Below are 110,447 nucleotides of genomic sequence, written 5' to 3'. Positions count from 1 at the left end.
ACGCCCACCAAAGCGACGAGAAACAGGGGGTAATCAATGCTGCCTTTTGAAGCCAGCAGGAATCCACCGATCACAGAAATTAAATTGCCGAAAATAATTCCTGGTTTTGTTACTTGCAGGTATTGCTTAATCATTACGCGTGACTCTTTAGTGGGCCATCATGTTGTAGTTGAGGTTCCACATAATCCACAGTGAGCCAATCACCACAATCAGGATAATGACCGCGGAGAAGACAATGGCCACCATGTTCCAGCCACCCTCGGATTTGCTGTCCAGATGCAGGAAGTAGACCAGGTGCACCAGCACCTGAACCACTGCACACACCAGAACCACACCCAGAATGGTGCCGTGAGAAGCACTGCCATCCATCACCATCCAGAACGGGATCGCCGTCAGGATGATCGAGAGGATGAAGCCGATCATGTAAGACTTCACGCTACCGTGAGATGCACCATGTTCGTTTACAGAATGACTCATTACATGGCCCCCATCAGATAGACAACGGTGAATACGCAGATCCACACCACATCCAGGAAGTGCCAGAACAGGCTCAGACACATGATACGGGTGCGGTTGGTGGCGCTCAGACCGCGTTTAGCGATCTGGAACATCAGTACGGCCATCCAGATCAGACCAGAGGTCACGTGCAGACCGTGCGTACCGACCAGAGTAAAGAAGCCAGACAGGAAGCCGCTGCGGTCAGGACCGAAACCTTCCTTGATCAGGTGATGGAATTCATAGATTTCCATCCCGATAAATCCGGCACCGAACAGGAAGGTCAACGCCAGCCAGCTGATGACCGAACCTTTGTTCTGGTTGTTCATCGCAATCACTGCCATACCATACGTGATGGAGCTCAGCAGCAGCAGCGCGGTTTCAACCAGCACAAACGGCAGTTCGAAGATATCTTTACCTGCCGGGCCACCAGCAGTGTTGTTAACCATGACCGCATAGGTCGCAAACAGAGTTGCGAAGATAATGCAGTCACTCATCAGGTAGATCCAGAAGCCAAAGACTTTATTGGCTCCCGCATCGTGATGCCCATGCTCCGCATGGGCGTCGTGGTGGTGTTTAACGGTTTCAGTTGACATTATTTCAGACCTGCTTTGCTGATGTCATCAAAGTGCTTCTTCTCGATCTGCTCGATTTCAGCAACCGGTACGTAGTAATCCACGTCTTCATCGAAGCTCTTCACAATCCAGGTCACGATGGTGCCAAGGAAAGTAAGACCTGCCAGCCACCAGATGTGCCAGATCAGGGCAAAACCGAAGACTGTCATGAAGGCAGCGATAACAATGGCCGCGCCGCTGTTTTTCGGCATATGAATTTCTTCATATTTTTCTGGCTGCTTGTACGCTTCGCCTTTCTCTTTCATTTCCCAGAACGCATCACGCTCGTGGATATGTGGGATCACAGCAAAGTTGTAGAACGGCGGAGGTGAAGAGGTTGCCCACTCCAGCGTACGGCCGCCCCACGGGTCACCGGTCAGATCGCGGTTCTGCTCACGGTCACGTACCGATACCCAGAACTGGATAAGCTGGCACAGGATACCGCAGGCGATCAGCGCTGCACCGCCTGCTGCAACTACCAGCAGAGAGTGGAACTGCGGATCGATGTCCTGGCTCAGACGACGGGTCATCCCCATGAAGCCCAGCGCGTACAGCGGCATAAAGGCAACGAAGAAGCCGATGATCCAGAACCAGAAAGCACGTTTGCCCCAGGTTTCGTTCAGGGTGAAGCCGAAGGCTTTCGGGAACCAGTAGGTCACGCCAGCCATACAACCGAACACCACACCACCGATGATAACGTTGTGGAAGTGTGCAATCAGGAACAGGCTGTTGTGCAGCACGAAGTCTGCGCCTGGTACCGCCAGCAGTACGCCGGTCATCCCACCAACGGAGAAGGTGACCAGGAAGCCGATGGTCCACAGCATCGCCGAGTTGAACTCGATACGACCCTGATACATGGTGAACAGCCAGTTAAAGATTTTCACCCCGGTCGGAATCGCGATGATCATCGTCATGATACCGAAGAAGGCGTTAACGTTCGCACCGGCACCCATGGTGAAGAAGTGGTGCAGCCAAACGATGAACGACAGAACGGTAATGGCGATGGTTGCCCACACCAGCGAGGTGTAACCAAACAGACGCTTTTTCGAGAAGGTGGCCGTGACTTCAGAGAAGACACCAAACACCGGCAGAACGAGGATGTACACCTCCGGGTGACCCCAGACCCAGATCAGGTTGACGTACATCATCATGTTACCGCCCATATCATTGGTAAAGAAATGGAAGTCGAGGTAACGATCAAGCGTCAACAGTGCCAGCGTCACGGTCAGAACCGGGAACGCAGCGATAATCAGGACGTTAGTACACAGTGCTGCCCAGGTGAATACCGGCATCTTGAACAGGTCCATGCCCGGTGCACGCATCTTCAGAATGGTCACGAAGAAGTTGATACCGGTCAGCGTGGTACCAATACCGGAGAGCTGGAGACTCCAGATCCAGTAATCGACCCCGACGCCAGGACTGTATTCTGCCCCCGAGAGCGGTGGATAAGCCAGCCAGCCGGTCTGTGCGAATTCGCCCACACCCAGTGACAGGTTAACCAGGATCACACCGATAGCGGTAAACCAGAAGCTCAGGTTGTTCAGGAACGGGAAGGCAACGTCACGGGCACCGATTTGCAGCGGAACCGCGATGTTCATCAGACCCACCACGAAAGGCATCGCCACGAAGAAGATCATGATCACGCCGTGAGCGGTAAAGATCTGGTCGTAGTGGTGCGGTGGCAGTATGCCTGCTTCCCCGGCGGAAGCCATAACCTGTTGGGTACGCATCATTACCGCATCGGCAAAGCCGCGCAGCAGCATGACAAAGGCCATGATGATGTACATGATACCCAGTTTTTTGTGGTCGATGGAGGTTAACCATTCAGACCACAGATACTGCCATTTACCGAAATAGGTAATAGCAGCGATCAGCGCCAGACCACCAATGATGATACCGGCGACCGTAACCATGATAATGGGTTCATGGTAGGGCACTGCATCCAGTGTTAATTTTCCGAACATCGTATTATTCCTCGGCTCCCGCAGCTGCGGCGTGATTCATGTCCATGCCTTCGTGCGACATGTCCATTTTCCCGTGGCTCATCATGAACTTATCAATAACCTGCTTGAACAGTTCCGGATTCGCAGTTGAGAAATATTCCACCGGGTGATTTTCGCTTGGCGCAGCCAGTTTTTCGAAATCATCCATGGTGGTCAGCGTGTTAGGTGCCGCTTTAACTTTGGCAACCCACTGCTGGAATTCCGCATCGTCTTTGGTGGCAATGGCTTTGAACTTCATGCCAGAGAAACCGCGACCGCTGAAGTTAGCAGAGATACCGTCGAACGTACCTGGCTCGTTGGCGATCAGGTGCAGTTTGGTCTGCATACCCGCCATGGCGTAGATCTGGCTGCCGAGCGTAGGAATAAAGAAGGAGTTCATGACGGAGTTCGAGGTGATCTTGAAGTTCACCGGAGTATTTGCCGGGAAGGCAATCTGGTTGACGGTTGCAATACCCTGTTCCGGGTAGATGAACAGCCATTTCCAGTCCAGTGCCACTACGTCGATCTCAACCGGTTTCACGTCAGAGGCCAGCGGTTTGCTCGGCTCCAGCGCGTGGGTTGATTTCCAGGTCAGCACGCCGAGGAAGAGAATGATCAGGATCGGAATGGTCCAGACCACGGCTTCCACTTTGTTAGAGTGTGACCAGTTAGGGCTATACTTCGCGTTGGTATTGGTTGCCCGATATTTCCAGGCGAACACAACAGCCATTAAGACTGCCGGAATAACGACGATCATCATCAAGCCGAAAGCTGTCAGAATCAGTGAACGTTGCTCCAGTGCAATCTGTCCCTTGGGATTTAACAACGCACTATCGCAGCCGCTGAGTAATACAGCGCCTGCAATTAATGACAAAATCCCCAAACTTTTATTGTATTTCCTGAGTCTCATTTAACGACCTCAATGACAAAGGGCTCTATTGTCGTTTAAGTGTGCGCGCATTTTACGGGAAGGTTTATGCAGTGTAAACCAGCTTAAGGATGTGTCAGAAGGCTGTTGACACCTTTTGCTAAGGGTGTCACAGATGTTGCGCAGGGTGACAAATTATTAACTGCGACAAGCAGTTGGCGGCAATATAACAAAAACCAATGACATTAACCGCAGAGAAAACAGGGAAAGCATAAACCGGAGTTTTAATACTCATTTATTTAACAATTCTGCATCATTTTGGCGATGAAATTTCTACAAATTAATTGCTCACCGGATTTAAATATTACGCAGGATTGTTAATTTAATGTTTCTATTTCGCGTTAAAAAAAATGCTATCGCTTAAAATTCGCCGGAGGCTATTTTTAAGCGATTTGTCCCCGTCTGGCAAATAGCGCAGCGTTAATGTGCACGATTTGACGCTGTTTTTCTTAATGCCAGCCAGTCCAGCATCACGCCGAGCAGCACCGCCAGCAGCGCCAGCGCCATCCCTGCCTCAAACAGATGGGTTGGCAGCTTCGCGCTGTGCCAGATATCCGCCGCACGCAGTGCCAGCGTCAGCAGCCAGAGCGCCAGCAGCGTACAGCCCGCCGCGAACAGGCGTACCGTCCAGCGATAACCCTGTGGCCACAGGCTGCGCTTCATGAATTCACCGCTGTGCTGCATTGCCTGCAGCGTGCCGCGACACGCCCACAGCAGCAGCAGGCCCGGTACGGCGGCCACCACGGTAAAGGCGTAAAATACCGGCCAGCCCCACAGTTCGACCAGCCAGCCAGCCGCCGGACCGACATACACGCGTCCAACTGCTGACAGCGCTGACAGCAGCGCGAACTGCGTGGCCGAGAACGATTTGTTGCACAGCGTCATCAGCAACGCCACAAAGGCGGCGGTGCCCATGCCGCCGCACAGGTTTTCGATAAATACCGCGCTGGCCATGCTCCACAGATGCGGTGGCGTTACCGCCAGCAGCCAGTAAGCGAAATTAGATACCGCCTGCAGCACGCCGAAGATCATCAGCGCGCGGAACAGGCTCAGGCGCTGCATCAGCACGCCGCCGTATAGCGCACCGATAATGGTCGCCAGCAGGCCGAGCGTTTTATTCACCAGACCGACATCACCGGCGCTGAAGCCCACGCCGCGAATCAGGAAGGTGGTGGTGAGCGAAGCGGCGAACGCGTCGCCCAGCTTGTAGAGAATGATTAAGGTGATCAGCAGCCAGGCGTTGTTGCGCTGAAAGAAATCCTTCAGCGGAAACGCGACGGCCTGACGCAGCGAGTGCGGCTCGCGCACCGGCGCCTCAGGTTCACGCGCCAGTAGCGTGGCGATCAGTCCGGGCACCATCAGCAGCGCCATCAGCCAGTAAGTGGCCTGCCAGCCGAGATAGCGATCCGCCAGCCACAGCGCCAGGCCGCCGGAAATCAGCATCGCCAGCCGGTAACCGAGCACGGTAATCGCCGCGCCGCTGCCGCGCTCTTCCGGCGGCAGCACATCGGTTTTCCACGCATCAAACACAATATCCTGCGAGGCTGAGCAGAACGCCATCAGCACCGCCAGCGCCGCCAGCAGGGTAAGGTCGCGTGATGGCTGCATAAAGCCCATCGCCACAATGCCGGCAATCAGCGCTAACTGCGTGACCAGCAGCCAGCCGCGCCGCCGGCCAAGAAAGGGCGGGGTATAGCGATCCATCATCGGCGACCACAGGAACTTAAACACGTAAGCCTGACCGACGAGGGAGAAGAAACCAATGGTTTTCAGGTCGACATTCTCTACCGTCATCCACGCCTGGAGCGTACCGGCGGTCAGCGCCAGCGGCAGACCGGAAGCGAAACCGAGCAGCAGCAGGACCGCAGCGTTACGTTGGGTAAAAATACGCAGATAGTGAGATGTCATAGCCAGCCTGAAATGAAGCCCGGTCAGCGGGGACCGGGCAGGTTACTGCGGAAAATTAACGCGCGTTTTGCTTGATGAAGTTATTGACGCTGGTGTCCTGCGCCATATCGGCAATCACGTCGCTCAGGGTAGAGTTAACCGCGTTGGTGATCTTGTCGTTAGTAGCGCTGAAGGCACCCTCTACGCTGTAAGTCTGACGGTAGTTTTTCACCTGCTTGTTGCCGTTTTTCGCGGTAGCGATAATAGAGATATCCGCTTTGGTGGTGATGCTGTAACGCACGTTGCCCTGCGTGACATCGGCGTACAGACCATTAACCACGATCTGCAGATCCACCGCGCCGTTCGGGCCAATCATGTAGCCGCGCGAGGTCATCTGCTTCTCCAGTACTTCCTGCAGCAGGAAACGCAGGTCGCGTGACGGGGTCAGGGTGATCAGCTGACCGTCGCGGTTCACTTTGGCCAGCGCCTGATCGCTGCGCTGATCGGCACCGTTAACGCTGACGGTAACGCCCATCAGGCTCGGATCCTGCTGTGGCAGCTGGATTTTTGGCTGGATGTTCAGCGTGGTGTTATTGCTGGCGCAGCCGGCCAAAATAAAGGCAGCCAGCAGAGGGAATAACAGTTTTTTCAACATACTCATTCTCGTTAGCATATGGGTTGGTTTGCAAAACTGCGGCCATCATAGCATTGCGGCACGGCGAAAAAAGCCCCGCACCAGGGGAAATTGATTGTAAAGGATTTTTTCGGACCGCCGGACGCGCTAACCGATTGACCGCCAGCCTGAGCAGGCTAAGATGCGCAGCGCAGCAGGATTTTTTTCCTGCCCGGCTGCGGGAAAGGTAAAAAACCTACTAATATTTAAACAGATGGGGCACAGCGCTCGCCGTAGAGGAGTGTTAACAATGATTCGCGAACAAATAGAAGAAAAGCTGCGTAACGCTTTTGAGCCTGCACATCTCGAAGTGCATGACGAAAGCTATCGTCATAACGTGCCTGCCGGGTCTGAAAGTCACTTCAAAGTGGTGATCGTCAGCGACCTTTTCACCGGACAGCGCTTCCTGCAGCGTCACCGCGCCATTTATGGCGAGCTGGCGACCGAGCTGGCAGGCAGCGTTCATGCGCTGGCGCTGCATACCTACACGCGCAAAGAGTGGGATGGACTGCAGGATACCGTACTCGCCTCACCGAACTGTCGCGGTGCCGGTACGCTGGCCTGAGTTTTTCTCTTCAGCTTCCTCCAAAACGGCCTGCGGGCCGTTTTTTCTTACCTCAATGATGCACAAACGCGATCTGCGGCGCAAAAAAGCAGCAAAACCGTTAAAAAGTGGTGAGTTTGCAGCCTCGACTCATTCCGGGGATGCCGCTATAATGCGGCGTCTATTTTTCCGGAATGTCTTCGGGACGCTTCTGGTGACAGGGATTAGGTTCTGCCTGCAGAGGCCGTCCCGGTTGTTGGATACGGCGCATTAATTGTGTGGTGTCTGAAGTTGACCGAGCACGTGATTTTTTGAGGTAACAAGATGACAGTTTCAGTAGAAACCACTCAGGGTCTGGGCCGTCGCATTTCGATTACTGTTCCTAAGGACAGCATCGAAAGCGCAGTGAAGAAAGAACTGGTGGAAGTGGCTAAGAAAGTCCGTATCGACGGTTTCCGTAAAGGCAAAGTGCCGGCTACCATCATTAATCAGCGCTACGGTGCCTCTGTTCGTCAGGACGTCCTGAGCGAGCTGATGACGCGTAACTTCGTTGACGCCATCATCAAAGAGAAGATCAACCCAGCTGGCGCACCGAACTACGTGCCGGGTGAGTATAAAGAAGGTGAAGATTTCACTTACGCGGTTGAGTTCGAAGTGTATCCGGAAGTTGAGCTGAAAGGCCTGGATGCAATCGAAGTTGAAAAACCGGTGGTTGAAGTGACCGACGCTGACGTCGACACCATGCTGGAAACCCTGCAGAAGCAGCAGGCGACCTGGAAAGAGACCGATGCAGCGGCATCAGCAGAAGATCGCGCGACCATCGATTTCACCGGCTCTATAGACGGCGAAGAGTTCGAAGGCGGCAAAGCGTCTGACTTCGTGCTGGCAATGGGTCAGGGTCGTATGATCCCAGGCTTCGAAGAAGGCATCACTGGCAAGAAAGCCGGCGACACCTTCACCATCGACGTGAAATTCCCGGATGACTACCACGCGGAAAACCTGAAAGGCAAAGATGCGAAGTTCGACATCGTGCTGAAGAAAGTGGAAACCCGCGAACTGCCGGAGCTGACCGCTGAATTCATCAAGCGTTTCGGTGTGGAAGATGGCTCCATTGAAGGTCTGCGCGCTGAAGTGCGTAAGAACATGGAGCGCGAACTGAAAGGCGCTATCCGTAACCGCGTGAAGACGCAGGCGATTGACGGTCTGGTTAACGCGAACGAAATCGACGTGCCAGTGGCACTGATCGACAGCGAAATCGACGTTCTGCGTCGTCAGGCTGCACAGCGTTTCGGCGGCAACGAGAAGCAGGCGCTGGAACTGCCACGTGAACTGTTCGAAGAGCAGGCAAAACGTCGCGTTGTGGTCGGTCTGCTGCTGGGCGAAGTGATTCGCATCAACGAGCTGAAAGCCGATGAAGATCGCGTTAAAGCGCTGATCGAAGAGATGGCTTCTGCGTACGAAGATCCGCAGGAAGTGATCGAGTTCTACAGCAAAAACAGCGAGCTGATGAACAACATGCGCAACGTTGCGCTGGAAGAGCAGGCGGTTGAAGCGGTACTGGCGAAAGCCAAAGTGACTGACAAAGCCACTAACTTCCAGGAGCTGATGAACCAGACCTCTGCGGCCTGATTCGTGAGTTAACCCTGAGTGCTAAAGCCCGCGACCGCTGTGTCGCGGGCTTTTTCGTTTCTGGCGGAAACCAACCACATTTGTGCGCTATTTGACTAATTAATCGGCAAATTCTTCGCTAAGCTGTTTTTCCGTGTTAGCGAATGGGGAAAAGGTTGTTATGCTTGAAACAACTGGGCTGCATCCCCAGATACAGGGAGAATGCGTGAAAACAGTGAGACTGGCTGATTAACCGTCCTGTTATGTCGGAACGAGACCGCTGCGCATAGTTTTCGCCGCGCGCCTCGCGTAAAATCGGTACAGAATGTTGCCAATGAAATTTATCAGGAGACGGTAATGTCATACAGTGGCGATCGTGAATTTACTGCACCAACCAATGCGCTGGTGCCAATGGTGGTCGAACAAACCTCGCGCGGCGAGCGTTCTTACGACATCTACTCCCGCCTGCTTAAAGAGCGCGTGATCTTCCTGACCGGTCAGGTTGAGGATCACATGGCGAACCTGATTGTGGCGCAGATGCTGTTTCTGGAAGCTGAGAATCCTGAAAAAGACATTTACCTCTACATTAACTCGCCAGGTGGTGTGATTACCGCCGGTATGTCGATTTATGACACAATGAAGTTCATCAAGCCGGACGTGAGCACCATCTGTATGGGCCAGGCCTGTTCGATGGGCGCATTCCTGCTGACGGCGGGGACTAAAGGCAAGCGCTTCTGTCTGCCAAACTCACGCGTGATGATTCACCAGCCGCTGGGCGGCTATCAGGGCCAGGCGACGGACATTGAGATCCACGCGCGTGAAATCCTGAAAGTGAAGCAGCGTATGAATGAGCTGATGGCGGAACATACCGGCAAATCGCTGGAGCAGATTGAACGCGACACCGAGCGCGATCGTTTCCTCTCTGCCAGCGAAGCGGTAGAGTATGGCCTGGTCGACTCCATCCTGACGCATCGCCAATAAGACACATCTGTCTGCCCCTTACGCTATAGTTAACGGGTGCAGACAGGTGAGTTGCATGCATATCGGCCGTTGCTGTGCGGCCATTGCCGTACACCAATTAGGTCTGAGAACGAAAAGAGGTTAGCTGATGACAGATAAGCGCAAAGACGGTTCAGGTAAGTTGCTGTACTGCTCTTTCTGCGGCAAAAGCCAGCATGAAGTCCGTAAGCTGATTGCCGGGCCGTCAGTGTATATTTGCGACGAGTGTGTCGATCTGTGTAACGACATCATTCGCGAAGAGATTAAAGAAGTGGCCCCGCACCGCGAGCGCAGCGCGCTCCCGACGCCGCATGAGATCCGCCATCACCTTGACGATTATGTTATCGGTCAGGAGAAGGCGAAAAAAGTGCTGGCGGTGGCGGTGTACAACCACTACAAACGTCTGCGTAACGGCGACACCAGCAACGGGATTGAACTGGGCAAAAGTAACATTCTGCTGATCGGTCCAACCGGTAGCGGTAAGACCCTGCTGGCGGAAACGCTGGCGCGCCTGCTGGATGTGCCTTTCACCATGGCGGATGCCACCACGCTGACCGAAGCCGGTTATGTGGGCGAGGATGTGGAAAACATCATCCAGAAACTGCTGCAGAAGTGCGACTACGACGTACAGAAAGCGCAGCGCGGCATCGTGTACATCGATGAAATCGATAAGATTTCCCGTAAATCAGACAACCCGTCTATCACCCGTGATGTGTCAGGTGAAGGCGTACAGCAGGCGCTGCTGAAACTGATTGAAGGCACGGTGGCTGCCGTGCCGCCGCAGGGTGGACGTAAGCATCCGCAGCAGGAGTTTCTGCAGGTCGACACCTCGAAAATCCTGTTTATCTGTGGCGGTGCGTTTGCCGGCCTCGATAAAGTGATTTCACAGCGTGTTGAAACCGGCTCCGGTATTGGCTTTGGCGCGACCGTTAAAGGTAAATCGCAGAAAGCCAGCGAAGGCGAGTTGCTGTCACAGGTTGAGCCGGAAGATCTGATCAAATTTGGTCTGATTCCGGAGTTCATTGGTCGTCTGCCAGTGGTGGCGACGCTCAACGAGCTGAGCGAAGAAGCGCTGATCCAGATCCTGCGTGAACCGAAAAACGCGCTGACCAAGCAGTATCAGGCGCTGTTTAACCTGGAAGGCGTGGAGCTGGAGTTCCGTGACGAAGCGCTGACGGCGATTGCGAAGAAAGCGAACTCGCGTAAAACCGGGGCACGTGGTCTGCGTTCTATCGTAGAAGCGGCGCTGCTCGAAACCATGTACGACCTGCCATCAATGGAAGGCGTAGAGAAAGTGGTGATCGATGAGTCAGTGATCGAGGGGCAATCTGACCCGATGCTGATTTACGGTAAGCATGAAGCCCAGGCTTCTGGCGAATAAATAATCAATTACACCACGTTGTTATCTTAAAAAAGGGGAAAATGTTTCCCCTTTTATTTTTCTCACCTCTGTGACATTGAATGTCGTGCAAGCATCCCCATATACTCATAATCCTGTGGGTCTAACTGCATACAGCCTGTATCACGCGGTTCCCATCACCTGGCGGACATTAAACTAAGAGAGAGCTCTATGAATCCTGAGCGTTCTGAACGCATTGAAATCCCCGTGTTGCCGTTGCGCGACGTGGTGGTTTATCCGCACATGGTAATTCCGTTGTTTGTTGGTCGGGAAAAATCGATTCGTTGCCTCGAAGCGGCGATGGATCATGACAAGAAGATCATGCTGGTTGCCCAGAAAGAGGCTTCAACGGATGAACCTGGTATTAACGATCTCTTTGCGGTAGGGACCGTTGCTTCCGTACTGCAGATGCTGAAACTGCCAGACGGCACCGTTAAGGTGCTGGTGGAAGGTCTTCAGCGCGCACACATCACCACTTTAGCGGACAATGGCGACCACTTTGTTGCCCAGGCCGAATACCTGATCTCGCCGGAAATTGAAGAGCGCGAGCAGGAAGTGCTGGTGCGTACCGCCATCAATCAGTTTGAAGGCTACATCAAGCTGAACAAAAAAATCCCGCCGGAGGTGCTGACTTCACTCAACAGCATCGACGACGCGGCGCGTCTCGCCGACACCGTAGCGGCGCACATGCCGCTTAAGCTGGCTGACAAACAGTCAGTGCTGGAGATGTCCGACATCAATGAGCGTCTGGAATATCTCATGGCGATGATGGAATCTGAAATCGATCTGCTGCAGGTTGAGAAGCGTATTCGCAACCGCGTTAAAAAGCAGATGGAGAAAAGCCAGCGCGAGTACTATCTGAATGAGCAAATGAAAGCGATTCAGAAAGAGCTGGGCGAGATGGACGATGCGCCGGATGAATACGAAGCGCTGAAACGCAAAATCGACGCGGCGAAAATGCCGGTCGAGGCGCGCGAGAAGGCCGAAGCCGAACTGCAGAAGCTGAAAATGATGTCACCGATGTCAGCGGAAGCCACCGTGGTGCGCGGCTACATCGACTGGATGGTGCAGGTGCCGTGGAACGCGCGCAGCAAGGTGAAAAAAGACCTGCGGAAAGCGCAGGAGACGCTGGATACCGACCATTACGGTCTGGAGCGCGTGAAAGACCGCATCCTTGAGTATCTTGCGGTGCAGAGTCGCGTCAGCAAAATTAAAGGGCCGATTCTGTGTCTGGTCGGACCGCCGGGCGTGGGTAAAACCTCGCTGGGACAGTCAATCGCTAAAGCCACCGGCCGTAAATATGTGCGTATGGCGCTGGGCGGCGTGCGTGATGAAGCGGAAATCCGCGGCCACCGTCGTACCTATATCGGGTCGATGCCGGGCAAACTGATCCAGAAAATGGCCAAAGTCGGCGTGAAAAACCCGCTGTTCCTGCTGGATGAGATCGACAAAATGTCATCCGACATGCGCGGCGATCCGGCCTCGGCGCTGCTGGAAGTACTGGATCCGGAGCAGAATATTGCGTTCAACGATCACTATCTGGAAGTGGATTACGATCTGTCAGATGTGATGTTTGTGGCTACCTCTAACTCCATGAACATTCCGGCTCCGCTGCTGGATCGTATGGAAGTGATTCGTCTCTCCGGTTACACCGAAGATGAGAAGCTCAACATCGCTAAACAGCACCTGCTGCCGAAGCAGATCGAGCGTAATGCGCTGAAAGAGAAAGAGATCAGCGTTGACGATAGCGCCATTATCGGCATTATCCGCTATTACACCCGTGAAGCGGGCGTGCGTAGCCTGGAGCGCGAACTCTCCAAGCTGTGCCGTAAAGCGGTGAAAGCGCTGCTGATGGACAAAGCGAAAAAGAGCATCAAAATCAACGGCGAAAACCTCAAGGATTTCCTGGGTGTGCAGCGCTTTGATTACGGCCGCGCCGACAGCGAAAACCGTGTTGGTCAGGTCACCGGCCTTGCGTGGACCGAAGTGGGCGGCGATCTGCTCACCATCGAAACCGCCTGCGTGCCGGGCAAAGGCAAGCTGACCTACACCGGTTCACTCGGTGAGGTGATGCAGGAGTCAATCCAGGCGGCGCTGACGGTAGTCCGCGCCCGTGCGGAGAAACTCGGCATCAACGGCGACTTCTACGAGAAGCGTGACATCCACGTACACGTACCGGAAGGAGCGACGCCGAAAGATGGTCCAAGCGCCGGTATCGCGATGTGTACCGCGCTGGTCTCCTGTCTGACCGGTAACCCGGTGCGTTCGGACGTGGCGATGACCGGCGAGATCACACTGCGCGGTCAGGTACTGCCGATTGGTGGCCTGAAAGAGAAACTGCTGGCGGCGCATCGCGGCGGCATCAAAACCGTGCTGATCCCGGACGAAAACAAGCGCGATCTGGAAGAGATTCCACAGAACGTGATTGCCGATCTGTCGATCCATCCGGTGAAGCGTATTGAAGAAGTGCTGAGCCTGGCGCTGGAAAATGCCCCGTACGGGATGCAGGTTGCCACGGCAAAATAGTGATTAGCGACAAAAAGCGCTAAAAAGCGAAGCTGGCAGGCCAAATCGGGCTTGCCAGCTTTTTTTTGTGCCGCTAATTTAGGGGGCTGCTGGATCAACGATTAAGATGAATACCGTTGTTTCAGCTCCACAGGCTTGATATAACTGGCTGCGCGTTCGCACCGGGCGGGAAGCGCGGGTGCGAGTGAATAATAAAAGAGGGGATGAAGAGAGTGAATAAGTCACAGTTGATCGACAAAATTGCTGCAGACGCTGACATTTCTAAAGCGGCAGCGGGACGTGTGTTAGATGCATTCATGGGCTCCGTTTCTGACGCGCTGAAAGGCGGTGACGAAGTGGCACTGGTCGGTTTCGGTACCTTCTCTGTACGCGAGCGTGCTGCCCGCACCGGCCGTAACCCACAAACCGGTAAAGAAATCACCATCCCGGCTGGTAAAGTACCGGGCTTCCGTGCAGGTAAAGCACTGAAAGACGCCGTCAATTAATGACCGCTGACCTGTCCATCGAAGCATTTTCTTCCATGGATTGAGGACGAAAAAGGCGTTCTCATGTAACATACGGGCACATCATTTTTGATGTGCCTTTTTTTATCTTGATGCGCGACTTTAGCCGCTGGCTTCAGTCTCCGCATGGTTGCCAGCTGCCAGCCTGAACCGCAGCTGCACGATGATGACATCGTGTCAGAGCTTTACATCCACACTACAGCGGAGTGTTGTCATACCATGATGGACAATTTACGCGCGGCGTCGAACCATGTCGTGCTCAAGATTATTCTGGGATTGATCATCCTGTCATTCGTACTGACCGGGGTGGGCAACTACCTGATTGGCGGTAACAGCGATTACGCTGCCAAAGTGAACGGCCATGAAATTAGCCGCGGTGAGCTGGAACAGGCGTTTAACAACGAGCGCAACCGTCAGCAGCAGATGCTGGGCGACCAGTTCTCGCAGCTGGCCAGCAACGACGGCTACATGCAGCAGATGCGCCAGCAGGCGCTGTCACAGCTGATCGATCAGGCGCTGCTCGATCAGTACATCAAAGATCTGCACATTGGCATCAGCGACGATCAGGTGAAGCAGGCTATTTTCAATCAGCAGGCTTTCCAGACCAACGGTAAGTTCGACAACGCGAAATACAACGGCCTGATCGCCAGCATGGGCTTTAGTGCCGATCAGTACGCCGAAGCGCTGCGCAAGCAGCTGGCGACGCAGCAGCTGATCAACGCCATCGCCAATACCGACTTCATGCTGAAGGGTGAAACCAGCAAGCTGGTGGATCTGGTCTCGCAGCAACGCGAGATTCGTCAGGCGGTGATTGACGTTAATGCGCTGGCCGCGAAACAAACCGCCAGCGACGACGAAATCAATCAGTACTACCAGCAGCATCAGAGCAGCTTTATGGCACCTGAGCAGTTCCGCGTCAGCTACATCAAAATGGATGCGGCCAGCCTGCAGGAGAACGCCAGCGAAGCGGATATTCAGAGCTGGTACGATCAGCACAAAGCCGACTATTCACAGCCGCAGCGTAACCGTTACAGCATCATTCAGACCAAAACCGAAGCCGATGCCAACGCGGTGCTGGATGCGCTGAAAAAAGGCGAGGATTTCGCCACGCTGGCGAAGAGCAAATCCATCGACCCAATCTCTGCGCGTAAAGGCGGCGACATGGGCTGGCTGGAGCCCAACACCACGCCGGATGAGCTGAAAAACGCCAACCTGACGCAGAAAGATCAGCTGTCTGGCGTGATCAAGTCCTCAGTAGGTTTCCTGGTGGTGCGTCTGGACGATATCCAGCCAGAGCAGGTTAAACCGCTGGCGGAGGTGCACGATGCGGTGGCGGATAAAGTGAAGCAGGAAAAAGCCGTCGACGCCTTCTATAAGATGCAGCAGAAGGTGAGCGAAGCCGCCAGCAACGACAACGAATCCCTGGCGGGTGCCGCACAGGCATCTGGCCTGAAAGTGGTGGAAACGGGCTGGATCACCCGCGATAACGTGCCGGCCGATCTCGATTTCGATGCGGTTAAACAGGCGATCTTCAACGGTGGCCTGACCGGTCAGAACGGCGCGCCGGGCAACAACTCTGACATCATCAGCGTCGATGGCGATCGGGCGTTTGTGTTGCGCATCAGCGAGCACAAACCGGAAGCGGTTAAACCGCTGGATCAGGTTAAAGCGCAGATTGCCGACAGTCTGAAGCATGACAAAGCGACGCAGCAGGCCAAAGCGCAGGCAGACAAACTGCTGACCGAGCTGAAAGCGGGCAAACAGGACGCGCTGCAGGCGGCTGGCCTGACGCTGAGCGCCAGCAAAACCGTCGATCGCAACGCCCAGGATCCGGTGGCTCAGGCCGCATTCAACCTGCCACAGCCAGCGGATAACAAGCCGTCGTGGGGTGTCAGCGAAGATATGCAGGGCAACGTGGTGCTGGTCGCGCTGGATAAGGTCAGCGCGGGCAACATGCTGCAGGCGCAGATCGACGAAATGGTGAAAGGCGTGACGCAAAATAACGCGCAGATTGCCTTTGAAGCGCTGCTGGAAAACCTGCGCAAAGAGGCGAAGATTAAGTACGGCGCCGCCGCACAAAACCAGTAAGCCTCACAAAAAAAGGTAAACTGCTGCAATACCGAAAGGCCGCTTCTGCGGCCTTTTCCATTTCTGATCATCGCCTTTTGAGTGGGTTTCTCGCTTGTGCCACCCTGCAGTGGCTGTCAAACACAAGGAGAAACACAGCATGGTTAAATCAACATTTCGTGCCTTTTGCATCACGCTGGCGCTGGGCGGCGCGCTCTGGACCAGCGGACTGGCGGCGGCGGAAAGCCCCAGTGAAACGCAGGCGACGCAGGTGTCCACGCCGCAGCAGGAACAGGTCAGCATCAATCAGGCCACGGCCGAGCAGCTGGCCGCCGCCATGAACGGTATTGGACTGAAAAAAGCGCAGGCGATTGTCAGCTATCGTGAGCAGTACGGGCCCTTCAGCGCCATCGAGCAGCTGAAAGAAGTACCGGGTATTGGCAGTGCGCTGGTGGAGCGGAACAGCGCGCGGCTGAAATTGTGAAGCGGCTCGCGACTCTGAAGGATTGCTAAAGCGGCCCATCAGGCTGTGCTATGCTCAACAGGTCCAACCAGTTGTCATTCACAGCCTGAACAGGAGCAATCATGCAAACCACCATCAAAGTGCGCGGCTATCATCTTGACGTCTATCAGCATGTGAACAATGCGCGCTACCTGGAGTTTCTGGAAGAGGCGCGCTGGCAGTGGCTGGAAGATGCCGATGCCTTTCACTGGCTGCTGGAGCAGCAGCTGGCGTTTGTGGTGGTGAATATCAACATTAACTATCGTCGTCCGGCGGTGCTGGGCGACGTGCTGCACATTGAGAGCGAGGTCTCGCAGCTCAACGGCAAAAGCGGCATTATTTTACAGCGGGTTGTGCTGGCGGGTGATAACACGCTGGTGGCGGATGCGGCGCTGACCTTCGTCTGCATCGATTTGCGCACGCAAAAAACCGTGCCGCTGGAAGGGGAGTTACGTGAACGCCTGGCGGCATTGATGACCGCGCCTTCCTGAGCTGGCATGCCCAGAAAGCACGCCAGCCCGCAGCGCGGCCGCAATCAGCGCAGGCCGCTTTTCTGTTTCATCGCCGCCATCACGCTGGCCGCATTGGCCTGGTAATCGGCCAGGCCGCGTGCGCGCAGGTGGCAGGCCGCGCACTCACCACAGCCGTCGCCTTTAACGCCGTTGTAGCAGGTTAGCGTCTCCGAGCGGACCAGCGGCAGCTGCTGCCAGTAGTCCGCCAGCGCCCAGGTTTCTGCTTTATTCAGCCACATCAGCGGCGTTTCAAAACGCACCTCGCGCGCCATGCCGAGAGTGACGGCGTTGTTCAGCGCTTTGACAAACTCGTCGCGGCAATCCGGGTAACCGGAAAAATCGGTTTCACATACGCCGGTGATCACCGCTTCGGCTTCCACCTGATAGGCATAAATTGAGGCCAGCGTCAGAAACAGGATGTTACGTCCCGGCACGAAGGTGCTGGGCAGGCCGCTGGCCTGTGGATTGTAGGCCGGCACCGGAATGTTATCGCGCGTCAGGCTGCTGACCGCCAGTTCATTGAGCAGCGTTACGTCCAGCACTTTATGCGCCCGCGCGCCCAGCTGTTGCGCCAGCTCTGCGGCGACGCTGATCTCTTCGCGATGGCGCTGACCATAATCAAAGGTCACGCAGTGCACTTCATCATACTGCTGCAGCGCCTGAATCAGACAGGTGGTGGAGTCTTGTCCGCCACTGAATACGACAACGGCTCGTTTCATGTTTTCTTCCCCATAAATCAGTGCGCCTATGGTACTGGCTCTGGCGCGGGCTGAACAGCACCGCCTGCGGCAGGCGGCGGGATCCAGGCGCGGGTGAAATCGAACCAGCCCATGCTGTTAAGCTGAATACCTTCGACGCCTGGTGGAGCAAACACCTGGTAGCGATAGTTAAACAGCGGCAGCAGATGGCCGTCGCGCATTAGCTGCTGAAACAGCTGATGAATCGCGGCGCTGCGCAGTGCCGGACTGGCCTGACGGGCGATAGCGTGCAGCGGTGCCTGCAGCACCGCCGGACGCAGCGGTTGCCAGGCCGCATCATTTTCCAGCCAGTTCACCAGGGTAAACTGCGGCGCATCACCAATCAGACGGTCGCCCATGATGATGTCGGCGTCACTCAGATCGATGTCGTCGCGCCAGCTTTTGACGTCGTGAAATACGCAGGTGAGGGTACAGCCCTGTGCCGCCAGCAGCGGCACCAGCGCCTGGGCCATGACGTGCAGTTCGATGGGCAGGTGATAATGCAGCGTCAGCGTTGCGGGCAGTGTGCCCTCCGGGCGGTGCGGGGCGGGCAGCGGCCAGCCGGGCAGCAGCTCTGCGGTTGGTGTAATTAAGCCTTCATCCAGCGGCAGCTGCTGAATGACGCCGCTGTGCTGAATCAGCGCGAGCAGCGTTTTGGCCTGCGCCTGGCTGAAGCGAGCCGAGAAACGCGGCGCCAGGTAACAGAAACCGAGACTGATGCTGCGATCCACCGGCCGCAGCGTGTCCAGCTCGTCGGGATCGCCAATGGCGATCTGCACCGGATGGCGACAGCTGGTGCCCAGCCCGCGATCGAATAGCTGCGGCGTAATCCAGTATTCCACCACCTGAATCAGCGGGCGCTGATGGTGCCAGCGCGCATGGCTCTCCAGCCGCACCAGCTCGCGGGTAAAGTGCGTCAGGCGCCACGGTCCGCTGCCGGTATCGGCATGCTCCGGATGCGGCAGCAGGCAAAACTGATGCGCCAGCCGCTGCGGCAGCCAGTAATCGCTGGTGCGTAGCCGGATACGCAGCGCCAGCGGATGTGGCGCATCGATGTGTTCCACCGCCGCCAGCAGGCGGCCGCCCTGCGGCGTCTGCATGATACGTTGCAGCTGCTGGACCAGCTGTGCCGCCTGCACCGGTTCGTCGTTGTGCCAGCTGAGCAGCGGCCGCAGCCAGAAATACCATTCGCGGCCCTGCGCATCGTGCTGCCAGTGATGTGCCAGATCGCCCTCGACATCATCCGCGTTAAAGCGCGTCAGGCCGGAAAAAATCTGGCGTACCAGATGCTGCTCGGCGCGTCCGGTGAGCTGCAACGGATCCAGCGCCTCCATCGCGCGATAATAGGGAATGCGCAGCACCGGCGCCTGATTCTGCCACTGGCCGCCCATCAGTGGGCGCAGCATTTTCACCAGCCGTTCAGGCGCGACATCCAGTACCTGCAGTGCCTGTACCGCTTCACCGGCTGCCAGCTGCTGGCTGAGCAATTGCTGACGCAGCTGTTCGGGAGAGAGCAGAAAGCGCAGTTCGCCCTGTTTACCGCGTCCCGCCGCACCGTGCCACTGCAGCCAGCCCGCCTGCTGCCACTGCCGCAGCAGGGTACGCACGTGGCGCTCGCTGCAAAAGCAGTGCTGCGCCATGGCCGCAACGCTGATGCGCTGCGCTTCGCCCTGGCTAAGCTGCCACAGGCGCTGAAACTGATTAACCCGATGAAGCTGTCGCATGATTAAACCCGGAACAGTTTTTTGAAAGTATTCACTATTAGTTCCGTAATTACCAGGCGATAGTAAACCCCTCATTCAGACCGGAGAGTTCCTATGGCCCGCCTCGCGGCATTTGATATGGACGGTACACTGCTGCTACCTACCCACCGTTTAGGTGCGGAGACGCTGCAGAGCCTCAACGCCTTACACCAGCGTGGCGTTACACTGGCGTTTGCCACGGGACGTCACCTGCTGGATATGCAGGCAGTACGCCAGCAGATCACCTTGCCCGCCTGGCTGATCACCGGCAACGGTACGCGCATTCACGATGTCGAGGGCAGGCAACTGTACGGCTGTGATCTGGCGCCGTCGGTGGCGGAAGAGGTGTTGCACAGTCACTGGCAAACTCCCGCGTCGATCCACATCTTCAATGACGAAGGCTGGTTTACCGATAAACCGCTCCCGGGATTGCTGGAAGCGCACGCGATGAGCGGGTTTCACTATCAGCTGCGTGATTTGCGCCGCATGCCGGCACATGAAGTCACCAAGATCTGCTTTATCGCGCCGTATGAGATGCTGCTGGCGCTGAAGATTGAACTGCAACAGGCGCTCGGCGATCGCGCCAGCCTGTGCTTCTCCGCCAGGGAGTGTCTGGAAGTTTTACCGGTGGATTGCCACAAAGGCGCCGCGCTGGCGCGGCTGTGCCAGCATCTGTCGCTGTCGCTGGCGGATTGCATGGCATTTGGCGATGCGATGAACGACCGCGAAATGCTGGAGCGCGTCGGGCGCGGTTTTATCATGGGCAACGCCATGCATCAGCTCAAAACCTCGCTGCCCCATTTACCGATTATTGGCCATTGCGAGACACAGGCGGTGTCTCACTACTTAAATCACTGGATGACCACACCACACCTCGATTATTCCCCCGAATGCTGAGGCTTACAGTGAACCGGACAGGATGTCCGGTTTTTTATTGCAGCTCGCGCTGCCACGCCTGAACATCGCCGATCTGCTCAGCGACCCACTGCGGATTGTAATAGGTATCCGGATAGCGCTCGCCGCTGTCACACAGCAGCGTCACCAGCGCGGCGGATTGCCCCTGCGCGCGCAGCCGTTTTGCCACCTGCAGCATGCCCCAGAAATTGGTACCGGTAGAGGCACCCGGACGCCGGCCGAGAATCTGCTCCAGCCTTAACATCGCCGCCACGGTGGCGCCATCGGGCACTTTCATCATTTCGTCAATCACATCCGGTAAAAACGACGGCTCAACGCGCGGGCGACCAATCCCCTCAATCAGGCTGCCACGCTCGCTGCGCAGCGTGCGATCGCGGCTGTGCCAGTAATCGAAAAACACCGAGTGCTGCGGATCGACCACCAGCAGGCGCGTGTCGTGGCCCTGATAGCGAATGTAGCGCCCCAGCGTAGCCGAGGTGCCGCCGGTGCCGGCGCTCATGATCAGGGTGTGTGGCACCGGGAAAGGTTCATGCGCCATCTGGCGGAAAATGCTTTCGGCAATATTGTTGTTGCCGCGCCAGTCGGTGGCGCGTTCGGCGTAGGTAAACTGATCCATAAAATGGCCGTTAAGTTCACGCGCCAGACGCTCGGATTCGCTGTACAACTGGCACGGATCGGCGACGAAGTGGCACTCCCCGCCGTAAAAGCGGATCAGCTCGATTTTGCGCCGCGCAGTGCTGGCTGGCATCACGGCGATAAACGGCAGGCCGAGCAGACGGGCAAAATAAGCTTCCGACACCGCGGTGCTGCCGGAGGAGGCTTCGATGATCGGCGTGTTTTCTCCAATCCAGCCATTGGCCAGACCATAGAGAAAAAGCGAACGCGCCAGGCGATGTTTCAGGCTGCCGCTTGGATGGGTGCTTTCATCCTTAAGATAAAAGCGAATGCCGGGGAAATCGTCCAGCGTAAAACGGATCAGGTGCGTATCAGCGGAGCGCTGAAAGTCGGCGTTAATTTCATTGATAGCGTGGCGAACCCAGGGCGTTTGCATGGTGCGATTCCGGCAGCGAGATTGCGCTCAGTGTAAGGCACTGGCAGGAAAAAGAGGTTGCTAAAATTTGGTTATAATTGGCAAATAAGAGAAAATTTTTCTCCTGAGGTGGCGAATGCTAGATAAAACTGACCGCATACTGCTGGCGCTGCTGCAAAAAGACTGCACGCTGTCGCTGCAGGCGCTGGCCGATGCGGTGAATCTCACCACCACGCCGTGCTGGAAACGCCTGAAAAAGCTGGAAGATGATGGCATTATTCGGGCGCGCGTCGCGTTGCTGGATGGTGAAAAGCTCGGCCTGTCGCTCACCGCCTTTATGCTGATCAAAACCCAGCAGCACAGCAGCGACTGGTTTCAGCAGTTTGTCGCGGTGGTACAGCAGATGCCGGAAGTGATGGCCTTCTACCGCATGGCGGGCGAGTACGACTACCTGCTGCGCATTCAGGTGGCCGATATGAAGAGCTACGACGCGTTTTACAAGCGTCTGGTTAACGGCGTGCCGGGGCTGATTGACGTCACCTCCAGCTTCGCTATGGAAGAGATTAAATACACCACCGCCTTGCCGGTAGCGCCCTGAACGGGCATCACAAGAGATTGTTTTGTGCGATTATTCAGCCAGTTAAGTTGGTATTTTTTGCGCGAGTGGCGGCGCTATCTGGGCGCCATCAGCTTGCTGATTATCATTGCGCTGCTGCAGCTGCTGCCTCCGCATCTGGTCGGCGTGATTGTCGACGGCGTGACCCAGCACAGCCTGACGCGCGGCGAAATTTTTCTGTGGATCGGCGTGATGCTGGTGACCGCAGTGATTGTCTATTTGCTGCGCTACGTCTGGCGCGTGCTGCTGTTCGGCGCCTCTTACCAGCTGGCGGTGGAGCTGCGCGAAGATTTTTACCGCCAGCTTAGCCGCCAGCATCCGGCGTTTTACCTGCGCCACCGTACCGGCGATCTGATCGCGCGCGCGACCAACGATGTCGATCGCGTGGTGTTTGCCGCGGGTGAGGGGGTGCTGACGCTGGTGGATTCGCTGGTGATGGGGCTGGTCGTGCTGGCGGTAATGAGCGTGCAGATCAGCTGGGAGCTGACGCTGCTGGCGCTGATTCCCATGCCGATTATGGCGCTGGTGATCCAGAAAGACGGCGCGCGCCTGCATCAGCGCTTCAAAGTGGCGCAGGCGGCGTTCTCCAGCCTGAACGATCAAACGCAGGAGAGCCTGACCAGCATCCGCATGATCAAAGCCTTTGGCCTGGAAGATCATCAGTCGAGCCAGTTTGCCGATATCGCCAGCGACACCGGCCGCAAAAATCTGCACGTGGCGCGCGTCGATGCGCGCTTCGATCCCATCATTTATATCGCCGTGGGCTTTTCGAATTTGCTGGCGATTGGCGGTGGCGGCTGGATGGTGTGGCACGGTTCACTGACGCTCGGGCAGCTCACCAGCTTCGTCATGTACTTAGGGCTGATGATTTGGCCGATGCTGGCGCTGGCGTGGATGATTAACATCGTCGAGCGCGGCAGCGCGGCATGGAGCCGTATTGGTGCGCTGCTGGCGGAAGCGCCTGCGGTTGAGGATGGTCAGCAGCCACTGCCGGCGGATGCGGGCGTGCTGCAGGTGGCGATCCGCGCCTTCCACTATCCGGCGAGCAGCGCGCCGGTGCTGAGCAACGTGCATTTCCAGCTACAACCGGGGCAGATGCTTGGGCTGTGCGGGCCTACCGGCTGCGGCAAAAGCACGCTGCTGAGCCTGATTCAGCGCCATTTTGATATCGATCAGGGCGAGATTTGCTATCACGCCATTCCGCTACCGCAGCTGCGGCTGGACAGCTGGCGCAGCCGGCTGGCGGTGGTCAGCCAGACGCCGTTCCTGTTTTCCGATACCGTTGCGAATAACCTGGCGCTGGGCCGCCCGGAGGCAACGCAGGAAGAGATCGAGCGCGTGGCGCAGATGGCCTGCGTGCACGATGACATTCTGCGTCTGCCACAGGGGTACGCTACCGAAGTGGGTGAGCGCGGTGTCATGCTCTCTGGCGGGCAGAAACAGCGCATCGCCATTGCGCGTGCGCTGTTGCTCAACGCGGAGATTCTGATCCTCGACGATGCGCTGTCGGCGGTTGATGGCCGTACCGAACATGAAATCCTGCATAACCTGCGCCAGTGGGGAAAAGGGCGCACGCTGATCATCAGCGCTCATCGGCTGTCGGCGCTGACCGAAGCCAGCGAGATTCTGGTATTGCAGCAGGGCGCAGTGGCACAGCGTGGCGATCACGATACGCTGGCGGCGCAGCCGGGCTGGTATCGCGATATGTATCGCTATCAGCAGCTGGAAGCCGCGCTGGATGAGGACGAGTCAGAACAGGGAGCCGACCATGGCTAAATCGCAACGCTTATGGCCAACGCTGAAACGCCTGCTGGCTTACGGTAAACCGTGGCGCAAATCGCTGTGGCTGGCCGTCGGCATGCTGTGGATCGCTGCCGCTGCCGAAGTCACCGGCCCGGTGCTGGTGAGCTATTTTATCGATAACCTGGTGGCTAAACACCAGATGCCGTGGGGCATCGTGGCCGGGCTGCTGGTGGGCTTTGTGCTGCTACAGCTGCTGGCAGCGGGTCTGCACTATTTCCAGGCGCTGCTGTTTAACCGCGCGGCGATTGGCGTTGTGCAGCAGCTGCGTGTCGACGTGATGAATGCGGCGCTGCGCCAGCCGCTCAGTGCCTTCGATACCCAGCCGGTAGGGCAGATTATTTCGCGCGTCACCAACGACACCGAAGTGATCAAAGATCTTTACGTCACGGTAGTAGCCACTGTGCTGCGCAGCGCTGCGCTGATTGGCGCGATGCTGGTGGCGATGTTTGCACTCGACTGGCGTATGGCGCTGGTGGCGCTGGTGATTTTCCCGCTGGTGTTAACGGTGATGCTGATCTATCAGCGCTACAGCACGCCGATTGCGCGCCGCGTACGTAGCTATCTGGCCGAGATCAATAATGGCTTCAACGAAGTGATTAACGGCATGAGTGTGATCCAGCAGTTTCGCCAGCAGGCGCGCTTTGGCGAGCGCATGGGCGAAGCCAGCCGATCGCACTATCTGGCGCGGATGGAGACGCTGCGGCTGGACGGCTTTCTGCTGCGTCCGCTGCTCAGCCTGTTTTCTGCACTGATTTTGTGCGGTCTGCTGATGCTGTTCAGCTTTGCTACGCCGGGCGTGTTTGAGGTTGGCGTGCTTTACGCCTTTATCACGTATCTTGGCCGCCTTAACGAGCCACTGATCGAACTCACCACGCAGCAGTCAATGCTGCAGCAGGCGGTGGTGTCGGGCGAGCGTATTTTTGAACTGATGGATGCGGCGCAGCAGGGCTACGGCAGTGACGCTCAGCCGCTGGCTTCCGGGCGTATCACCCTGCGCGATGTCAGCTTTGCCTACCGCGACAACCGCGACGTGCTCAGCCATATCAACCTCGAGGTGCCGGCGCGCGGCTTCGTGGCACTGGTCGGCCACACCGGCAGCGGCAAAAGCACCTTAGCCAATCTGCTGATGGGCTACTATCCGGTGACGCGCGGCAGCATAGAACTGGATGGCCGCCCGCTGCGCCAGCTGACGCACGATGCGCTGCGCGGCAGCGTGGCGATGGTGCAACAGGATCCGGTGGTACTGGCCGATACGCTATTGGCCAACGTGCGTTTGGGACGCGATATCAGCGAAGAGGACGTGTGGCGTGCGCTGGAGAAGGTGCAGCTGGCACCGCTGGCCCGCGCGATGCGCGACGGCATTCATACCCGGCTCGGTGAGCAGGGGAACACGCTGTCGGTCGGGCAGAAACAGCTGCTGGCGCTGGCGCGCGTGCTGGTGTCGCTGCCGCAGATTCTGATCCTCGATGAGGCCACTGCCAATATCGACTCAGGCACCGAGCAGGCGATTCAGCAGGCGCTGCGCACGCTGCGCCAGCACAGCACGCTGGTGGTGATTGCTCACCGTCTTTCCACCATCACCGAAGCGGATCAGATTCTGGTGCTGCACCGTGGTCAGGTAGTCGAACGCGGTACGCACACCGAACTGCTGGCGCAGCAGGGCCGTTACTGGCAGATGTACCAGCTGCAGCAGGCTGGCGATGAACTCGCGGCGGGCATACCCGCAACGGCAGAGGGGTGATTTGCACCTTTTTTGCGCAGATTTATCGGAATGTTCTGTATTGATGCACTCCTTTGAGGCCGCAAGCACCAAAGGAGTGCAGTAAAGTCCCACCTTTCTGTTTTTCCGAATGAAAACCTTGCCCGTTACGCCATACCGGAGCGCGATACTCTGCGCCCGGCAGCCTTAGCGCCCACTTTTGCCATTTGTGGCACAGCCTTTGCTTAACTCTCTGCGTGTCCGCGAAGACTCACCTATTTTTATATCCGGAGGGGAACGTATGAAGCTGGTTACCGTGGTAATCAAACCATTTAAGCTGGAGGACGTGCGTGAAGCCTTATCCTCCATTGGCATTCAGGGCCTGACCGTGACCGAAGTGAAAGGCTTCGGTCGTCAGAAAGGCCATGCAGAACTGTACCGCGGTGCCGAGTACAGCGTTAACTTCCTGCCAAAAGTAAAAATCGATATTGCGATTGCGGACGATCAGCTGGATGAAGTGGTGGATGTGATCAGCAAAGCCGCGTACACCGGCAAAATTGGCGACGGCAAAATTTTCGTCGCAGAACTGCAGCGCGTGATTCGTATTCGTACCGGCGAGACCGACGAAGCAGCACTGTAACTGGGGCTCTGAATTGTGATGGGATGGAAAGAAATGAATAAAGTAATGACTAAGTTGGGCCTCACCAGCCTGGCGCTGTTACCGTCTCTTGCGATGGCAGCTGCGCCTGCCGTAGCGGATAAAGCCGATAACGCGTTTATGATGATTTGTACCGCGCTGGTACTGTTCATGACAATTCCCGGCATTGCCCTGTTTTACGGCGGCCTGATTCGCGGCAAAAACGTGCTGTCGATGCTGACGCAGGTCGCGGTGACGTTCGCGTTAGTATGCGTACTGTGGATCGTCTACGGCTACTCGCTGGCGTTCAGCGAAGGCAACGCCTTCTTCGGTAACTTCCAGTGGGCGATGCTGAAAAATATCGAGCTGAAAGCGGTGATGGGCAGCTTCTATCAGTACATTCACGTGGCGTTCCAGGCTTCCTTCGCCTGTATCACCGTGGGGCTGATTGTTGGTTCGCTGGCTGAGCGTATTCGCTTCTCGGCGGTACTGATTTTCGTGCTGGTGTGGCTGACGCTGGCCTATCTGCCTATCGCACATATGGTGTGGGCTGGCGGCTTCCTGGCACAGGATGGCGCGCTGGACTTCGCTGGCGGTACCGTGGTGCACATCAACGCCGCCGTTGCGGGTCTGGTTGGTGCTTACCTGGTAGGCAAGCGTGCTGGCTTCGGTAAAGAAGCGTTCAAACCGCATAACCTGCCAATGGTGTTTACCGGTACCGCGATTCTGTACGTTGGCTGGTTCGGCTTCAACGCCGGTTCTGCGTCTTCCGCTAACGAAATCGCGGCGCTGGCCTTCCTGAATACCGTGGTGGCCACTGCGGGTGCCGTGCTGTCGTGGGTGTTCGGTGAGTGGGCGCTGCGCGGTAAGCCTTCACTGCTGGGTGCGTCTTCTGGCTTCATCGCCGGTCTGGTTGCCATCACGCCAGCCTGTGGTTATGTCGGCGTCGGCGGCGCACTGATTATCGGTCTGGCCGGTGGCCTTGCAGGTATCTGGGGTGTGACCACGCTGAAGAAATGGCTGCGCGTGGATGACCCGTGCGACGTGTTCGGTGTGCACGGCGTGTGCGGTATCCTCGGTTGTGTCCTGACCGGCGTGTTTGCCTCCTCGTCACTGGGCGGCGTCGGCTACGCAGAAGGCGTGACTATGGGCCATCAGGTTTGGGTTCAGCTGTTCAGCTGTGGCCTGACCATCGTCTGGTCTGGCGTGGTCGCCTTCATCGGCTTCAAGCTGGCAGATATGATTGTTGGCCTGCGCGTACCGGAAGAACAGGAACGTGAAGGTCTGGATGTGAACAGCCACGGCGAGAACGCTTACAACCAGTAAGTGCCGGCTGGCAGAAGAGCAGTGCGCTATAACTATAATGATGAGAACGGGGCGAGATAATCGCCCCTTTTTTTATGCTTCGCGCTGACGCATTACCCCTTCCTGCACCGTCGTCGCCACCAGCGTGCCGTCCTGGCTGAAGAACTCACCGCGCACGAAGCCGCGTGCGCCCGACGCTGAGGTGCTTACCACGCTGTACAGGAGCCACTCCGAGAGATCGAATGGACGGTGGAACCACATGGAGTGGTCAATCGTCGCTACCTGCATATCCGGCTCAAGGAAGCCTTTGCCATGCGGCTGCAGCGCGACCGGCAGAAAGTTGAGATCGGAAGCGTAGCCCAGCAGATATTGATGAATGCGGCGATCGTCCGGCAGCTGGCCATTGGCACGCACCCAGACCTGGCGCAGCGGCTCATCAACGTGGCCTTTCAGCGGATTGTGGATCTGCACCGGACGGATATCCAGCGGGCGCTCGGCGAGGAATTTTTCTTTCAGCTTGAGCGGCAGGTGCGCAGCCAGCCGGTGGGCGAGATCCTGCTCGGAGGGCAGGTTATCGGGTCCGGGCACCTGCGGCATGCTGTTCTGATGTTCGAAGCCATCTTCCGGTGCCTGAAAGGAGGCGGTCATGTAGAAGATCGGCTGACCGTTTTGTACGGCGCTGACGCGGCGGGCGCTGAAGCTTTTGCCGTCGCGCAGGGTTTCCACATCGTAAATAATGGCTTTCTGGCTGTCGCCCGGGCGCAGAAAGTAGCTGTGGAAGGAGTGGATAATACGGGCTTCCGGCACGGTTTGTTTTGCCGCATACAGCGCCTGTCCCACCACCTGGCCGCCAAACACCTGGCGCAGCCCGAGATCTTCACTCTGGCCGCGAAACAGACCCTCTTCCAGTTTTTCCAGATTCAATAAATTAAGCAGGTTGTGCAGTGCCTGGCTCATAACGGATTCCTCAGTGATGCCAATGGCGTCAGTGTGAAAGATCCGACCAGTTTGCGCAACGCTTTTACCCGGTTTTCAGCAGGATGGCGGGGCTTCAGGCGCAAAGCGGATTTTTGTGCCAGAATTAACAGCAATCGGCGGTTGAAAACCCAGCCAATAAATTTACCGCCGACAATCATAGTGTTCACAAGGAGACGACATCGATGAAACTCTGGCATGTAATTAGCGGTATGACACTGGCGGTGGCAATCACAGGCTGTGCCGATCACAGTAAACCCGTGCCGACGCCAACTTTAGGCGCCAGCGTGGCCGGGCAGCCGTCGGCGATTGCCCAGCCGAACGTAAGCGGTTCCGTCTATATTCGCCAGCGTATTGCGCTGCCGCCGGATGCGGTGCTGACCGTGACGCTGGCCGATGCGTCACTGGCGGACGCGCCGTCCAAAGTGCTGTCACAGCGTGTGGTTCGCACCGAGGGCAAACAGGCGCCGTTCCAGTTTGTGCTGCCCTTTAACCCGGCCGATATCCAGCCGAACGCGCGCATTTTGCTGAGCGCAGCGATCACCATCGACGGCAAGCTGGCGTTTATCACCGATACGGTGAAACCGGTGATTAATCAGGGTGGAACGAAAGCGGAACTGCTGCTGGTACCGGTGACCAATATGGCGATGCCAACCCAGCCGGGCGCTGCTACCACCGTGCCTTCGACGTCGCCAACGCAGGTTACGCCGTCAGCCTCCGTGCCGGCACCAACCAGTCTGTAACACACCCATCGCAGCAGACAGGCTCCCGGGTCCGCTGCCGTGAAGTAAAGCGTCACACGCCAGGGATGGCGTGTGCCGAGCGATCAGGGACGAGACAGCGGCTTTACGTAACGGCTGCGGGCTCGGGGGCCACATTTTGCACCGCTTGCATTAATACTCCCAGCGATACTTCGCCAGTTCAATTTCTCCCGCATCACTCACTTCAATACCTTCGGCTTCCAGCGCATCGCGCTGACGAAAAAGATCATCGCCCTGCAGCGAAATACGACCATGACGATTAATCACGCGGAACCACGGCAGTTTACTGCCTGGCGGCAGGCGCCGCAGCACGCCGCCCACCTGACGTGCGGCACGCGGTGAACCGGCCAGCAGTGCGACATCGCCGTAGGTCGTCACTTTACCGGCAGGAATAGCGGCAACAATTTGCCAGACGCGCTCGGAAAAATTGCTCTGTTCACTCACTGACGCACCTCGTCTGCGGGAAAAGCGCCACTTTAGCATGCGATTGCGGCTATCAGCAGGGTTTTGCCGCCGGCCTGTTCAAGAAACCAACGGTTGCCCGGCCTGCGCTTGCAATTGCCAGGGGCTTCCCCGATAATGCCAGCGCTCTCAACATGAGAGCTCGTCAATGGGGGCCCTGTTGGTTCTCCCGCAACGCTAACTTGTGAACTCGGTCAGGTCCGGAAGGAAGCAGCCGCAGCAGGCGACGCGTGTGCCGGGATGTAGCTGGCAGGGCCTCCACCATTTCTGCCCATGCAAAATCCCTGCGCGCAATGCGGCACAGCACCGTATCGGCACTCCTTTGCCTGCCTGTCATCCGTGGAAATAAAGGTGAGTAACGAAACGACCTGCGGGGAGAAAACTTAGCGGACGTACTTCCAGACAGATCCGGGCACTTTGTCATAGAGCTTGTTCATGGTCAGCTCGGCCAGACGGTGATCGGCTGCGGAGTAGAATACCGCTAACTCATCATCGGGTAATTCATACTTGTTCTTTTCAATCACCCGTTCAAGGGTGTCAATTGAGCGACAACGACGCAGTCGCATCAAATAGTCTGTTTTGGTTAAGGCTGGGTTGCTCATAAATAAACCGGTCTCACTCTGATGCTAAAAGGAATGGCTGGGTTGCTGGAGATAAGCGCACTCTTCGGCAAACAGATTAAATAAGCGTTTTGCTGAACGTTGCCACCGTTGAAGATCCTGGGTATTGATTCCATAGCTGCTAAACAGCATAAAGGTATCATCAAGATATTCATCGATTTGCGTAATCAGCGCTTCATCTTCAACATGCTTAATTTTGTAATTCATCGTGAAAGAGGCGATATGCTCAATCAAATCGTTGAGCTGTAAATTGCCTGGCGAAGTGGGATCATTAACCCAGCCGTGATGGCTGTCGGTTAGCGTCGCCATACTTTCGTCAAACAGGTTCTCACACAGAAATTTAAGCTGGGCAATATCATGCCGTTTCGGTGAGTATTCGTCCATCTTTTTCCCCTCCATAGCGAGCACAGTTACCGCGACGCGGCGAGATTTGGAAAAGCTACCAGGGAGCGATCACGAATAAAAAGAATTCAGCGACCTTTTAAATATAATCCACAATCATTAGTTTTGCTCACCCAATTACTAAATATTACAATTCGTCGCACGGTGACGGGCGGGTATTGTCTATCACCTCAAACACCAGTGCACCGGGCGTTGTCTGGAACATAACTTCTTCACGTTGGGTAAAGGTTTCATTTAAATCAAGGCAGGGATTAAATAAATCCCACGTGAAATCGTAAAGCATTTTAAATCGTTTGTGGCCGACGGGCTGAATGGAAATAATGGTAAAACTGTCCGGAACTAATTGCGCGTTTTGAGAATACCACTGTAAATCGCCGGCAAGGTCCTGGGCTATTTTGAGAATATTCCCCTGGATAATCTGGCGTAACTTGCCGCAATCATCCTCATTCACATCAATATCACTATGAATAATAGACTGCATTCTGCATCCCGTAAAAAGCAAGGAGAGTTCTATCATTGGCTTTCAGCCCGGACATTGCAAGCCATTGGTAAACAGAAAGGGCGATTGCTGCGATGGGCGCTGGCTTGATGGCACAAATCGCCCAGGCGTATCGCCGCTGATCAACTTTTGAAACACTTTCGTCCGCGCGTCGCGATGATGCCATCAGGTAGTATATTGTTATGTTATAACATTTTGGTTGCCTATCATGAATCACAGTGGATTACTTCTCTCGCTCGGCGGGCGCCTGCTGGTAGCGCTACTGCTGAGTAGCCTGCTGGCTTTAGCCATCTTCTGGGGCCTGCACCAATGATGCGTTTTCATCGTCTGCAGGGCGGCTATCAGGGCAGGGCGGTGACGCCGGTGGTGAATGGCGAACTGGCGGCCGGCAGTATGACGGCACTGGTCGGGGCCAACGGAACGGGCAAATCAACCTTGCTCAAAACTATCGCCGGACTGCTGCCGCCGGTGGCGGGACGCTGTGAACTGCAGCTGCCGCGAAAAGCGCTGGGCTGGTTGCCGCAGCGCAGCGAGCTGGACACCCGCTTCCCGCTCACCGTCTATGAGCTGGTAGCAATGGGCTGCTGGCCACGCTGCGGCTGGTTCGGTGGCATCACGCGTGCGCTGAGGCAGGAGATTGATGCCGCGCTGGAGGCGGTGCAGATGCGCGACTTCGCCACTGCGCAGCCCGCGATGCTCTCCGGCGGGCAGTTGCAGCGCGTGCTGTTTGCGCGCCTGATGCTCCAGCGCAGTCAGCTCTGGCTGCTGGATGAACCCTTCAACGGCATTGATACGCCGACGATAACCTTACTGATGTCGATTCTCGAACAGCAGCAGCGGGCGGGCACCACGCTGCTGGTGGTGCTGCACGACAAGCTACTGGTGGCGCGCCATTTTCGTGACGTGCTGTCGCTGGATGAGCGCGACAGTGCGCAGCAACCGCGGCTGTGTCGGGTGGCGTCATGACGTTACTCCAGCCGTTTATTGAGTTTGGTTTTATGCGCCGGGCGCTGGTGGCCTGCATGGCGCTGGCGATCAGTGCGACGCCGCTCGGCGTCTTTCTCTCGCTGCGCCGTATGAGCCTGGTGGGCGATGCGCTGTCCCATGCGGTATTGCCGGGCGCCGCCATCGGCTATCTGGTGTCCGGCCTGTCGCTGGTGGCGATGGGCATTGGCGGCCTGATTGCCGGGCTGGCGGTGGCGCTGCTGTCCGGTGCGGTCAGCCGTTACACCCACCTGAAGGAGGATGCCAGCTTTTCCGGCTTCTATCTGGGTTCGCTGGCGCTCGGCGTCACGCTGGTATCACTGCGCGGTTCCAGTGTCGATCTGCTGCACGTGTTGTTCGGCTCGCTGCTGGCGGTGGATAACGGCGCGATTGTGCTGGTTGGCAGCATCGCCGCGTTCACCCTGCTGATGCTGGCCGTGATCTTCAGGCCGCTGGTCATTGATGCCTTTGATCCTGATTTTCTGCGTGCGCAGGGGAGATGGAGCGCACCGCTGGTGCACGGCATTTTCCTCACGCTGGTGGTGCTGAATCTGGTGGCGGGTTTTCAGGTGCTCGGCACGCTGATGTCCGTTGGGCTGATGATGCTGCCCGCCACCAGCGCGCGCTTCTGGAGCCGTCACCTTACGCGCATGCTGGCGATTGCCATGCTGCTGGCGCTGATTGCCGCCTTTATCGGCCTGTTGCTCTCCTGGCACTATGCGCTGCCTGCCGGACCGGCGGTGGTACTGAGTGCGGCCGTACTGTTTTTGCTGTCTGTGTTGACAGGACCATGTGGCGGCCTGCTGCGCCGTCGATAATAAGATGACAAGGGGATAGGTATGAAGAAGTTACCGTTGAGTCTGGCGATTGGCGCGATGCTGATTAGCCCGCTGACGCTGGCAAAAACCGTTGATGCCGTAGCCAGTTTTACCGTGCTGGCTGACATCGTTAAACAGGTCGGCGGCGATCACGTTAAGGTGAAATCGCTGGTGGGCCCGGATGGCGATCCGCACACCTTTGAGCCGACGCCGCAGGATAGCCAGGCGCTGGCGCAGGCCGATGTGGTGTTCGTCAGCGGGCTGGGCATGGAAGGCTGGATGGACCGGCTGATTAGCGCGTCCGGCTACAAGGGCACGGTGGTGGTCGCCTCGAATGGTGTCAATACGCGCAAAATGGAGGAGGATGGCAAAACCATCACCGATCCACACGCGTGGAACAGCATGCACAACGGCGTGATCTACGCCACCAACGTGATGAACGCGCTGATCAAAGCCGATCCGGATGATGCTGCCGACATCCGTCACAGCGGTGAACGCTATATTCAGCAGTTGCAGAAGCTGGATAGCTGGGCCAAAAGTGAATTTGCCGGCGTGGCGCAAAGTAAACGCAAGGTACTCACCAGCCATGATGCCTTTGGCTACTTCGGCCAGCGATACGACGTGACGTTCCTCGCGCCGGTGGGCTTCTCAACCGAAGCGGAAGCCAGCGCCAGCGATGTCGCCGCTATCATCAAACAGCTCCGGGCCGAGCATATCACCACCTACTTTATGGAGAACCAGACCGATCCGCGTCTGGTGAAACAGATCGCCAGTGAAACCGGTGCGCAACCCGGTGGCGAGCTCTATCCGGAAGCGCTGTCAGCGGCCAGCGGGCCGGCGCCCACCTATGAGGCGGCGTTTAAGCACAACGTGGAAACTCTGCTGCACAGCATGAAGTAAAAAAAAGGCCGGGGAGCATCCCGGCCAATTATCACGACACTTTCCTAACGTTTTTTCTTTCTTCCCTGCACCGCCTTAAAGCGCGGGTTGGTTTTGCAAATCACATAAATACGACCTTTACGCCGCACGACTTTGCAATCTTTGTGACGGGTCTTGGCAGACCGCAATGAACTGACAACTTGCATGTGGCTGAACTCCGGTTATTTGCTGCGCGTCAGGAAACTGCCAAAACGCTTGTTGAAGCGCGCGGCGCTGCCCTCTTTGGCAAACTCTTTCTGTTTACCGGTGTAGTAAACGTGCGACTTCGACGACACATCAAGCGTGACGTACGGCAGCTCTTCGCCCTCAAACTGGATGGTACGATCGGTCTGAATCGTTGAGCCGACTTTAAAGTATTCGTCGACGGTGGTGTCGTGGAACACCACAGGACGGTAGTGCGGATGAATGTTTGGTTTCATAATAGCGCTCTCGTGTAATGTTATAATATAACAATATTATGAACCTCGCGCCGCAGGATTGCAACCACGCGTCCGGTGCGGGTTTGTCATGGAACGTGCGGGCAGGAGAGTGCGCAATAAAAAAGGCCGCTTGCGCGGCCTTTTAGCAGAGAGAAACTATCAGTGAGGGTGATCGACCGGATGGCCCTGTTCCAGCTCAGACTTGTTCTTGCTGAAACGGCGGCGCACCACCACGAAGAACACCGGCACGAAGAAGATCGCCAGCGCGGTGGCCGTCACCATCCCGCCCATCACGCCGGTACCGACGGCGTTCTGTGCGCCGGAGCCGGCACCGCTGCTGATCGCCAGCGGCAGTACGCCGAGGATGAACGCCAGCGACGTCATCAGAATCGGACGCAGACGCATACGTGAGGCTTCCAGCGTCGACTCGACCAGCCCTTTGCCTTCCTTCTCCATCAAATCCTTGGCGAATTCGACGATCAGGATGGCGTTCTTCGCCGAGAGACCAATGGTGGTCAACAGACCCACCACAAAGTACACGTCGTTGCTCAGACCGCGCAGCGTGGTGAAGAGCAGGGCGCCAATCACACCCAGCGGCACCACCAGCATGACCGCGAACGGAATCGACCAGCTCTCATACAGCGCGGCCAGACACAGGAACACCACAATCAGCGAAATGGCGTACAGTGCAGGCGCCTGGTTGCCGGACAGGCGTTCCTGATAGGACATGCCGGTCCAGTCGTAGCCGATACCCGCAGGCAGCTTCGAGGCGAGGCTCTCCATCAGGTTCATGGCATCACCCGAGCTCTTGCCCGGCGCCGCCTGACCCAGGATCTCCATTGATGGCAGACCGTTGTAACGCTCCAGACGCGGTGAACCATACTGCCACTTCGCCGAAGAGAAGGCTGAGAATGGCACCATGGTCCCGGCGCTATTGCGCACGTACCATTTGCTGATGTCATCCGGCAGCATGCGCGAGTCGGCCTGACCCATCACGTACACTTTCTTCACGCGACCACGGTCGATGAAGTCGTTGACGTAAGAACCGCCCCAGGCCGCACCCAGCGTGGTGTTGATGTCAGACAGCGACACACCAAGCGCCTGCGCTTTTTCCTGATCGATAATCAGTTTGTACTGCGGCGTATCTTCCAGCCCGTTTGGACGCACGCCCACCAGCGTATCCGGATGCTGGGCAATCATGCCAAACAGCTGGTTACGCGCGGCGGTCAGCTTCTCATGGCCGAGGTTACCCTGATCGATCAGCTGGAAGTCGAAACCGGTGGCGTTACCCAGTTCGATAATGGCCGGCAGGTTGAACGGGAACACCATGGCATCTTTAATCTGACCCAGCGCCTGCATTGCACGTCCGGCAATCGCCGGCACTTTCAGGCTGGCATCACCACGCTCATCCCATGGCTTCAGGCTGACGAAGGCGATACCGGTGTTCTGTCCACGACCGGCGAAGCCAAAGCCGTTAACGGTAAACACCGAATTCACGCTGTCTTTCTCTTTGGTCAGGAAGTAATCCGTAACCTGATCCAGCACTTTCTGCGTCCGTTCCTGAGTCGCACCGGCAGGCAGCTGCGCCTGCGCCAGTAACAGCCCCTGATCCTCTTCCGGCAGGAACGAGGTAGGCAGTTTCAGGAACAGGTAAGCCATGCCGACCACAATCAGCAGATAAATCAGCAGATAGCGACCGGTACTGCGCACAATGTGGCCGACGCTGTCGACGTAATGGTTGGTGCTCTTATCAAACAGGCGGTTAAACCACCCGAAGAAACCGGTGGTTTTGCCGTGTTCACCTTTTTTGATGGGCTTCAGCATGGTGGCACACAGCGCTGGCGTCAGAATCAACGCCACCAGCACCGACAGCGCCATCGCCGAAACGATGGTGATCGAGAACTGACGATAAATCACCCCGGTTGAGCCGCCGAAGAACGCCATTGGGATAAATACCGCTGACAGCACCAGCGCGATGCCAACCAGCGCGCCCTGGATCTGTTCCATCGAGCGTTTGGTGGCTTCTTTCGGCGGTAATCCTTCTTCCGCCATGACGCGCTCAACGTTTTCCACCACCACGATAGCGTCATCCACCAGCAGGCCGATGGCGAGCACCATGCCGAACATCGTCAGGGTGTTTATCGAGTAGCCAAAGGCACTGATGATGGCAAAGGTCCCCAGCAGCACCACCGGCACGGCGATGGTAGGAATCAGCGTCGCGCGGAAGTTCTGCAGGAACAGATACATTACCAGGAACACCAGCACGATGGCTTCGAACAGCGTTTTCACCACTTCGAAAATGGAGATCTTAACGAATGGCGTGGTGTCGTACGGGTAAACGGTTTTCATGCCGGCCGGGAAGAACGGTTCCAGCTTGGCCAGTTCCGCTTTCACCGCGTCGGCGGTATCCAGCGCGTTGGCGCCGGTCGCCAGTTTGACACCGATACCGGAGGCTGGTTTGCCGTTATAGCGGGCAATGATCTCGTAGTTTTCACCGCCGAGTTCAATCTTCGCGACATCGCGCAGGCGCACCTGTGAGCCGTCCTGATTGACCTTCAGCATGATGTTGCCGAACTCTTCGGTCGAGGTCAGACGCGTCTGGGCAATGATCGAAGCGTTAAGCTGCTGACCTGGCACCGGTGGGGTACCGCCCAGCTGACCGGCGGCCACCTGGGTGTTCTGGGTTTGCAGCGCGCTGATCACATCCACCGGCGTCAGCTGGTAGTTGTTAAGCTTGTGCGGATCGAGCCAGATACGCATCGCATACTGCGCACCAAACACTTGAGTATCGCCGACGCCAGGCGTACGGCTGATCGGATCTTTGATGTTCGACGCTACGTAGTCTGAGATGTCGTTCTGCGTCATGCTGCCATCTTCGCTGACGAAACCGGCGACCATCAGGAAGCTGCTGGAGGATTTTTTCACCTGAATCCCCTGCTGCTGTACTTCCTGCGGCAGCAGCGGCATTGCCAGCTGCAGTTTGTTCTGCACCTGCACCTGAGCAATGTCGGCGTCAGTACCAGACTGGAAGGTCAGCGTCAGCGTCAGCGTACCAGAAGAGTCACTGCTCGAGGACATATACATCAGCCCGTCGATGCCGTTCATATTCTGTTCGATAACCTGCGTTACCGAATCCTGTAGCGTTTTCGCATCTGCACCCGGATAAGATGCCTGGATTTCAACTGCCGGCGGCGCAACGTTGGGATATTGCTCGATCGGCAGTTTGATAATCGATAGCGCACCCGCCAGCATAATAATGATGGCAAGCACCCAGGCAAAAATGGGGCGATCGATAAAGAACTTAGCCATGTATCAACGGCTCCTGTTTATGACGATGATTTAGCAGACTGAGATTCCGGTGCGGCTTTGGCATCATCTTTGACTTCCTGCGGCGTCACCTGAGCACCCGGTTTAGCACGCTGAATACCGACGGTAATCACGCGATCGCCCTCTTTCAGGCCATCGGTCACCAGCCATTTGTCGCCAAACGCCTGGTTCGCGGTAATCTTACGCACTTCGACTTTATTATCCGCGCCCACGACCATCGCGGTGGCTTCACCGGTTGGCGTGCGGGTTACGCCGGTCTGCGGTACCAGCAGCGCCGTCGGGTTAGTGCCCTCATCCAGACGTGCACGCACGAACATGCCCGGCAGCAAACGATGATCCGGATTCGGGAAAATCGCGCGCAGGGTAATCGAACCAGTGGTTTCATCCACGGTAACATCAGAGAATTCCAGTGTGCCCGGCTGGCTGTATGCGCTACCGTTCTGCATCAGCAGGGTAACGTTAGCTTTGCCGTCGTTCTGCTTCAGCTGACCAGACTCCAGCTCGCCGCGCAGGCGCAGGAAATCATCGCTGGATTGGGTCACGTCGACGTACATCGGGTCGAGTTGCTGCACGGTCGCCAGCGCGGTGGTCTGGCCGTTCGACACCAGCGCACCTTCCGTCACCGAGGATTTACCAATGCGGCCGCTGATTGGCGAGGTCACTTTGGTATACGCCAGGTTAATGCGGGCGGTTTCCACATTGGCCTGCGCCGCCTGCACGGCTGCGGCGGTCTGCGCGGCGGTGGCCGCGGCGTTATCGTAGTCCTGCTGACTGATATATTTGGTACCCAGCAGTGGCTTGTAACGATTCACCGTCAGTTGGGCAACGCGCGCGTTGGCCTGAGCCTGGGCTAAATCGCCTTTTGCGCTGTCGTACGCGGCCTGATAGGTGGCGGGATCGATCTGGTACAGCGAATCGCCGGCTTTAACATCACTGCCTTCAACAAAATTACGCTTGAGAATGATACCTGACACCTGCGGACGCACTTCAGCCACGCGGAACGCCGAAGTACGGCCTGGCAGTTCGGTGGTGATTTTCAGGGGCTCGTTTTTTAACGTGACAACACCCACTTCCGGGGGCTGCTGCTGGGCGGCTTGCTGGGATTTATTATCATCACATCCTGTTAACAAAAAGCTGCCTGTAAGCATCACGGCGGCCGCCAGAGGCGCTAATCCTCTGTTTTTATTCATAAATAAACCTCTAGTGTCCGATATCAAATGATCAATGGATCACAAACCGTTAAACCCATTGCTGCGTTAAAACACGGGTCGTGCTATGGTACATACATTCACAAATGTATGTAAACTTGCCAGTTTGTAAAAACAGTCCTCTATGGCACGAAAAACCAAAGCGCAAGCACTTGAAACGCGACATCAAATTCTGGATGCCGCTTTAGCTCACTTTTCTGAACACGGTGTGGCCGCCACCTCACTGGCGGATATCGCCGCGGCCGCTGGCGTCACGCGCGGCGCTATCTACTGGCATTTTAAAAATAAAGCCGATCTGTTACAGGAGATCTGGCTGCGCTGCGACGCCGGGCTCGACGATGTGGAACTTGAGTATCAGACAAAATACCCTGGCGATCCACTTTCTGTAATGCGTTCGATGCTGATCTATATCCTTGAAGCCACAGCAAAGGATCCACAAAGACGCGCATTAATGGAGATTATCTTCCATAAATGTGAGTTCGTTGGCGAAATGTCGACGTTAATGGCGATGCAGCAGGGGCTGCTGCAGGCGTGTTATGACCGCATCGAAGAGGTGCTGCGCAGCTGTATCGAGGCCGGGCAGCTTCCGGCCAGCCTCAACACCCGCCAGGCGGCGCTGCTGATGCGCGGCTACATCAGCGGCATGATGGAGAGCTGGTTGTTCAATCCGCAAAGTTTTGATCTGGTGAGTGAAGCGCCGCAGGTGGTCGAGGCCTTTATTGATATGCTGCGCCTGAGCCCGACGCTCGCCGGCACGCGCTAAGCGGTGCGTTCGGCCGCCAGCTTCTGCTCGTAATCGCGCTGGACAATCGCCAGCGCAGCCAGCACCGTGGCCGTGGGCACCTGGTTTTCCTCCAGCAGCTGAATTAAATCGACCGCCAGCTTGATGTCGTCCGGCGCGGTATCCAGCGTCATAGTGTCTCCTAAATACGTAGTTTAGCGGCGACCAGCAGCATCAGCAGGGCACCCGCCAGCGCCACGGCGAAGCCCGTCGGATGCAGCGTACCGAGGTCACCCGTGGTGAAATACGTGGCGATGTAGCCGCCAATCAGCGCGCCGATTACCGCCAGCACCAGCGTCGGCACCAGTCCGCCGGGACGGCCGGGAAACACCCTCCGCTTCAGCCAGCCGGCAGCCAGGCCAATAATAATCCAGATGATAAGGGTCATGCTTCTCCTCCCGTCAGCGCTGTTTCCAGTATAGAGGAAAGCGAAAGGCTTACGGCTGCGCCGCGATCTCCAGTTTATGCAGCGCGGCGCGGCAGCGCGCCAGCCGCTCCTGCAGAATCTCCACCTCGCGCATCAGCTGCTGCTGCACGCTCAGCGTTTCAGCGCGCGCCAGGTGCTGTTCGCGCTGCTGCAGCATGGCCAGCAGTCGCGTTTCGTAGCCGCGGTACTCATCACGCTTCGGCTGCAGCGGATCGCGACGCGGCCGTTCACGCACCACGCGCAGTTGCTGGCTACTGCACTCGCGCTGCAGCGCGGCAATCTGGTCCAGCACCTTCTGCGCCAGCCACTGGCGGCGCGACGCATCACTGTCGGACGCCGCGAGCTGCGCCGCATTGTGCTGCAGCTCTTGCAGATAGTCAGCCAGCCGCGTGCCTTTGCAGCGAAACAGCTGCGCGTCAAAGCGCGGCTGACGGCAGCTACCGTCCGGCTGCTGCGCAATCTGCTGGCGCAGCGTGTCAATCATTGCGTGCAGACGCTGTTGGGCGGGCAGTTGAGGCATCACTTCGATTCCGTCTGTGTTAACGTAGCGCTGTTGTGACATTTTTCAGGCATCTGGCATGCAGCGCATTTTACTGTTAAGCCTTGGCTGGCTGGCGATTGTGCTGGGCACGCTGGGCATTGTATTACCTTTACTACCGACCACGCCATTCGTGTTGCTGGCCGCCTGGTGTTTTGCCCGCTCGTCGCCGCGCTTTCATCACTGGCTGCTGTGGCGCTCGCCGTTTGGCCGCTATCTGCGCCACTGGCAGCAGCATCGCGCCATGCCGCCCGGTGCCAAAAGCCGCGCTATGTTGCTGATTGTCATCACCTTTGCGGTTTCAATCTGGCTGGTGAAGCTGCTGTGGCTGCGCATCCTGCTCGGTGTGATGCTGGCGCTATTGTTGCTCATGCTGTGGCGCATCCCGGTTGTAGCAGAAAGTGCGAACCCGCACGAACCGTAGCATCAGGGTTGCATTTAGCCGGCTGTTTGCTTAGATTTGGGCATCTTCGTGCGTGGCTTCCCCTTGAGAAACGACTTCGCTTAACCCGGTTTCCGGGTATTGGCGCTGTGGAAGCTGCGCGTTTTAGATATTTTTCCAGGCGTAACCTTTATGACCGCAACTGCGCAGCAGCTTGAACTGATCAAAAACAGCATCAAAAGCATTCCTGACTATCCGAAGCCGGGCATCCTGTTCCGTGACGTCACCAGTCTGATGGAAGATCCGCAGGCGTATGCCGCAGCGATCGCCATTCTGGTGGAGCGTTATCGTAATAAAGGCATCACCAAAGTGGTGGGCACCGAAGCGCGTGGCTTCCTGTTCGGGGCGCCGGTTGCGCTGGGTCTGGGCGTGGGATTTGTGCCGGTGCGCAAACCGGGCAAACTGCCGCGTGAAACTTTCAGCGAAAGCTATGAACTGGAGTACGGTTCAGACGCGCTGGAACTGCACAAAGACGCCATCAAACCCGGCGATGTGGTGCTGGTGGTGGACGATCTGCTGGCTACCGGCGGCACCCTTGAAGCCACGGTGAAACTGATTCGTCGTGCGGGCGGTGAAGTTAAAGACGCCGCGTTCGTGATCAACCTGTTTGATTTAAGCGGCGAAGCGCGCCTGAACGCGCTGGGTATCGACTGCTACAGCCTGGTCAATTTCCCCGGCCACTAAGGCCATCGCGCCGCCAGCCTTGATGCCCGGCGGCGCCTCTCTTCGCACTCCCTGGCAGGCGTATTCCGCCCTGAAGCGCAGCGCGCAACGTATCACGGGTATAGGCATATCCGGCTGTGGCTGTTACACTCCTGTCAAAATAAACAGGGTTTGCGTCACCGCATTTTTCCCCTAAGTCCCACGGCAGAATCGGCGCAACTGAGCGTGCTGCTGTGCCAGGTTAAACAACTCCAGTGATTGAATCCACATGAGCTATCAGGTACTTGCGCGAAAATGGCGTCCCCAGGCTTTCGCCGACGTAGTCGGTCAGGAACATGTGCTGATGGCGCTGGCCAACGGGTTGTCACTGGGACGCATCCATCATGCCTATCTGTTTTCCGGCACGCGCGGCGTGGGGAAAACCTCGATTGCGCGTCTGCTGGCTAAAGGCCTCAACTGCGAAACCGGTATCACGGCCACGCCCTGTGGACAGTGCGATAACTGTCGCGAGATTGAACAGGGGCGCTTTGTCGATCTGATCGAAATCGATGCCGCCTCGCGCACCAAAGTGGAAGACACGCGCGACCTGCTGGATAACGTGCAGTATGCACCCGCGCGCGGGCGCTTTAAGGTCTATCTGATCGATGAAGTGCACATGCTGTCGCGCCACAGCTTTAATGCGCTGCTGAAAACGCTGGAAGAGCCGCCGTCGCATGTGAAATTCCTGCTGGCGACCACCGATCCGCAGAAGCTGCCGGTAACCATTCTGTCGCGCTGCCTGCAGTTCCACCTGAAAGCCCTCGACGTCGAACAGATTCAGCAGCAGCTGGCGCACGTGCTGCAGCAGGAGCAGATTGACGCCGAGCCGCGCGCGCTGCATCTGCTGGCTCGCGCCGCCGACGGCAGTATGCGCGATGCGCTCAGCCTCACCGATCAGGCGATTGCCATGGGGCAGGGCAGCGTCACGCGCGACAGCGTGGCGCAAATGCTGGGCACGCTGGATGATGAACAGCCGCTGGCGCTGATTGAAGCGCTGGTGGAAGGCAACGGCGAACAGGTGATGGCGCTGCTGAATCAGGCCGCATCGCGCGGCGTGGAGTGGGAGGCGCTGCTGGTGGAGATGCTGCGTCTGCTGCACCGTATCGCGATGGTCCAGCTGCTGCCCAGCTCGCTTGGCGAAGATGATGCCAGCCAGGCGCAGCGCCTGCGCGAACTGGCGCGCGTGCTGCCGCCTGCTGACGTTCAGCTCTATTATCAGACGCTGCTGATGGGGCGCAAAGATTTGCCGCTGGCGCCGGATCGCCGGCTCGGCGTGGAAATGACGCTGCTGCGTGCACTGGCGTTTCATCCGCAGGCCACCATCGCTGAACCGGTGGCGCGCCCGTCGCTGACGCCGCAGGCCGCGCCGGCCGTTGCCGCGCCAGCGCCTCAGACCAAAGCCGCACCCGCTGTGGCCGCGCAGCCGCAGATGGCACCGCCGATGGATGAGTCGCCGCCGCCGGCCGATGATTATCCCGATATGGCACCGGCCCCGGATAACTTGCCCGACGCCACCAGTCAGCTGTTACAGGCGCGGACGCAATTGCTGCGTCAGGGAGCCGGCAAAGCAAAAAAGAGTGAGCCGGCAGCGCGTTCCGCGCGGCCGGCAAACCCGGCGCTGGAACGTCTGGCAAGCGTCACCGAGCGCGTGCAACAGCGCGCGTCTGAACCGGCGGTAAAAGCGCCGGCGAAACCGGAAGCGTATCGCTGGAAAGCCCAGCAGCAGGAGGAGATCAAGCCGGAGCCGGTGGCGACGCCAAAAGCCTTGCGTTCTGCGCTGGAGCATGAGAAAACGCCAGAGCTGGCGCTCAAACTGGCGGAAGAGGCGCTGCAGCGCGATGCCTGGGCGGCGGAAATCGCCACGCTGACGCTGCCGAAGCTGGTCCAGCAGGTCGCGCTGAACGCGTGGAAAGAGGTGAATGAGCAGGGCGTGACGCTGCATTTGCGCAGCAGCCAGCGTCATCTCAACTCTGCCCCGGCGCGCCAGGCGATTCAGGACGCGCTGAGCCAGGCGGCCGGGCAGACGGTTGAACTGACCATCGTGGAAGACGATAATCCGGCGGTATTGACGCCGCTGGAGTGGCGTCAGGCCATTTATGAAGAGAAACTGGCGCAGGCGCGTCAGTCGATCGAAAGCGATACCCACATTCAGACGCTGCGTCGCTTCTTTGATGCGGACCTGGATGAAGAGAGTATCCGACCCGTATGATCACGCTGTCGCGCAGCGTTGCGCGCAGCCCCAGCAGAGAGAGAAAACTATGTTTGGTAAAGGCGGATTGGGCAACCTGATGAAACAGGCCCAGCAGATGCAGGATAAAATGGCCAAAGTTCAGGAAGAGATCGCCGCACTGGAAGTCACCGGCGAATCAGGGGCTGGCCTGGTCAAAGTGACCATCAACGGTGCGCACAACTGCCGCCGCGTGGAAGTCGATCCCAGCCTGCTGGAAGATGACAAAGAGATGCTGGAAGATCTGATCGCTGCGGCGTTTAACGACGCGGCGCGCCGTATTGATGAAACGCAGAAAGAGAAGATGGCATCCGTCTCTGCCGGTATGCAGCTGCCGCCTGGCTTCAAGATGCCGTTCTGATGCAAACCAGTCCACTGCTTGAAGCTTTGATGGAGTCGCTGCGCTGTTTACCGGGCGTTGGCCCGAAATCGGCGCAGCGCATGGCGTTTCATCTGTTGCAGCGCGATCGCAGCGGTGGCATGCGTCTGGCGCAGGCGCTGACCCGCGCCATGGCAGAAATCGGCCACTGTTCCGACTGCCGCACCTTCACCGAGCAGGAGATCTGCACCATCTGCGCCAATCCCCGCCGTCAGCAAAACGGCCAGATTTGCGTGGTGGAGAGCCCGGCGGATATCCACGCCATCGAGCAGACCGGCCAGTTTGGCGGTCGCTACTTTGTGCTGATGGGCCATCTGTCGCCGCTGGACGGCATCGGCCCGCAGGACATTGGCCTGGATCGGCTGGAGCAGCGCCTCGAACGTGAGACGCTGCAGGAAGTGATCCTTGCCACCAACCCAACGGTGGAAGGCGAAGCCACGGCTAACTATATCGCCGAGCTGTGCGGCCAGTATGGCGTTGACGCCAGCCGCATTGCGCACGGGGTTCCGGTCGGCGGTGAACTGGAAATGGTCGACGGCACAACGCTGTCGCACTCGCTTGCCGGACGGCACAAGATTAAATTCTGACCACTTGCCGGTATCCTGCTGCGATACCGGCTTGAAATTCTTCCCACCATCCCCATTTCACTCTCAACAATTGATCAACCCCGATTCTGTTGAGGTAGCAATGACCATGAAAGGACAAGAGACGCGTGGCTTCCAGTCAGAGGTAAAACAACTTCTGCATCTGATGATCCATTCCCTCTATTCAAACAAAGAGATTTTCCTGCGTGAACTGATCTCCAACGCCTCCGATGCGGCTGACAAGCTGCGCTTCCGCGCACTGTCGACGCCGGATCTGTACGAAGGCGATGGCGACCTGCGCGTGCGTATCTCGGTCGACAAGGAAAAACGCACGCTGACGCTGAGCGATAACGGCATCGGGATGCGCCGTGATGAGGTGATTGAAAACCTCGGTACCATCGCGAAATCCGGTACCAAAGCGTTTCTGGAATCGATGGGTTCCGATCAGGCAAAAGACAGTCAGCTGATCGGCCAGTTCGGCGTCGGTTTCTACTCGGCGTTTATCGTGGCTGACAAAGTGACGGTACGCACCCGTGCTGCGGGCGCCAAAGCCGACGAAGGCGTGTTCTGGGAATCCGCCGGCGAAGGCGAGTATACGCTGGCGGAGATTGAGAAAGCCGATCGCGGCACCGAAATTACGCTGCACTTCCGTGAAGGCGAAGATGACTTCCTCGATGCGTGGCGCGTGCGCAACGTGATCAGCAAATATTCCGATCACATCGCGCTGCCGGTGGAGATCGAGACCAAAGACGAAGAGAACGATACCGTCACCTGGGAGAAGATCAACAAAGCCCAGGCGCTGTGGACGCGCAACAAAGGCGAAATCAGCGACGAAGAGTACAACGAGTTCTACAAACACATCGCTCATGATTTCAGCGATCCGGCCATCTGGAGCCACAACCGCGTCGAAGGTAAGCAGGAGTACACCAGTCTGCTGTACATCCCGTCGCGTGCGCCGTTCGACATGTGGAACCGCGACAGCAAGCACGGTCTGAAGCTGTACGTGCAGCGCGTCTTCATCATGGATGACGCGGAACAGTTCATGCCGAACTACCTGCGCTTTGTGCGTGGCCTGATAGATTCCAGCGATCTGCCGCTCAACGTCTCCCGTGAGATCCTGCAGGACAGCCGCGTCACGCAGAGCCTGCGCGCCGCGCTGACCAAACGCAGCCTGCAGATGCTGGAAAAACTGGCCAAAGACGACGCAGAGAAATATCAGCAGTTCTGGAAAGAGTTCGGTCTGGTGCTGAAAGAGGGCCCGGCGGAAGATCATGCCAACCAGGAGGCGATTGCTAAACTGCTGCGTTTCGCCACCACCCAGAGCGAAGGCGCGGCGCAGACCGTTTCACTGGAAGATTACGTTAGCCGCATGGTTGAAGGGCAGGAGAAGATTTACTACATCACTGCCGACAGCTATGCCGCCGCGAAAAGCAGCCCGCATCTGGAGCTGTTCCGTAAGAAAGGCATCGAGGTCCTGCTGCTGTCCGATCGTATCGACGAGTGGATGATGAGCTACCTGACGGAGTTCGATGGCAAAGCGTTCCAGTCGGTGAGCAAAGCGGATGAGTCGCTGAGCAAGCTGGCGGATGAAGAGACGGAAGCGCAGAAGGAAGCGGAAAAAGCGCTGGAGCCGTTCGTCGATCGCGTGAAAACCCTGCTGGGCGAGCGCGTCAAAGAGGTGCGCCTGACCCATCGCCTCACCGACACGCCGGCGATTGTCACCACTGACGCCAACGAAATGACCACGCAGATGGCGAAGCTGTTCGCCGCGGCCGGTCAGGATGTGCCGGAAGTGAAGTACATCTTTGAGATCAACCCGGAGCATACGCTGGTGAAACGCGTGGCTGATACCCAGGATGAAGCGCGCTTTGCGGAGTGGGTTGAACTGCTGCTGGATCAGGCGCTGCTGGCCGAGCGCGGCACGCTGGACGATCCTAACCAGTTTATCCGCCGCATGAATCAGTTGCTGACGGCGTAACGCGGTGCGGTAATCGGAACGGTCGGCATGAATGCCGACCCTACAGGTTACCTGGCACCGATTCGACAACTGTCCACTCTCTGTAGGGTCGTCATTAATGACGACCTTTTTATTTATGCTGCCCTTGCTTACTTCAGCGCTTCATCCCGTAGCCAATCCCGGAACAGCGTAATCTCCGCATCGTGCTGGCGTGACCGCTTGGTCATCATCCAGGTGGCACGGTCGGCGCGCACAAACCCCAGCGGCGCAATCAGCGTGCCGTCGTTCAGCTCCTGACGCACCAGCAGGCGCGGCGCCACAATCACGCCCAGCCCGTTTCTCGCGGCCTGAATCGCCAGCGTCAGATTATCGAAATGTTTGCCCAGCCAAAAATTACCTCGCACTCCGCTGATCTTCGCCCATTCGGCCCAGGCCTGCAGGCGGGTATCGGCGTGCAAAAGCGGCAGCGACGCCAGATCCTGCTCGCTGTGAAAACGCGCCGCGTACTGTGGGGCGCACAGCGGGCCAACGTAATCATCGCTGATGAGCGAGGCATCTATGTCGTCGTCCGGCGCCTGTTCATAACTGAGGATCAGCACATCGGTGTGTTCGCTGCGCAGCTGAGCAATATCGCCCTGCGGCTGAAATTGCACTTCAATATCGGGATAGCGCTGGTAAAAGCTGCTGATGCGCGGAATCAGCCACTGGGATAAAAAACTTGGGGTACAGGCGACGCTCAGATGATTGCGCATCCCGGTGCGAATACTTACGCAGGTGGTAGAGAGTTCGCTAAAGGCTTTCTGGCAGCTCACCAGCAGACGTTCGCCGTGAGAGGTTAAGCGCACGCGCCCGTTGGTGCGGATGAACAGGGGCTTGCCCATCCAGCTCTCCAGCTGGCGAATCTGATGGCTGATGGCGCTGTGGGTGACATGGAGACATTCGGCCGCGACGCTAAAGCTGCAATGCAGCGCCGCCTGATGAAAATAGTGCAGTGCACGTAACGACGGAAGCGCGGTCATACTCATCCCCTGTGTAAAAACCTAACAGGGATTGTCAGTTTATATCATTTTAATGTCCAGCCGCATTAACCTAACCTTTCCTGCTTAATCTGGCGGGTTGACGGACCGGCTGCGCTGTGTACAGCAGCGGCGATGTCCGCTGCCAGCGCCAGCTTCACACAGCAGAATAACCAAGAGAAATGTCACGTGATGACTTCACAACAGGCTACTGCCAGGGCGGCGGCGCGCGATCGGCTGCGCGGCTTGCTGTCCCGTCACTATCGGCTGGAAAATTACGATCTGTTTTTTGCCCCTTCACTGCACATCGCGCGTGTGCTGCTCTCGCAACTGTTTCTGCGCCAGGAGCAGGCGCGCAATCAGACGCGCTACGCCGCGCAATATCCGGTCAGCGAACTCAGCGTGCTGCCGGCCCTGCCGATGATGGCGGGCAATATCGCGCTGGTCGATCACGTCGATATGCAGCAGGGCCGGGTGCGCAATCTGAGTGCCTGCCAGAGCCAGGGCGTGACGCACGCGTCCGGTTCCTTCGCCAGCGTGTTGCATAAACGACTCATCAGCGAGGCACGACTGTTTGTCACCCAGCTGAATCAGCATGCGATGCTGAGCGACGATCTGGTGCTGATTGCGCTGCGTACTCATGATTTTAGTACGCTGGTGCGCAGCGAACTGCGGCTGTTCGAACAGGGACTGGCGCTGGGTGACGCGCCGGAACGCGCGCTGGAGTGCATGGCGCAGGACGACTGGCAGCCCTTCAACGTTGCCACTGTCGACAGCCTGACGCTGGATACGCCGTTCACGCTGCAGTCGATTCACCAGCCCGGCCTGCCGTTTGCGCTGCTGCCCTTGCCGCCCGGCAGTGCGCTGCCAGCGTTGCCCGCAGATATGCAGCTGCTGCCCGCGCCGCATCGCCTGTTTTTGCCGGTCAGCGTGCGCGGCAACGGCAATAAGCCGCAGAACGTCACCGCTGCGCTAAAAAAACGGCTGCGCGAGGTGCTCAGAGACAGCCGAAATTCTTAAAAACGCGCCTGCTACTGGCGCACCGCGCTAAAGCAGGTCAAAGTAGGCCTTTCAGCGCCCGGGGGCCCGTTGCCTTGTGGTGTGCGGGTCATAATGGTATGTTTTGGCCTTCTCAGATTGATCAATGCGATTCGCAAGGGGAATTACGCAATGCGTATTATTCTGCTCGGGGCACCGGGCGCAGGTAAGGGCACTCAGGCTCAATTCATCATGGAGAAATACGGTATTCCGCAGATCTCCACGGGCGACATGTTGCGTGCGGCTGTCAAAGCCGGCACCGAATTGGGCCAGCAGGCGAAAGCCATCATGGATGCCGGTAAACTGGTAACGGACGAACTGGTGATTGCGCTGGTTAAAGAGCGTATCGCGCAGGAAGACTGCAAAAACGGCTTCCTGCTCGATGGTTTCCCACGCACCATTCCGCAGGCTGACGCCATGAAAGAGGCGGGCATCAAGGTGGATTACGTGCTCGAGTTCGCCGTACCGGACGAACTGATTGTCGATCGCATTGTCGGCCGTCGCGTGCATGCGCCGTCAGGCCGCGTTTACCACATCAAATACAATCCGCCAAAAGTGGAAGGTAAAGATGACGTGACCGGCGAAGAGCTGACCACGCGTAAAGATGACCAGGAAGAGACCGTGCGTAAGCGTCTGGTGGAATACCATCAGCTGACCGCGCCGCTGATTGCTTACTACAGCAAAGAAGCCGAAGCCGGTAACACCGAATACCACAAAATCGACGGCACCCGCCAGGTGACCGAAGTGAGTGCACAGCTGGCCGATATCCTCGGCTAAGTGGTGACCAGGGCCGGTTGTCCGGCCCTTTTGCAGCAATTGCTTTCCCCCTCCGCTTTTTCCGCTACAATTTCCCCCGATTCAGAACCATTGTCTGCGACATCAAGGAAATACAATGAGGCAAGATAAGCCTGGGGTTTTACTGGTTAACTTAGGTACACCAGACGCACCGACCACCGCGGCGGTGAAACGCTATCTGAAACAGTTCCTCGGCGATCCGCGCGTGGTGGATACGCCGCGCTGGCTGTGGTGGCCGATTCTCAATTTCATCATTCTGCCGTTCCGCTCGCCGCGCGTCTCGAAGCTGTACGCATCGGTGTGGATGGACGAAGGTTCCCCGCTGATGGTGTTCAGCAAGCGGCAGCGTGCCGCGCTGGCGCAGCGGCTGGATATGCCGGTAGAGCTGGGCATGAGTTACGGCCAGCCGAGCCTCAACGGTGCGGTTGAGCGTCTGCTGGCGCAGGGTGTCACCAAATTCATCGTGCTGCCGCTCTATCCGCAGTTCTCCTGCTCCACGGTGGCGGCAGTGTGGGATGGCCTGGCGGCCAGCTTTAAACCGCTGCGTTCCCTGCCGGAAGTAGCGTTTATCCGCGATTACGCCGAACATCCGGCCTATATCGCCGCGCTGAAGGCCTCGGTGGAGCGCTCGTTTGCCCAACACGGCGAGCCGGATCTGCTGGTGCTCTCTTACCACGGCATTCCGCAACGCTTCGCCAATGAAGGCGACGACTATCCGCTGCGCTGCAAAGACACCACCGACGCCCTGGCCGCCGCGCTCGGCATTGCGCCGCATAAAATCATGATGACCTTCCAGTCGCGCTTTGGCCGCGAGCCATGGCTGATGCCGTACACGGATGAGACCATGAAAAGCCTGCCGGCCAAAGGGATCAAACATGTGCAGGTGATGAGTCCGGGCTTTGCGGCGGACTGCCTCGAGACGCTGGAGGAGATCAGCGGCGAAAACTGCGAAATCTTCCTGCACGCTGGCGGCGAGAAATTTGAATACATTCCGGCGCTTAATGCGGATGATGAGCACATCGAGATGATGGTGCAGCTGGTACAAGCGCGCCGCTAAGGGTGCGGCAGAGAATGTGATATCATTCTCTGCCTGATTTTCCCTGACGGCAGCTTTCATGAAATTTCCCGGCAAACGCAAATCCAAACACTATTTTCCCGTCAACGCGCGCGATCCGCTGCTGCAGGCTTCCCAGCAGGAGCAGGAAGAGGGCAGCTGGGTGGTGGGTATCGACCAGACGCTGGTGGATATCGAAGCCAAAGTCGATGACGACTTCCTGCAGCGCTATGGCCTGAGCGCCGGTCATTCGCTGGTCATCGACGATGCGACCGCCGAAGCGCTGTATAACGAGCTGATGCGCGAGCAGCTGATCAGCCACCAGTTTGCCGGCGGTACCATCGGTAATACGCTGCACAACTACTCGGTGCTGGCTGATGACCGTTCGGTGCTGCTCGGCGTGATGTGTAACAACATCCAGATTGGCGGTTACGCCTATCGCTACCTGTGCAATACCTCCAGCCGCATGGACCTTAACTTCCTGCAGGGCGTCGATGGCGCCATTGGCCGCTGCTTTACCCTGATCGGCGAGCAGGGCGAGCGCACCTTTGCTATCAGCCCTGGCCTGATGAACCAGCTGCAGGCTGCCAGTATTCCGGAAGAGGTGATTGCCGGTGCGTCGGCGCTGGTGCTGACGTCCTACCTGGTGCGCTGTCAGCCGGGTGAACCGATGCCGGAAGCGACGCTGCGGGCCATTGAGTTCGCCAAAAAGCACAATGTACCGGTGGTGCTGACGCTCGGTACCAAATATGTGATTCAGGATAACCCGCAGTTCTGGCGCGATTTCCTGCGCGAACACGTCTCGATTGTGGCGATGAATGAAGAGGAAGCGTTCGCGCTGACCGGCGAAGCGGATCCGCTGCTGGCCTCCAACATGGCGCTGGACTGGGTCGATCTGGTGCTGTGCACCGCCGGACCGACCGGGTTGTATATGGCCGGATTCACCGAAGAGGCGTTCAAGCGCAAAACCAATCATCCGCTGTTGCCGGGGGCGATTGCCGAGTTCAACCAGTTTGAGTTCAGCCGCGCCATGCGTCATCAGGATTGCCAGCAGCCGCTGCGGATCTTCTCGCACATTGCGCCTTACATGGGTGGTCCGGAGAAGATCATGAACACCAACGGTGCCGGTGATGGCGCGCTGGCGGCGCTGCTGCACGATATTACCGCCAACAATTTCCACCGTCAGAAAGTGCCAAACTCCAGCAAACACGCCCGCGAATACCTGACCTACTCGTCGCTGGCGCAGGTGTGCAAATATGCCAACCGCGTCAGTTATCAGGTGCTGAACCAGCACTCACCGCGTCTGACGCGCGGGCTGCCGGAGCGGGAAGACAGTTTAGAAGAGTCTTACTGGGACAGGTAATAACGAACCCGTAGCGGCGCAATTTATTGCGCATTCTTCAGCCGTGATATGGCTTTAGTATGCGCAATAAATTGCGCCGCTACGGTGTAATAATGTCTTTAAATCGGGCACTCGCGCACAATCGGGTTTTGCGCGATCTCTTCCTGCAATACATGCAACATACTGTTGGCAATCTCCCGCTCGCCCATCACCACGCGATTGGCGCCACGCTCCATGATATAGGCCACTTCGTCGTCGTAATGCGCCCGGGCGATAATCTCAATATCTGCCCGCTTTTCGCGCGCGGCGGTAACAATTTCCCCGGCTTCATAGCCGTTGGGGATGGTCAGGAGCAGCCAGCGCGCGCAGTCAAGACGCGCTAAATCCATGGTATCGACTCGCGCCGCGTTGCCCAGCACGGCTTTGATGCCCTGTTCGCGCAGCGCTTCGACGCGCGGGCGCGAATTCTCCACCACCACCAGCGGCACATCAGCTTCCATCAGCTGCTGTCCCAGCAGGCTGCCAACACGGCCGTAGCCGACAATCACCGCATGATTGCAGATATCCACCGGAATCTGCTTCTCTTCTTCAATTGCCTCTTCCAGCGTCTGCTCTTCCATGGTCTCGGTTTTGTCGAGATAACGCTCCAGCACGGTAAACAGAATCGGGTTAAGCATGATGGAGAGAATCGCCGCCGCCAGCACCAGGTTGCGACCTTCATCGCTCAGCATACCGAGCGAAATCCCCAGTCCGGCGAGGATAAAAGCGAATTCGCCAATCTGCGCCAGGCTGACGGAGATGGTCAGCGCGGTGCGCCGCGAGTGGCCGAGCAGCGTGACCAGCAGCCAGGCGGCAATCGATTTACCCAGCACGATAATGGCCAGCGCACCCAGCACCGCCAGCGGTTGCTCCAGCAGGATCATCGGGTCGAACAGCATGCCGACCGAGACAAAAAACAGCACGGCAAACGCATCGCGCAGCGGCAGTGTGTCGTGTGCCGCCCGGTGGCTCAGCTCTGATTCATTCAGCACCATGCCGGCAAAAAAGGCGCCGAGGGCAAAGGAAACATCAAAGAATTCCACCGCGCCAAACGCGATACCCAGCGCCAGCGCCAGTACCGACAGCGTAAACAGCTCGCGTGAACCAGTGGCGGCGCTTTTGGCCAGAATCCACGGCACCACGCGGCGGCCGACCACCATCATCAGCACCATAAAGGCAGCGACTTTGCCGATGGTTAGTAACAGGTCCCACGCAAGCAGCGTCGGGCTGGCATTTCCCTGCTCCAGCATGCCGGCGATGGCCGGCAGCAGCACCAGCGTCAGCACCATTACCAGGTCTTCGACGATCAGCCAGCCGATGGCGATCTGCCCGCGCTGGCTATCAATCAGTTGACGCTCTTCCAGCGCGCGCAGCAGCACCACGGTACTGGCGGTAGAGAGACACAGGCCAAACACCAGGCCGGTCATCCATGACCAGCCCATCGCCCATGACAGACCCATTCCCAGCAGCGTGGCGACCGCGATCTGCGCGATGGCACCGGGAATGGCGATCGACTTTACCGACATCAAATCCTTAAGCGAGAAGTGCAGACCGACGCCGAACATCAGCAGAATGACGCCGAGTTCAGCCAGTTCGGGGGCCAGATTGGTATCCGCGACGAAGCCCGGGGTAAAAGGACCCGCCAGCACGCCGGCCAGCAGATAGCCGACCAGCGGCGAGATGCGCAGGCGATTCGCCAGCATACCAAGGAGAAATGCGAGGACCAGACCTCCGACAATGGTGGTGATCAACGGGGTAGTGTGATGCATGCCTGTCTCCTTGTGTGCAAATGTATCCGCTTGTAACAACCTAGTGTAATGCACAATCGTTCGCCGCGTTTAAACATTTGAGCGGTGAAAGACGAAAAAATTGAAAAAATGAGACAAAAACGCAGCCGAAGCGCTATTTTCCTCAGTTATCTAAGCATATCGGCAGGATTTATGCAGAATAGGAGGGAGCAGAGAAAAATAGTTGCCCCCCGAAAGGGCTCAGCGCTGCTGCTGATCAGGTAAGAAAGCGGCCAACAGGCCAATAAGTGGCAGCTAGGCGCAGATTTGATACACCCATTCGATACTGGTGTGGTCGGCTACCACGCCCAGGACCGCCGCGCCGAGGCCACCCATGCCAAAAGCAAAACCGAAAAACAGCCCGGAAACCATACCGATACGCCCCGGCAGCAGCTCCTGGGCATAGACCAGAATGGCGGAAAACGCCGAGGCAAGGATCAGACCAATAATGACGCTCAGCACGCTGGTCCACATCAGGCTGGCGTGCGGTAACAGCAGGGTAAACGGCGCCACGCCGAGAATCGATCCCCAGATGACATATTTGCGCCCGATTTTATCGCCTATCGGCCCACCGATAATGGTGCCGGCGGCGACTGCACCCAAAAAGGCAAACAGATGGAACTGTGAATCCTGCACCGACAGCCCGAATTTGTGCATCAGATAGAAGGTGTAATAGCTGCTCAGGCTGGTGAGATAAAAGTACTTGGAGAATATCAGCAGCAGCAGAATGCCGATGGCCAGCGCTACTTTATTGCGCGGCAGGGGGTTACGCGGCCTGCTGGCAGCGCTGGCCTGCGTGGCGCGCTGCTGGTGGCTGTACCAGCGGCTCACCTGCAGCAGTACAATGATGCCGAGCAGCGCGGCCAGCATGAACCAGCTGAGATGGCCTTTGCCATAGGGCGCGACGATGATGGCGGCCAGCAGCGGCCCGAGCGCGCTGCCAAAATTACCACCGACCTGAAACAGCGACTGAGCCAGCCCGTGGCGGCCGCCGGAGGCCATGCGCGCCACGCGCGACGATTCCGGATGAAACACCGATGAGCCGCAGCCAACCAGCGCTGCGGCCAGCAGCACCTGCGGATAAGTGCTGGCAAAGGTCAGCAGCGCCAGACCGAACAGGGTAAACCCCATCCCGACCGGCAGTGACCAGGGTTTCGGATATTTGTCGGTGTAATAGCCAATCAGCGGTTGTAATAATGAGGCCGTCACCTGATATGTCAGAGTAATCAAACCAATTTGCACAAAGCTGAGGCTGAAATCTTTCTGCAGCAGCGGATAGATCGCCAGTAATAGCGATTGCAGCATATCGTTCAGCAGATGCGCGAGACTGATGGCACCAAGAATGCCAAAAGCGGTACGCCCGGTGCGCCGCGTCGGGGTTAACGTCTGTTCACTTGCCATAAAGATCCTGAAGGGGTGGGAATTTCGTTATCAGATTGTTACGTCATGCATGACTGTATTCGCCTTTGGCCTTGAGTTAAAGGGCGAACTGTGCGACACAGAAGGGCGAAAAAGCACATCCGGCGCACCGTCCGGTAAAAAACGCAGAATAAGGAGATCGGCTTTGTTGTTATCACCGCACAGAGGGCGCTGGCTGGCGCTGATTATGCTGCTGTTGCCGCTGCTGGCGCAGGCGTGGCAGCCGGACCGCAGCTACCGTTTCAGCATTTTGCACACCAACGATCATCACGGCCACTTCTGGGCCAACGCGCAGGGTGAATATGGTCTGGCCGCGCAGAAAACGCTGATGGATCAGCAGCGGTACGATGTGCAGGCGAAGGGCGGCGGCGCGCTAATTCTGTCGGCGGGCGACGTCAACACCGGCGTGCCGGAATCGGATGTGCTGAACGCCGAGCCGGACATTCGCGGCATGAACCTTATCGGCTATGACGCGATGGCGCTCGGTAACCACGAATTCGACAAACCGCTCAGCGTGCTGCAAAAGCAGCAGAAGTGGGCGAAGTTTCCTTTTCTTGCCGCCAACATTTATGCCAAAGGCAGCGATAAGCGCCTGTTTAAGCCGTGGGCGATATTCAACCGTATGGGGCTGAAAATTGCGGTGATAGGCCTGACCACCACTGATACGCTGCGCATCGCCAATCCGCAAAACGTGGCGCAGATAGAGATTCGCGATCCGGTGAAAGAGACGGAAAAAGCGGTGGCGGAACTGCGCGCCAGCGACAAGCCGGATGTGATTATCGCGCTGACGCACATGGGCCACTACGACGACGGGCAGCATGGCAGCAACGCACCGGGCGATGTGGAGCTGGCGCGCAGCCTGCCGCCGGGCACGGTTAATGTGATCGTCGGCGGCCATTCGCACGATGCAGTGTGCATGGCAAAAGAGAACGTCAGCGTGGCGGATTATCAGCCCGGACAGCCGTGCCAGCCGGATCGCCAGAACGGCGTGTGGATCGTGCAGGCGAAAGAGTGGGGGAAATTTGTCGGTCGCGGCGATTTCACCTTCCGCAATGGTGAGCTGACGCTGGATAACTATCAGCTGATTCCGGTCAACCTTAAGCACAAGGTGAAGAACCTTGATGGCAGCGAAACCTGGCTGCCGTATCAGGAAGCGATAGCGCAGAACGGCGCAATGATGAAGCTGCTGACGCCGTATCAGCTGCGCGCCGGCAAACAGCTGGCGGTCAACGTGGGTCGCAGCGACAGCGTGTTTGATGGCGACCGCAGCAAGGTGCGCTTTGAACAAATGCCGCTGGCTCAGCTGATCCTGCGTGCGCAGATGGCGGCTACTCAGGCCGACTTTGCCGTTATCAGCGGCGGCGGTATTCGCACCTCGCTGGCGCAGGGCGAGATCAGCTGGCGCGATCTGTTGCAGATCCAGCCATTTGGCAATCAGGTGGTGTCCGTGACGCTGACGGGCAAAGAGCTGCTGAACTACCTGGCGACGGTGGCGAATATCAAAGCCGATTCCGGCGGTTTCGCGCAGTTCAGCAACATCAGCCTGGTGGCCGATGGCAAAAGCGTCAGCGCAGTGAAAATCAATGGCGAGCCGCTGCAGCTGGATAAAACCTATCGCATGGCCACCAACAGCTTTAACGCCAGCGGCGGCGACGGCTACCCGGTGATTGATGGCCATGCTGGTTTCCGCAACAGCGGCCTGCGTGATGCGGAGGTGCTGCGCAGCTATGTCAGTCAGCACTCACCGCTGCGCGTCGCCGATTATGTGCCACCGCAGATTGTGCACCTGACACCGCAGCAGGTTGAGGAGCGCGACAAAGCGCTGGAGAAGCAAAAGAAGCGCAGCTATCCGCAGATGATCCTGGCGTGGATCTGGCCGCGCGCGGCGCACGAGTGACAACACGGGCGGCACTTCAGCCGCCCGTGGTTTTTCAGGCGCGGCAGGATTTCTGGCTCACCCAGCGCTGGCGCAGCTTATCCCATGCCCAGTTGTAAGCCATGGTGTAGGGCAGAAAGAACAGAAAGAACGCCACTTCCAGGAGGAAAGCCTCCAGCAGCGAAATGTGCAACATCCACGCGGCAATCGGCAGGCCAATAAGGATAAAGCCGCCTTCAAAGCCGAGCGCATGCAGCGCGCGCAGGCCGAGACCGCGCTGGCGCTGCGGCGGACAGAGGCGGTCAAAACCGCTGTTATAAATGATGTTCCACAGCATGGCGACGGTCGACAGCATAATCGCCAGCGCGCCCATCTGAAACAGCGGTTTATCCATGATCCAGGCGGCCAGCGGCGCAACCGTGACGATCGCTAACCCTTCAAAGCCTGCGGCATGACAAAAACGTTCTTTCAGTGAACGGGTACGCATATAAACCTCCTTTTGAGTAACGCCACGCATTTTCTCACTGCACAATGCTAAGATAAAATGATTACCTATCGATAAAAGCGATGGTTCAGCATGAAGTACTCACCAGAATCCCTTGAGGCATTTGTCCAGACCGTCGCCAGCGGCTCGTTTTCTGCAGCGGCGCGTGCGCTGGCAAAAAGTCAGTCCACCATCAGTAGCGCGGTGGCCAATCTCGAAGATGACTTAGGCTTTGCGCTGTTTGATCGCAGCGGTCGCCAGCCGGTGCTGACCGCTCAGGGCCAGCGCGCGCTGGCACAGGTGCAGCAAATTCTTGCTGCCAGCCAGCGGCTGGATGAACTGGCGGTGCGGCTGTCGCAGGGCGTTGAGCCGCGCCTCAGCCTGGCCATTTCCGACTTCTGGCAGGCCGATCACCATGAAAATCTGCTGACGCGCTTTGAGGCGCGCTATCCGGATATCGAATTTGAATGCATGATTGCAGAAGATGAGGATGTGCTGGATTTACTGCAGGCCGGGCGCGTACATCTTGGCGTGGTGCGCGCCCAGCCGCGTTTGCCGCCGGATCTGGCGGTGGCGCGACTGCAGGTTGAAGCGCAAATGGCGATTTTCCTGCATCAGGATCACCCGCTGGCAGCCCGTTCGCAGGTGAGCGAGGCGCAGCTGGGTGAATTGCGTCAGCTGCGGCTCAATACCTGGGTGGAAACCCGCCAGCCGCTGCCGGCCGGGCGTACCTGGTCGGCCCCAACTTATCTGTTGTTGCTGGAGATGGCGGAGCAGGGGTTTGGCTGGAGCGTACTGCCGCGCTGGCTGGTGCAGCAGTTTGGTCATCAGGTCTTGCGCGAGCTGCCGGTGCCGGGCTGGCCGCAGCACATCGCGGTGGATGTCATCTGGTCGCGGCGCAATCCGCCGGGCCCGGCCGGGCGCTGGATGATCGACCAGCTGTGCGCGCAGCAGCCTGATTAATCGCGGCGCGCCACGTCAGCCAGCGTGGCATCCAGCAGCCGTGCCAGATCCTGCGCGGCCAGTTCGATATCCAGCCCGCGCTTGCCGCCGGAAATAAAGATGGTCGGGAATTCGCTGGCCTGCTGATCGATCACCGTCGGCAGCCGCTTTTTCTGCCCCAGCGGACTGATGCCACCCACCAGATAGCCGGTGACGCGCTGCGCCAGTTGCGGATCGGCCATGTCGGCTTTCTTCGCCCCCAGCGCTTTGGCGACTTTTTTCAAATCCAGCTGTGAGGAGACCGGCGTCACCGCTACTGCCAGCGCTTTGCCATCACCGTTAAGCGCCACCAGCAGGGTTTTAAACACCTGGCGCGCATCCAGGTTGAGCTTGCGCACCGCCTCGTCACCGAAGTGGGTTTCATGGCTGTCATGCTCATAGGGATGCAGGGTAAAAGCGACCTGTTGTTTTTCCAGCAGTTTTACGGCGGGTGTCATATTCAATCCTTGCTACGAAAATTCTTATCTCGGTTTGCGTGAAAGTACTGGCGAAAATCTGAACTTTGCGCGAAAATTGGCCGGCGCCAGTCACCCTGGCGATAACCAAAATCATAAACAAATTCCTCTTTGACGGGCCGATAGCAATATTGGCCTTCTTTTTTTATGCCTTCAGCAGTTGCGGCAAATTGTCTTCGCCGTACAGATGCAGTGCACCGACCGCCACCACATAGCGCCCGCGCGGCAGCGCCAGCAGCAGCTCGCGCCAGTGCTGATTACGGTTGCGCATCAGGGTATCGTTCAGTTCACTACTGAACGTAGTCGGCAGCGCCACCGGCTGACTGGCGGGCGGCGCATCCAGCCACCAGCTGATCATGGTTTGCAGCAGTCGCGCGTTGGTGTGCCAGTGTTCCAGCGTATCCAGCAGCAGCGCCAGGCCATCCTGCGGTAGTGATTTCAGCAACGCGATCTGCGTTTCCGGCCCTTCCAGCTCAATAATGCGTTTTCCTGCCGCCTGCGCTGCCTGCAGCAGCTGATAGTCAATACCGTACTGCGGTCGCAGCCCCAGCCGCTGCGCCTGCTGCGCCTGCAGCATCAGCGCAATTTGCCAGAACGGCAGGCTATCAAACAGCGCGATGTTCAGTGACAGCTCATCGCACAGCGCCGTCAGCTGCTGCAGCGTCTCTGGCGTCAGCCGCGTTGCCAGCGGCGGATATGCTTCACCCTCACTAAACGGTGAACTGCCGCGGGTAATATCCGCTTCTACCACCAGCGCATCGGCTTTCTGCAGCTGGCGCAGCAAGCCGGCCGGCAGCGGTTGCATATCGCGCGTACCCATATGAATACTGCCAGCCAGATGCAGACGGCGGTCTCCGAGTCTGATATCCATGGCGGGCCAGCTGTAGCTGGCGGGGAACAGGCTGCTGGCCAGCTGTTGCAGGCGGTGCCACACACTGCGTCTCATGCCGTGTCCTTTTTAAGTCAAAAATCCATGCTAGCGATTTCGCTCAGCGAAAGACAGGGCAGAGGTTGCTATTGCCGCTGCGCCGGTTTAAAGCGCAGCAAACGGTTAGCATTGCTCACCACAGTGATCGACGACAGCGCCATGGAGGCACCGGCGACGATGGGGCTGAGCAGCACGCCGGTAAACGGATAAAGTACGCCGGCAGCAATCGGAATGCCCAGGCTGTTATAGACAAAGGCACCCAGCAGATTCTGCCGCATATTGCGCAGCGTGGCGTTGGCCATCGCCAGCGCGTCGGCCACGCAGTGCAGATCGTTGCGCATCAGCGCCATCGCCGCGGTTTCAACCGCCACATCGCTGCCGCCGCCCATGGCGATCCCCACATCCGCCTGCGCCAGCGCCGGGGCGTCGTTGATGCCGTCGCCCACCATCACCACGCTGCGCCCCTGCTGTTGCAGCTGCGCTATCGCCTGCGCTTTACCGTCCGGCAGCACGCCAGCGATCACCTCATCAATGCCCGCTTCGGCAGCGATGGCTTCGGCAGTGGTCTGATGGTCACCGGTCAGCATGATCAGACGGTAGCCCAGCTGATGCAGCCGCTGTAGCGCCGCACGGCTCTCCGGACGCAGCTGGTCGCGCAGGGCGATCAGGCCCAGCAGCTGCTGCTGATCCGCCAGCAGCACCGGCGTGGCGCCCTGCGCGGCGAGTCGCGCAATATCCTGCTGTGCGGCGCGCAGGTCGATGTGCTGCTCTTCCAGCAGCGCCGCATTGCCCAGCAGCAGCGTTATGTCAGCGACAGTAGCACTCACGCCTTTGCCGCGTATTGTACGAAATTGCGCAACGCGGGCGTCGCTGACGGCCGGTGCGGCGGCGACGATGGCCTTCGCCAGCGGATGCCCCGATCCCAGCTCCAGCTGGGCGGCCGCCTGCAGTACCTGCTGACGATCCCAGTCGCCGTACAGCAGCACCTCGCTGACCTGCGGCGTACCCTGGGTCAGGGTGCCGGTTTTATCAAACACAATGGTGTCAACTTCGCTGGCCCGCTGCAGCGCATCGGCATCGCGCACCAGCACGCCCAGCTCGGCAGCGCGGCCGACGCCCGCGATCACCGACATCGGCGTGGCTAAACCCAGCGCGCACGGACAGGCGATAATCAGCACGGTGGTGACAATCACCAGCGTATAGGCCAGCTGCGGCTGCGGCCCGACAACATACCAGACCGCTCCGCTGAGCAGGGCAATCGCCACCACCACCGGCACAAACACCGCCGAGATGCGATCGGCCAGCCGGCCCATTTCCGGCTTGCTGCTCTGCGCCTGACGCACCAGATTGATAATACGGGCCAGCGTGGTATGGCTGCCGGTGGCGCGGGCGGTGAACTGTAGCGATCCGTCCTGCACCAGCGTCCCGGCATAAATCTTATCGCCAGGACGGCGCGACTGCGGCAGCGCTTCGCCGGTGAGCATCGCTTCATCAAGCCAGGCTTCGCCGCGGCTGACTTCGCCGTCCACCGGTACGCGATCGCCGGTCACCAGCTTCAGCATCATGCCCGGTGCGATTTCGCTCAGCGGCAGTTGCTTTTCCCCTTCAGCGGTGATCACGCAGGCCTGCGCCGGGGTTAAATCCAGCAGCCGCTCCAGCGCCTGTGAGGCGCGCTGGCGCGCGCGCTGTTCCAGCGCATGGCCGAGGTTAATCAGGCCGATGATCATCACGCTGGCTTCAAAATAAAGGTGGCGCGCCTGCGGCGGGAAAAATGCCGGCCACAGTGCGACGCTCATCGAGTAGATCCAGGCCGCACCGGTACCGAGCGCCACCAGCGTGTCCATGGTGGCGGTAGCATGACGCAGGCTGCGCCACGCGCTGCGATAGAAGTGGCCGCCGGCAAGCACCATCACCGCCAGCGTGACGGCACCGAGCACGCGCCAGAGCGTCTGATTGCTGTCGTTAAGCATCATGTGATCGCCGAGCATGCCCCAGACCATCATCGGCACGCCGACGATCAGCGCCAGCGCCGCCTGCCAGCTAAAGCGGCGCATCGCCTGCTGTGCGCTGACCTGCTGGCGCTCGCGCCGGGTTTGTTCATCTTCGATCACTTCCGCAGAATAACCTGCCTCGTCTACGGCGCTGACCAGCGCTGAGGGTACGGCATCGCCCAGCACCAGCGCGCTGCGCTCACCCAGATTGACGCGCGCCTGGCTCACGCCGGGCACTTTCTGTAACGCCTGCTCGACGCGGCTGACACAGCTGGCGCAGCTCATTCCGCCTATCAGCAGATGGTGCACCGCAAGATTCTCTTCTGCCGGCTGCGACTCCGTTGTCAGCGCCTCCGGCTGCGGCTCCTGAGCTGGCAACGGATCAGGCTTTGGGCTGGACGCCTCATTTTTCAGCGTGGCGTGATAACCAGCCTGCTCAACGGTGGCAATCAGATCGCTGGCGCTGGCTGCGCCGGTGACGCGCGCTTCCTGCTGCGTTACCTCGGCCTGTTCCACATCGCTGCGCTGCTCCAGCGCCTCTTTAACGCGTTTAACACAGTGGCCACAGGACAAGCCGTCCAGAGCCAGTAATTGTGTGTGTGACATCATCAACTCCTCGTTTATCAGGTTTGACTCGCTGCAAGGTTTGCATTAGTTATAAAGCCTAAACCTTCCATTCAGGGGAAGGTCAAGGGGCAGAGATGAACATCAGCGATGTAGCAAAAAAAACCGGGCTGACCAGCAAAGCGATTCGTTTTTACGAACAGAAAGGGGTGGTTACGCCGCCGTTACGCAGTGACAACGGCTATCGCAGTTATGGCGCGCACCATCTGGATGAGCTCAATTTTCTGCGCCAGGCGCGGCAGGTGGGCTTCACGCTCGAGGAGTGCCGCGAACTGGTCGCACTGTTTAATAATCCGGCGCGCCACAGTGCCGATGTTAAAGCGCGCACCCTGCAGAAGGCGGATGAGATCGCGGCGCATATTGAAGAGCTGCACGCGATGCGCGCGCGTCTGCTGGAACTGGCTGCAGCCTGCCCGGGCGATGACGGTGCCGAATGTCCCATCATCAATCACCTGGCGGGCTGCGGTCATCAGGAGGGCGGCAAACGCGGCTGAATCAGCAGCGTGATGCCTGACACGCCGGTCACGATCACCGGCGTGCCCGCCGGCAAATCTTCCTGCGCCTGCACGCGCCAGCTGCTGTCACCAATGCGCACATGACCGACGCCGTCTTTTAACGCACTGTCTAACGTCAGGTGCTGGCCAATCAACTGGCTGCCGCGCTGATTGAGTGTATTGGGCTGCTGCGCACTTTCGCGAAAGCGCATCCAGCGATACCAGAAAAACACGCACAGCAGCGTCAGGGCGGCGAACAACATGCCCTGGCTGGTCCACGAGAACGGAAATAGCCACTCAATGATCCCGACCAGCACCGCCGCCACGCCGCTCCACAGCAGGTAACCGCTGGTGCCGAGCATCTCCGCAGCCAGCAGTAAACCGCCCAGCGTGAGCCAGAACCAGTGCGGATGCGCAATCAGCTCCATCAGCATCACGGTTTGCGCTCCTGACGTCTCTCTTTCAGCAGCTCGCTGATACCGGCCACCGAGCCGAGCAGGCTGCTGGCGTCGAGCGGCATCATCACCACTTTGCTATTATTCGCTTCGCCAATTTTTTGCAGGGCATCGGTGTATTTCTGCGCCACAAAGTAATTAATCGCCTGGATATCCCCGGCAGAGATGGCTTCTGACACCATCCGCGTGGCGTTGGCCTCGGCTTCGGCCTGACGCTCGCGCGCTTCCGCCTGCAAAAAGGCGGAGGTACGTTCGCCTTCCGCTTTAAGGATTTGCGACTGCTTATCGCCCTCGGCGCGCAGGATGGCCGCCTGGCGTACGCCTTCGGCGGCGAGGATATCGGCGCGTTTGGTACGCTCAGCCTTCATCTGCGCGTTCATGGCCGCTATCAGTTCCTGCGGCGGGCGCACGTCGCGGATTTCAATACGGGTGATTTTTACCCCCCACGGATTGGTCGCTTCATCCACAATGTGCAGCAGGCGGGTATTAATGTTATCGCGCTGCGACAGCATCTCATCCAGCTCCATGCCGCCGAGCACGGTGCGGATATTGGTCATGGTGAGGTTGATGATGGCCAGCTCAAGATTGCTGACTTCATAAGCGGCGCGCGCCGAATCCACCACCTGAATAAAGCACACTGCGTCGATGGTGACGTTGGCGTTATCTTTGGAGATGATCTCCTGCGAGGGAATATCGAGGACCTGCTCCATCATATTGATCCGGCGACCAATACGATCCATGAACGGCACGACTAAATTCAGACCGGGCGGCAACGTTTTGGTGTAGCGGCCAAAGCGCTCCACCGTCCACTGGTAGCCCTGTGGCACAATTTTGACACCGGCCCACACGGTAACCAGCGCGAGCACGATGATGACGGGAATCACTGTTAACATATAACCTCCTGGCTGTCAGATTGTCGGGCCGAGTCGCTTCGGCCCGTTTACCGCGCGGTACCGGTCAGTACAGCAGCGAGTAGAGCTGGCGACGATAGCGCGAGGCGAGGGCATCGCCGGTGCCGAGGGCCGCCAGAATCTCCTGGAACATTTTGCGCACTTCGCCGTCACCGGCGCTGAGATCGCGCTTCAGAAAACCTAACAACAGCTCCAGCGCTTCTTCATTGCGGCCCACCTGATGCAGCTGTAACGCAAGTTTAGCAGCCAGACCGGCGTTGTCCGGTTCGCTTGCCATCTGCTCCTGCAGCTGCTGGATCTCCGGCGTGTCGGCGGCCTGTTTCAGCAGGTCGATTTGCGAAATCAGGCTCTGATAGCGCGTATCCTGATCCTGCAACGGCACCACAGCCAGCACCGCTTCGGCTTCTTCGCTGCGGTTCAGGGTGATCAGGACTTCTGCCAGCAGAAAACCGATTTCACTGTTCTGATTGCTCAGCTGCCAGGCGTCTTTCAGCAGCGGTAGCGCATCCAGCGGCTTGCCTTCCTGCATCAGCTGCATCGCCTGCTGCGCCTTTAACTCCTCTTCACGCGGCAGGACTTTCTCCAGCAGCGCGCGAATTGCCTCTTCCGGCTGCGGGCCCTGGAAGCCATCGACCGGCTGGCCGTTCTGGAACAGGTAGACGGTCGGCAGAGAGCGCAGACCAAACTGCGATGCCACCAGCTGCTCTTTATCGCAATCCAGCTTCGCCAGAATAAACTGGCCGGCGTACTCCTGTGCCAGACGTTCCAGCACCGGCGTCAGCTGCTGGCAGTGCTGGCTGCGCTCCGACCAGAAGTAGAACAGTACCGGCAGCTGCATTGATTGCTCCAGCGTCTGCTGCAGGTTGGATTCGTTGATGTCGATAATCAAAGCGTGTGACATGAATACGTCTCTTGGCAGAAAGTGTGTTGAGGATATGGGGGCAAACGCCCCGGCTTCAAGTTCAATTCCGGCTTGCAGTTTAGTTACTGCGTAAAATGCGATCCAGCATCCAGCCCGGCAGCAGTCGTTTGAGCAGACTCATCGCCCAGGCGACCAGCGTCACCGGATAGCGCAGGCGCGGATGTTTACTCTCCAGCGCATGCCGCAGTTTCGGCAGAATCGCCTCCGGTGGCAGGCTAAAGCGCGCGGCGATACCGGGGTTGCGCACGGGCTTGTCGCGTTCGCCCTGCTGCACGTTTTCGGTAAACCGGGTGGTAATCGGGCCCGGCTCAATCAGGCTGACGCGCACGCCGCTGTGGCGCACTTCCATGCGCAGCGCATCGCTCCACGCCTCCAGCGCCCATTTACTGGCGGCATAAGCGCCGCGGCCCGGCGTGGAAATCAGGCCGAGCACCGAGCTGGTGTTGATAATCCGCCCGTCGCCGCTATTTTGCAGCGCCGGCAACAGGCGCAGCGTCAGCTGGTGGGTGCCAAAAAAGTTGGTGGAGAATTGCTGCTCCAGCTGCTGACGCGACACGCTGGTCAGCGGACCGTACTGGCCGAAGCCGCCGTTATTGAACAGCCCGTGCAGGCAGTGATCGGTGAGGTCCAGCACGCGATCGGCGGCGGCATCCACGCTGGCCGGATCGTCAAGATCCAGCTGGATGCCGGTGAAGCCGAGCTCATCCATGCGCGCCACATCGTCGGCGCGGCGACAGGCGGCCAGCACGCGATAGCCGCGCGCCAGCAGATCGTTGGCCGCCACCAGACCGATGCCGCTGGAGCAGCCGGTTATTAATACAGACTTTTGCATATCTTTACCTGTCATTGGGCTCGTCGCGGCGTTAATCATGCTTAACTAGCGGAGCCAGTTGCTCAGCCATCAGGTTGGCGATGAACGGCTGCGCATCCGGATTGGGGTGAATACCGTCCTGCTGCATCCACTCCGGCTTCAGATAAACCTGCTCCATAAAGAACGGTACCAGCGGAATATGATACTGCTGCGCGAGGCGCGGATAGAGCGCGCTGAACGCGTCGGTGTAGCGTCGGCCATAATTAGCCGGCAGACGAATTTGCATCAGCAGCGGCTGGGCGTTAGCGGCTTTGACCTGATCGATAATTTTACTCAGATCCTGCGCGATGTTTTGCGGCGGGAAGCCGCGCAGCCCATCGTTACCGCCCAATTCGATTAACACCCACTGCGGCTGATGCTGTTTTAATAGGCCCGGCAACCGCGCCAGCCCCTGACCGGCGGTATCACCGCTGATGCTGGCGTTAACCACTTTGGGCTGCTGTTGCCAGGTTTTGTCGAGCAGGCTCGGCCAGGCGGCGGTGGCGGACATGCGATAGCCGGCACTCAGGCTATCGCCGAGAATCAGCAGGGTATCGGCGGCGGCGATGCGCGACACCAGCAGCAGCAATAACAACAGGAAGGAATAATGCCAGCGGAAAACATTGTTGCAGTTCATCATCTTACTAAGTCCGTCGGTCAGGGAGAGCATCAGCTGACCATCCTTACCGGAGTTGAGCTGGTTGTCAAACCAGCCGAGACGCTGGCGCTGATCGGCGAGTCGGGATCCGGGAAATCCACCCTGCTGGGTATTCTCGCCGGACTGGATGATGGCAGCAGCGGCGAAGTGCATCTGCTGGGCCAGCCGCTGCACCAGATGAACGAAGAGCAGCGCGCCGCGTTACGTGCGCGTGAGGTCGGCTTTGTGTTTCAGTCCTTTATGCTGGTGCCCACGCTCAACGCGCTGGAGAACGTGCAGCTTCCGGCACTGCTGCGCGGAGACAGCGATCGCGACAGTCGCGCGCAGGCCACTGAATTACTGACGCAGCTCGGACTGAAAGATCGTCTGCACCATCTGCCGGCCCAGCTCTCCGGCGGCGAACAGCAGCGCGTGGCGCTGGCACGCGCCTTCAGCGGCCGTCCCGGCCTGCTGTTTGCCGATGAGCCGACCGGTAACCTCGATCGCAAAACCGGCGATCGCATCGCCGATCTGCTGTTTTCGCTCAACCGCGATTTCGCCACCACGCTGATTCTGGTGACGCACGATGAGCAGCTGGCGGCACGCTGCGATCGTCGCCTGCGGCTGCGCGACGGCAAGCTGTGGGAGGAAGCATGATCTGGCGCTGGTTCTGGCGCGAGTGGCGTTCGCCCTCGCTGCTGATTGTCTGGCTGGCGCTGACGCTGGCGGTGGCCTGCGTGCTGGCTCTGGGCTCCATTAGCGATCGCATGGAGAAAGGGCTGAGCCAGCAGAGCCGTGACTTTATGGCCGGCGACCGCACGCTGCGCAGCAGTAAACCGGCACCGGATGCGTGGCTGGACAAAGCGCGCGAAGAGGGGCTGGCGGTCAGCCGGCAGCTCAGCTTTATGACCATGACCTTTGCGCAGGAGACGCCGCAGCTGGCCGATGTCAAAGCGGTCGATGATGCGTACCCGATGTTCGGCACCCTGCAGACGGATCCGCCCGGCCTGCGTCCGGTGGCCGGAACGGTGCTGGCCGCACCGCGTCTGCTGGCGCTGCTTAACCTTAAGGTCGGTGACCGCATTGACGTGGGCGATACCACGCTGCGCATTGCCGGCGAAGTGATTCAGGAGCCGGACGGCGGATTTAATCCGTTTCAGACGGCGCCACGTTTGCTGATGAACCTTGCTGACGTGGAGAAAACCGGCGCCATCCAGCCCGGTAGCCGGCTGAGCTGGCGCTATAAGTTCTCCGGCGAGGCGGCACCGCTGGCGCGCTATGATCGCTGGATTCAGCCGCAGTTGCAGGCCGGCGAGCGCTGGATCAGCGTGGAGAATTCCGAGGATGCGCTGGGCCGCTCAATGCAGCGTGCGCAGCAGTTCCTGCTGCTCTCGGCGCTGTTAACCCTGCTGCTGGCGATTGCCGCAGTGGCCGTCGCCATGAGTCATTACTGCCGCAGCCGTTACGATCTGGTGGCGGTGCTGAAAACGCTGGGCGCCACGCGTAAATCGCTGCAGCGGCTGATTATCGGTCAGTGGCTGGCCGTGCTGCTGCTGGCGGCCATCGCTGGCAGTGCGCTGGGGCAGGGCATTGAAGTCGCGCTGCTGATAATGCTTAAACCGGTGCTGCCCGCCGCTTTACCGGCTGCCAGCGTCTGGCCGTGGCTGTGGGCGATTGGCGCGCTGGTGGTGATCTCGCTGCTGGTCGGGTTGCGTCCGTACCGTCTGCTGATGGCCACACAGCCGCTGCGCGTGCTGCGTCGTGATGCGGTAGCCACACTGTGGCCGCTGCGTATTTATCTGCCGGTGATGGCGCTGGTGGTGGTAGCGCTCCTTGCGCTGCTGATGGGCGGCAGCAAAATGCTGTGGGCGCTGCTGGCTGGCGTGGTGATGCTGGCACTGCTGCTGGCGCTGCTCGGCTGGGGCACGCTCCTGCTGCTGCGCAGACTGGTGGTGCGTAATCTGGCGCTGCGCCTGGCGATCAACCGTCTGCTGCGTCAGCCAGCCATGACGCTCAGCCAGCTGGCGGCATTTTCGCTCTCCTTTATGCTGCTGGCGTTATTGCTGGTGCTGCGCGGCGATCTGCTCGATCGCTGGCAGCAGCAATTACCGGCGGATGCGCCCAACTATTTTCTGCTCAATCTGACCCAGCAGCAGGTGCCGCAGGTAGACGAGTTCCTGCGGCAGCATCAGGTTAACGCCGGTACCTTCTATCCGATCGTGCGGGCAAGGCTCACTGAGCTGAACGGCAAGCCGGCCGATCCCAACCTGGATAACGCGCTGAATCGCGAGCTTAATCTGACGTGGCAGGCGGAGCGTCCGGATCACAATCCGCTGGTGGCCGGCAGCTGGCCGCCGAAAGCCGGTGAAGTCTCGATGGAGGTCGAGCTGGCCGATCGTCTGGGCGTCAGGCTCGGCGACAGGCTGACATTTAGCGGCGATACGCAGCAGTTCAGTGCGACGATCACCAGTCTGCGCAAGGTCGACTGGGAGAGCCTGCGGCCAAACTTCTTCTTTATCTTCCCGCCGGGCGCGCTCGATCAGCAGCCACAAACCTGGCTGACCAGCTTCCGCATGGCTAACGATCCCGCGCTTCTGGCGCAGCTTAACCGCGCGTTCCCGACGCTGAGCCTGCTGGATGTCGGCAGCATGCTGAAGCAGATTGGACAGGTGCTGGCGCAGGTGAGTCAGGCGCTGGAGATCATGGTGATCCTGGTGACGGTTTGCGGTGTGTTGCTGCTGCTGGCGCAGATCCAGGTCGGCATGCGCCAGCGCCGGCAGGAGCTGGTGGTGTATCGCACGCTCGGTGCCAGCCAGCGCCTGCTGCGCGGTACGCTGTGGTGTGAGTTTGCGCTGCTTGGCGTGGTCGCGGGAATCGCGGCGGCGCTGGGGGCGGAAGCGGCACTGTGGGGACTTCAGCGTAAGATTTTTGATTTCCCGTGGCAGCCGGACTGGACGCTGTGGCTGGCGCTGCCGCTGTGTGGCGCGGCATTGCTGTCGCTGTGCGGCGGCTGGCTGGGTGTCCGCTTACTGAAGGGGAAAGCGCTGTTCAGGCGGTTTGATGCTGCCTGATGCCCTCACCCCAGCCCTCTCCCACGGGAGAGGGAGCCGATCGAGCCCGTATGCGTGATTCTGCACTTCAGAACGTTAAGGTGAGTGTCAAACTGAAAAATCGCAGCGCATGGTTCCCTCTCCCACGGGAGAGGGAGCCGATCGAGCCCGTATGAGTGATTCTGCACTTCAGAACGTTCAGGTGAGCGTCAAACGGAAAAATCGCACCATATAATCCCCTCTCCCTGTGGGAGAGGGCAAGGGTGAGGGGAACACCGCGGAACTACAGCTTCGCCACGGCCCACGCAATGCCGCTCGCATAGGCGTCAGGCAGCAGCGGTACCAGCGCATTGAGTGCGGCGGTGAGGCGTGCCGGATCGCTGTCGGTCAGATTCAGGTGGCCGACCTTACGTCCGGCGCGGACTTCTTTGTCGTACCAGTGCAGATGCACCAGCGGCTGCTGCAGCCAGTCGGTATTGAGGTCGGTGCCAATCAGGTTGACCATCACCGACGGCGCAAACATCACCGGCTGCGGCAGCGGCAGACCGAGCACCGCACGCAGGTGCAGTTCAAACTGGCTGATTGAGGCGCCATTCTGTGTCCAGTGGCCACTGTTGTGCACGCGCGGTGCCAGCTCATTGATCAGCAAGCCATGCGGTGTGACGAAACACTCCATCGCCATCACGCCCACATACTTCAGCTCATGCATGATCGCGCTCAGCATCGCTTCTGCCTGCTGCTGTTGCGCGGCATCAGCCTGCGGGAAGGCAACACTGGTGCGCAGAATGCCGTCCTGATGCAGGTTGTGCGTCAGCGGATAAAACACCGTGCGGCCATCGTGCCCGCGCGCGCCCACCAGCGAGACTTCACCGCTGAAGTTAATACCCTGCTCAACGATGCACTCGCCGTAGCACTCATCCGGCAGCGTTGCGGTTTCGTCGGCGCGCAGGCGCCACTGACCGCGGCCGTCGTAGCCGCCGGTGCGGCGCTTGACGATCGCCAGCTCGCCCAGCGTGCTAAATACCGCCGGCCACTCGCTTTTATCAGCCAGCAACTGCCACGGTGCGGTTGCCAGGTTGAGTTGGTCGAGCAGCTGCTTTTGCGTCAGGCGATCGGCGAGGCGCGGAAAAATATCGCGGTTGACGAACGCCGGATGGTTAGCCAGCTCGCGCGTCAGCGCGGTTTCCGGCCAGCGCTCGATTTCCGCCGTAATCACGCTTTGCGCGATCGGTAGTGCCGACGGCTCCGCGTCCAGCCCGACCGGATACACGGCGATGCCCAGCGGCTCGCCGGCCTGGCGCAGCATGCGGCCCAGCTGACCGTTGCCGAGTACGCAAACTGGCTTCATGCGTCCTCCCGCGGATCCGGATTATTCAGCACTTCATCGGTCTGGCTCTGACGCCAGGCGGCCAGGCGTGCAGCCAGCTCGCGATCGTGAATCGCCAGGATCTGCGCCGCCAGCAGTGCGGCGTTGGCGGCACCGGCTTTACCGATGGCCAGCGTACCGACCGGAATCCCGCGCGGCATCTGCACGATGGAGTAGAGGCTGTCCACGCCGCTCAGCGCTGCACTCTGTACCGGTACGCCCAGCACCGGCAGCAGGGTTTTCGCCGCCAGCATGCCTGGCAGGTGCGCCGCACCGCCGGCACCGGCGATGATCACCTGAAAACCGTTGTCGGCTGCGCGCTCTGCAAAGCTGAACAGCTTATCTGGCGTACGGTGCGCAGAGACCACTTCAACGTGGAACGGGACATCCAGGCTGTTAAGGATTTCCTCGGCGAACTGCATGGTAGCCCAGTCACTTTTGGAACCCATGACGATGGCGATACGGGCCGGGGCGGCGTTGGATGACATGCGGTCAACTCCTGTGAATAATCAAACGAACCTGGCCGGGCGGGCAGGTAAAGAAGGGCACAGAGAATAGCACGAGACAGCGGCAAGGAAAACGGTTGCGTGGGCGGAAAACCGGCATTTCCGCCGCAAACAATCAGAAAGGAAATTCGATCAACTGCACGCCCTGTGCGTCCAGCTGAATCATCGATCCGCGCTCATGCCACGCGCCCAGCACCGCGCGTTGCGCAGGCGTGCCGGCGAGCTCGAACTGATGAATCGCCGGACGATGGGTGTGGCCGTGAATCAGGATCGGCACCTGCTGGCGCGTCATCGCCGCGGCTACCGCCTGCGGGTTGACGTCCATGATGCTCAGTGACTTGTGCTGGTTGGCCTGCTTGCTGTCGGCCCGCATCCGCGCGGCAATGCGCATGCGCAGACGTAACGGCAGCGCGAGAAACAGCCGCTGCAGCCAGCGCTGATGCACTTTGGCACGAAAACGCTGATAACCGTGATCGTCAGTACATAGCGTGTCGCCGTGCATCATCAGCACGCGCTGACCATAGCGCTCCAGCACCTGCTCTTCGGGCAGCAGCGTCATACCGCTGGCGCGGGCGAACTGTTGACCTAACAGGAAGTCGCGATTGCCGTGAATGAAGAATTTGGGTACCGGCAGGGCACGCAGGGCGTCGGCGATCTGCTGATGCAGCGGATTAGGATCGTCATCGCCAATCCAGGCTTCAAACAGATCGCCAAGGATGTAAAGCGCATCACACTGCTGCGCTTCCCGCTGCAAAAAATGCAGAAAACCGGCAGTGATTGCCGGTTCTTCCTGACACAGATGTAAATCTGCGATAAACAGCGTGCGCGACATTACTCGCTGACGGTCACTTTCTGGATGATCACGTCATCAACCGGCACGTCCTGGTGCATGCCGCTGCGGCCGGTTTTCACTGCTTTGATTTTTTCGACCACGTCCATGCCTTCAACCACTTCGGCAAACACGCAGTAACCCCAGCCCTGCAGGCTTTCGTCACGGAAGTTCAGGAAATCGTTATCGGCAACGTTGATGAAGAACTGTGCGGTAGCCGAGTGAGGTGCCTGGGTACGCGCCATCGCCAGCGTGCCTTTGGTATTTTTCAGGCCGTTGTTGGCTTCGTTGCGGATGTCTGCTTTGGTGGCTTTCTGCTTCATGCCAGGCTCGAAACCGCCGCCCTGAATCATGAAACCGTTGATCACGCGGTGAAAAATGGTGTTGTCGTAGAAACCTTCACGGCAGTAGTCCAGGAAGTTCTGTACGGTAGCCGGCGCTTTGTCATCGAAGGTTTTGATTACGATATCGCCATGGTTCGTCTGGAAAGTGACCATTATATTCGTCCTGTGGAGGTTGTCGTCAGTATCAACTGCCGCACCGGCAAGGCGGCGGGGCATTTTTGTAGACGCCTCTTATATCACAATTTCCAATAACGCGTCAGTAAGGCAACGGCAGTTGCGAAGCGAGCGATGCACAAGTCGGAAAAATACGGCACAATAACCGGCTACATCAAGAAGGCGTATCCCGCACACGTAAACAACGGAATCGTTCAATGCTAAAGATCTATAACACCCTGAGTCGCCAGAAAGAGGAATTTAAACCCATTCATGCCGGTGAAATCGGTATGTACGTGTGTGGAATCACGGTTTACGACCTCTGTCATATCGGCCATGGGCGTACCTTTGTGGCATTTGACGTGGTCGCGCGTTACCTGCGTTACGTGGGCTATAAGCTGAAATATGTGCGTAATATCACTGATATCGATGACAAGATCATTAAACGTGCCAACGAAAACCGGGAAAGCATCGAAACGCTGACCAACCGGATGATCGCCGAAATGCACAAAGATTTTGCCGCGCTGGGTATTCTGCCGCCGGATCTGGAGCCGCGCGCCACGCGCCACATCGCGGAGATCACCGAACTGGTCGGCAAGCTGATCGATCGCGGCCATGCCTACGTGGCGGATAACGGCGACGTGATGTTTGATGTGCTGAGCGATAAAGATTACGGCGCGCTGTCGCGTCAGGATCTCGAACAGCTGCAGGCCGGCGCGCGCGTGGAAGTGGCGGAAGTGAAGCGCAACCCGATGGACTTTGTGCTGTGGAAAATGTCCAAGGCTGATGAGCCGGCGTGGAACTCACCGTGGGGCAACGGCCGCCCGGGCTGGCACATTGAGTGCTCGGCGATGAACTGCAAACAGCTTGGCACCCATTTCGACATCCACGGTGGCGGTTCAGACCTGATGTTCCCGCACCATGAGAACGAAGTGGCGCAGTCGACCTGTGCACATGATGGCCCGTATGTGAACTACTGGATGCACTCCGGCATGGTGATGGTTGACCGGGAAAAGATGTCGAAATCGCTCGGCAACTTCTTTACCGTGCGCGATGTGCTGCAGCACTACGATGCGGAAACCGTGCGCTACTTCCTGATGTCCGGCCACTATCGCAGCCAGCTTAACTATGGCGAAGATAACCTGAATCAGGCACGCGCGGCGCTGGAGCGCCTTTACACCGCGCTGCGCCATACCGATGCCAGCGCGACGCCGGCTGGCGGTGAGGCGTTTGAAGCCCGCTTCCGTAGCGCCATGGACGATGATTTCAACACGCCGGAAGCTTACTCGGTGCTCTTCGATATGGCGCGTGAAGTCAATCGCCTGAAGGGTGAAGATAAAGCCGCCGCCGATGCGCTGGCCGCGAAACTGCGCCAGCTGGCCGATGTGCTGGGCATTCTGCAGCAGGATCCGGAGCAGTTCCTGCAGAGTGGCGCACAGGTCAATGCCGATGAAGTGGCGGAGATTGAACACTGGGTGAAAACCCGCGCCGATGCGCGTGCCGCGAAAGACTGGGCGCAGGCGGACATCGCACGTGACAAGCTGAATGAGCTGGGCGTTATCGTGGAAGATGGCCCGCAGGGGTCAAGCTGGCGCCGTAAATAACAAAAAGGGCGAACTGCGGTTCGCCCATTTTATCACCAGCGATCAACGGGTGTAGGGTGCGCATTCATGCGCACCTGGCTAATCAGGCCACAACCGTTACGCGCTGACCGGCAAACTCAACCGTCTGACCGGGAAAAATCTTGCAGCGCTTACGCGTCTCGATGGCACCATCGACACGCACTTCGCCTTCGTCGATCACCGCTTTGGCCTGCGCGCCGCTCTCCACCCAGCCTTCCAGCTTCAGCAGATCGCACAAATCAACGTGCGCATGTTTACCCAGTGAAAAATTCGCCATTATGCCTGCTCCACGTCATGATATTGCTCGCACGCCAGCAGCGTGTTCTCAATCAGCGTGGCGACCGTCATCGGGCCAACGCCACCCGGTACGGGAGTGATGTAAGCCGCGCGCTCAGAGGCTGACGCAAAATCCACATCGCCGACCACTTTGCCGCTTTCCAGCCGGTTAATGCCGACATCAATCACAATCGCACCTGGTTTAATCCAGTCGCCCGGGATAAAGCCCGGCTTACCGACCGCGACTACCAGCAGGTCGGCATGCTCAACGTGATGGCGCAGATCTTTGGTAAAACGGTGAGTGACAGTGGTGGTGCAGCCGGCCAGCAGCAGTTCCATGCTCATCGGGCGACCGACGATATTTGATGCGCCAACCACCACGGCGTTCAGGCCGTAAGTATCGATGTTATAGCGCTCCAGCAGCGTCACGATGCCGCGTGGCGTACACGGACGCAGCTTAGGGGCGCGCTGGCACAAACGACCGACGTTATAAGGATGGAAGCCATCAACGTCTTTATCCGGCGTGATGCGCTCCAGCACTTTGACGTTGTCGATCCCGGCCGGCAGCGGCAGCTGCACCAGAATGCCGTCGATAGCGTCGTCATTGTTCAGCTGATCGATCACCTCCAGCAGTTCAGCTTCGCTGGTGCTGGCAGGCAGGTTATAAGCACGCGACACAAAACCGACCTCTTCGCAGGCGCGGCGTTTGTTGGCGACATAGATTTGCGACGCCGGGTTTTCACCGACCAGCACCACGGCCAGGCCAGGGGCGCGTTTACCGGCTGCGAGACGCTGCTGCACTTTTTCGGCAACCTCAAGGCGCACCTGCTGCGCAATCGTTTTACCGTCAATAATTTTTGCTGCCATCAGAGAGGAAATCCATCTGTAGAGAGTTAAATCGGGGATGGCGCCTATTCTGTCAGAAGCGCGTGCGGCTGTCAGTCACAGATTCGTTTACGCGACCGGTTTCCCGATTTTTCGCCGTGGCGCGCACCAGGCTTAGCGCGTATTATGCCCGCCAGGCAATGATGTGGAACACGTGATGATTTGGTTGATGCTCGCCACGCTGGCGATAGTGTTTGTTGTGGGATTTCAGCTGCTGACCGCCGGTTCGCGCCACGCCGCGCAGGCGCTCAGCAAGCGGCTGCAGCTGCCGCCGGTGCATGTTGAATCGCTGCTTGCGCAGATGGGCAAAGAGGCGGCAAACGAGTTCACCGATTACATTCGCGGCGACAACGAAGTGCACCTCAATAATGGCGCGGCAGTGCTGCTGATCTGGCAGGTGCTGATTGTCGATGGCAGCGATGAGAACGCACAGCGCTGGCATCACATTCTGACGAAGGCGGGGTTCTCCGCCCTGATTTCACGGCAGCAGCTGTTGCTGGCGCTGGGGTTCCTGCGCCAGCTGGAGCCGGACAGCCAGGAGCTGAATGCGTTACGCGAGCAGTATAATGCGCGCTTTACGCCGCAGGGGATTGAACTGGAAGGGGAATCCGCGGAGGTGAGTAATCTGGTCTCGCTGAGTGAGTGGCGTCAGCGTCATTAAGGCGAATTGTTCATTCCCTCGACACTCTGCCGTCCGTTGGCGGCAAAAACGTTGACGCGCCAGCGTGCCGACGTATAATCCGACGCATCTTCTATGCGCCCTTAGCTCAGCTGGATAGAGCACCGGCCTTCTAAGCCGTAGGTCACAGGTTCGAATCCTGTAGGGCGTGCCAAACAAAATCAATCACTTAACAACCTCCTTCAGCCTTCAAAATTTCCCGTGGGACTGATTTGGGACACGACTGCCAAAAATCGCGTCAATTTGCCTCGCATGCTCTGTCAGATGATTCGGTGCCAGGTGAGCATACCGCTGAACCATTTCGATGCTCTCCCATCCGCCTATCTCTGTGCTGATGCCAGAGCACGACATGACAAGGCGAAACGCCAGCTCACTGGGGCATAAGCACCCTGATGAATTATTCTCGTTGACAGTCAACGCGCAATGCCTTTTTAGACAGGAATTATATAAGTTAACCTGACCATTCAGGATAGATGCGATGTTTCCTGCCAGACAGATTTTCTGAACCGCTGTCAGTCAGGCGCGGATGACGATATTCATTGGAAATATTTTAGAAATAATTATGGCACCTGACTCGGGATCGCGTCAGGCCATTCCTGCTAAATACTAACGGCCGTTAATATCAACCTGTCACCTGTTAAGCGGGGATGGTAAATAATAATTAACCTTTTATAAAAACTTTGCGGGCTATTTTTCTCGTTCTGGTTTCGTGGCGTTACGGCTGGATGATAACAGGTGTTTAACGTTGGCACGATTTTAGGTCAATCGAAGAAAATTCAATCATCATTTTTTTCATTAAAATCAATGGTTTTTACCATTTCCCCTCGGCGGATTCAGAATTATTGCGCCAGGAAAAGAACAGGGTGTCAGCGGTAGCATATCGGTGAAAAATTTCCTGGTGCGGACGGTTATGAGCTAGGTATTGATTATTTGCATGCAAGAATTATTTCTCTCAAAAATTCGTTGGTTAATTTTATATTGAGAATGTCACTAATATAGCGATGTGTAGCTGCGTCAATCTGAACGACAGGTCCGAAATGAATTTTAAAATTAACCATTCCGGGTGATGAATCTGCGTCACACAATGCCGATAACACATTCATATCTGACACTCTCATCTACTTACAGCGAGAATTAATATGAAAATATCCACCCGACTTGCAACGGGCTTTGGCCTGCTTGTTGTACTTTTTATTATCTGTACCGGCATTGCGCTCAACGCCCTGAGTAATGCGAGCAAAGGTATGGACGATGCGGTTAACGTCAAAATGAAAAAGTATCAGCTGGTGCTGGATATGCGTGGCAGCATCAGGGATATGGGCATTGCGGTTCGTAACCTGGCGCTCTTAACGGATATTGAGGCAATGAAGCCTGAATGGGAGCGCGTACAAAAACAAGAAGCGCAGTATATAGCCAGCCGTAAGGCTCTGGCTGAGGTGATGCAGGAGGATTCAACACCGCAGGGGCGGGAAGTCATGAGCCGCATTACTGAAGCTGAAGAGCCTGCACTTTCGTCGCTGAAGCAGGCTGGCCAGCTCGGGCTTGAAAATCGTGCTGAGGAAGCCACTGCCTATCTGCTGAACGTCACGCGCCCGGTGCAGAGTACCTTGCTCAAAGCGCTTAATGACATGACGCTGGTTCAGATGAAAAACACGCAGTCTGCTGTTGAAACTAACAGTCAGGCGACACGCCGGGCATCGCTGATCCTGATGTTGCTCGCGGCCGCATCAGCACTGCTGGCAGTGGGAACGTGCGTTATGACCATTCGCGTACTGATGCGTCAGTTGGGCGGCGAGCCTGTACAGGCGCAGACTCTTGCGGCAACCATTGCTTCTGGCGATTTGACGACGCCTGTAACGCTGCGAAACAATGACAGTACCAGCCTGATGGCTTCTCTGGATGGCATGCAGGCAAACCTGCGTGGTCTGGTGTCAAAGATAAAAGACTCTGCTGCTTCAGTGGCGCTGGCGGCGGATGAGATATCACAGGGCAATACAGAATTGTCATCCCGCACTGAGGAGCAGGCTGCAGCACTGCAGGAAACTGCGGCCAGTATGGAGCAGCTTACCGCCACCGTGAAAAGTAATACGGCCGGCGCGCAGCAGACCGCTGGGTCTGCCCGGGATGCGGCAATGCTGGCACGCGCAGGTGAGGCCGACGTACAGCGTATGTCTGAAACCATGAATGAGATCTCATTGAGCGCGACAAAGGTACGGGACATCACCTCCGTGATCGAAAGCATTGCCTTCCAGACCAACATTCTGGCGCTCAACGCAGCGGTGGAGGCCGCCCGGGCAGGTGAAGAAGGACGCGGTTTTGCCGTGGTTGCCGGTGAAGTCAGAACGCTTGCACAGCGCAGTGCAAATGCTGCTCGCGACATCAAACAGCTGATTGAACAGGCCGTTGAGCAGGTCGAAAGCGGTGTTGAGGTGGCAGCAGGTACAGGGCAGAGCATATTGAAGATTGTCAGCATGGTGGGCGAACTGGCAGAGGCCATGGATAATATTTCACTGGCTTCTTCAGAACAGATGCAGGGCATTTCTCAGGTTAGCATTGCGGTAAGTCAGATGGATGGTGTCACGCAGAATAACGCTGCGCTGGTTGAAGAGTCCTCTTCGGCGTCTCAGTCTCTCTCTGAGCAGGCGCACGCTCTGCGGGGGATGGTGGACACATTTCGTGTCTGACGTAAAAGGGCTCAGCGTTCCTGAGTAGAAATCAGACTAAGGACGCTCAGTAAATCACGTGCATATTGGGGATTGAGTCGGGTGGGGCGGAAAGATCTTTGCTGAATTTATTCTGCAGCCGTCCCGACCTTTCAACAGAAACCTATCCCTGCATGTCAGGCTGGCCAAAACACGCTGGCCTTATTTCGCAACCTTTGATGGGGTCTGCGAATTGGCATGAGACGTTACGCTGTTTATTCTCACATCTGGAATGCGGTCGGTTGCTGGGGTGAGTATTCGCTGCCAATGCGAAAGCAACCCGATAGCAGGCACGGTTTCCGCAATCTGTCCGGGATGCTATAAATGCATAAATGATTTGCATGGATGCCATGATGAAAAAAACACTCTCACTTATCGCCGTCATGTTATTAGTCGGCTGCCAGTCCCATACTAAACAAACAGCAAGGCAGTCATTCAGGTTTCCAACCGCTTCCGAGATAAGAAGCGAGTGCGAATCGCAAACCTACTCGCAAATAGCAAATAAAGATACGCATCTGTGGCTTTGTCAGGCCGTTACCGCAATACAGTATCGGTTTTTTGACGCGAATTTATATCACGGTAAGACCTGTGATTTGGTCATTACGCAACCCTTAGGTCAGCCACCGACAAACGTCACTGCGCAGGGCGGAGATGCTGATCTGTGCGCCGTCGCTATCGATGCGGTAAAGCAGGCGATAGATGCCAACACCTTTCCCATGCGGCCTGCGTATCTGAAAGAAAAGATACCGGTGCGTTTTGCACCCTGACTGGCTTTGTCCTGATCAGACCGTTGCTGCATAAGCGTAACCATAGGTAACAAAGTTCGCCGTTTAACTCCTGTATATCACGCCGTCAGCCCGGCCAGGCTATGCTCAGCATCACCGACATAACACGTATCTTTATGGAGATTTACGGCAATGAAAAAACAGTGGATTGCGGCCCTGGCAGCGGCAGGCCTTCTTTTAGTCGTTAGCGCCCAGGCAGAGGCAAAAGGGTGTCTGAAAGGCGCCGTCGCTGGCGGCGTGGCAGGCCATCTGGTTCATCATGGCGTTGCCGGTGCGGCAGCTGGCTGCGCGGTGGGCCACCACATGGCCGCCAAAAAACAGAAAGAGGCGGAACAAAAGCAACAGTAAACCGCGGGTGGCTGGTCACGTAAAAGTGGTGTCAGGCTTTCTCATCGAACCAGTTCTGAAACCCCGCTATTGCATCAGGCATCATGTCGCGTGCGCGTTCCATAATCAGGGTTTCCGCAGAGCGCAGTCCGTTCTGCGGGTGCGAGGACTCGCACAGTGCCAGAGCCAGGTCTGAGGCATCAAGCATCGCCAGGTTGACCCCTACGCCAACCGGCGGCATCAGGTGAGCGGCATCGCCAATCAGGGTGATGCCCGGACGCGGTGCCCAGCCAAAATCGGCGGGCAGGCTGTAAATCGGGCGTCTGACATAGTCACCGGTGGCGTTCACCACCGATCGCAGGGAAGCGGCCCAGTCGCGGTAGCTGTCGCGCACCCAGCCGGTGAGGCCGGAGGAGGCTATGTGTTGATCGATGACATCAGGGGCGCGCTTCATCGCCGCATAGACGCAAATCCTCCCGCCGCCGTTGCGTTGCGTGACCAGCGCCTGCGCACCGCCAAAGCTGAAAGCGGTCCCGTTGCCGGCAATGCTGTTGATTTGGTCGGATGGGTGATCTATCCAGCCTTCGAAAAAGGTAATGCCGGTATAAACCGGACGTACCGGCGTCAGGTAACTGCGGACCCGCGACCAGGCACCGTCTGCACCAATCACAATATCGGCTTCGTAGCGCCTGCCGTTTCTGAATACCAGCCCGTGCGCTTTTTGCCGGCCATAGTCAACGTAATGCAGTTTGTGATCCCACTGCAGGGTCTGCGGTAACAGGGCGCTCAGCAGCAGGTTTTTCAACTCACCGCGATCGATCTCCGGTTTATCCATTTCACCTTCCGGCGTGAATCTGTCGACCTCAATGTCTCCGGTAAGGTAATTCAGCATCCGGCTTTCCTGATCCTCATGCCTGGCGATACTGATGAACTGCTCCAGCAGGCCCGCTCTGTGCAGTGCCGCCTGGCCGCTGTCAGCATGCAAATCAAGCGAGCCGCCCTGACTCCGCGCAGCATCCGCCGGCTCATCCTCAAACACCGTTACGTTAAAACCGTGGCGCTGAAGAATCACGGCCGCCGTGAGGCCTGCCGGGCCGCCGCCCACAATAGCGATAGTCAGTTTGTCCGACATGTCTTTTCTTCCCCAATGTGAAAGTGGATACTGTATAATCACAAAGTTGACATATCAACTACGCGACGGGATAAATAATGGGCAGCACAGAGATTTCAGACGCAGAGTGGCAGGCATGGCGCGGATATCGCCGGCTTGCTGAAATCATCACCGGACGCATTGTCAGAGAGATCAATGAGGCGACCGGGTTGTCCGGTCCGGATTTCATGATCCTGATGGAAATCAACCGCAGTCCGCAGGGCGTACTGCTGCAGCGAGAGCTGCTGGAATACCTTGAATGGGACAAGTCGCGGCTATCGCACCAGCTTTCACGTATGGCCGCCCGGGATCTGGTACAGCGCAGCCGCACGACTCGCGCAGGGATTTCAGTCCGCATGACAGAGGCAGGGAGCCAGCTGCTTGCTACAGCGCGGCCGATACATGCCGCGGGCGTGCGGCGAAATTTCCTCGATTTGCTGACGCCGGAAGACATCGAAGGGCTGATCGCCATCACCGGGCGGTTACGGCAGTCAGCCAGCGGTTTTATCGAATAATTCCCGGCCGATCAGCTTCAGACACTCCTTCTGCAACCTGCACAATCGCGGCAGCCGTTGAAGGGATTATGTGAAAGAGTAATTAAAACAGGGGTTTGTATTTTTCGCGCTGTCAGGCTGTTGACAGCCTCTTCGTGCTGGCCCTAAATTGAGCGGTCGCTCTAATTTTGAGCCTGGTCCTGCCGCTGATGGTGAAAACAATGTTACTGAGAGCCTCCTCCCGTTTCTGGCGTTATTTGATGAAGAACCTTCTGACGTATGCTGCCATTCTGCTTGCCGGCGGGTTAGCCACCGCGAATATGGCCAGTGCTGCCGTCACCCATGTCGCTATCTATCGCGGCGGTGCCGGCTGTCCGGGCTGCTCCGAAATGGTCCGTAAAGCGCTGGAACAGAGCGGTCTGCCGCTGGACATCGCTTATGTCGGAGAGCAGGAAAAAATAAAGGTCACGGAGGATAACCTCGCCAGTTTTGATGTGTACATCCAGCCCGGAGGAGGGCAGGACATCCCCGGCGCCTTTGCTGCGCTGGGCGACGAAGGGGCTGAGGCCATACGCAAATTTGTCCGCAATGGAAAAAGCTTTCTCGGATTGTGCATGGGCGCGTATCTGGCCGATGAAAACTGGCTGGGGCTGATCCCCTCATCGCTGGACTCTGAAGTCATGCGCAAGGGGACTAACATACCCGACGAAGGCAATTACGTTGTCGATGTTGTCTGGCAGGGGAAAACCGAAAAATTTTATTATCAGGATGGTCCTTACCTGAATGCCGAAGACGCGCACGGCTTCGTCGCTCTGGCGCGCTATGCCAACGGTGATATCGCGCTGGCGAAATATACTTACGGTAAAGGCACGGTGCTCCTGAGCGGACCGCATCCGGAAGCGGATGAAAGCTGGATGGCGCCGGAGAAAAACAATCCGGCCTACACCTCAGCCGGCAGCAAGATGGCCAGACTGATTAATGATTTAAAGCCCGGGAGGTAAGCGGCTATGTGGAAAAATCCCCGCTAGCGACAAAGTTTCTGCAAGGCGGCCATTATCTCAAGAAAAAAATGTGTCCGCTTATCCGCAGAGTAGTTAAGAATAAGCGCGCTTGAGTAACCGTCAATCAGGGCGTGAAGATTACGCGCCACCTCGTCTTTACCTGCTTCGCTGAGGTGGCTAAATGCCTGGCCTGATAAGCCCTGACGGATGATCGCCGTCCAAGTCTGCGTGCTGGAGAGCAGCAGCAGCTCAAATTGCGTATCCCTTGCCGCCAGCGGCCACAACTCGAGGTAGATCAACCAGTGAGAAGCCGGCCCGTCTGGCAGGAGATAATCCACCAGCGCACGAAAAAAGGCGTCATGCTGTGAATCATCCCTCTTTTCACTCTCTACAGAGAAAGCGGCAACGTCCTCATCCAGCATGAAAGCAATCGAGTCCAGCCTCAGCGCATCCCAGTTTTTGAAATAGTGGTAGATGTGGCTGCGGGATATGCCCAGCGTATTGGTCAGATCGCGGGTTGAAACATTGTTGAAGCCGCGCTCCCGAAACAGCTGCAGCGCCGCGAGAATGATATTTTTCTTAACCGTTTCTTTTTTCACGTTCAACCTTAAAAGACACCGTTGTCCTGAACGTTAATTCAGCAACCTGTCGCCGGACCTGCCTTTCTGCGTTACGCCTTAGCGTGTTTCTCATTAACCAGCCAGCGTACCTTAGCAGAAAATTTTCCCCCTGTCGGGGGCGGGATTGCAGCAGGCCAGCCAGGATTTGAGCGCAGTGCGAGCGCGCGGCTGCGGCGCAAACATGCGCTGTGCAGTCAGGGCGGTGCGGAATTTTAATCAGTCGCCATCCGGTAAAAATCGTGACCGGCCTCACACTTTCTCGTTTCTGACTATACTCAAACCTCCTTTTTATCCCGTCATTGACCAGGTCTTGAATCACCCATGGACGATAGCAAGCAAAATCCTTCGCAGTCTCAATCCGATGATAGCGGCAGCCTGACATTTACTGTTCAGCAGCGCCTGTTTTTTGTGGTGTTAGTCGCCACGATGGGCGCGCTGGCGTTTGGCTACGACACCGGCATTATTTCCGGCGCACTGCCCTACATGACGCTGCCCGCCGCGCAGGGCGGTCTCGATCTCACGCCATTTACCGAAGGGCTGGTGACCTCTGCGCTCACCTTTGGCTCCGCGCTCGGCGCGTTCATCAGCGGTTATGTCTCGGACCGCTTTGGTCGCCGTATCACGTTACGCAGCCTTGCCCTGTTGTTCATTGCCGGGGCGTTAGGCACCACGGTTGCGCCAAATCTGGAAATCATGGTGGTGATGCGCTTTATTCTGGGTTTCGCGGTGGGCGGCGGATCGTCAACGGTTCCGGTCTTTATCGCTGAAATTGCCGGTCCAAAGCGCCGGGCACCGCTGGTCAGCCGCAACGAACTGATGATTGTGTCAGGGCAACTGCTGGCTTATGTCGTCAGCGCCGCCATGAGTTTGTTACTGCACGATCCGGGCATGTGGCGCTATATGCTGTCGCTGGCGATGATCCCCGGCATTCTGCTGTTTATTGGCACCTTTTTTGTCCCGGCCTCACCGCACTGGATGGTGGCGGAAGGGCGCTTTAATGAGGCGCTGCGTATCCTGCGCAAACTGCGGGAAAATCCGCGCGAGATTAAAAAAGAGATGGCAGAGATGCGGCAGAATGCCCGCGAAGCCCGTCAGGGGCCACCTGCGCGCGAACTGTTAAAAGAGAAATGGATTGTGCGTCTGCTGCTGCTGGGCTGTGGCATGGGCATTGTCGCGCAGTTTACCGGCGTCAACGCCTTCATGTATTACACGCCGGTCATTCTGAAAAGTACCGGGCTGGGCACCAGTGCTTCGATTGCGGCCACCATCGGCAACGGGGTGGTATCGGTACTGGCCACCTTTGCCGGCATTAAAGCCATCAGCCATTTCGGCCGGCGCCCGATGCTGATGACCGGGCTGGCGGTGGTGATTGCGATGCAGCTGGCGCTGGGCGCGGTGCTGGTTCTCATGCCACAAAGCCTGACGCAAAGCCTGCTGGCGCTGGCGTGTATTCTGGTGTTCCTGTTCTTTATGCAGATGTGCATTTCCCCGGTTTACTGGCTGCTGATGTCGGAGTTGTTTCCGATGAAAGTTCGCGGGGTATTAACCGGTTCAGCGGTAGCGTTTCAGTGGATATGCAACGCCGTGGTGGCGCTGGCGTTTCCGCCTTTGCTGTCGCTGGTGGGTAATAAGGCGTTCTTTATCTTTGCCGCAATCAATGTGGCTTCCCTGGTGTTTATTGCCGTGATGTTACCGGAAACCCGGGGGAAATCACTGGAAGAAATTGAATCCCACATGCGCGAGCATTTTGGTGAACCTGCGAATCAAGCCGCGTCATCAGGCTGAATCGTCGTCGTGCTGAGGCAGGTTGCGCCAGCGCCTGCCGACAGAAACCTTTGTCGCGGCACTCGCCGCGGCATTATTGCCATACTCTGTTAAATATTTCCTGTTACAGGCTTCATTTCAGAACTTGCCTGCACCGGTTCGCTCAATAGGGTCTACAGTGTGACGTGAGGTTCTCATCAACGTGAAATGGAGGAAGTAAATTTGTCTATTCAACACGACGGGAAAGGGCACGTCATTATTGGCGAAGCGGCACTGAGCCTGGCTTTGGGCAAAAAGAAGATCAGCGTTAATACGCTTATCGACGAGCTCAGACACATGAAACGCGCTGGCGGCAGCGACACACGCCTGTCCGCGATTTCACAGGCGATCGGCTGGCTCAGAAGCTTTGATGAGGCTGAGCAGGCCGCGATCCATGTGCCGTACCTGCAGACGCTTGCAGGCCTGAACGACGAGAAGAACTGACGCCATAAGACGTAGTCCGGCTCTGGCCGGAAGACGACAACGTAGATGACCTCATCGGACGCGCGTTAGCGTGTACCGGCCGGAGAAAACTGTCAGGGATGACGTCTTCACCACCATCAAACCTCGTATTAACGATTTTCGGCAACGCGGCATGTGGCAACGGATGCGGGCTTTAGCGACGGATGTGCAACGCGCTGAAGGTGAGCGGATGAATCAAACGATCAGCGACCAAACAGCATCGCCAGCAGGGAACGTGCCTGTTCCGCTTCGACGTCATCGTCCGTGTCATTGATGTGCCCGATAAGCTTGAGACAGATCGCGGTGCGCGTCAGCCGACGTTCCTGACGCAAAATTTCAACGGTGATGCGTCCCAGTAGCGCAATCTGGCGGGGATCGGTGACCTGACTGAAGTAACCGGCTAGTCCGGTATTGTGACAAGGCGGCAGCCCGTTGTTTCTCATTTGTCCACCTGCAGCACACGATCATCTTGTAGGGCGCAAAGTAACCGATACGATATCGTCTGTACAGCAACAATCCTCTCCCCGTGTCAGGAAATCAGCGGGTTGTCCAAACCGATACCGTTTTTCCTGCCGCTGAACCCAACCCTTACGCCGATTATTTCAGTACGTAAGCCCCTGAGATTAAGGTGTTAGCATTTTTTGCACAAGAACGTAGCTAATAAAGAAACAGTATTGCTGTACAAGTTTTATTTCTTTGTATAAGTTTACGCACAGAGAGAAGCGACGGTATTTTAACCATTCGAGGGGTTCATCATGCGTCAGAATGTTGCAAAATTTCCAGACAGCGCCAGTGAGATTGCCCGCTATTTCAGCAGAGCGACAGCACCTACTCAGCAGGAAACGCTGGGGCAGATTGTCGTTGAGATCCTGCGCGCAGGAAAAAACCTCAACCGTAAGGCGATCTGCACCAAACTGCTGAGACGCCTTGAGGTCGCGGCAAATTATGAAGAAGAGCGTCATTACCAGACGCTGATTGGCATGCTGTTTGAACGCTGATACGAAAAGGGATAATCGGTGGTACCTGCAGCATGCGCTTTATGACCCGGGAAGGGTCAGCCACTTGTCCGAAAGGGCACAGTCCCGCAGGGGGTGGGCATGCAGAGAAGTCAAATTGAACGTTTAACCGAAATCGTTCTGGGCGAGGCGGTGGTCAGGCTGCTCGATAATAATGAACGAATCAATGTGGCGACCGTTTCAGCCCGGCTCCGGTCAATGGCCGCAGAGGAATTTAATCCCGACCGTCTGGAAGCGATCAGGATCGCCATCAGGGAACTGCAGATGCAGTCAGCAGCCCGGGAAATTCGTGAAAAGCCGATGGCTGCTCTGGGCGGGATGTCACAACCCAGGGCTGGTAAAAAGCATTAATGACAGGGACGATACGATCTCGTGATTAACCGGAGTGTGGCAGGACGCCCGGCATAACACGGCCATCTCAGGATGGCCGATTTTTTTGGCGACCACCGGGCTGTCAGCAGCGCCCGGTTTACGGATAACGACACATGCAAACCAATGAACACTCATTCAGCGCTGAAGCGGCCCTTATTCACCATTTTCGCAGCGGCGGTGAGCGCTATGCGGCCGAAGCCGCGGCACTGGATGCCGTGATTCGCGACATCGTCATCCATGGCCAAAAAGTGACGAGCAAAACCATCATCCTGTATCTCATCTCAGAGCTTGAGATGACCACCGATATTGTCAAACTGGATGTACTGCGCAACGTACTTGAAATCGTGGTCGGCAGAACGCCGGATGATGAAGGGTTCTGAAAAGGTTAGTAAGCCGGAGCAGTAGATTAAGCTTAGTGCATCTGCTTCACAAGCATACTGATGGCGTTTAAACAGGCCTGCCGCAATTCATCTTCGCTTGCCGTTTCGCCAAGATGATGCAGTGCATGGGTAATGTCCTGAAGTGTCAGGTGCTGGTCCGGCTTAAGAAGGCGCGCCACAACCGTTCCAATAACGGCGTAGATATCTTCGGCGGTAGTGTCATCGCTCAAATGACCTCCATCCGTTGGTGGATAAGCATACAGTATAGCAGAAACCACAGCGTCAGGCGCGGCAGATTGTCAGGCAGCGATCAGTGCAGCTTGCCGGAAAAAGAAAAATGCCCGGCAGTGAACGCCTCTTTCTTCACCGCGCTCATCTCCATTTCCCGTCTGACGTCCTCAATGACACGCAGCACAGCACGAATGCGGTCACTGTCTGTTTCGCGGTCAAGCATCGCCTGCAGCCTGTCGTTGAGGGCCGCCCAGCTTATGGCGACGTTATCATCGAGTAACGCCGTTACGGCTTCTCCGATGATGATATCCGCCATTTTATCGTCAAAATTGTTTTTCATCAGTCTGTCCGGCTGCGGTTAGGGCAATGAGCTTACCACAGGAATCTCACCCGGACACATTGAGCACATCAAACTCCGCTAAAAGATGCCGGACGCGGGTTATCGGCGCAATGATCAGCATATTGAGTTGCCGGCGTTGCAAAGAGGATGACATTTGCGTTCGCGCCGGCTATCACGGCGCTACTTTCTGACGGGTTCCGCGGCTTCAGCGCGCCCGCTGACCTCTGAAGCCGCCTGATCCAGACGATAAAGTAAGGTGTCGCCGCGTTCGCAGTAACGCGCCGGCCAGATCATCGCCCCGTTACCGTCCTCCACGTACTTCACACCCAGCCCCTCCACCACAGCCCATGGCTGCGCCAGCGCACTGCGGTACCGAAGTAACTCGCGCGCCATGGAGACCGCCTCCGGTTCGTTCTCCTCCGGATGGCTGGATATAAACTGCAGTCGGGCATCGCTCAGCATTGTCTTCTCCTGTGAGCCTGACGTTTTATCTCTTCAGAGGTTCTGCGTCGTCAGGCTTAACCGCTTTCAGATCGCCTCGCGGCTCTCAGGCCATGCCACGGCGCCGCCCTCAGGCGTAAACAGGCTGCCCTGGAAATCGATGATCCCGGCCGCCTCCAGCCACATCCACTCTTCGGGACGCTCAATGCCGGCCGCAATGACGTTGATTTCCAGCGCCGAACAACAGCGGATGACCGCCTGCATCACCGCCTGCTTCGGGCCGCTACGATGAATATCACGTACAATATTTGCGCCGATACGTACCCGGTCAGGCTGGACGTGCGCCAGTAAAGAGAGACCGGCCGAGCCGTCGCCGAAGTTATCAATTGAAAGGCTGATGCCTGCTTCTTTCAGCTGTCTGACCGCCGTGGAAAAGTCTTCGAGCCGGGAGATGACTTCCGTTTCGCTCACGCCAAGAATGATTTGCTGCGGCACCAGCTCCGCCTGCGCGATGGCGCTGACCAGCTGACTTACCGCATCGGGAAGATAAACCAGCGTCATCGGCAGGATACTGATATACAGCGTCATGCCATCGGGACAGGCCTGGCCGGCTTTATGCAGTGCGTCTGTCACCACGTTGAGGTCATGAGTGTAACGCTCATGTTCCTTTAATCCGGCGGGTTGCGCGTGCGGAATCGCCTCAATGGCCGTCACTTCACGGCCGAGGGGATCAACCACAGGGCGGAAAGTGACGCCACTGGCCGGCGCGGGAGATTGCCCTTCCGCGGGGATGAACTCCCAGCAATCAGCTGGCGGCACTTCAAAGTAGTTCTCTTTTTCACGCGCTTCGACAAAGGTTCTGAGGAACTGTAGCCCGCGATCGTCATAGGTCAGCTGATATTTCGACGTGCCGCGATCAAGCACCGCCTGCAGCACACTGCCGCTGTGGTGATTACGCAAATCGAACAGCTCCATGCCGGCATTACCGAAACGCCGCGAAGGCGAGTAGTCGCGCATCAGCTCGACCACATTGTGATGGCGCCGGTCGGCACAGATGCGGGCATAGATTGCCAGAACGCCGTGCTCCGGCCCTTCCAGGATTTGAAAAAAGTGCGTGCCGTTAAACAGCAGGATGCCGGTAACATGATGCTCTGCATTGAGCAGACTCGCTTTTGCCACCATCTCCGGCAGGATATTGACGGGAACATCTTCAGAGATGTGGCTGCGGTAAATTATTGTTGTAAGCATTATACGCTCCAGATTGTCGCGATTGTCCTCTGACACCTTAGCAGCATGGGTTAAATTGTGAAACGTCCGGGCTGAGCGCTGCACAGCGGCTGCGCTGAAAAGACAAGCGGCGCTTTAAAGCGCCGCTTCGGATGAGCCTGCCAGTGAGCGATAGTGGCCCGTCAGCAGGTCTTTAGCTGTTGTACCGCTGCTTATCGCTACTCGCGGGTTTTACCCTCTTCGATAAACTCTTCGTCGATCTCTTCGACGTTTTCCCGGTTGTCGCGGCCGGAGAGCAGATTCCAGCAGGCGATGAACAGGGCAGCGATCAAGGGGCCAATCACGAAGCCGTTGATGCCGTACACTTCCATGCCGCCCAGCGTGGCAATCAGGATCAGGTAATCCGGCATTTTGGTATCTTTGCCGACCAGCAGCGGACGCAGGATATTGTCCACCAGCCCGACCACGATAACGAAGAAGCCCACCAGGAACAGGCCTTTCCACAGCGCACCGGTGGCGAAGAAGAAGATGGCCGCTGGCACCCAGACGATAGCCGAGCCGACTGCCGGGATCAGCGACAGGAACGCCATCAGCGCACCCCACAGCAGGCTGCCGTCGATGTCGGTGATCCAGAAGGCAAAGCCACCAAGCACCCCCTGAACCACGGCCACCACCACCGTGCCCTTGACCGTCGCGCGCGATACGGCGGCAAATTTCATCAGCAGATGGTGCTTAACATAGGTGGAGAGCGGCAGCGCTTCGAGAATCAGCCCGACCAGCCAGGCGCCGTCTTTCAACAGGAAAAACAGCAGATAAAGCATCACGCCAAAGCCCACGGTGAAGGTGAAGGTCCCTTTACCGATCAGGAATACGCTGCCCGCCATATATTGTCCGCCCTTCAGCGCAAAGCCGGAGAGTTTTTGCTGAATCTGTGCGGCATTGTTCAGATCGTGATCCGCCAGCCAGGTTTGTGCCCACTCCGGCAGATGCTGCAGCAGCGAGGCAAACACCGTCGGGAACTGCGCGGAATTGGTTTGCAGCTTGGTGTACACCGTATTGATCTCAACCACCAGCGACGAGGTGATGATTGCCAGCGGCGTAAACACGATTAGGCAGATAATCAGTAAGGTCACAAAAGAGGCCAGCCCGTTGCGGTCGCCCATTTTACGCCGCAGCAGTGATTTCAGTGGCGCAAAGATCACCGCCAGAATCGCCGCCCACAAAATGGCGGAGAAATAGGGCGCCAGCACATCAAAAAAGGCGATCGTGACAATCGCCAGAATCACTATAAAGAAACCGATATTTAACCCTTTAACACGCATGCAAAAGCCTCGCAGATAAACGTAGCGAATGAACTATAGAACGGCTTTTGCGGAATGTAATGTTTTTAGCGCGCAAGGCAAGGCGTGCAGGATGAAAAGCTGTCCCGATCTGTCCGCGCGATGTCCGCTCACAGGCTGGCGCGCAAGGGCGGCGGCGGCGATGATAGCCCTGACCCCTGACAGGAGAGTGCCATGCTGGAATTACGTCCTAACTGTGAATGCTGCGATAAAGATCTGCCGCCGGCCTCGCCTGATGCGCGCATCTGCTCGTTTGAGTGCACATTTTGTGTTGACTGCGCGGAAGGCGTGCTGGCGCAGCACTGCCCGAACTGTGCGGGTGAGCTGGTACGGCGGCCGATACGTCCGGCGCAGGCGCTGCTGCGCCATCCGGCTGCAACTCAGCGATATCCTGTTTCTGCGCCACCCCGCTAAATTCGCCAGCGCAATTGGATTAATAGCCGGCGCATAATTATTGTGCGCCCGCTTGCTGGTTATTTAACCTTACGCTTCAGTGCAGTGAAAAATTAGCGTTATATTAATCACGCACATCGATTAATTGCCAGGACAGCAATAGGGCTCTCGTTATCAATGAAATGTGCCGGCCAGCTAGTTTGCCGGTCGGCTTAAATAGCGGCATAACTAAAAAATGGTATGGATTGATTTTTATCGTTTAAATTCAATTTATTATGATTTTGTGGTGATGTTTTATACGGGCTGACTATATTTCCTAGCGACAGCTGGTCAGAGCACGGACCTTATTTCCTTTCGCGTTATTTATGTTTGATGGTTATTTTTGCTGTCATGAAGTTTTTTACGGTTTTTTCTGAAAATAGAAGTTTTCTGAAAGTATTTTTCCCTGATGAATGTTATTCTTTCCGGGCAATGCTAGTGATGTGGCGTTGTGTGCTTCAGTTTTACCCTCTTTTTAGCAGGGTTTCCCCGCTTTATGCTTTTTATGGAAATAGCATTGTCCGCCCGATCCCCGCGATCGGGTTTTCTTTATTCCCGCTGAATTAACTGCTTATTTCCCTGCCAGCCTTATCGTGCCACGCCACCATAAAGTCTCCACAATCGTTAAGAAAGCGCTAACCTGGCGTAATGTATTGTAAGTCACCGATTTTTAAGAGTTTTGGAAATGCTGTTTTAGCTTTGTTTAGGTAATAGTAAGCCTCAACGGCGCGCAGACTGCCGTTATCCCTGGAGGTAACACCATGAAAAAAACAACACTTACGATTATTGCGTCATTTATTGCATGCAGCACACTGTTTTCCAGCGTCTCCTGGGCCGACGGTCCCGGTGACCATCGCTGGGACCCGCACGGCGGCGACCGCCATCAGGATCGCGGCCCGGGTCCCGATCATCATGACCGTCGTGACTTTGGCCACGATCGCGGACCGGGCCCGGATCGTCACGATCACTATGCTGACCACCGTATGCCGGAGGGACATCGTGGCGGCGATCGCTTTGCCTGGCGCGGTCATGATTTTCGCCGTGGTTATCCGGCACCGCCGGAGTTTCGCGGTCCACACTATCGCGTCGATGACTGGCGGGCACGCGGTCTGTATGAGCCGCCGCGCGGCGAGCACTGGGCCTTTATCGACGGAAATTATGTGTTAGTGGCGGCCGCGACCGGCATTATCACCGCCATTTTGCTGAATAACGCATTTAATTAATCCTGCCGCACGGATGGCGACGGCCATCCGTGTTTCTCTCCGCTTTCACCGCTCACCAGGTTATTCTCTGGACAACCCGTTTTTCCTTTCAACGCGTTAAGGAGTCATGATGACCATGGTAAAAATGGTGGCGGTGGATATGGACGGCACCTTTCTCGACGATAAAAAACAGTACAACCGGGCACGTTTTCAGGCCTGCTATCAGGAGATGACGCGGCGCGGCATCAAATTTGTGGTCGCCAGCGGTAATCAGTATTACCAGCTCAAATCCTTCTTTCCCGACATCGCCAGTGAGATCGCCTTTGTCGCCGAAAATGGCGCGTGGATCCTCGACAGGGATGAGGAGCTGTTCTGCGGCGCGTTCTCCCGTGAGGATGTCAATGCCGTGCTCGATACCCTGCAGCGCGGTAACTATCCCAACCTGAAATACATCCTCTGCGGCCGCAACAGCGCTTATCACTTCAACACCATGGATGAGCAGTGGCTGGTCAAAATGCGTCACTACTGCCATCGCCTCAAGGCGATCGATAGCCTCGCTGACGTGGGCGATGACCGGCTGTTCAAGTTTGCGCTGAATCTGTCCGATGATTATGTCGATATTCTGATGGCTGATATTGAGCGTCTGCATCAGGGCGCGGCGGCGGCGACCTCGAGCGGGCACGGCTCGGTGGATTTGATTGTGCCCGGCTTGCACAAAGCCAACGGGCTGCGCCTGCTGCAGCAGCGCTGGGACATCAGCAGCGATGAGGTGCTGGCGTTTGGCGACGGCGGCAACGATCTGGAGATGCTGGTGCAGTCGCGCTTCAGCTTTGCCATGCAGAATGCGCCGCAGCGGGTCAAAGACGCTGCGCGCTACGGCGCACCGTCCAATAACCAGGAAGGCGTACTGCAGGTGATTGAGCAGATGCTGGCGGGGGAAGGGCCGTTTGCTGGCTGAATAAGCAACGGGCAGCCTGCGCTGCCCGAAAGGCTCAGACGACGCGCCACGCGGCGGTAATCATCTCTGTGAGCGTGGCGGGATCATAATTGACCCAGCCGTTTTTGCTGTTGGCGCGCGCCACAATCCAGTCGACCTCTTCCGCAGCAAGGGTTGGTCCTTCCAGCCAGAACGGCACGATAGCCTGCTGCTGCAGCCAGGCTTTCAGCGCCAGCGCCGGCGGTGCCGTTTCATCGGGCAGCAGGCGTTCAGCCAGCGCCGCCATCAGCCGCTGCTGTTCGGGGTGCGCACTCTCCGCCAGTACATCAAGGAACGGGAACAGCAGACGACCGCAGACTTCGCCGTGATGGAACGGTTTAATCGCCCCCAACTCGCCGGCAATACCGTGGATCACCCCCAAACCCGCGCTGCTCAGGCTGATGCCGCCGAGCCATGATGCCATCATCATCGCTTCACGTGCCGCATCGCCGCGGCTGTCGTCCTGATTGAGGTACGGCCACGCCTGCATGAACAGTTGCATCCCGTTGAGCGCGTTTTGCTGACTGAACAGGTTGCCCTTGCGTGACAGATAAGCCTCGAACAGGTGGGTAAAGGCATCAATGGCGCAGGTAGCCAGCACGCGATCCGGCGCTCCTTTGAGCAGATCGGGATCGAGAATCGCCACCTGCGGCACAAATACCGGATGGCGCAGCGAGGCCTTCACCTTAATGTGCTGCTGATCGGTCACCACCGCATTCTGCGTGACTTCGCTGCCGGTGCCGGCGGTGGTAGGAATGGCGATCAGCGGCAGCGTGACCGCCTGTACCGGCGTATCGCCAATTTTTTCGAGGTAGCGCGCGATATTCAGCGGATGCTGCATCATGGCGCCAAAGGCTTTGGCCGCATCCAGCACGCTGCCGCCGCCGATGGCAACAACGCGATCGACGTGGCCACGCCAGCGCGTCACCCAGCCATCGATCTCGTCTGGCGAGGCTTCATGGCTGACAATTTCATAGCCCAGAATGTGATCGTTCAGCGTCGCGCCCAGACGTGCCCACGCCGGACTATTGAGAAATGAGCGGCCGCAGAACAGCAGCGTGGGCTGCGGATTCGCCGCCAGCAGCGGGACCAGGCGGTCGATGCTGCCACGGCCAAACAGGGTTTGTTGATTACTGTACAGCTCAATCAGATTCTCACTCACCTGCAGATCCTTATCGGTTGGCATAAAACAGCTAGTGTAACCAAAAGCCACGCCGCTGCCGGGGCAAACATTCTGATAACCCTCCGACAAAAAGTTGATCACCTTCGCAAAACAGAAATTCACCCGCTGCACCAGGTGCTTTCCCGTCAATGTTACCCTTAACATGATACCGGTAACAGGATGTCGCATTCTGAAACATCTGGCACTGATAACCCCTTTGTCCCATTACAACAAACCGCTGCCGGTAATACGCCGAGCGCAAAAGTGGAGAAAAATTATGCCATTACTCTATGTGGCAATTGGCGTGGCGTTACTGCTGCTGCTGATGATTCGCTTCAAACTTAACGGCTTCATCGCGCTGATTCTGGTGGCACTGGCGGTGGGCATGATGCAGGGCATGCCGGTCAATAAAGTGATTGGATCGATCAAAACCGGCGTCGGCGGTACCCTGGGCAGCCTGGCGCTGATCATGGGCTTTGGCGCGATGCTGGGGAAACTGCTGGCCGACTGCGGCGGTGCGCAGCGTATCGCCACCACGCTGATCGAAAAATTCGGCCAGAAGCACATTCAGTGGGCGCTGGTGCTCACCGGCTTCACCGTGGGCTTTGCGCTGTTTTATGAAGTCGGGTTCGTGCTGATGCTGCCACTGGTGTTCAGCATTGCCGCATCGGCGCGCGTGCCGCTGCTGTATGTCGGCGTGCCGATGGCGGCCGCCTTATCCGTCACGCACGGCTTTCTGCCACCGCATCCGGGCCCGACCGCGATCGCCACGTTATTTAATGCCGACATGGGGAAAACCCTGCTGTACGGTACGCTGCTGGGTATTCCGACGGTGATTCTGGCCGGGCCGGTGTATGCGCGTTTTCTGAAAGGCATTGATAAGCCGATTCCGGAAGGGCTGTGGAACCCGAAAACTTTCAGTGAAGCGGAGATGCCAGGCTTTGGTGTTAGCGTGTGGACGGCGCTGGTGCCAGTGATCCTGATGGCGCTGCGTGCCGTGGCAGAAATGCTGCTGCCGAAAGGTCATGTGCTGCTGCCGTACGCGGAATTTTTTGGCGATCCAATCATGGCGACGCTGATTGCGGTGCTGATTGCCATCTTCACCTTTGGCCTTAACCGTGGCCGCAGCATGGATGAGGTGATGGGCACCATCACTGACTCGATCAAAATCATCGCCATGATGCTGTTGATCATCGGCGGCGGTGGCGCCTTCAAACAGGTGCTGGTGGACAGCGGCGTGGATAAATACATCGCCGGCATGATGCACGAAACCAACGTCTCGCCAATCTTTATGGCGTGGTCAATTGCAGCGGTGCTACGTATTGCGCTGGGGTCAGCCACCGTCGCGGCGATTACCGCCGGCGGCATTGTGGCACCGCTGATTGCCACCAGCGGCGCCAGCCCGGAGCTGATGGTCATTGCCGTCGGTTCCGGCAGTGTCATCTTCTCGCACGTCAACGATCCGGGTTTCTGGCTGTTCAAGGAGTACTTCAACCTGACCATCGGTGAAACTATTCGCTCGTGGTCGGCGCTGGAAACCATCATCTCGGTGTGCGGTCTGCTGGGCTGTTTGCTGCTGTCCGCTGCGCTGTAACCGGCTGAGGCACCGCGCCTCAGCCCCGGCGGCTTACTGCGCTAAGGCGCGGAAGGCCGCCAGTTCGTCCTCCGGCATGCCAGCCTGGCGTGCCGCTGCGCAAATCTGCTGCCAGCTGTTGCTGTCCAGCGGAATGCCCTCGCGTTCACGTGCTGCCCGGTTGCGCGTTTCCCATTCGCCTGGCACCAGAATCTCTGCCTCACCACTTTGCGGTGAACGCCTGACCCACGCGAGAAACTCTTCGGCTTCCTGCTGCATCGCCGGTGCGTCAAACGCGTCAGGGTTCAGGATAATGGTGGTCATGCCGTTGAAGATGGCGTCAGTGCCGGAAAGCAGCGTGGCGTCATGCGTAGTGCGACCGCCGGACAGCGCGCCGCCAAGGATTTCGCACATCGTCGCCAGCGCATAGCCTTTATGCAGGCCGAAGGCGGTCAGCGCGCCATACGGCGACTGATGCATCACGCCCGGATCGGTGGTCGGCTGGCCCTGCGCATCAAGCAAATAGCCCGGCGCGACCAGCTGACCTTTGTTATACGCCACACGCGTTTTACCAAAGGCGATGCCGCTGGTGGCAAAGTCCAGCAGCAGCGGTTCGCCGTCGCGACGCGGAAACACCGCGCAGAACGGATTGGTGCCGAAGCGGCGATCGCTGCCGTTAAACGGCGCCACCATCGGATCGCCCATCACATTAACGAAGTGAAAGGAGATAAAGCCCGCTGCGGCACACTGCTCCGCCCAGTGTCCGATACGGCCAATGTGGTGCGAATGATGCAGGCCGACCGCCGCGAGGCCAAACCTGTTCGCCCGCTCAATGCCGTGCTGCATGGCCTCGTACGCGGCCACCTGGCCAAAGCCTTTCTGGCCATTAAGGGTGAGGACCGCGCCAGCGTCTTTTTCGATGCTGACGTGCTGATTGAGCTGGAGAAAGCCCTGCGTCAGCGAGGCCATGTAGCTCGGTATCATACCGACGCCGTGGGAATCATGGCCCGCGAGGTTAGCAGCAACAAGATGGTCAGCCACCAGGCGCGCTTCTTCGGCACTGCTACCGGCATGCAGCCAGATAGCCTGAACAAACTGATGTAAGCGGGAAGGGGAAACACGATGCAGTTCAGTCACGCGGTTAATCTCCTTATGGGGGGAGAGAGCATCCTGCGCTGAAATGGATAATAACCGCAAGTAAGGGCTGATAAAGGGCCACAACACGTGGCCCAACAAACTCAGTGCGGCTGTTCGAAGCCGGCTTTAACCATCTGTTCACGCAGTGCGCGTGCAATTTCACGGTTCCCACCCGTGATTGGATAAATAACGTTGTTGACGACATCGTCAAGATAATGCTCATCAAACTCTTGCAGGGTGAGCTGCGTACCGCCTTCGTCATTAATCGCAATGCTGCCACGAATGTGACTGCCATAATCCTTTGCCTTGAGGCTGTAACGACCCATGCTGGTATTAATCGTGCTCATATTATCTCCTTGTTACGTAGACATAGCGAACAATTGAGGCCTGCTACAGGCGCTGTAATTTTAGACAATCAGCGCGCTACGCGTGCGGCGGGATAGCAACTTAAGCGATAAGCTGCGACCGGGCTCGCAGAAAAAAAGAGCAGGCAACAGTCTCTGAGGCAAGTGACTGGGATCGCGCTCTCAGCGTCCAGCGAAGCCGGAATAATCATCTATACTGAATGCACGATGCGTTATTTTTCATCCTGAAGGAGCGAACTATGAAAATAATACTGTGGATTATTGCCATCATCTTTATTGTCGGGTTACTGACGATTACTGGCGTGTTTAAACTGATTTTCTGACGCGTTCAGGCACCCGGCGGGTGCCTGAAAACATTATTCAACGTGACGGGCGGCAGAAGCCGGTTGCAGGGATGACAGCGGGATCACATCGCGCAGGCTGATCGGCTTGCCGCACGCGGCGCAACAGGCGCCGTGATGATCGGGATCGTCGACCTTTTCCTTGCCGGGTACTGTATAAAAAAATTTGGCGCAACCGCAGCGGCTGCAACGAATTGTCATCTCAGTTCCTCCTCTCTCCGTCCTGGAGTGATGAGATTTATCTCAATCATCGGGTGAGTTCAATTGATAAATTTTATTAATTTATTCATGAAATCAATTTCTACGGATAAGTTGCTGAATATTAAGTAATCACCCTAAGTAATCATCAACTGAGCGGTGCATTTTCTGCACCTTTTACCCTCTGCGTTTTGTTTATTTGCCGTTTCGACTCCGTTCGCGCAGTGAGGTAAAATTAACCAGCTGATTGCCAGCAGAGCCGGGTGCGACTGGCGCCATCGTGGCGCGCGCGCTGTACGCGCTCGTGGCATCAGCCATTAACCCACGGCAGCACGGTGCGGCGCGATGTGGCGCTACGCGGTGACTGCCGGATACAGGATGATTTAACAGGAAGCATTGTTGTGAACTGGCGTATTTCTGCAGCCTTTTGCGGCTGTATTTTGACTTCATCGGTCTCTTTTTCGACACCAGCGGCAACCACAGGCGAAGCGATTAAATCGGGCTGGAATACCTTCTCCGATAACGTGGCGCAAACCTGGACACAACCGCAAAATTACGATCTTTACGTCCCGGCTATCACCTGGCACAACCGCTTTACTTACGATGATGAACACATCAAAAAGTACAACGAGCGGCCGTGGGGCGCGGGCGGTGGCGTTTCGCGCTGGGATGAAAAGGGCAACTGGCACGGCCTGTATGCCATGGCGTTCAAAGACTCTTTTAACAAGTGGGAGCCCATCGCCGGCTACGGCTGGGAAGCGACCTGGCGACCGCTAAACGATCAGAATTTCCATCTGGGCGCCGGTTACACCGCAGGCGTGACGGCCAGGGATAACTGGCGATATATCCCGGTTCCGCTGGTATTGCCGCTGGCTTCGATAGGGTATGGCCCGGCAACCTTCCAAATGACTTATATTCCAGGTACTTATAACAACGGCAACGTCTATTTTGCCTGGTTAAGATTTCAGTTTTAATCTCTGAAGATGCGCAGAAAGTGTGAAGGGCATGGAAAAAATCAATATTTATCACTTTTTCATCAATTCGCGCTGGACAAATGTCACTGCAATTGCTGTACTAGATGCCGACACAGTTTAGTGTCCATTTTTCATGTAAAGGTAATATAGATGTCCAAGATCAAAGGTAACGTTAAGTGGTTTAATGAGTCCAAAGGATTCGGTTTCATTACTCCAGAAGATGGCAGCAAAGATGTATTCGTACACTTCTCTGCTATCCAGAGCAACGGCTTCAAAACTCTGGCTGAAGGTCAGCGTGTAGAGTTTGAAATCACCGACGGCGCTAAAGGCCCATCTGCTGCTAACGTTACCGCTCTGTAAGTTAACAGTCAGAATTTTAAAAACCCGCCTGATGGCGGGTTTTTTTTGTGCTTTTTTCAGCCCTGCCACCAGCTAATGGCCCAGGCGATAATCACCAGCGTACTGAGCGACAGCGCCAGCCATTCATTTAAACAGTGCGGTACCAGATTCTTCATGTGCCATGCCTCGCAACTTCATTTATGCCAGCATGGCAAAGCAAGATTAAGCCAGCCTTAAGCCAGCGTGACAGCGGCATGACAAGGCACATTCTGCGGCGTCGCTCACAGATAATTCCCGTAACATACTCATAACAAAGCTTACTTGCAGATTTTTCAGCGGCAACGCTATATAACAGCAGTCAGGGAACGGAGGAGGCAGGATGAACATACGTGAAGCACAGGCCAAAGACAGCTTTGCCCTGAGTGCATTGTTAACCGAGCTGGGTTATCGCGGCACGGAAAAATTTATCAGCGATCGGCTGGCGCAATTGTGCGCCCATCCCGACGAGACGTTGCTGGTGGCGGAACACGGTAACCAGGTGCTGGGATTTCTTTCGCTGCACTTCATTCCGCAGCTGGCATTAGCGGGCGATTTCGCGCGCATCAGCTATTTCTGTATCGCCGAGGGCGAGCGCAGTAAAGGCAGCGGCCAGCAACTGCTGAACCACGCCGAGCAACTGGCGCGCGCCCGCGGCTGCGACCGCATGGAAGTGCATTGTCACGCCTCGCGACTGAAAGCCAACCAGTTTTATGCGCGAGAAGGCTACGTTGAATCGCCACGCTATCACATCAAAGATCTGGGCTGATATTAAGCTCGCGTCCGCAGGCAATCACTAACGCATCGGCGATGCTGTCGAGCTGATCGGCCGGCAGCCGCGCAATGCTGACGCGAATGAACTGTCCGCTGTTGATGCTGCAGCGTTCGCCTGGCAGCACGGTGATACCCCGGGCGGCGAGGGTGATCATGGCATACTGCTCTGACGCCACCGACAGCATCACGCTCAGGCCGTCGCGATCTTCCTGTACCAGCCCGCGCCGCGCCAGTGCGGCCAGCAACTGCTGACGGCGCGCGGCATACGTGGCTTTAGCCTGCTGTATGCGCTGCTGGGTGGGCGCATCGCTCAGCATCCAGGCCACCGCATCCTGCAGAATACGGCTGGTCCAGCTGACCCCGAAGTTACGCCACGACTGCAGCCGTTTCACCAGTTCTGCCGTGCCGGATACTACCGCCAGCCGCAAATCCGGGCCGTAGGCTTTAGAAAAGGAGTGCACGTGCAGCGTGCGCTGCGGATAGTGGCGGCCGAGACTCCATACCGGCCAGCGCGACAAATCGCCGATGCCGTCATCCTCGACAATCAGGGTGGCACTCTGCGCCAGCACCTGCGCCAGCGCTTCGCTGCGCTGCTGGCTGACGCTGTAGCCGGTCGCTGAGTGGGTGCGTGGCTGATAAATGAACATCGCTGGCGCTTTCTGTAAGTGTGTCGCCATCACCTCAGGCAGCGGTCCCTGCTCATCACCGGGCAGCGGCAGGATCTCGGCACCGATGTTGTCGAGCATATCCAGCAGACGCGTCGCGGTCGGATCTTCAATCACTACCCGATCGCCGGGTGACAGCAGCGTCTGCACTATCAGGTTCATGGCATCAAAGCCGCCATCGGTCGCCAGCCACGCCTCCGCCGGACAGGGCCAGCGCGGCGCAATGGCCGCCTGCAGCTGTGGCGAAATCGCCTCACGCTGATAGCTATTCAGCTGCGGTGACGCCAGCCCGGCCAGCATCGCCGGGCGCAGGTCCGGCAGCAGTGCCGGATCGGGCGCAGCCATCGCCAGCGCGGCTTTGACGTTTTCACCATAGTTGCCAATTTTCTCAAAGCGGACCGGTCGCGGCATCACACTGTTGCCGCACACCCAGATTCCGCTTCGCCCTTTACCCGCCAGCACTTTCTGCTTTTTCAGCTGCGCCCAGGCCGCGGATACCGTGGCCGGACTCACGCCCAGCCGCTCCGCCAAATCGCGCACCGCCGGCATCTGCATGCCTACGGCAATCTGTCCGTCGCGTATCAATGTTGACGCGGCGAGGGTAATGCCTTTTACCGAGGCGTCGTTAATCTGCTGGCTGAGCCACTCTGCATCCACAATTTGCGTCATAAGAAAAAGCTTTGTTCAGTAACAAAGAAATGATTGTTCAGATTAGTATTCGCGTTTTAGACTCAAATTCAAGCACAATTTGCAGAAAAAATGCACAGCGCCAGCGTGGCGGCTGAACAAACGGAGAAGCACAACGATGATCACTATCAGACTGGCGGTGCGCGACTGGGATTACTTCACGCCGCTGGCGCTGGGCGATATTCAGCCACAGGGCTTCAGGCTGGTCATTGACCGCGTAGGCACGCTGGTGGATAACCTGGCCAGCAGTGAACACTACGAAGGCGGTGAGGTGTCGTTCAGCCGCTATGCGCAGGCACGGGCGCGCGGCGACGATTCACTGCTCGGCCTGCCGCACTTTCTGATGCGTGGCTTTCGCCAGCGCTGCATCATCACCACCACCGCCAGCCCGCTCACCACGCCGGCCCAGCTGAAAGGCAAAAGAATCGGCGTTACCGGCTGGCAGGACTCCGGTAATACCTGGACGCGCACCGTGCTGCGCGAAGCGGGCGTCGATATCAACGACGCCTTCTGGTTTGCCGGACGCCTGACCGCTGATCATCCCGTTGTTGACCGGCTGGCGGGATTTGGTCGCCCGGGCCGTATCGAACCGGCGCCGGACGAGCGTCCGCTGATTGAACTGTTGAAAGCCGGCGAGCTGGATGCGGTGTTCACGCCGTTTATGCCTGAGGGTTTTTTCATGAAAGATTCCGGTCTGCGCCAGCTGCAGGCGGATTTCGTCAGTGCCGAGCGCGACTACTTCAACCGCGTCGGCTATGTGCCCGGTATTCATCTGCTGGCGCTGAAGCCGGCGCTGGCGGCGGCGCATCCGTGGCTGCCGCAGGCGCTGAGCGAGGTGATCGATCGCGCGTATCAGCTGTGGATGCGCAAACGCGAGAAGTACGCGGATACCACGCCGTGGCTGCTGGATGATTTGCGACGCACCGCGCAGGAATTGCCTGCCGACTGGAATCAAAACGGATTTACCGCTAACAAAAGGATGATTGCCGACTTCGCCCGTGAGCTGTTTCAGCAGGGCTTAACCACAACGTTGCTCTCGCCGGAGGAGATTTTCCCGGCGGCGGCCAGAGGGGAGTGAAGATGAAAGTAGCCATGGGGCAGTTCGCCGTTAGCCGCGAATGGCAGGAGAACACTGCCATTTGTCGCGGTCTGATGCAGGATGCGCTGGCGGCGGGCGCCGATCTACTGGTGCTGCCGGAAGGCGTGCTGGCGCGCGATATCGCCGATCCCGATCTGGTGTTAAAAGCCGCACAGCCGCTGGACGGGCCGTTTGTCAGTCAGCTGCTGGAAACCAGCAAAGGTAACGCGCTGACCACCATGATGAGCGTGCACGTGCCGACGCAGGATAACAAAGCGCACAACGTGCTGATTGCCGTGCGTAATGGCGAAATCATCGCGCAGTACGTCAAGCTGCATCTGTACGATGCCTTCGCCATGCAGGAGTCGCAGCGGGTCAATCCGGGTGATGCCGTGCCGCCGCTGGTTGAGGTGGCTGGCATGAAAGTCGGGCTGATGACCTGCTACGACGTGCGTTTTCCCGAACTGGCGCGCCGGCTGGTGCTGGACGGTGCCGACGTGCTGGTGCTGCCTTCCGCCTGGGTAAAAGGACCGTTGAAGGAGATGCACTGGGAACTGCTGACCAGTGCGCGCGCGCTGGAAAACACCTGCTACATGGTGGCGGTAGGCGAGTGCGGGCCGCGCAACATTGGTAACAGTCTGGTGATCGATCCGCTTGGCGTGGTGATTGCTAAGGCACCGGAGTGCGCCGCACTGGTGTTTGCCGAACTGGATCCGGCCCGCATCGCCTACGCCCGCAGCGTGCTGCCGGTACTGGAAAATCGCCGCTTTGCCCGTCCGGAATTGCAATCACTTTGACCTGCCTGGGGGAAACTGACTGATGAAAATGCTTTTAACCGCCATCGCGCTGGCGACCGGCCTGACGGCGAGCGTCGCCCAGGCAGCGGACGCCATTCCGACGCAAAAAATGGATCAGGCGCTGCACGATCGACTGCCCGCGCAGATCAAGCAGGCTGGCAAAATGATCTCGGTAAACAACGGCTCCTTTCCGCCGTATGAGATCGTTAACGGGCCGCACTCAATGGATGGCGCCTCGGCCGATCTTACCGTGGCGCTCGGCCAGCTGTTGGGCGTGAAAATTGAACACGCGACGGTGAGCGGTCTGTCCGGCGTACTGGCCGGCATTAATTCCGGACGCTATCAGATGGCCATCGGGCCGATAGGTGATTATCCGGATCGCCAGCAGAAGGTGGACTTCATCGACTACGTGCAGGAGTTTGTGGTGTTTGGCGTGCAGAAGGGCAATCCGGCGCACATCAACGGTCTGGCAGATACCTGCGGCAAGCGCATTGCGGTGATGGCGGCCGGTTCGGCGGAGCAGGTGATCCGCAAACAGTCAGCCGCCTGTGAGGCTGCGGGCAAACCTGCAGTCGTAGTGCAGTCCTTTACCGATCAGCCTTCGTCGATACTGGCGGTGCGCTCGAAGCGTTCGGATGCCTTCTTCTCCTCGCAGGCGCCGCTGACCTATTTCATTGAGCAGGCGCAGGGGCAGCTTGAACTGTCTGGTCAGGGGCAGAAAAACGGCTTTGGCGATATCTTTCAGGGCACGGTCGTTCCCAAAGGCTCGCCGCTGGGTGAGGTGGTGCTGGATGCCTACAAAGAACTGTTTGCCAACGGCACCTACGCGGCCATCATGAAAAAGTGGAAGCTGGACGGCAACATGCTGCCGCAGCCGGGACGTAACCTGGCGCAGGAGACGGCAAAATGAGTGCCGTCGGCCCCAACGCGCGCCCCACGGATCAGGGGGACGTGCCGCAGCGCGACGTCGCTTTTGCCCGTAGCGCGCCCGCGTATGGACGCTGGGTTAGCTGGATCGTGGTCCTGACGCTGGCAGCGAATGGTCTGTGGCTGGTGGCGACCAATCCCAATTTTGAGTGGCACGTGGTGCTGCAGTGGTTTACCGAAGGCTCGGTGCTGAAAGGGCTGCAGGTGACGCTCGGGCTGACGGTGGTGTCGATGGTGCTGGGCACCCTGCTGGGGCTGCTGCTGGCGGTCTGGCGGCTGTCAGAGAATAAACTGCTGAGCGGCGTGTCGGCGCTCTACATCTGGTTCTTTCGCGGTACGCCGCTGCTGGTGCAGCTGATATTCTGGTACAACCTGTCGACACTGTTTCCCACGCTTTCGATCACCGTGCCTTGGACGGACATCACCTTTGCCAGCTGGAATACTAACGATCTGATCACGCCGCTGACTGCCGCCATCGCCGGTCTGGCGCTCAACGAGGCTGCCTATATGGCGGAGATTATCCGTGCCGGCCTGCTGTCGGTCGATCACGGTCAGGTTGAAACCACTCAGGCGTTTGGCATGAGCCGCAGCCGCGCGCTGCGGCGTATCATCATTCCACAGGCGATGCGCGCCATTATTCCCCCGACCGGCAACCAGCTGATTAGCATGATCAAAGCCACATCGCTGGTGAGCGTCATCGCGATGGGCGATCTGCTCTATTCGGTGCAGGCCGTTTATAACCGTACCTTTGAAATCATTCCGATGCTGATGGTGGCGGTGATCTGGTATCTGCTGATTACCTCGATCCTCAACGTCGGCCAGTCAGCCATTGAGCGCTACTACGCGCGCGGCAGCAAACGTACCGTGGTGATGAACAAACGACGCGCCAGCAGTGACACGGCGCTGGCCGCGGCCCCGCGTTTAAAGGAGGACGTATGAGCGAGATTCAGCCGCTGGTGCGTGCGCGTAATGTGCAAAAGAGCTTCGGTGATAACGCGGTGCTGAAAGGCATCGATCTCGATGTGTTTCCGGGCGAAGTGGTGGTGATTCTCGGGCCTTCGGGCTCAGGCAAGTCGACCTTTCTGCGCTGCATTAATCATCTGGAAGAGATGAATGCCGGCTCGATTATGGTGGGCGACGAGCAGATTGGTTACGCGCTAAAGCGCGGCTTGCTGCATCGCCTGTCGGCGCGGAAAATTGCCCATCAGCGGCAGAAAATCGGCATGGTGTTTCAGCAGTTCAATCTCTATCCCCATATGACGGTACTGCAAAACATCATGGAAGCGCCGATTGGCGTGCACAAGTTCCCACGCGATGAGGTGCTGCAACACGCGCGTGAGCTGCTGGCAACGGTCGGATTGAGCGATAAAGCCGACGCCTGGCCGCGGCATCTGTCGGGGGGACAACAGCAGCGCGTGGCGATTGCCCGTGCGCTGGCGATCAAACCGCTGCTGATGCTGTTCGATGAACCGACGTCGGCACTGGATCCGGAACTGGTGGGGGAAGTGCTGGCTACAATGCGTACGTTAGCCGATCGCGGCCTGACCATGATTGTGGTGACGCATGAAATCGGCTTTGCGCGTGAAGCCGCCGATCGCGTGGTGTTCATGGATGGTGGCGTGGTGGTGGAACAGGGACCGCCAGAGCAGGTGATTGGCAATCCGCAGCATCCGCGTACCCAGGCGTTCCTCAGCCGCTTTATCTGACCGTGAGATCTCACTCTGTTACAGATTGCAGTTGAGCGTGGTGAATAACTGCGCGTTAATAGTGCTGTCCGTTTTTCGCGAAGGTTGAAAGGTAAAATATGGAAGGTATCAGTATTGCCAAACTGCTGATCATCGGTGCGCTTATCGTACTGCTTTTTGGCACCAACAAGTTACGTTCACTGGGTGGCGATCTGGGTTCCGCAATCAAGGGCTTTAAAAAAGCCATGAAAGATGATGAATCCACCGCAACCAAAAGCAGTGCCGAAGAAACGCCTGCTGAACGCGTCGGCCATAAAGAGTAATCTCTGCGCTGAACGTCAATAAGTGTAAATATTTATTACGTTAAAAAACCAGACTGCTACAGTCTGGTTTTCGTTTTTTTAGTGCCAGACAATGTGATGTTCCAGCGGTTCATCCCAGCCTGGCAGGTTGCCGCCGTGATCGCCGCTGGCGGTCAGTGTGCTGTCAGCATTGTTCCACTCATCCAGCCATGCTTCGCTGAAGGTCAGCGGCAGAATAGCGGGCGCAATATCATCCTGCTGCATCGCCAGTTCCATCAGTGCACAATCAATCGCGCTGAGATCGCTGTCATCAATTGGCGTGATAATAGCGGCAGGCTGCGGCAGTACGGTAATCAACTTATTGTAACGGCTGCTGACATGCCCCTGTTCATCGAAGAACTCTGCACTGAAAACATGCTGTGCCGCGCTTAAATCGGCGGGCTGAGCGAACTGCCAGTGACCCTGTGCGTCGCCCGTTACCACCTCGATCAGCACATTATCGATATAAATATGCACCTGATCGCCGGCAGCCAGCGTGCCGCTAAACATTTTCGGCTCACCGCTGTCATCGTAATCCACCGCATAGTCGGGTTGCTGTATGTCGCGCAGCACAGCCACCTCTGGCAGACTCAGCGGCTGCCGGGCTGGGAGCGTGGGGACAGGCGACGGGTGGAGCGTCTGATGTTCAGCTGTATACCATGCCGCAGGCAGCGCGCTGACCAGCGACAGCGCCGGGCTGAGCGCCGGAACCTCAGGCAGGCTGTGCCAGAGGCTCTCGCCGGCGGCCTGCTGCGCTGACTCCAGCGGCGGCAGCGCTGGCAGTAACGGCGTTTCATCCGGCGTTACGCTGCGCAGTTCGGTGAACGGCAGTGCGGGCGCGGGCGCAGACGCAAGCTGCGCGCTTTGCGGCAGGTGCAGATGAATTTCGTCGTAGCGGTGGTCGATGCTGATGGCGGTTGCAAGAAACGCCAGTTCGCACGACGCATGGGGCGTCACGAACGGATTAGTGATATCCATGGGCGTGGTACGCGCTTTTAGCGCATCCAGGCTTTCGCCCGACGCGCCGCTTCGCGGTCTACCAGAGGATGGACCTGACACATCCGCCGCCCGCATAAAATCGAGCTCATCGATATGAAAGGATGATTGCATAATCTGACCTTTATGAAAAAAACACTGAGAAAATAAAATAATAAACAGGCTCTTATGGCCTCAGCGGTTAAAGCGACAGATTTGCGACAGGAATTAAGCGGTTTAAGCAGAATTTTTGCGATTGCGCCGCAGCAGGGCGCAATCGCGGCAGGAGATTACTTCACTTCCAGGCCTTTCGCCTGCATATCAGCGTGATAAGACGAGCGGACGAAAGGACCGCAGGCGGCGTGGGTAAAGCCCATCGCCAGCGCTTCTTCTTTCATCTCATCAAATTCAACCGGGCTGACGTAACGCTGTACCGGCAGGTGGTGACGGCTTGGCTGCAGGTACTGGCCGAGGGTCAGCATGGTGACACCGTGGCGACGCAGATCGCGCATCACCTCGATGATTTCCGCATTGGTTTCCCCGAGACCGACCATCAGACCAGATTTGGTTGGCACGTCCGGATGCGCCTCTTTAAAACGCTCCAGCAGCTTCAGCGACCACTCATAGTTAGCGCCCGGACGCACCTGACGATAGACGCGCGGTACGTTTTCCAGGTTATGGTTGAACACATCCGGCGGCGTAGCCGTGAGGATCTCCAGCGCGCGATCCATACGCCCGCGGAAGTCCGGCACCAGCGTTTCAATTTTGATGGTCGGGCTTTTCTCGCGGATGGCGCTGATGCAGTCAGCAAAGTGCTGTGCACCGCCGTCACGCAGATCGTCGCGGTCCACCGAGGTGATCACCACATAGCGCAGCGCCATATCGGCGATGGTTTGTGCCAGCTTCAGCGGCTCGTTGGCGTCCGGCGCGTTTGGCCGACCGTGTGCCACATCGCAGAACGGACAGCGGCGGGTACAGATGGCACCGAGGATCATAAAGGTGGCGGTGCCATGGTTAAAGCATTCGGCGAGGTTAGGGCAGGAGGCCTCTTCACACACCGAGTGCAGGCCGTTTTTACGCATCGCCGCTTTGATGCCCTGAATGCGGCTGGAATCCGCAGGCAGTTTGATCTTCATCCACTCCGGCTTACGCAGGATTTCCTGGCGTTCGGTGACCACGGTTTTTACCGGAATCAGCGCCATTTTGTCGGCATCGCGATACTTGACGCCACGTTCCATCTGAATTGGTTTACTCATAAATCTGCAGGTTCCGGTCGGGATTGCGATTTGAAAGCTTCCTCACTCAAACTGAGAACCAGGCTTTCAACTTTATTTGAAAAAATTGCAAAAATTATATCATCTTGCCGGGACAGAAGCAGCCGATAAGCCGTGGCGAAAGTTACAATTTTGTAAATGCGCACATACGGTCAAGGTCAGCGCGCGGCCTCATCATGCCATTCCGTGTCGCTAAAGCCGGTCAGGCGCGCGAAATGCTGCACCAGGCGCGGCTGCACGTCCGCCGGCGTGATGCCGGGCCGGAAGGCGCTGATCTGCGTCATCTGCATGCCGGCATAGCCGCAGGGATTGATGCGCAGGAAGGGCGCCAGATCCATCGCGACATTGAGCGCCAGACCGTGAAACGAGCAGCCTTTACGGATGCGCAGGCCGAGCGAACAGATTTTCGCATCGCCAACGTATACGCCGGGCGCATCCGCACGCGCACGCGCACTGATGTCGTAATCAGCCAGCGTAGCGATGACCGTCTCTTCCAGTGCGGTGACCAGATCGCGCACGCCCAGCTTGCGGCGTTTAACGTCAATCAGTACATACATTACCTGCTGGCCCGGGCCGTGATAGGTTACCTGGCCGCCGCGATCGCTCTGTACCACCGGAATATCGCCCGGCACCAGCACATGTTCGGCTTTGCCCGCCTGGCCCTGAGTAAACACCGCAGGGTGTTCCACCAGCCAGAGTTCATCGGCGGTGGCGCTGTCGCGCCGATCGGTAAAGTGATGCATGGCATCGGAGACGGGCTGCCAGTCGCGCTGGCCAAGCTGACGAACAAGAAGCGTATTAGCAGACAAAGCAGA

General features: G+C 57.6%; 118 protein-coding genes, 1 tRNA gene, 1 other RNA gene, 1 pseudogene and 1 other annotated feature (1 of these 122 running past the window's edge). Of the genes and pseudogenes, 63 read left to right on the top strand and 58 right to left on the bottom strand.

Going from position 1 to position 110,447, the window contains the following annotated elements; all coding sequences use genetic code 11:
• The 7 genes from cyoE to AC6I7J_RS14585 form a co-directional block, all read right to left on the bottom strand.
• A protein-coding gene (gene cyoE, locus AC6I7J_RS14615; RefSeq protein ID WP_021507178.1) for a heme o synthase crosses the window boundary here: on the bottom strand, positions 1–134 show its beginning. It extends 754 nt beyond the left edge of the window; only the first 134 of its 888 coding nucleotides appear in the window; the start codon lies at positions 132–134; the stop codon falls past the left edge of the window.
• A 13-nt stretch (positions 135–147) separates the two neighbouring features.
• Positions 148–477 (bottom strand): cytochrome o ubiquinol oxidase subunit IV, encoded by a 330-nt coding sequence (locus AC6I7J_RS14610; protein WP_022549333.1) that lies wholly within the window; start codon positions 475–477, stop codon positions 148–150.
• Complete coding sequence (locus tag AC6I7J_RS14605; protein WP_021507179.1) at positions 477–1,091, bottom strand: cytochrome o ubiquinol oxidase subunit III; 615 nt, start codon at positions 1,089–1,091, stop codon at positions 477–479. Before AC6I7J_RS14605 ends, AC6I7J_RS14610 begins: the two co-directional genes overlap by 1 nt.
• A complete protein-coding gene (cyoB, locus tag AC6I7J_RS14600; RefSeq protein ID WP_021507180.1) occupies positions 1,091–3,073 on the bottom strand; it encodes a cytochrome o ubiquinol oxidase subunit I in 1,983 nt (660 codons plus the stop codon). The genes AC6I7J_RS14605 and cyoB overlap by 1 nt, the downstream gene beginning before the upstream one ends.
• A 4-nt stretch (positions 3,074–3,077) precedes the next feature.
• The gene (cyoA, locus tag AC6I7J_RS14595) at positions 3,078–4,001 is read right to left on the bottom strand and encodes a cytochrome o ubiquinol oxidase subunit II (protein ID WP_031279652.1); all 924 of its coding nucleotides are present in this window, start codon (positions 3,999–4,001) and stop codon (positions 3,078–3,080) included.
• A gap of 438 nt (positions 4,002–4,439) precedes the next feature.
• Entirely contained in the window at positions 4,440–5,927 is a 1,488-nt protein-coding gene (gene ampG, locus AC6I7J_RS14590; protein WP_498006028.1) for a muropeptide MFS transporter AmpG, read from the bottom strand.
• Between the two features lie 55 nt (positions 5,928–5,982).
• On the bottom strand, positions 5,983–6,561 hold the full coding sequence (locus AC6I7J_RS14585; RefSeq protein ID WP_021507183.1) for a lipoprotein: 579 nt from the start codon (positions 6,559–6,561) through the stop codon (positions 5,983–5,985).
• A gap of 268 nt (positions 6,562–6,829) precedes the next feature.
• Between AC6I7J_RS14585 and bolA the strand changes: the two genes are divergently transcribed.
• The 9 genes from bolA (at position 6,830) to AC6I7J_RS14540 (ending at position 17,218) form a co-directional block, all read left to right on the top strand.
• Positions 6,830–7,144 carry a transcriptional regulator BolA gene (bolA, locus tag AC6I7J_RS14580; RefSeq protein ID WP_058757958.1) on the top strand — a complete coding sequence of 105 codons (315 nt, stop codon included), beginning with the start codon at positions 6,830–6,832 and terminating at the stop codon, positions 7,142–7,144.
• Between the two features lie 303 nt (positions 7,145–7,447).
• A complete protein-coding gene (tig, locus tag AC6I7J_RS14575; protein WP_498006026.1) occupies positions 7,448–8,752 on the top strand; it encodes a trigger factor in 1,305 nt (434 codons plus the stop codon).
• 336 nt (positions 8,753–9,088) lie between these two features.
• Positions 9,089–9,712 carry an ATP-dependent Clp endopeptidase proteolytic subunit ClpP gene (gene clpP / locus AC6I7J_RS14570; protein ID WP_010616837.1) on the top strand — a complete coding sequence of 208 codons (624 nt, stop codon included), beginning with the start codon at positions 9,089–9,091 and terminating at the stop codon, positions 9,710–9,712.
• Between the two features lie 127 nt (positions 9,713–9,839).
• Positions 9,840–11,111 (top strand): ATP-dependent protease ATP-binding subunit ClpX, encoded by a 1,272-nt coding sequence (clpX, locus tag AC6I7J_RS14565; RefSeq protein WP_021507186.1) that lies wholly within the window; start codon positions 9,840–9,842, stop codon positions 11,109–11,111.
• 189 nt (positions 11,112–11,300) lie between these two features.
• Positions 11,301–13,655, top strand: coding sequence for an endopeptidase La (gene lon / locus AC6I7J_RS14560; protein ID WP_058775228.1), 2,355 nt, complete (start codon positions 11,301–11,303; stop codon positions 13,653–13,655).
• Between the two features lie 212 nt (positions 13,656–13,867).
• The gene (hupB, locus tag AC6I7J_RS14555; protein WP_014606441.1) at positions 13,868–14,140 is read left to right on the top strand and encodes a nucleoid-associated protein HU-beta; all 273 of its coding nucleotides are present in this window, start codon (positions 13,868–13,870) and stop codon (positions 14,138–14,140) included.
• A gap of 237 nt (positions 14,141–14,377) precedes the next feature.
• The gene (gene ppiD / locus AC6I7J_RS14550) at positions 14,378–16,246 is read left to right on the top strand and encodes a peptidylprolyl isomerase (RefSeq protein WP_498006024.1); all 1,869 of its coding nucleotides are present in this window, start codon (positions 14,378–14,380) and stop codon (positions 16,244–16,246) included.
• Positions 16,247–16,385: 139 nt separating this feature from the next.
• A complete protein-coding gene (locus AC6I7J_RS14545; RefSeq protein ID WP_058775229.1) occupies positions 16,386–16,709 on the top strand; it encodes a ComEA family DNA-binding protein in 324 nt (107 codons plus the stop codon).
• A 101-nt stretch (positions 16,710–16,810) separates the two neighbouring features.
• Positions 16,811–17,218, top strand: coding sequence for an acyl-CoA thioesterase (locus AC6I7J_RS14540; RefSeq protein ID WP_058769390.1), 408 nt, complete (start codon positions 16,811–16,813; stop codon positions 17,216–17,218).
• A 44-nt stretch (positions 17,219–17,262) separates the two neighbouring features.
• Here AC6I7J_RS14540 and queC read toward each other — a convergent pair whose 3' ends face one another.
• Both queC and AC6I7J_RS14530 read right to left on the bottom strand, forming a co-directional pair.
• Positions 17,263–17,958 carry a 7-cyano-7-deazaguanine synthase QueC gene (gene queC / locus AC6I7J_RS14535; protein ID WP_498006022.1) on the bottom strand — a complete coding sequence of 232 codons (696 nt, stop codon included), beginning with the start codon at positions 17,956–17,958 and terminating at the stop codon, positions 17,263–17,265.
• 26 nt (positions 17,959–17,984) lie between these two features.
• A complete protein-coding gene (locus AC6I7J_RS14530; RefSeq protein ID WP_262256357.1) occupies positions 17,985–19,700 on the bottom strand; it encodes an SgrR family transcriptional regulator in 1,716 nt (571 codons plus the stop codon).
• A 93-nt stretch (positions 19,701–19,793) separates the two neighbouring features.
• On the opposite strand from AC6I7J_RS14530, the gene cof reads away from it, so the two are divergent.
• The gene (gene cof / locus AC6I7J_RS14525; protein ID WP_058757954.1) at positions 19,794–20,615 is read left to right on the top strand and encodes an HMP-PP phosphatase; all 822 of its coding nucleotides are present in this window, start codon (positions 19,794–19,796) and stop codon (positions 20,613–20,615) included.
• 34 nt (positions 20,616–20,649) lie between these two features.
• Here cof and AC6I7J_RS14520 read toward each other — a convergent pair whose 3' ends face one another.
• Positions 20,650–21,684 (bottom strand): PLP-dependent cysteine synthase family protein, encoded by a 1,035-nt coding sequence (locus AC6I7J_RS14520; protein WP_215480085.1) that lies wholly within the window; start codon positions 21,682–21,684, stop codon positions 20,650–20,652.
• 115 nt (positions 21,685–21,799) lie between these two features.
• On the opposite strand from AC6I7J_RS14520, the gene AC6I7J_RS14515 reads away from it, so the two are divergent.
• The 5 genes from AC6I7J_RS14515 to amtB all read left to right on the top strand — a co-directional run bounded on the left by AC6I7J_RS14515 (position 21,800) and on the right by amtB (position 27,744).
• On the top strand, positions 21,800–22,261 hold the full coding sequence (locus AC6I7J_RS14515; protein ID WP_058775235.1) for an Lrp/AsnC family transcriptional regulator: 462 nt from the start codon (positions 21,800–21,802) through the stop codon (positions 22,259–22,261).
• Positions 22,262–22,285: 24 nt separating this feature from the next.
• Positions 22,286–24,055: a SmdA family multidrug ABC transporter permease/ATP-binding protein gene (locus AC6I7J_RS14510; RefSeq protein WP_215480086.1), complete on the top strand. Its 1,770-nt coding sequence runs from the start codon at positions 22,286–22,288 to the stop codon at positions 24,053–24,055.
• A complete protein-coding gene (locus AC6I7J_RS14505; RefSeq protein WP_127833758.1) occupies positions 24,048–25,823 on the top strand; it encodes a SmdB family multidrug efflux ABC transporter permease/ATP-binding protein in 1,776 nt (591 codons plus the stop codon). Before AC6I7J_RS14510 ends, AC6I7J_RS14505 begins: the two co-directional genes overlap by 8 nt.
• A gap of 259 nt (positions 25,824–26,082) precedes the next feature.
• Positions 26,083–26,421, top strand: a complete 339-nt coding sequence (glnK, locus tag AC6I7J_RS14500; protein WP_007886947.1) for a P-II family nitrogen regulator — start codon at positions 26,083–26,085, stop codon at positions 26,419–26,421.
• 33 nt (positions 26,422–26,454) lie between these two features.
• Positions 26,455–27,744 carry an ammonium transporter AmtB gene (gene amtB, locus AC6I7J_RS14495; protein WP_058757951.1) on the top strand — a complete coding sequence of 430 codons (1,290 nt, stop codon included), beginning with the start codon at positions 26,455–26,457 and terminating at the stop codon, positions 27,742–27,744.
• Between the two features lie 72 nt (positions 27,745–27,816).
• Here amtB and tesB read toward each other — a convergent pair whose 3' ends face one another.
• The gene (tesB, locus tag AC6I7J_RS14490; protein ID WP_088516247.1) at positions 27,817–28,680 is read right to left on the bottom strand and encodes an acyl-CoA thioesterase II; all 864 of its coding nucleotides are present in this window, start codon (positions 28,678–28,680) and stop codon (positions 27,817–27,819) included.
• Positions 28,677–28,859, bottom strand: coding sequence for a hypothetical protein (locus AC6I7J_RS14485; RefSeq protein ID WP_498006017.1), 183 nt, complete (start codon positions 28,857–28,859; stop codon positions 28,677–28,679). The genes tesB and AC6I7J_RS14485 overlap by 4 nt, the downstream gene beginning before the upstream one ends.
• 24 nt (positions 28,860–28,883) lie before the next feature.
• On the opposite strand from AC6I7J_RS14485, the gene AC6I7J_RS14480 reads away from it, so the two are divergent.
• Positions 28,884–29,441 (top strand): YbaY family lipoprotein, encoded by a 558-nt coding sequence (locus tag AC6I7J_RS14480; protein WP_021507201.1) that lies wholly within the window; start codon positions 28,884–28,886, stop codon positions 29,439–29,441.
• Between the two features lie 150 nt (positions 29,442–29,591).
• On the opposite strand, the gene AC6I7J_RS14475 is transcribed toward AC6I7J_RS14480, so the two are convergent.
• Complete coding sequence (locus tag AC6I7J_RS14475) at positions 29,592–29,903, bottom strand: MGMT family protein (RefSeq protein ID WP_021507202.1); 312 nt, start codon at positions 29,901–29,903, stop codon at positions 29,592–29,594.
• Positions 29,904–30,079: 176 nt separating this feature from the next.
• Here AC6I7J_RS14475 and ffs point away from each other — a divergent pair.
• An RNA gene (ffs, locus tag AC6I7J_RS14470) (signal recognition particle sRNA small type) lies at positions 30,080–30,176 on the top strand.
• 128 nt (positions 30,177–30,304) lie between these two features.
• Here ffs and AC6I7J_RS14465 read toward each other — a convergent pair.
• From AC6I7J_RS14465 to AC6I7J_RS14455, 3 genes are all read right to left on the bottom strand, one after another.
• On the bottom strand, positions 30,305–30,523 hold the full coding sequence (locus tag AC6I7J_RS14465; protein WP_021507203.1) for an HHA domain-containing protein: 219 nt from the start codon (positions 30,521–30,523) through the stop codon (positions 30,305–30,307).
• A gap of 24 nt (positions 30,524–30,547) precedes the next feature.
• The gene (gene tomB, locus AC6I7J_RS14460; protein WP_021313568.1) at positions 30,548–30,925 is read right to left on the bottom strand and encodes an Hha toxicity modulator TomB; all 378 of its coding nucleotides are present in this window, start codon (positions 30,923–30,925) and stop codon (positions 30,548–30,550) included.
• A gap of 145 nt (positions 30,926–31,070) precedes the next feature.
• The gene (locus AC6I7J_RS14455; protein WP_031279656.1) at positions 31,071–31,424 is read right to left on the bottom strand and encodes a hypothetical protein; all 354 of its coding nucleotides are present in this window, start codon (positions 31,422–31,424) and stop codon (positions 31,071–31,073) included.
• A gap of 327 nt (positions 31,425–31,751) precedes the next feature.
• On the opposite strand from AC6I7J_RS14455, the gene AC6I7J_RS14450 reads away from it, so the two are divergent.
• From AC6I7J_RS14450 to AC6I7J_RS14440, 3 genes are read left to right on the top strand one after another with little or no spacing between them, the layout of a single operon-like run.
• Entirely contained in the window at positions 31,752–32,408 is a 657-nt protein-coding gene (locus AC6I7J_RS14450) for a metal ABC transporter ATP-binding protein (protein ID WP_021507205.1), read from the top strand.
• Complete coding sequence (locus AC6I7J_RS14445; RefSeq protein WP_058775239.1) at positions 32,405–33,244, top strand: metal ABC transporter permease; 840 nt, start codon at positions 32,405–32,407, stop codon at positions 33,242–33,244. Before AC6I7J_RS14450 ends, AC6I7J_RS14445 begins: the two co-directional genes overlap by 4 nt.
• 21 nt (positions 33,245–33,265) lie before the next feature.
• Positions 33,266–34,144 carry a metal ABC transporter substrate-binding protein gene (locus tag AC6I7J_RS14440; protein WP_498006014.1) on the top strand — a complete coding sequence of 293 codons (879 nt, stop codon included), beginning with the start codon at positions 33,266–33,268 and terminating at the stop codon, positions 34,142–34,144.
• A 44-nt stretch (positions 34,145–34,188) separates the two neighbouring features.
• Here AC6I7J_RS14440 and ykgO read toward each other — a convergent pair whose 3' ends face one another.
• From ykgO to AC6I7J_RS14420, 4 genes are all read right to left on the bottom strand, one after another.
• Positions 34,189–34,329 carry a type B 50S ribosomal protein L36 gene (gene ykgO, locus AC6I7J_RS14435; RefSeq protein ID WP_010616859.1) on the bottom strand — a complete coding sequence of 47 codons (141 nt, stop codon included), beginning with the start codon at positions 34,327–34,329 and terminating at the stop codon, positions 34,189–34,191.
• Between the two features lie 15 nt (positions 34,330–34,344).
• Positions 34,345–34,602 (bottom strand): type B 50S ribosomal protein L31, encoded by a 258-nt coding sequence (locus AC6I7J_RS14430; protein WP_021507208.1) that lies wholly within the window; start codon positions 34,600–34,602, stop codon positions 34,345–34,347.
• A 159-nt stretch (positions 34,603–34,761) separates the two neighbouring features.
• Positions 34,762–37,911, bottom strand: coding sequence for a multidrug efflux RND transporter permease subunit AcrB (locus AC6I7J_RS14425; RefSeq protein ID WP_021507209.1), 3,150 nt, complete (start codon positions 37,909–37,911; stop codon positions 34,762–34,764).
• Positions 37,912–37,928: 17 nt separating this feature from the next.
• Positions 37,929–39,119, bottom strand: coding sequence for an efflux RND transporter periplasmic adaptor subunit (locus AC6I7J_RS14420; RefSeq protein WP_058757947.1), 1,191 nt, complete (start codon positions 39,117–39,119; stop codon positions 37,929–37,931).
• 142 nt (positions 39,120–39,261) lie between these two features.
• Between AC6I7J_RS14420 and acrR the strand changes: the two genes are divergently transcribed.
• Positions 39,262–39,900 (top strand): multidrug efflux transporter transcriptional repressor AcrR, encoded by a 639-nt coding sequence (gene acrR, locus AC6I7J_RS14415; RefSeq protein ID WP_031279658.1) that lies wholly within the window; start codon positions 39,262–39,264, stop codon positions 39,898–39,900.
• Here acrR and rsmS read toward each other — a convergent pair.
• The 3 genes from rsmS to priC are packed head-to-tail and all read right to left on the bottom strand — an operon-like array spanning position 39,897 to position 40,865.
• The gene (gene rsmS / locus AC6I7J_RS14410; protein ID WP_021507212.1) at positions 39,897–40,052 is read right to left on the bottom strand and encodes a pleiotropic regulatory protein RsmS; all 156 of its coding nucleotides are present in this window, start codon (positions 40,050–40,052) and stop codon (positions 39,897–39,899) included. The genes acrR and rsmS overlap by 4 nt on opposite strands.
• 8 nt (positions 40,053–40,060) lie before the next feature.
• Positions 40,061–40,306, bottom strand: coding sequence for a GlsB/YeaQ/YmgE family stress response membrane protein (locus AC6I7J_RS14405; protein ID WP_010616865.1), 246 nt, complete (start codon positions 40,304–40,306; stop codon positions 40,061–40,063).
• 49 nt (positions 40,307–40,355) lie between these two features.
• Entirely contained in the window at positions 40,356–40,865 is a 510-nt protein-coding gene (priC, locus tag AC6I7J_RS14400) for a primosomal replication protein PriC (protein ID WP_021507214.1), read from the bottom strand.
• Between the two features lie 58 nt (positions 40,866–40,923).
• Here priC and AC6I7J_RS14395 point away from each other — a divergent pair, with 58 nt between their 5' ends.
• The 6 genes from AC6I7J_RS14395 (at position 40,924) to htpG (ending at position 47,195) form a co-directional block, all read left to right on the top strand.
• Positions 40,924–41,307: a DUF454 family protein gene (locus AC6I7J_RS14395; RefSeq protein WP_058775241.1), complete on the top strand. Its 384-nt coding sequence runs from the start codon at positions 40,924–40,926 to the stop codon at positions 41,305–41,307.
• Positions 41,308–41,457: 150 nt separating this feature from the next.
• A complete protein-coding gene (gene apt, locus AC6I7J_RS14390; protein WP_031279659.1) occupies positions 41,458–42,009 on the top strand; it encodes an adenine phosphoribosyltransferase in 552 nt (183 codons plus the stop codon).
• A gap of 247 nt (positions 42,010–42,256) precedes the next feature.
• The gene (dnaX, locus tag AC6I7J_RS14385; protein ID WP_498006012.1) at positions 42,257–44,236 is read left to right on the top strand and encodes a DNA polymerase III subunit gamma/tau; all 1,980 of its coding nucleotides are present in this window, start codon (positions 42,257–42,259) and stop codon (positions 44,234–44,236) included.
• Positions 43,578–43,639, top strand: a sequence feature (DnaX frameshifting element). (Overlaps the previous gene by 62 nt.)
• Before the next feature lie 49 nt (positions 44,237–44,285).
• The gene (locus AC6I7J_RS14380) at positions 44,286–44,615 is read left to right on the top strand and encodes a YbaB/EbfC family nucleoid-associated protein (protein WP_010616869.1); all 330 of its coding nucleotides are present in this window, start codon (positions 44,286–44,288) and stop codon (positions 44,613–44,615) included.
• Positions 44,615–45,220, top strand: a complete 606-nt coding sequence (recR, locus tag AC6I7J_RS14375; RefSeq protein ID WP_031279660.1) for a recombination mediator RecR — start codon at positions 44,615–44,617, stop codon at positions 45,218–45,220. The genes AC6I7J_RS14380 and recR overlap by 1 nt, the downstream gene beginning before the upstream one ends.
• A 106-nt stretch (positions 45,221–45,326) precedes the next feature.
• Positions 45,327–47,195, top strand: coding sequence for a molecular chaperone HtpG (gene htpG / locus AC6I7J_RS14370; RefSeq protein WP_185749251.1), 1,869 nt, complete (start codon positions 45,327–45,329; stop codon positions 47,193–47,195).
• 128 nt (positions 47,196–47,323) lie between these two features.
• Here htpG and AC6I7J_RS14365 read toward each other — a convergent pair whose 3' ends face one another.
• Entirely contained in the window at positions 47,324–48,193 is an 870-nt protein-coding gene (locus AC6I7J_RS14365; RefSeq protein WP_021507220.1) for a LysR substrate-binding domain-containing protein, read from the bottom strand.
• Between the two features lie 189 nt (positions 48,194–48,382).
• On the opposite strand from AC6I7J_RS14365, the gene AC6I7J_RS14360 reads away from it, so the two are divergent.
• The 4 genes from AC6I7J_RS14360 to AC6I7J_RS14345 all read left to right on the top strand — a co-directional run bounded on the left by AC6I7J_RS14360 (position 48,383) and on the right by AC6I7J_RS14345 (position 52,440).
• Positions 48,383–49,210, top strand: coding sequence for a DUF6024 family protein (locus AC6I7J_RS14360; protein WP_283341824.1), 828 nt, complete (start codon positions 48,383–48,385; stop codon positions 49,208–49,210).
• 150 nt (positions 49,211–49,360) lie between these two features.
• On the top strand, positions 49,361–50,005 hold the full coding sequence (gene adk / locus AC6I7J_RS14355; RefSeq protein ID WP_021507222.1) for an adenylate kinase: 645 nt from the start codon (positions 49,361–49,363) through the stop codon (positions 50,003–50,005).
• A 115-nt stretch (positions 50,006–50,120) separates the two neighbouring features.
• Positions 50,121–51,080, top strand: a complete 960-nt coding sequence (hemH, locus tag AC6I7J_RS14350) for a ferrochelatase (RefSeq protein ID WP_021507223.1) — start codon at positions 50,121–50,123, stop codon at positions 51,078–51,080.
• A gap of 58 nt (positions 51,081–51,138) precedes the next feature.
• Complete coding sequence (locus AC6I7J_RS14345) at positions 51,139–52,440, top strand: inosine/guanosine kinase (protein ID WP_021507224.1); 1,302 nt, start codon at positions 51,139–51,141, stop codon at positions 52,438–52,440.
• Positions 52,441–52,538: 98 nt separating this feature from the next.
• Here the strand turns inward: AC6I7J_RS14345 and ybaL are convergent, their stop codons facing one another.
• Both ybaL and AC6I7J_RS14335 read right to left on the bottom strand, forming a co-directional pair.
• Entirely contained in the window at positions 52,539–54,227 is a 1,689-nt protein-coding gene (gene ybaL, locus AC6I7J_RS14340) for a YbaL family putative K(+) efflux transporter (protein WP_021508650.1), read from the bottom strand.
• Between the two features lie 273 nt (positions 54,228–54,500).
• Positions 54,501–55,646 (bottom strand): MFS transporter, encoded by a 1,146-nt coding sequence (locus AC6I7J_RS14335; RefSeq protein WP_498006009.1) that lies wholly within the window; start codon positions 55,644–55,646, stop codon positions 54,501–54,503.
• 163 nt (positions 55,647–55,809) lie between these two features.
• Between AC6I7J_RS14335 and ushA the strand changes: the two genes are divergently transcribed.
• Complete coding sequence (gene ushA / locus AC6I7J_RS14330) at positions 55,810–57,561, top strand: bifunctional UDP-sugar hydrolase/5'-nucleotidase UshA (protein ID WP_125309047.1); 1,752 nt, start codon at positions 55,810–55,812, stop codon at positions 57,559–57,561.
• 34 nt (positions 57,562–57,595) lie between these two features.
• On the opposite strand, the gene AC6I7J_RS14325 is transcribed toward ushA, so the two are convergent.
• Positions 57,596–58,027, bottom strand: a complete 432-nt coding sequence (locus tag AC6I7J_RS14325) for a multidrug/biocide efflux PACE transporter (protein ID WP_264239450.1) — start codon at positions 58,025–58,027, stop codon at positions 57,596–57,598.
• 90 nt (positions 58,028–58,117) lie between these two features.
• Between AC6I7J_RS14325 and AC6I7J_RS14320 the strand changes: the two genes are divergently transcribed.
• Complete coding sequence (locus AC6I7J_RS14320; protein ID WP_021508646.1) at positions 58,118–58,987, top strand: LysR family transcriptional regulator; 870 nt, start codon at positions 58,118–58,120, stop codon at positions 58,985–58,987.
• On the opposite strand, the gene ybaK is transcribed toward AC6I7J_RS14320, so the two are convergent.
• The 3 genes from ybaK to copA form a co-directional block, all read right to left on the bottom strand.
• Entirely contained in the window at positions 58,984–59,463 is a 480-nt protein-coding gene (gene ybaK, locus AC6I7J_RS14315) for a Cys-tRNA(Pro)/Cys-tRNA(Cys) deacylase YbaK (RefSeq protein WP_021508645.1), read from the bottom strand. The two genes, AC6I7J_RS14320 and ybaK, sit on opposite strands and share 4 nt — an antisense overlap.
• A 163-nt stretch (positions 59,464–59,626) precedes the next feature.
• Entirely contained in the window at positions 59,627–60,427 is an 801-nt protein-coding gene (locus AC6I7J_RS14310) for a TraB/GumN family protein (RefSeq protein ID WP_021508644.1), read from the bottom strand.
• A 68-nt stretch (positions 60,428–60,495) separates the two neighbouring features.
• Positions 60,496–63,006, bottom strand: a complete 2,511-nt coding sequence (gene copA, locus AC6I7J_RS14305) for a copper-exporting P-type ATPase CopA (RefSeq protein WP_498007236.1) — start codon at positions 63,004–63,006, stop codon at positions 60,496–60,498.
• 95 nt (positions 63,007–63,101) lie between these two features.
• Between copA and cueR the strand changes: the two genes are divergently transcribed.
• Positions 63,102–63,518, top strand: a complete 417-nt coding sequence (gene cueR, locus AC6I7J_RS14300) for a Cu(I)-responsive transcriptional regulator (RefSeq protein ID WP_021508642.1) — start codon at positions 63,102–63,104, stop codon at positions 63,516–63,518.
• Here cueR and AC6I7J_RS14295 read toward each other — a convergent pair.
• The 5 genes from AC6I7J_RS14295 to tesA all read right to left on the bottom strand — a co-directional run bounded on the left by AC6I7J_RS14295 (position 63,494) and on the right by tesA (position 67,296).
• The gene (locus AC6I7J_RS14295) at positions 63,494–63,952 is read right to left on the bottom strand and encodes an NfeD family protein (RefSeq protein WP_021508641.1); all 459 of its coding nucleotides are present in this window, start codon (positions 63,950–63,952) and stop codon (positions 63,494–63,496) included. The genes cueR and AC6I7J_RS14295 overlap by 25 nt on opposite strands.
• Positions 63,952–64,866 (bottom strand): SPFH domain-containing protein, encoded by a 915-nt coding sequence (locus AC6I7J_RS14290; RefSeq protein WP_498006007.1) that lies wholly within the window; start codon positions 64,864–64,866, stop codon positions 63,952–63,954. Before AC6I7J_RS14290 ends, AC6I7J_RS14295 begins: the two co-directional genes overlap by 1 nt.
• Before the next feature lie 64 nt (positions 64,867–64,930).
• On the bottom strand, positions 64,931–65,785 hold the full coding sequence (locus AC6I7J_RS14285) for a thioredoxin family protein (RefSeq protein WP_021508639.1): 855 nt from the start codon (positions 65,783–65,785) through the stop codon (positions 64,931–64,933).
• A 79-nt stretch (positions 65,786–65,864) separates the two neighbouring features.
• Positions 65,865–66,638, bottom strand: coding sequence for an SDR family oxidoreductase (locus AC6I7J_RS14280; protein ID WP_104189081.1), 774 nt, complete (start codon positions 66,636–66,638; stop codon positions 65,865–65,867).
• Positions 66,639–66,669: 31 nt separating this feature from the next.
• Complete coding sequence (tesA, locus tag AC6I7J_RS14275) at positions 66,670–67,296, bottom strand: multifunctional acyl-CoA thioesterase I/protease I/lysophospholipase L1 (protein ID WP_021508637.1); 627 nt, start codon at positions 67,294–67,296, stop codon at positions 66,670–66,672.
• On the opposite strand from tesA, the gene ybbA reads away from it, so the two are divergent.
• Both ybbA and ybbP read left to right on the top strand, forming a co-directional pair.
• The gene (ybbA, locus tag AC6I7J_RS14270) at positions 67,264–67,950 is read left to right on the top strand and encodes a putative ABC transporter ATP-binding protein YbbA (protein ID WP_021508636.1); all 687 of its coding nucleotides are present in this window, start codon (positions 67,264–67,266) and stop codon (positions 67,948–67,950) included. The genes tesA and ybbA overlap by 33 nt on opposite strands.
• Entirely contained in the window at positions 67,947–70,364 is a 2,418-nt protein-coding gene (gene ybbP, locus AC6I7J_RS14265) for a putative ABC transporter permease subunit YbbP (protein ID WP_498006005.1), read from the top strand. Before ybbA ends, ybbP begins: the two co-directional genes overlap by 4 nt.
• A 262-nt stretch (positions 70,365–70,626) precedes the next feature.
• Here ybbP and purK read toward each other — a convergent pair whose 3' ends face one another.
• The 4 genes from purK to ppiB all read right to left on the bottom strand — a co-directional run bounded on the left by purK (position 70,627) and on the right by ppiB (position 73,541).
• Entirely contained in the window at positions 70,627–71,691 is a 1,065-nt protein-coding gene (purK, locus tag AC6I7J_RS14260) for a 5-(carboxyamino)imidazole ribonucleotide synthase (RefSeq protein WP_498006003.1), read from the bottom strand.
• Positions 71,688–72,197 (bottom strand): 5-(carboxyamino)imidazole ribonucleotide mutase, encoded by a 510-nt coding sequence (gene purE, locus AC6I7J_RS14255; RefSeq protein WP_058769411.1) that lies wholly within the window; start codon positions 72,195–72,197, stop codon positions 71,688–71,690. The genes purK and purE overlap by 4 nt, the downstream gene beginning before the upstream one ends.
• A gap of 133 nt (positions 72,198–72,330) precedes the next feature.
• Positions 72,331–73,047: a UDP-2,3-diacylglucosamine diphosphatase gene (locus AC6I7J_RS14250; protein WP_132465629.1), complete on the bottom strand. Its 717-nt coding sequence runs from the start codon at positions 73,045–73,047 to the stop codon at positions 72,331–72,333.
• Entirely contained in the window at positions 73,047–73,541 is a 495-nt protein-coding gene (gene ppiB, locus AC6I7J_RS14245) for a peptidylprolyl isomerase B (protein WP_021508631.1), read from the bottom strand. Before ppiB ends, AC6I7J_RS14250 begins: the two co-directional genes overlap by 1 nt.
• A gap of 218 nt (positions 73,542–73,759) precedes the next feature.
• Here ppiB and cysS point away from each other — a divergent pair, with 218 nt between their 5' ends.
• A complete protein-coding gene (gene cysS, locus AC6I7J_RS14240; RefSeq protein ID WP_498006001.1) occupies positions 73,760–75,145 on the top strand; it encodes a cysteine--tRNA ligase in 1,386 nt (461 codons plus the stop codon).
• 82 nt (positions 75,146–75,227) lie between these two features.
• Here cysS and ybcJ read toward each other — a convergent pair whose 3' ends face one another.
• Positions 75,228–75,440 (bottom strand): ribosome-associated protein YbcJ, encoded by a 213-nt coding sequence (gene ybcJ, locus AC6I7J_RS14235; protein ID WP_262256345.1) that lies wholly within the window; start codon positions 75,438–75,440, stop codon positions 75,228–75,230.
• Positions 75,440–76,306 carry a bifunctional methylenetetrahydrofolate dehydrogenase/methenyltetrahydrofolate cyclohydrolase FolD gene (folD, locus tag AC6I7J_RS14230; protein ID WP_211726326.1) on the bottom strand — a complete coding sequence of 289 codons (867 nt, stop codon included), beginning with the start codon at positions 76,304–76,306 and terminating at the stop codon, positions 75,440–75,442. Before folD ends, ybcJ begins: the two co-directional genes overlap by 1 nt.
• A 175-nt stretch (positions 76,307–76,481) precedes the next feature.
• Between folD and AC6I7J_RS14225 the strand changes: the two genes are divergently transcribed.
• Together AC6I7J_RS14225 and AC6I7J_RS14220 are read left to right on the top strand one after the other, a co-directional pair.
• The gene (locus AC6I7J_RS14225; protein WP_058769413.1) at positions 76,482–76,985 is read left to right on the top strand and encodes a DUF1198 family protein; all 504 of its coding nucleotides are present in this window, start codon (positions 76,482–76,484) and stop codon (positions 76,983–76,985) included.
• Between the two features lie 95 nt (positions 76,986–77,080).
• Positions 77,081–77,157 (top strand) — tRNA-Arg (locus AC6I7J_RS14220).
• Between the two features lie 35 nt (positions 77,158–77,192).
• Here the strand turns inward: AC6I7J_RS14220 and AC6I7J_RS14215 are convergent.
• Positions 77,193–77,330, bottom strand: a pseudogene (locus AC6I7J_RS14215) (integrase); the annotation flags it as partial.
• A gap of 812 nt (positions 77,331–78,142) precedes the next feature.
• On the opposite strand from AC6I7J_RS14215, the gene AC6I7J_RS14210 reads away from it, so the two are divergent.
• The 3 genes from AC6I7J_RS14210 (at position 78,143) to AC6I7J_RS14200 (ending at position 80,838) form a co-directional block, all read left to right on the top strand.
• Positions 78,143–79,687, top strand: coding sequence for a methyl-accepting chemotaxis protein (locus tag AC6I7J_RS14210; RefSeq protein WP_498005998.1), 1,545 nt, complete (start codon positions 78,143–78,145; stop codon positions 79,685–79,687).
• A gap of 359 nt (positions 79,688–80,046) precedes the next feature.
• Positions 80,047–80,472: a cell envelope integrity TolA C-terminal domain-containing protein gene (locus AC6I7J_RS14205; RefSeq protein ID WP_498005996.1), complete on the top strand. Its 426-nt coding sequence runs from the start codon at positions 80,047–80,049 to the stop codon at positions 80,470–80,472.
• Positions 80,473–80,622: 150 nt separating this feature from the next.
• Positions 80,623–80,838 carry a hypothetical protein gene (locus AC6I7J_RS14200; protein ID WP_021508621.1) on the top strand — a complete coding sequence of 72 codons (216 nt, stop codon included), beginning with the start codon at positions 80,623–80,625 and terminating at the stop codon, positions 80,836–80,838.
• Positions 80,839–80,869: 31 nt separating this feature from the next.
• Here AC6I7J_RS14200 and AC6I7J_RS14195 read toward each other — a convergent pair whose 3' ends face one another.
• Positions 80,870–81,949, bottom strand: a complete 1,080-nt coding sequence (locus AC6I7J_RS14195; RefSeq protein WP_498005994.1) for an FAD-dependent oxidoreductase — start codon at positions 81,947–81,949, stop codon at positions 80,870–80,872.
• Positions 81,950–82,026: 77 nt separating this feature from the next.
• Here AC6I7J_RS14195 and AC6I7J_RS14190 point away from each other — a divergent pair, with 77 nt between their 5' ends.
• Together AC6I7J_RS14190 and AC6I7J_RS14185 are read left to right on the top strand one after the other, a co-directional pair.
• Positions 82,027–82,482 (top strand): MarR family winged helix-turn-helix transcriptional regulator, encoded by a 456-nt coding sequence (locus AC6I7J_RS14190; RefSeq protein WP_058769416.1) that lies wholly within the window; start codon positions 82,027–82,029, stop codon positions 82,480–82,482.
• A 299-nt stretch (positions 82,483–82,781) separates the two neighbouring features.
• Positions 82,782–83,462: a BPL-N domain-containing protein gene (locus AC6I7J_RS14185; RefSeq protein WP_498007235.1), complete on the top strand. Its 681-nt coding sequence runs from the start codon at positions 82,782–82,784 to the stop codon at positions 83,460–83,462.
• 23 nt (positions 83,463–83,485) lie between these two features.
• Here AC6I7J_RS14185 and AC6I7J_RS14180 read toward each other — a convergent pair whose 3' ends face one another.
• Positions 83,486–84,061 (bottom strand): TetR/AcrR family transcriptional regulator, encoded by a 576-nt coding sequence (locus AC6I7J_RS14180; protein ID WP_498005992.1) that lies wholly within the window; start codon positions 84,059–84,061, stop codon positions 83,486–83,488.
• A 342-nt stretch (positions 84,062–84,403) separates the two neighbouring features.
• Here AC6I7J_RS14180 and AC6I7J_RS14175 point away from each other — a divergent pair, with 342 nt between their 5' ends.
• Both AC6I7J_RS14175 and AC6I7J_RS14170 read left to right on the top strand, forming a co-directional pair.
• Complete coding sequence (locus AC6I7J_RS14175) at positions 84,404–85,867, top strand: sugar porter family MFS transporter (protein ID WP_498005990.1); 1,464 nt, start codon at positions 84,404–84,406, stop codon at positions 85,865–85,867.
• A gap of 201 nt (positions 85,868–86,068) precedes the next feature.
• A complete protein-coding gene (locus AC6I7J_RS14170) occupies positions 86,069–86,329 on the top strand; it encodes a hypothetical protein (protein WP_498005988.1) in 261 nt (86 codons plus the stop codon).
• 221 nt (positions 86,330–86,550) lie between these two features.
• Here AC6I7J_RS14170 and AC6I7J_RS14165 read toward each other — a convergent pair whose 3' ends face one another.
• Positions 86,551–86,790 carry a biofilm development regulator YmgB/AriR family protein gene (locus AC6I7J_RS14165; protein ID WP_021508614.1) on the bottom strand — a complete coding sequence of 80 codons (240 nt, stop codon included), beginning with the start codon at positions 86,788–86,790 and terminating at the stop codon, positions 86,551–86,553.
• A gap of 312 nt (positions 86,791–87,102) precedes the next feature.
• Here AC6I7J_RS14165 and ycgZ point away from each other — a divergent pair, with 312 nt between their 5' ends.
• The 3 genes from ycgZ to AC6I7J_RS14150 all read left to right on the top strand — a co-directional run bounded on the left by ycgZ (position 87,103) and on the right by AC6I7J_RS14150 (position 88,115).
• The gene (gene ycgZ / locus AC6I7J_RS14160; RefSeq protein ID WP_021508613.1) at positions 87,103–87,345 is read left to right on the top strand and encodes a regulatory protein YcgZ; all 243 of its coding nucleotides are present in this window, start codon (positions 87,103–87,105) and stop codon (positions 87,343–87,345) included.
• A 99-nt stretch (positions 87,346–87,444) separates the two neighbouring features.
• The gene (locus tag AC6I7J_RS14155) at positions 87,445–87,714 is read left to right on the top strand and encodes a hypothetical protein (RefSeq protein ID WP_058757918.1); all 270 of its coding nucleotides are present in this window, start codon (positions 87,445–87,447) and stop codon (positions 87,712–87,714) included.
• Positions 87,715–87,848: 134 nt separating this feature from the next.
• Complete coding sequence (locus AC6I7J_RS14150) at positions 87,849–88,115, top strand: biofilm development regulator YmgB/AriR family protein (protein ID WP_058757917.1); 267 nt, start codon at positions 87,849–87,851, stop codon at positions 88,113–88,115.
• Between the two features lie 32 nt (positions 88,116–88,147).
• Here AC6I7J_RS14150 and AC6I7J_RS14145 read toward each other — a convergent pair whose 3' ends face one another.
• The 5 genes from AC6I7J_RS14145 to AC6I7J_RS14125 all read right to left on the bottom strand — a co-directional run bounded on the left by AC6I7J_RS14145 (position 88,148) and on the right by AC6I7J_RS14125 (position 91,676).
• Positions 88,148–88,345, bottom strand: coding sequence for a hypothetical protein (locus AC6I7J_RS14145; protein WP_021508610.1), 198 nt, complete (start codon positions 88,343–88,345; stop codon positions 88,148–88,150).
• 80 nt (positions 88,346–88,425) lie between these two features.
• Positions 88,426–88,686 carry a hypothetical protein gene (locus AC6I7J_RS14140; RefSeq protein WP_021508609.1) on the bottom strand — a complete coding sequence of 87 codons (261 nt, stop codon included), beginning with the start codon at positions 88,684–88,686 and terminating at the stop codon, positions 88,426–88,428.
• A gap of 180 nt (positions 88,687–88,866) precedes the next feature.
• Complete coding sequence (locus AC6I7J_RS14135) at positions 88,867–89,148, bottom strand: hypothetical protein (protein ID WP_021508608.1); 282 nt, start codon at positions 89,146–89,148, stop codon at positions 88,867–88,869.
• A gap of 66 nt (positions 89,149–89,214) precedes the next feature.
• On the bottom strand, positions 89,215–90,375 hold the full coding sequence (locus AC6I7J_RS14130; protein ID WP_278427539.1) for a diguanylate phosphodiesterase: 1,161 nt from the start codon (positions 90,373–90,375) through the stop codon (positions 89,215–89,217).
• Positions 90,376–90,572: 197 nt separating this feature from the next.
• A complete protein-coding gene (locus tag AC6I7J_RS14125; protein ID WP_058769423.1) occupies positions 90,573–91,676 on the bottom strand; it encodes an AI-2E family transporter in 1,104 nt (367 codons plus the stop codon).
• A 192-nt stretch (positions 91,677–91,868) separates the two neighbouring features.
• On the opposite strand from AC6I7J_RS14125, the gene AC6I7J_RS14120 reads away from it, so the two are divergent.
• From AC6I7J_RS14120 to AC6I7J_RS14110, 3 genes are all read left to right on the top strand, one after another.
• Positions 91,869–92,108 carry a DUF1272 domain-containing protein gene (locus AC6I7J_RS14120; protein WP_058781242.1) on the top strand — a complete coding sequence of 80 codons (240 nt, stop codon included), beginning with the start codon at positions 91,869–91,871 and terminating at the stop codon, positions 92,106–92,108.
• A 779-nt stretch (positions 92,109–92,887) separates the two neighbouring features.
• Positions 92,888–93,349: an RcnB family protein gene (locus AC6I7J_RS14115; RefSeq protein WP_058781243.1), complete on the top strand. Its 462-nt coding sequence runs from the start codon at positions 92,888–92,890 to the stop codon at positions 93,347–93,349.
• A 109-nt stretch (positions 93,350–93,458) separates the two neighbouring features.
• The gene (locus AC6I7J_RS14110) at positions 93,459–94,286 is read left to right on the top strand and encodes a Cof-type HAD-IIB family hydrolase (RefSeq protein ID WP_021508604.1); all 828 of its coding nucleotides are present in this window, start codon (positions 93,459–93,461) and stop codon (positions 94,284–94,286) included.
• Positions 94,287–94,320: 34 nt separating this feature from the next.
• Here AC6I7J_RS14110 and AC6I7J_RS14105 read toward each other — a convergent pair whose 3' ends face one another.
• Positions 94,321–95,466 carry an iron-containing alcohol dehydrogenase gene (locus tag AC6I7J_RS14105; RefSeq protein WP_127833792.1) on the bottom strand — a complete coding sequence of 382 codons (1,146 nt, stop codon included), beginning with the start codon at positions 95,464–95,466 and terminating at the stop codon, positions 94,321–94,323.
• Between the two features lie 277 nt (positions 95,467–95,743).
• On the opposite strand from AC6I7J_RS14105, the gene gntT reads away from it, so the two are divergent.
• Positions 95,744–97,060, top strand: a complete 1,317-nt coding sequence (gntT, locus tag AC6I7J_RS14100) for a gluconate transporter (RefSeq protein WP_021508602.1) — start codon at positions 95,744–95,746, stop codon at positions 97,058–97,060.
• A 33-nt stretch (positions 97,061–97,093) separates the two neighbouring features.
• On the opposite strand, the gene AC6I7J_RS14095 is transcribed toward gntT, so the two are convergent.
• The gene (locus tag AC6I7J_RS14095) at positions 97,094–98,176 is read right to left on the bottom strand and encodes a malate/lactate/ureidoglycolate dehydrogenase (protein WP_058781244.1); all 1,083 of its coding nucleotides are present in this window, start codon (positions 98,174–98,176) and stop codon (positions 97,094–97,096) included.
• 101 nt (positions 98,177–98,277) lie between these two features.
• A complete protein-coding gene (locus tag AC6I7J_RS14090; protein WP_058781245.1) occupies positions 98,278–98,523 on the bottom strand; it encodes a hypothetical protein in 246 nt (81 codons plus the stop codon).
• Between the two features lie 218 nt (positions 98,524–98,741).
• Between AC6I7J_RS14090 and AC6I7J_RS14085 the strand changes: the two genes are divergently transcribed.
• The gene (locus tag AC6I7J_RS14085; RefSeq protein WP_445081475.1) at positions 98,742–98,864 is read left to right on the top strand and encodes a small membrane protein YohP; all 123 of its coding nucleotides are present in this window, start codon (positions 98,742–98,744) and stop codon (positions 98,862–98,864) included.
• 33 nt (positions 98,865–98,897) lie between these two features.
• Here the strand turns inward: AC6I7J_RS14085 and AC6I7J_RS14080 are convergent, their stop codons facing one another.
• Positions 98,898–99,083, bottom strand: a complete 186-nt coding sequence (locus AC6I7J_RS14080; protein ID WP_058781246.1) for a hypothetical protein — start codon at positions 99,081–99,083, stop codon at positions 98,898–98,900.
• A gap of 398 nt (positions 99,084–99,481) precedes the next feature.
• On the opposite strand from AC6I7J_RS14080, the gene pagP reads away from it, so the two are divergent.
• The 3 genes from pagP (at position 99,482) to AC6I7J_RS14065 (ending at position 101,198) form a co-directional block, all read left to right on the top strand.
• Positions 99,482–100,054 (top strand): lipid IV(A) palmitoyltransferase PagP, encoded by a 573-nt coding sequence (gene pagP, locus AC6I7J_RS14075; protein WP_021508599.1) that lies wholly within the window; start codon positions 99,482–99,484, stop codon positions 100,052–100,054.
• Positions 100,055–100,204: 150 nt separating this feature from the next.
• On the top strand, positions 100,205–100,414 hold the full coding sequence (cspE, locus tag AC6I7J_RS14070; RefSeq protein WP_010615627.1) for a transcription antiterminator/RNA stability regulator CspE: 210 nt from the start codon (positions 100,205–100,207) through the stop codon (positions 100,412–100,414).
• Positions 100,415–100,772: 358 nt separating this feature from the next.
• On the top strand, positions 100,773–101,198 hold the full coding sequence (locus tag AC6I7J_RS14065; protein WP_021508597.1) for a GNAT family N-acetyltransferase: 426 nt from the start codon (positions 100,773–100,775) through the stop codon (positions 101,196–101,198).
• On the opposite strand, the gene AC6I7J_RS14060 is transcribed toward AC6I7J_RS14065, so the two are convergent.
• Entirely contained in the window at positions 101,182–102,537 is a 1,356-nt protein-coding gene (locus AC6I7J_RS14060; protein WP_058775269.1) for an aminotransferase class I/II-fold pyridoxal phosphate-dependent enzyme, read from the bottom strand. The two genes, AC6I7J_RS14065 and AC6I7J_RS14060, sit on opposite strands and share 17 nt — an antisense overlap.
• 136 nt (positions 102,538–102,673) lie before the next feature.
• Here AC6I7J_RS14060 and AC6I7J_RS14055 point away from each other — a divergent pair, with 136 nt between their 5' ends.
• From AC6I7J_RS14055 to tatE, 6 genes are all read left to right on the top strand, one after another.
• Positions 102,674–103,633, top strand: coding sequence for a substrate-binding domain-containing protein (locus tag AC6I7J_RS14055; RefSeq protein ID WP_498005982.1), 960 nt, complete (start codon positions 102,674–102,676; stop codon positions 103,631–103,633).
• Between the two features lie 2 nt (positions 103,634–103,635).
• The gene (locus AC6I7J_RS14050; RefSeq protein WP_058781249.1) at positions 103,636–104,430 is read left to right on the top strand and encodes a deaminated glutathione amidase; all 795 of its coding nucleotides are present in this window, start codon (positions 103,636–103,638) and stop codon (positions 104,428–104,430) included.
• 22 nt (positions 104,431–104,452) lie between these two features.
• Positions 104,453–105,340 (top strand): ABC transporter substrate-binding protein, encoded by an 888-nt coding sequence (locus tag AC6I7J_RS14045; protein ID WP_141497072.1) that lies wholly within the window; start codon positions 104,453–104,455, stop codon positions 105,338–105,340.
• Complete coding sequence (locus AC6I7J_RS14040; protein ID WP_132465587.1) at positions 105,337–106,296, top strand: amino acid ABC transporter permease; 960 nt, start codon at positions 105,337–105,339, stop codon at positions 106,294–106,296. The genes AC6I7J_RS14045 and AC6I7J_RS14040 overlap by 4 nt, the downstream gene beginning before the upstream one ends.
• Positions 106,293–107,063 (top strand): amino acid ABC transporter ATP-binding protein, encoded by a 771-nt coding sequence (locus AC6I7J_RS14035; protein WP_132465584.1) that lies wholly within the window; start codon positions 106,293–106,295, stop codon positions 107,061–107,063. Before AC6I7J_RS14040 ends, AC6I7J_RS14035 begins: the two co-directional genes overlap by 4 nt.
• 98 nt (positions 107,064–107,161) lie before the next feature.
• The gene (gene tatE / locus AC6I7J_RS14030; protein ID WP_010618871.1) at positions 107,162–107,365 is read left to right on the top strand and encodes a twin-arginine translocase subunit TatE; all 204 of its coding nucleotides are present in this window, start codon (positions 107,162–107,164) and stop codon (positions 107,363–107,365) included.
• Between the two features lie 78 nt (positions 107,366–107,443).
• On the opposite strand, the gene AC6I7J_RS14025 is transcribed toward tatE, so the two are convergent.
• From AC6I7J_RS14025 to lipB, 3 genes are all read right to left on the bottom strand, one after another.
• A complete protein-coding gene (locus tag AC6I7J_RS14025; RefSeq protein WP_132465581.1) occupies positions 107,444–108,493 on the bottom strand; it encodes an Ig-like domain-containing protein in 1,050 nt (349 codons plus the stop codon).
• 155 nt (positions 108,494–108,648) lie between these two features.
• The gene (lipA, locus tag AC6I7J_RS14020) at positions 108,649–109,614 is read right to left on the bottom strand and encodes a lipoyl synthase (RefSeq protein ID WP_498005978.1); all 966 of its coding nucleotides are present in this window, start codon (positions 109,612–109,614) and stop codon (positions 108,649–108,651) included.
• A gap of 176 nt (positions 109,615–109,790) precedes the next feature.
• Positions 109,791–110,441 carry a lipoyl(octanoyl) transferase LipB gene (gene lipB, locus AC6I7J_RS14015; RefSeq protein WP_481657769.1) on the bottom strand — a complete coding sequence of 217 codons (651 nt, stop codon included), beginning with the start codon at positions 110,439–110,441 and terminating at the stop codon, positions 109,791–109,793.
• Positions 110,442–110,447 lie beyond the last annotated feature (6 nt).

The organism is Type-C symbiont of Plautia stali, from assembly GCF_059730935.1.
The sequence above is the reverse complement of the archived record's forward strand: the minus strand, read 5'-3'. Positions and strand labels throughout refer to the sequence as shown.

Bases quoted from the DNA above. Each gene is read 5' to 3' on its own strand.
- AC6I7J_RS14610 (WP_022549333.1), bottom strand. From the start codon at position 477: ATGAGTCATTCTGTAAACGAACATGGTGCATCTCACGGTAGCGTGAAG.
- AC6I7J_RS14605 (WP_021507179.1), bottom strand. From the start codon at position 1,091: ATGTCAACTGAAACCGTTAAACACCACCACGACGCCCATGCGGAGCAT.
- cyoB (WP_021507180.1), bottom strand. From the start codon at position 3,073: ATGTTCGGAAAATTAACACTGGATGCAGTGCCCTACCATGAACCCATT.
- cyoA (WP_031279652.1), bottom strand. From the start codon at position 4,001: ATGAGACTCAGGAAATACAATAAAAGTTTGGGGATTTTGTCATTAATT.
- ampG (WP_498006028.1), bottom strand. From the start codon at position 5,927: ATGACATCTCACTATCTGCGTATTTTTACCCAACGTAACGCTGCGGTC.
- AC6I7J_RS14585 (WP_021507183.1), bottom strand. From the start codon at position 6,561: ATGTTGAAAAAACTGTTATTCCCTCTGCTGGCTGCCTTTATTTTGGCC.
- bolA (WP_058757958.1), top strand. From the start codon at position 6,830: ATGATTCGCGAACAAATAGAAGAAAAGCTGCGTAACGCTTTTGAGCCT.
- tig (WP_498006026.1), top strand. From the start codon at position 7,448: ATGACAGTTTCAGTAGAAACCACTCAGGGTCTGGGCCGTCGCATTTCG.
- clpP (WP_010616837.1), top strand. From the start codon at position 9,089: ATGTCATACAGTGGCGATCGTGAATTTACTGCACCAACCAATGCGCTG.
- clpX (WP_021507186.1), top strand. From the start codon at position 9,840: ATGACAGATAAGCGCAAAGACGGTTCAGGTAAGTTGCTGTACTGCTCT.
- lon (WP_058775228.1), top strand. From the start codon at position 11,301: ATGAATCCTGAGCGTTCTGAACGCATTGAAATCCCCGTGTTGCCGTTG.
- ppiD (WP_498006024.1), top strand. From the start codon at position 14,378: ATGATGGACAATTTACGCGCGGCGTCGAACCATGTCGTGCTCAAGATT.
- AC6I7J_RS14545 (WP_058775229.1), top strand. From the start codon at position 16,386: ATGGTTAAATCAACATTTCGTGCCTTTTGCATCACGCTGGCGCTGGGC.
- AC6I7J_RS14540 (WP_058769390.1), top strand. From the start codon at position 16,811: ATGCAAACCACCATCAAAGTGCGCGGCTATCATCTTGACGTCTATCAG.
- queC (WP_498006022.1), bottom strand. From the start codon at position 17,958: ATGAAACGAGCCGTTGTCGTATTCAGTGGCGGACAAGACTCCACCACC.
- AC6I7J_RS14530 (WP_262256357.1), bottom strand. From the start codon at position 19,700: ATGCGACAGCTTCATCGGGTTAATCAGTTTCAGCGCCTGTGGCAGCTT.
- cof (WP_058757954.1), top strand. From the start codon at position 19,794: ATGGCCCGCCTCGCGGCATTTGATATGGACGGTACACTGCTGCTACCT.
- AC6I7J_RS14520 (WP_215480085.1), bottom strand. From the start codon at position 21,684: ATGCAAACGCCCTGGGTTCGCCACGCTATCAATGAAATTAACGCCGAC.
- AC6I7J_RS14515 (WP_058775235.1), top strand. From the start codon at position 21,800: ATGCTAGATAAAACTGACCGCATACTGCTGGCGCTGCTGCAAAAAGAC.
- AC6I7J_RS14505 (WP_127833758.1), top strand. From the start codon at position 24,048: ATGGCTAAATCGCAACGCTTATGGCCAACGCTGAAACGCCTGCTGGCT.
- glnK (WP_007886947.1), top strand. From the start codon at position 26,083: ATGAAGCTGGTTACCGTGGTAATCAAACCATTTAAGCTGGAGGACGTG.
- amtB (WP_058757951.1), top strand. From the start codon at position 26,455: ATGAATAAAGTAATGACTAAGTTGGGCCTCACCAGCCTGGCGCTGTTA.
- tesB (WP_088516247.1), bottom strand. From the start codon at position 28,680: ATGAGCCAGGCACTGCACAACCTGCTTAATTTATTGAATCTGGAAAAA.
- AC6I7J_RS14485 (WP_498006017.1), bottom strand. From the start codon at position 28,859: ATGATTGTCGGCGGTAAATTTATTGGCTGGGTTTTCAACCGCCGATTG.
- AC6I7J_RS14480 (WP_021507201.1), top strand. From the start codon at position 28,884: ATGAAACTCTGGCATGTAATTAGCGGTATGACACTGGCGGTGGCAATC.
- AC6I7J_RS14465 (WP_021507203.1), bottom strand. From the start codon at position 30,523: ATGAGCAACCCAGCCTTAACCAAAACAGACTATTTGATGCGACTGCGT.
- tomB (WP_021313568.1), bottom strand. From the start codon at position 30,925: ATGGACGAATACTCACCGAAACGGCATGATATTGCCCAGCTTAAATTT.
- AC6I7J_RS14455 (WP_031279656.1), bottom strand. From the start codon at position 31,424: ATGCAGTCTATTATTCATAGTGATATTGATGTGAATGAGGATGATTGC.
- AC6I7J_RS14450 (WP_021507205.1), top strand. From the start codon at position 31,752: ATGATGCGTTTTCATCGTCTGCAGGGCGGCTATCAGGGCAGGGCGGTG.
- AC6I7J_RS14445 (WP_058775239.1), top strand. From the start codon at position 32,405: ATGACGTTACTCCAGCCGTTTATTGAGTTTGGTTTTATGCGCCGGGCG.
- AC6I7J_RS14440 (WP_498006014.1), top strand. From the start codon at position 33,266: ATGAAGAAGTTACCGTTGAGTCTGGCGATTGGCGCGATGCTGATTAGC.
- ykgO (WP_010616859.1), bottom strand. From the start codon at position 34,329: ATGCAAGTTGTCAGTTCATTGCGGTCTGCCAAGACCCGTCACAAAGAT.
- AC6I7J_RS14430 (WP_021507208.1), bottom strand. From the start codon at position 34,602: ATGAAACCAAACATTCATCCGCACTACCGTCCTGTGGTGTTCCACGAC.
- AC6I7J_RS14425 (WP_021507209.1), bottom strand. From the start codon at position 37,911: ATGGCTAAGTTCTTTATCGATCGCCCCATTTTTGCCTGGGTGCTTGCC.
- AC6I7J_RS14420 (WP_058757947.1), bottom strand. From the start codon at position 39,119: ATGAATAAAAACAGAGGATTAGCGCCTCTGGCGGCCGCCGTGATGCTT.
- acrR (WP_031279658.1), top strand. From the start codon at position 39,262: ATGGCACGAAAAACCAAAGCGCAAGCACTTGAAACGCGACATCAAATT.
- rsmS (WP_021507212.1), bottom strand. From the start codon at position 40,052: ATGACGCTGGATACCGCGCCGGACGACATCAAGCTGGCGGTCGATTTA.
- AC6I7J_RS14405 (WP_010616865.1), bottom strand. From the start codon at position 40,306: ATGACCCTTATCATCTGGATTATTATTGGCCTGGCTGCCGGCTGGCTG.
- priC (WP_021507214.1), bottom strand. From the start codon at position 40,865: ATGCCTCAACTGCCCGCCCAACAGCGTCTGCACGCAATGATTGACACG.
- AC6I7J_RS14395 (WP_058775241.1), top strand. From the start codon at position 40,924: ATGCAGCGCATTTTACTGTTAAGCCTTGGCTGGCTGGCGATTGTGCTG.
- apt (WP_031279659.1), top strand. From the start codon at position 41,458: ATGACCGCAACTGCGCAGCAGCTTGAACTGATCAAAAACAGCATCAAA.
- dnaX (WP_498006012.1), top strand. From the start codon at position 42,257: ATGAGCTATCAGGTACTTGCGCGAAAATGGCGTCCCCAGGCTTTCGCC.
- AC6I7J_RS14380 (WP_010616869.1), top strand. From the start codon at position 44,286: ATGTTTGGTAAAGGCGGATTGGGCAACCTGATGAAACAGGCCCAGCAG.
- recR (WP_031279660.1), top strand. From the start codon at position 44,615: ATGCAAACCAGTCCACTGCTTGAAGCTTTGATGGAGTCGCTGCGCTGT.
- htpG (WP_185749251.1), top strand. From the start codon at position 45,327: ATGAAAGGACAAGAGACGCGTGGCTTCCAGTCAGAGGTAAAACAACTT.
- AC6I7J_RS14365 (WP_021507220.1), bottom strand. From the start codon at position 48,193: ATGACCGCGCTTCCGTCGTTACGTGCACTGCACTATTTTCATCAGGCG.
- AC6I7J_RS14360 (WP_283341824.1), top strand. From the start codon at position 48,383: ATGACTTCACAACAGGCTACTGCCAGGGCGGCGGCGCGCGATCGGCTG.
- adk (WP_021507222.1), top strand. From the start codon at position 49,361: ATGCGTATTATTCTGCTCGGGGCACCGGGCGCAGGTAAGGGCACTCAG.
- hemH (WP_021507223.1), top strand. From the start codon at position 50,121: ATGAGGCAAGATAAGCCTGGGGTTTTACTGGTTAACTTAGGTACACCA.
- AC6I7J_RS14345 (WP_021507224.1), top strand. From the start codon at position 51,139: ATGAAATTTCCCGGCAAACGCAAATCCAAACACTATTTTCCCGTCAAC.
- ybaL (WP_021508650.1), bottom strand. From the start codon at position 54,227: ATGCATCACACTACCCCGTTGATCACCACCATTGTCGGAGGTCTGGTC.
- AC6I7J_RS14335 (WP_498006009.1), bottom strand. From the start codon at position 55,646: ATGGCAAGTGAACAGACGTTAACCCCGACGCGGCGCACCGGGCGTACC.
- AC6I7J_RS14325 (WP_264239450.1), bottom strand. From the start codon at position 58,027: ATGCGTACCCGTTCACTGAAAGAACGTTTTTGTCATGCCGCAGGCTTT.
- AC6I7J_RS14320 (WP_021508646.1), top strand. From the start codon at position 58,118: ATGAAGTACTCACCAGAATCCCTTGAGGCATTTGTCCAGACCGTCGCC.
- ybaK (WP_021508645.1), bottom strand. From the start codon at position 59,463: ATGACACCCGCCGTAAAACTGCTGGAAAAACAACAGGTCGCTTTTACC.
- AC6I7J_RS14310 (WP_021508644.1), bottom strand. From the start codon at position 60,427: ATGAGACGCAGTGTGTGGCACCGCCTGCAACAGCTGGCCAGCAGCCTG.
- copA (WP_498007236.1), bottom strand. From the start codon at position 63,006: ATGTCACACACACAATTACTGGCTCTGGACGGCTTGTCCTGTGGCCAC.
- cueR (WP_021508642.1), top strand. From the start codon at position 63,102: ATGAACATCAGCGATGTAGCAAAAAAAACCGGGCTGACCAGCAAAGCG.
- AC6I7J_RS14295 (WP_021508641.1), bottom strand. From the start codon at position 63,952: ATGCTGATGGAGCTGATTGCGCATCCGCACTGGTTCTGGCTCACGCTG.
- AC6I7J_RS14290 (WP_498006007.1), bottom strand. From the start codon at position 64,866: ATGTTAACAGTGATTCCCGTCATCATCGTGCTCGCGCTGGTTACCGTG.
- AC6I7J_RS14285 (WP_021508639.1), bottom strand. From the start codon at position 65,785: ATGTCACACGCTTTGATTATCGACATCAACGAATCCAACCTGCAGCAG.
- AC6I7J_RS14280 (WP_104189081.1), bottom strand. From the start codon at position 66,638: ATGCAAAAGTCTGTATTAATAACCGGCTGCTCCAGCGGCATCGGTCTG.
- ybbA (WP_021508636.1), top strand. From the start codon at position 67,264: ATGCCAGCGGAAAACATTGTTGCAGTTCATCATCTTACTAAGTCCGTC.
- tesA (WP_021508637.1), bottom strand. From the start codon at position 67,296: ATGATGAACTGCAACAATGTTTTCCGCTGGCATTATTCCTTCCTGTTG.
- ybbP (WP_498006005.1), top strand. From the start codon at position 67,947: ATGATCTGGCGCTGGTTCTGGCGCGAGTGGCGTTCGCCCTCGCTGCTG.
- purK (WP_498006003.1), bottom strand. From the start codon at position 71,691: ATGAAGCCAGTTTGCGTACTCGGCAACGGTCAGCTGGGCCGCATGCTG.
- purE (WP_058769411.1), bottom strand. From the start codon at position 72,197: ATGTCATCCAACGCCGCCCCGGCCCGTATCGCCATCGTCATGGGTTCC.
- AC6I7J_RS14250 (WP_132465629.1), bottom strand. From the start codon at position 73,047: ATGTCGCGCACGCTGTTTATCGCAGATTTACATCTGTGTCAGGAAGAA.
- ppiB (WP_021508631.1), bottom strand. From the start codon at position 73,541: ATGGTCACTTTCCAGACGAACCATGGCGATATCGTAATCAAAACCTTC.
- cysS (WP_498006001.1), top strand. From the start codon at position 73,760: ATGCTAAAGATCTATAACACCCTGAGTCGCCAGAAAGAGGAATTTAAA.
- ybcJ (WP_262256345.1), bottom strand. From the start codon at position 75,440: ATGGCGAATTTTTCACTGGGTAAACATGCGCACGTTGATTTGTGCGAT.
- folD (WP_211726326.1), bottom strand. From the start codon at position 76,306: ATGGCAGCAAAAATTATTGACGGTAAAACGATTGCGCAGCAGGTGCGC.
- AC6I7J_RS14225 (WP_058769413.1), top strand. From the start codon at position 76,482: ATGATTTGGTTGATGCTCGCCACGCTGGCGATAGTGTTTGTTGTGGGA.
- AC6I7J_RS14210 (WP_498005998.1), top strand. From the start codon at position 78,143: ATGAAAATATCCACCCGACTTGCAACGGGCTTTGGCCTGCTTGTTGTA.
- AC6I7J_RS14205 (WP_498005996.1), top strand. From the start codon at position 80,047: ATGGATGCCATGATGAAAAAAACACTCTCACTTATCGCCGTCATGTTA.
- AC6I7J_RS14200 (WP_021508621.1), top strand. From the start codon at position 80,623: ATGAAAAAACAGTGGATTGCGGCCCTGGCAGCGGCAGGCCTTCTTTTA.
- AC6I7J_RS14195 (WP_498005994.1), bottom strand. From the start codon at position 81,949: ATGTCGGACAAACTGACTATCGCTATTGTGGGCGGCGGCCCGGCAGGC.
- AC6I7J_RS14190 (WP_058769416.1), top strand. From the start codon at position 82,027: ATGGGCAGCACAGAGATTTCAGACGCAGAGTGGCAGGCATGGCGCGGA.
- AC6I7J_RS14185 (WP_498007235.1), top strand. From the start codon at position 82,782: ATGGCCAGTGCTGCCGTCACCCATGTCGCTATCTATCGCGGCGGTGCC.
- AC6I7J_RS14175 (WP_498005990.1), top strand. From the start codon at position 84,404: ATGGACGATAGCAAGCAAAATCCTTCGCAGTCTCAATCCGATGATAGC.
- AC6I7J_RS14165 (WP_021508614.1), bottom strand. From the start codon at position 86,790: ATGAGAAACAACGGGCTGCCGCCTTGTCACAATACCGGACTAGCCGGT.
- ycgZ (WP_021508613.1), top strand. From the start codon at position 87,103: ATGCGTCAGAATGTTGCAAAATTTCCAGACAGCGCCAGTGAGATTGCC.
- AC6I7J_RS14155 (WP_058757918.1), top strand. From the start codon at position 87,445: ATGCAGAGAAGTCAAATTGAACGTTTAACCGAAATCGTTCTGGGCGAG.
- AC6I7J_RS14150 (WP_058757917.1), top strand. From the start codon at position 87,849: ATGCAAACCAATGAACACTCATTCAGCGCTGAAGCGGCCCTTATTCAC.
- AC6I7J_RS14140 (WP_021508609.1), bottom strand. From the start codon at position 88,686: ATGAAAAACAATTTTGACGATAAAATGGCGGATATCATCATCGGAGAA.
- AC6I7J_RS14135 (WP_021508608.1), bottom strand. From the start codon at position 89,148: ATGCTGAGCGATGCCCGACTGCAGTTTATATCCAGCCATCCGGAGGAG.
- AC6I7J_RS14130 (WP_278427539.1), bottom strand. From the start codon at position 90,375: ATGCTTACAACAATAATTTACCGCAGCCACATCTCTGAAGATGTTCCC.
- AC6I7J_RS14125 (WP_058769423.1), bottom strand. From the start codon at position 91,676: ATGCGTGTTAAAGGGTTAAATATCGGTTTCTTTATAGTGATTCTGGCG.
- AC6I7J_RS14120 (WP_058781242.1), top strand. From the start codon at position 91,869: ATGCTGGAATTACGTCCTAACTGTGAATGCTGCGATAAAGATCTGCCG.
- AC6I7J_RS14115 (WP_058781243.1), top strand. From the start codon at position 92,888: ATGAAAAAAACAACACTTACGATTATTGCGTCATTTATTGCATGCAGC.
- AC6I7J_RS14110 (WP_021508604.1), top strand. From the start codon at position 93,459: ATGACCATGGTAAAAATGGTGGCGGTGGATATGGACGGCACCTTTCTC.
- gntT (WP_021508602.1), top strand. From the start codon at position 95,744: ATGCCATTACTCTATGTGGCAATTGGCGTGGCGTTACTGCTGCTGCTG.
- AC6I7J_RS14090 (WP_058781245.1), bottom strand. From the start codon at position 98,523: ATGAGCACGATTAATACCAGCATGGGTCGTTACAGCCTCAAGGCAAAG.
- AC6I7J_RS14085 (WP_445081475.1), top strand. From the start codon at position 98,742: ATGCACGATGCGTTATTTTTCATCCTGAAGGAGCGAACTATGAAAATA.
- AC6I7J_RS14080 (WP_058781246.1), bottom strand. From the start codon at position 99,083: ATGACAATTCGTTGCAGCCGCTGCGGTTGCGCCAAATTTTTTTATACA.
- cspE (WP_010615627.1), top strand. From the start codon at position 100,205: ATGTCCAAGATCAAAGGTAACGTTAAGTGGTTTAATGAGTCCAAAGGA.
- AC6I7J_RS14065 (WP_021508597.1), top strand. From the start codon at position 100,773: ATGAACATACGTGAAGCACAGGCCAAAGACAGCTTTGCCCTGAGTGCA.
- AC6I7J_RS14060 (WP_058775269.1), bottom strand. From the start codon at position 102,537: ATGACGCAAATTGTGGATGCAGAGTGGCTCAGCCAGCAGATTAACGAC.
- AC6I7J_RS14055 (WP_498005982.1), top strand. From the start codon at position 102,674: ATGATCACTATCAGACTGGCGGTGCGCGACTGGGATTACTTCACGCCG.
- AC6I7J_RS14050 (WP_058781249.1), top strand. From the start codon at position 103,636: ATGAAAGTAGCCATGGGGCAGTTCGCCGTTAGCCGCGAATGGCAGGAG.
- AC6I7J_RS14045 (WP_141497072.1), top strand. From the start codon at position 104,453: ATGAAAATGCTTTTAACCGCCATCGCGCTGGCGACCGGCCTGACGGCG.
- AC6I7J_RS14040 (WP_132465587.1), top strand. From the start codon at position 105,337: ATGAGTGCCGTCGGCCCCAACGCGCGCCCCACGGATCAGGGGGACGTG.
- AC6I7J_RS14035 (WP_132465584.1), top strand. From the start codon at position 106,293: ATGAGCGAGATTCAGCCGCTGGTGCGTGCGCGTAATGTGCAAAAGAGC.
- tatE (WP_010618871.1), top strand. From the start codon at position 107,162: ATGGAAGGTATCAGTATTGCCAAACTGCTGATCATCGGTGCGCTTATC.
- AC6I7J_RS14025 (WP_132465581.1), bottom strand. From the start codon at position 108,493: ATGCAATCATCCTTTCATATCGATGAGCTCGATTTTATGCGGGCGGCG.
- lipA (WP_498005978.1), bottom strand. From the start codon at position 109,614: ATGAGTAAACCAATTCAGATGGAACGTGGCGTCAAGTATCGCGATGCC.